Annotated in this window: 100 protein-coding genes (2 of these 100 cut by a window edge); 24 read left to right on the forward strand and 76 right to left on the reverse strand. The window is 65.8% G+C overall.

What is annotated here, in order from left to right; genetic code table 11:
• A protein-coding gene (locus A9Z00_RS02185) for a manganese-dependent inorganic pyrophosphatase (protein ID WP_296973858.1) crosses the window boundary here: on the reverse strand, positions 1–278 show its 5' portion. Its footprint begins 655 nt before the window's first position; only the first 278 of its 933 coding nucleotides appear in the window; it begins with the start codon at positions 276–278; its stop codon lies beyond the left edge, outside the window.
• Positions 279–413: 135 nt separating this feature from the next.
• On the opposite strand from A9Z00_RS02185, the gene A9Z00_RS02190 reads away from it, so the two are divergent.
• The 3 genes from A9Z00_RS02190 (at position 414) to A9Z00_RS02200 (ending at position 2838) form a co-directional block, all read left to right on the forward strand.
• Complete coding sequence (locus A9Z00_RS02190) at positions 414–677, forward strand: YkgJ family cysteine cluster protein (protein ID WP_296973860.1); 264 nt, start codon at positions 414–416, stop codon at positions 675–677.
• A gap of 100 nt (positions 678–777) precedes the next feature.
• The gene (locus A9Z00_RS02195) at positions 778–1785 is read left to right on the forward strand and encodes an LLM class flavin-dependent oxidoreductase (RefSeq protein WP_296973862.1); all 1008 of its coding nucleotides are present in this window, start codon (positions 778–780) and stop codon (positions 1783–1785) included.
• Positions 1786–1872: 87 nt separating this feature from the next.
• A complete protein-coding gene (locus A9Z00_RS02200; RefSeq protein ID WP_296973865.1) occupies positions 1873–2838 on the forward strand; it encodes a diacylglycerol/lipid kinase family protein in 966 nt (321 codons plus the stop codon).
• Positions 2839–2961: 123 nt separating this feature from the next.
• Here A9Z00_RS02200 and A9Z00_RS02205 read toward each other — a convergent pair whose 3' ends face one another.
• Together A9Z00_RS02205 and A9Z00_RS02210 are read right to left on the reverse strand one after the other, a co-directional pair.
• Positions 2962–3981 (reverse strand): Gfo/Idh/MocA family protein, encoded by a 1020-nt coding sequence (locus tag A9Z00_RS02205; protein ID WP_296973868.1) that lies wholly within the window; start codon positions 3979–3981, stop codon positions 2962–2964.
• Positions 3982–4278: 297 nt separating this feature from the next.
• A complete protein-coding gene (locus A9Z00_RS02210; protein WP_296973871.1) occupies positions 4279–5253 on the reverse strand; it encodes an aldo/keto reductase in 975 nt (324 codons plus the stop codon).
• A gap of 265 nt (positions 5254–5518) precedes the next feature.
• Between A9Z00_RS02210 and A9Z00_RS02215 the strand changes: the two genes are divergently transcribed.
• Positions 5519–6001: a C40 family peptidase gene (locus tag A9Z00_RS02215; RefSeq protein ID WP_296973873.1), complete on the forward strand. Its 483-nt coding sequence runs from the start codon at positions 5519–5521 to the stop codon at positions 5999–6001.
• Positions 6002–6010: 9 nt separating this feature from the next.
• Here the strand turns inward: A9Z00_RS02215 and A9Z00_RS02220 are convergent, their stop codons facing one another.
• From A9Z00_RS02220 to A9Z00_RS02230, 3 genes are all read right to left on the reverse strand, one after another.
• The gene (locus A9Z00_RS02220) at positions 6011–6805 is read right to left on the reverse strand and encodes an alpha/beta hydrolase (RefSeq protein ID WP_296973875.1); all 795 of its coding nucleotides are present in this window, start codon (positions 6803–6805) and stop codon (positions 6011–6013) included.
• Between the two features lie 340 nt (positions 6806–7145).
• On the reverse strand, positions 7146–7817 hold the full coding sequence (locus tag A9Z00_RS02225; protein ID WP_296973879.1) for an SOS response-associated peptidase family protein: 672 nt from the start codon (positions 7815–7817) through the stop codon (positions 7146–7148).
• 124 nt (positions 7818–7941) lie between these two features.
• Positions 7942–8472 (reverse strand): ADP-heptose synthase, encoded by a 531-nt coding sequence (locus tag A9Z00_RS02230; protein ID WP_296973882.1) that lies wholly within the window; start codon positions 8470–8472, stop codon positions 7942–7944.
• 162 nt (positions 8473–8634) lie between these two features.
• Here A9Z00_RS02230 and A9Z00_RS02235 point away from each other — a divergent pair, with 162 nt between their 5' ends.
• Positions 8635–9648 carry a YpdA family putative bacillithiol disulfide reductase gene (locus tag A9Z00_RS02235; protein WP_296973884.1) on the forward strand — a complete coding sequence of 338 codons (1014 nt, stop codon included), beginning with the start codon at positions 8635–8637 and terminating at the stop codon, positions 9646–9648.
• A 243-nt stretch (positions 9649–9891) separates the two neighbouring features.
• Here A9Z00_RS02235 and A9Z00_RS02240 read toward each other — a convergent pair whose 3' ends face one another.
• The 7 genes from A9Z00_RS02240 to A9Z00_RS02270 all read right to left on the reverse strand — a co-directional run bounded on the left by A9Z00_RS02240 (position 9892) and on the right by A9Z00_RS02270 (position 17187).
• Positions 9892–10422 carry a hypothetical protein gene (locus tag A9Z00_RS02240; RefSeq protein ID WP_296973886.1) on the reverse strand — a complete coding sequence of 177 codons (531 nt, stop codon included), beginning with the start codon at positions 10420–10422 and terminating at the stop codon, positions 9892–9894.
• Between the two features lie 110 nt (positions 10423–10532).
• Entirely contained in the window at positions 10533–12839 is a 2307-nt protein-coding gene (locus A9Z00_RS02245) for a thiamine pyrophosphate-dependent enzyme (protein WP_296973888.1), read from the reverse strand.
• A 37-nt stretch (positions 12840–12876) separates the two neighbouring features.
• Positions 12877–13881: a 2-oxoacid:acceptor oxidoreductase family protein gene (locus tag A9Z00_RS02250; protein ID WP_296973891.1), complete on the reverse strand. Its 1005-nt coding sequence runs from the start codon at positions 13879–13881 to the stop codon at positions 12877–12879.
• A 144-nt stretch (positions 13882–14025) separates the two neighbouring features.
• Entirely contained in the window at positions 14026–14784 is a 759-nt protein-coding gene (locus tag A9Z00_RS02255; protein WP_296973893.1) for an SDR family NAD(P)-dependent oxidoreductase, read from the reverse strand.
• On the reverse strand, positions 14777–15460 hold the full coding sequence (locus A9Z00_RS02260; RefSeq protein ID WP_296973895.1) for an MOSC domain-containing protein: 684 nt from the start codon (positions 15458–15460) through the stop codon (positions 14777–14779). The genes A9Z00_RS02255 and A9Z00_RS02260 overlap by 8 nt, the downstream gene beginning before the upstream one ends.
• Positions 15461–15758: 298 nt before the next feature.
• Positions 15759–16373 carry a DUF3298 and DUF4163 domain-containing protein gene (locus A9Z00_RS02265; protein WP_296973898.1) on the reverse strand — a complete coding sequence of 205 codons (615 nt, stop codon included), beginning with the start codon at positions 16371–16373 and terminating at the stop codon, positions 15759–15761.
• 91 nt (positions 16374–16464) lie between these two features.
• Positions 16465–17187, reverse strand: coding sequence for a phosphonate ABC transporter ATP-binding protein (locus A9Z00_RS02270; RefSeq protein WP_296973900.1), 723 nt, complete (start codon positions 17185–17187; stop codon positions 16465–16467).
• Between the two features lie 144 nt (positions 17188–17331).
• On the opposite strand from A9Z00_RS02270, the gene A9Z00_RS02275 reads away from it, so the two are divergent.
• Complete coding sequence (locus A9Z00_RS02275) at positions 17332–17553, forward strand: hypothetical protein (protein WP_296973902.1); 222 nt, start codon at positions 17332–17334, stop codon at positions 17551–17553.
• A 116-nt stretch (positions 17554–17669) separates the two neighbouring features.
• On the forward strand, positions 17670–18413 hold the full coding sequence (locus tag A9Z00_RS02280; RefSeq protein WP_296973903.1) for an HAD family hydrolase: 744 nt from the start codon (positions 17670–17672) through the stop codon (positions 18411–18413).
• Positions 18414–18466: 53 nt separating this feature from the next.
• On the opposite strand, the gene A9Z00_RS02285 is transcribed toward A9Z00_RS02280, so the two are convergent.
• From A9Z00_RS02285 to pdhA, 9 genes are all read right to left on the reverse strand, one after another.
• Positions 18467–20803 carry a type IA DNA topoisomerase gene (locus A9Z00_RS02285; protein ID WP_296973905.1) on the reverse strand — a complete coding sequence of 779 codons (2337 nt, stop codon included), beginning with the start codon at positions 20801–20803 and terminating at the stop codon, positions 18467–18469.
• Entirely contained in the window at positions 20800–22008 is a 1209-nt protein-coding gene (locus tag A9Z00_RS02290) for a hypothetical protein (protein WP_296973907.1), read from the reverse strand. Before A9Z00_RS02290 ends, A9Z00_RS02285 begins: the two co-directional genes overlap by 4 nt.
• A gap of 219 nt (positions 22009–22227) precedes the next feature.
• Positions 22228–23715, reverse strand: a complete 1488-nt coding sequence (locus tag A9Z00_RS02295; RefSeq protein ID WP_296974712.1) for a glutamate synthase subunit beta — start codon at positions 23713–23715, stop codon at positions 22228–22230.
• Positions 23716–23955: 240 nt separating this feature from the next.
• Positions 23956–24453, reverse strand: a complete 498-nt coding sequence (locus A9Z00_RS02300) for a dihydrofolate reductase (RefSeq protein WP_296973910.1) — start codon at positions 24451–24453, stop codon at positions 23956–23958.
• Positions 24454–24500: 47 nt separating this feature from the next.
• Positions 24501–25463, reverse strand: a complete 963-nt coding sequence (locus A9Z00_RS02305; protein WP_296973911.1) for a thymidylate synthase — start codon at positions 25461–25463, stop codon at positions 24501–24503.
• Between the two features lie 170 nt (positions 25464–25633).
• Entirely contained in the window at positions 25634–27049 is a 1416-nt protein-coding gene (gene lpdA / locus A9Z00_RS02310; protein WP_296973912.1) for a dihydrolipoyl dehydrogenase, read from the reverse strand.
• Between the two features lie 3 nt (positions 27050–27052).
• Positions 27053–28378 (reverse strand): dihydrolipoamide acetyltransferase family protein, encoded by a 1326-nt coding sequence (locus A9Z00_RS02315; RefSeq protein ID WP_296973914.1) that lies wholly within the window; start codon positions 28376–28378, stop codon positions 27053–27055.
• A 17-nt stretch (positions 28379–28395) separates the two neighbouring features.
• On the reverse strand, positions 28396–29373 hold the full coding sequence (locus tag A9Z00_RS02320; protein WP_296973915.1) for an alpha-ketoacid dehydrogenase subunit beta: 978 nt from the start codon (positions 29371–29373) through the stop codon (positions 28396–28398).
• Positions 29374–29393: 20 nt separating this feature from the next.
• A complete protein-coding gene (gene pdhA / locus A9Z00_RS02325) occupies positions 29394–30461 on the reverse strand; it encodes a pyruvate dehydrogenase (acetyl-transferring) E1 component subunit alpha (RefSeq protein WP_296973917.1) in 1068 nt (355 codons plus the stop codon).
• 282 nt (positions 30462–30743) lie between these two features.
• Between pdhA and A9Z00_RS02330 the strand changes: the two genes are divergently transcribed.
• Positions 30744–31478, forward strand: coding sequence for an alpha/beta hydrolase (locus A9Z00_RS02330; RefSeq protein ID WP_296973918.1), 735 nt, complete (start codon positions 30744–30746; stop codon positions 31476–31478).
• A gap of 577 nt (positions 31479–32055) precedes the next feature.
• Here the strand turns inward: A9Z00_RS02330 and A9Z00_RS02335 are convergent.
• Positions 32056–32535, reverse strand: coding sequence for a low molecular weight protein-tyrosine-phosphatase (locus tag A9Z00_RS02335; RefSeq protein WP_296973919.1), 480 nt, complete (start codon positions 32533–32535; stop codon positions 32056–32058).
• Positions 32532–33233 carry a trimeric intracellular cation channel family protein gene (locus tag A9Z00_RS02340; RefSeq protein WP_296973923.1) on the reverse strand — a complete coding sequence of 234 codons (702 nt, stop codon included), beginning with the start codon at positions 33231–33233 and terminating at the stop codon, positions 32532–32534. The genes A9Z00_RS02335 and A9Z00_RS02340 overlap by 4 nt, the downstream gene beginning before the upstream one ends.
• 227 nt (positions 33234–33460) lie before the next feature.
• Between A9Z00_RS02340 and A9Z00_RS02345 the strand changes: the two genes are divergently transcribed.
• Genes A9Z00_RS02345 through A9Z00_RS02355 form a run of 3 tightly spaced genes read left to right on the forward strand, consistent with a single transcriptional unit; the run spans position 33461 to position 36115 of the window.
• Complete coding sequence (locus A9Z00_RS02345) at positions 33461–34111, forward strand: thiamine diphosphokinase (RefSeq protein ID WP_296973926.1); 651 nt, start codon at positions 33461–33463, stop codon at positions 34109–34111.
• Between the two features lie 50 nt (positions 34112–34161).
• A complete protein-coding gene (locus tag A9Z00_RS02350; RefSeq protein WP_296973929.1) occupies positions 34162–34644 on the forward strand; it encodes a PH domain-containing protein in 483 nt (160 codons plus the stop codon).
• Positions 34634–36115 carry a PH domain-containing protein gene (locus A9Z00_RS02355; RefSeq protein ID WP_296973930.1) on the forward strand — a complete coding sequence of 494 codons (1482 nt, stop codon included), beginning with the start codon at positions 34634–34636 and terminating at the stop codon, positions 36113–36115. Before A9Z00_RS02350 ends, A9Z00_RS02355 begins: the two co-directional genes overlap by 11 nt.
• Before the next feature lie 148 nt (positions 36116–36263).
• On the opposite strand, the gene A9Z00_RS02360 is transcribed toward A9Z00_RS02355, so the two are convergent.
• Positions 36264–37049, reverse strand: coding sequence for an MBL fold metallo-hydrolase (locus A9Z00_RS02360; RefSeq protein WP_296973931.1), 786 nt, complete (start codon positions 37047–37049; stop codon positions 36264–36266).
• Between the two features lie 79 nt (positions 37050–37128).
• Entirely contained in the window at positions 37129–37788 is a 660-nt protein-coding gene (locus tag A9Z00_RS02365) for a GNAT family N-acetyltransferase (RefSeq protein ID WP_296973932.1), read from the reverse strand.
• A gap of 177 nt (positions 37789–37965) precedes the next feature.
• On the opposite strand from A9Z00_RS02365, the gene A9Z00_RS02370 reads away from it, so the two are divergent.
• Positions 37966–38460: a C40 family peptidase gene (locus A9Z00_RS02370; RefSeq protein WP_296973935.1), complete on the forward strand. Its 495-nt coding sequence runs from the start codon at positions 37966–37968 to the stop codon at positions 38458–38460.
• A 167-nt stretch (positions 38461–38627) separates the two neighbouring features.
• On the opposite strand, the gene A9Z00_RS02375 is transcribed toward A9Z00_RS02370, so the two are convergent.
• The 10 genes from A9Z00_RS02375 to A9Z00_RS02420 form a co-directional block, all read right to left on the reverse strand.
• Positions 38628–39983: a sensor histidine kinase gene (locus tag A9Z00_RS02375; RefSeq protein WP_296973937.1), complete on the reverse strand. Its 1356-nt coding sequence runs from the start codon at positions 39981–39983 to the stop codon at positions 38628–38630.
• Positions 39980–40678 (reverse strand): response regulator transcription factor, encoded by a 699-nt coding sequence (locus tag A9Z00_RS02380; RefSeq protein WP_296973939.1) that lies wholly within the window; start codon positions 40676–40678, stop codon positions 39980–39982. The genes A9Z00_RS02375 and A9Z00_RS02380 overlap by 4 nt, the downstream gene beginning before the upstream one ends.
• 135 nt (positions 40679–40813) lie before the next feature.
• The gene (locus tag A9Z00_RS02385) at positions 40814–42439 is read right to left on the reverse strand and encodes a serine/threonine-protein kinase (protein WP_296973942.1); all 1626 of its coding nucleotides are present in this window, start codon (positions 42437–42439) and stop codon (positions 40814–40816) included.
• An 88-nt stretch (positions 42440–42527) separates the two neighbouring features.
• A complete protein-coding gene (locus tag A9Z00_RS02390) occupies positions 42528–43550 on the reverse strand; it encodes a 23S rRNA (cytidine(2498)-2'-O)-methyltransferase RlmM (protein ID WP_296973944.1) in 1023 nt (340 codons plus the stop codon).
• Entirely contained in the window at positions 43547–44329 is a 783-nt protein-coding gene (locus A9Z00_RS02395; RefSeq protein ID WP_296973947.1) for an ABC transporter ATP-binding protein, read from the reverse strand. The genes A9Z00_RS02390 and A9Z00_RS02395 overlap by 4 nt, the downstream gene beginning before the upstream one ends.
• Positions 44330–44365: 36 nt before the next feature.
• Positions 44366–44704: a cyclic-phosphate processing receiver domain-containing protein gene (locus A9Z00_RS02400; RefSeq protein ID WP_296973949.1), complete on the reverse strand. Its 339-nt coding sequence runs from the start codon at positions 44702–44704 to the stop codon at positions 44366–44368.
• On the reverse strand, positions 44701–45540 hold the full coding sequence (locus A9Z00_RS02405) for a deoxyribonuclease IV (protein ID WP_296973950.1): 840 nt from the start codon (positions 45538–45540) through the stop codon (positions 44701–44703). Before A9Z00_RS02405 ends, A9Z00_RS02400 begins: the two co-directional genes overlap by 4 nt.
• 3 nt (positions 45541–45543) lie before the next feature.
• Positions 45544–46359, reverse strand: coding sequence for an Fpg/Nei family DNA glycosylase (locus tag A9Z00_RS02410; protein ID WP_296973952.1), 816 nt, complete (start codon positions 46357–46359; stop codon positions 45544–45546).
• A gap of 43 nt (positions 46360–46402) precedes the next feature.
• Complete coding sequence (locus A9Z00_RS02415) at positions 46403–47713, reverse strand: ribonuclease H-like domain-containing protein (protein ID WP_296973955.1); 1311 nt, start codon at positions 47711–47713, stop codon at positions 46403–46405.
• Positions 47710–49998 carry a DEAD/DEAH box helicase gene (locus A9Z00_RS02420; RefSeq protein ID WP_296973956.1) on the reverse strand — a complete coding sequence of 763 codons (2289 nt, stop codon included), beginning with the start codon at positions 49996–49998 and terminating at the stop codon, positions 47710–47712. Before A9Z00_RS02420 ends, A9Z00_RS02415 begins: the two co-directional genes overlap by 4 nt.
• 225 nt (positions 49999–50223) lie before the next feature.
• Here A9Z00_RS02420 and tlp point away from each other — a divergent pair, with 225 nt between their 5' ends.
• Positions 50224–50469 (forward strand): small acid-soluble spore protein Tlp, encoded by a 246-nt coding sequence (gene tlp, locus A9Z00_RS02425; RefSeq protein WP_483316252.1) that lies wholly within the window; start codon positions 50224–50226, stop codon positions 50467–50469.
• Between the two features lie 25 nt (positions 50470–50494).
• On the opposite strand, the gene rnz is transcribed toward tlp, so the two are convergent.
• Together rnz and metH are read right to left on the reverse strand one after the other, a co-directional pair.
• On the reverse strand, positions 50495–51433 hold the full coding sequence (gene rnz / locus A9Z00_RS02430; RefSeq protein WP_296973959.1) for a ribonuclease Z: 939 nt from the start codon (positions 51431–51433) through the stop codon (positions 50495–50497).
• 107 nt (positions 51434–51540) lie between these two features.
• On the reverse strand, positions 51541–54978 hold the full coding sequence (metH, locus tag A9Z00_RS02435; protein WP_296973960.1) for a methionine synthase: 3438 nt from the start codon (positions 54976–54978) through the stop codon (positions 51541–51543).
• Positions 54979–55205: 227 nt separating this feature from the next.
• Between metH and A9Z00_RS02440 the strand changes: the two genes are divergently transcribed.
• Positions 55206–55748 carry a 1,2-dihydroxy-3-keto-5-methylthiopentene dioxygenase gene (locus A9Z00_RS02440; protein WP_296973962.1) on the forward strand — a complete coding sequence of 181 codons (543 nt, stop codon included), beginning with the start codon at positions 55206–55208 and terminating at the stop codon, positions 55746–55748.
• Positions 55749–55820: 72 nt separating this feature from the next.
• On the opposite strand, the gene A9Z00_RS02445 is transcribed toward A9Z00_RS02440, so the two are convergent.
• From A9Z00_RS02445 to A9Z00_RS02455, 3 genes are all read right to left on the reverse strand, one after another.
• Positions 55821–56612 carry an HAD family hydrolase gene (locus A9Z00_RS02445; RefSeq protein WP_296973965.1) on the reverse strand — a complete coding sequence of 264 codons (792 nt, stop codon included), beginning with the start codon at positions 56610–56612 and terminating at the stop codon, positions 55821–55823.
• Positions 56613–56627: 15 nt separating this feature from the next.
• A complete protein-coding gene (locus A9Z00_RS02450; protein WP_296973967.1) occupies positions 56628–57167 on the reverse strand; it encodes a hypothetical protein in 540 nt (179 codons plus the stop codon).
• A gap of 220 nt (positions 57168–57387) precedes the next feature.
• Positions 57388–57780, reverse strand: coding sequence for a LysM peptidoglycan-binding domain-containing protein (locus A9Z00_RS02455; RefSeq protein ID WP_483316253.1), 393 nt, complete (start codon positions 57778–57780; stop codon positions 57388–57390).
• Positions 57781–57995: 215 nt separating this feature from the next.
• Here A9Z00_RS02455 and lexA point away from each other — a divergent pair, with 215 nt between their 5' ends.
• A complete protein-coding gene (gene lexA, locus A9Z00_RS02460) occupies positions 57996–58616 on the forward strand; it encodes a transcriptional repressor LexA (protein ID WP_296973968.1) in 621 nt (206 codons plus the stop codon).
• Positions 58617–58813: 197 nt separating this feature from the next.
• Here lexA and glnA read toward each other — a convergent pair whose 3' ends face one another.
• The 19 genes from glnA to A9Z00_RS02555 all read right to left on the reverse strand — a co-directional run bounded on the left by glnA (position 58814) and on the right by A9Z00_RS02555 (position 82887).
• The gene (glnA, locus tag A9Z00_RS02465; protein ID WP_296973970.1) at positions 58814–60142 is read right to left on the reverse strand and encodes a type I glutamate--ammonia ligase; all 1329 of its coding nucleotides are present in this window, start codon (positions 60140–60142) and stop codon (positions 58814–58816) included.
• Between the two features lie 21 nt (positions 60143–60163).
• Positions 60164–60577, reverse strand: coding sequence for a MerR family transcriptional regulator (locus A9Z00_RS02470; protein WP_296973973.1), 414 nt, complete (start codon positions 60575–60577; stop codon positions 60164–60166).
• A 58-nt stretch (positions 60578–60635) separates the two neighbouring features.
• Positions 60636–61913 carry a methionine gamma-lyase family protein gene (locus A9Z00_RS02475; protein ID WP_296973976.1) on the reverse strand — a complete coding sequence of 426 codons (1278 nt, stop codon included), beginning with the start codon at positions 61911–61913 and terminating at the stop codon, positions 60636–60638.
• 153 nt (positions 61914–62066) lie between these two features.
• Complete coding sequence (gene hflX, locus A9Z00_RS02480) at positions 62067–63374, reverse strand: GTPase HflX (protein WP_296973979.1); 1308 nt, start codon at positions 63372–63374, stop codon at positions 62067–62069.
• Between the two features lie 61 nt (positions 63375–63435).
• Complete coding sequence (locus A9Z00_RS02485; RefSeq protein WP_296973981.1) at positions 63436–64413, reverse strand: AAA family ATPase; 978 nt, start codon at positions 64411–64413, stop codon at positions 63436–63438.
• Between the two features lie 122 nt (positions 64414–64535).
• Positions 64536–65177 (reverse strand): YdcF family protein, encoded by a 642-nt coding sequence (locus A9Z00_RS02490; protein ID WP_296973983.1) that lies wholly within the window; start codon positions 65175–65177, stop codon positions 64536–64538.
• Positions 65178–65238: 61 nt separating this feature from the next.
• On the reverse strand, positions 65239–65796 hold the full coding sequence (locus A9Z00_RS02495; protein WP_296973984.1) for a ribonuclease FAU-1 family protein: 558 nt from the start codon (positions 65794–65796) through the stop codon (positions 65239–65241).
• Between the two features lie 182 nt (positions 65797–65978).
• Complete coding sequence (locus A9Z00_RS02500) at positions 65979–68645, reverse strand: transglycosylase domain-containing protein (protein WP_296973986.1); 2667 nt, start codon at positions 68643–68645, stop codon at positions 65979–65981.
• Positions 68646–68827: 182 nt separating this feature from the next.
• Positions 68828–69067, reverse strand: a complete 240-nt coding sequence (hfq, locus tag A9Z00_RS02505) for an RNA chaperone Hfq (protein ID WP_296973988.1) — start codon at positions 69065–69067, stop codon at positions 68828–68830.
• 37 nt (positions 69068–69104) lie between these two features.
• Positions 69105–70082, reverse strand: coding sequence for a tRNA (adenosine(37)-N6)-dimethylallyltransferase MiaA (miaA, locus tag A9Z00_RS02510; RefSeq protein WP_296973990.1), 978 nt, complete (start codon positions 70080–70082; stop codon positions 69105–69107).
• Positions 70069–70857: a class I SAM-dependent methyltransferase gene (locus A9Z00_RS02515; protein WP_296973991.1), complete on the reverse strand. Its 789-nt coding sequence runs from the start codon at positions 70855–70857 to the stop codon at positions 70069–70071. Before A9Z00_RS02515 ends, miaA begins: the two co-directional genes overlap by 14 nt.
• 4 nt (positions 70858–70861) lie before the next feature.
• A complete protein-coding gene (mutL, locus tag A9Z00_RS02520) occupies positions 70862–72964 on the reverse strand; it encodes a DNA mismatch repair endonuclease MutL (protein WP_296973994.1) in 2103 nt (700 codons plus the stop codon).
• Between the two features lie 45 nt (positions 72965–73009).
• Entirely contained in the window at positions 73010–75691 is a 2682-nt protein-coding gene (gene mutS / locus A9Z00_RS02525; protein WP_296973996.1) for a DNA mismatch repair protein MutS, read from the reverse strand.
• A gap of 142 nt (positions 75692–75833) precedes the next feature.
• On the reverse strand, positions 75834–77486 hold the full coding sequence (locus A9Z00_RS02530; protein ID WP_296973998.1) for a putative amidoligase domain-containing protein: 1653 nt from the start codon (positions 77484–77486) through the stop codon (positions 75834–75836).
• Between the two features lie 291 nt (positions 77487–77777).
• Positions 77778–78335: an outer spore coat protein CotE gene (locus A9Z00_RS02535; RefSeq protein WP_296974001.1), complete on the reverse strand. Its 558-nt coding sequence runs from the start codon at positions 78333–78335 to the stop codon at positions 77778–77780.
• Between the two features lie 236 nt (positions 78336–78571).
• On the reverse strand, positions 78572–79405 hold the full coding sequence (locus A9Z00_RS02540) for an ABC transporter permease (RefSeq protein ID WP_483316254.1): 834 nt from the start codon (positions 79403–79405) through the stop codon (positions 78572–78574).
• A complete protein-coding gene (locus A9Z00_RS02545; RefSeq protein ID WP_296974006.1) occupies positions 79386–80177 on the reverse strand; it encodes an ABC transporter ATP-binding protein in 792 nt (263 codons plus the stop codon). Before A9Z00_RS02545 ends, A9Z00_RS02540 begins: the two co-directional genes overlap by 20 nt.
• A 42-nt stretch (positions 80178–80219) precedes the next feature.
• Complete coding sequence (locus tag A9Z00_RS02550; RefSeq protein WP_296974008.1) at positions 80220–81221, reverse strand: ABC transporter substrate-binding protein; 1002 nt, start codon at positions 81219–81221, stop codon at positions 80220–80222.
• Positions 81222–81378: 157 nt separating this feature from the next.
• Positions 81379–82887 carry a carboxypeptidase M32 gene (locus A9Z00_RS02555; RefSeq protein WP_296974011.1) on the reverse strand — a complete coding sequence of 503 codons (1509 nt, stop codon included), beginning with the start codon at positions 82885–82887 and terminating at the stop codon, positions 81379–81381.
• A 110-nt stretch (positions 82888–82997) separates the two neighbouring features.
• Here A9Z00_RS02555 and A9Z00_RS02560 point away from each other — a divergent pair, with 110 nt between their 5' ends.
• Both A9Z00_RS02560 and A9Z00_RS02565 read left to right on the forward strand, forming a co-directional pair.
• Positions 82998–83336 carry an iron-sulfur cluster biosynthesis family protein gene (locus A9Z00_RS02560; RefSeq protein ID WP_296974013.1) on the forward strand — a complete coding sequence of 113 codons (339 nt, stop codon included), beginning with the start codon at positions 82998–83000 and terminating at the stop codon, positions 83334–83336.
• 4 nt (positions 83337–83340) lie between these two features.
• A complete protein-coding gene (locus A9Z00_RS02565; RefSeq protein WP_296974016.1) occupies positions 83341–83913 on the forward strand; it encodes a beta-class carbonic anhydrase in 573 nt (190 codons plus the stop codon).
• A 128-nt stretch (positions 83914–84041) separates the two neighbouring features.
• Here A9Z00_RS02565 and A9Z00_RS02570 read toward each other — a convergent pair whose 3' ends face one another.
• Positions 84042–84584, reverse strand: coding sequence for a DUF309 domain-containing protein (locus A9Z00_RS02570; RefSeq protein ID WP_296974018.1), 543 nt, complete (start codon positions 84582–84584; stop codon positions 84042–84044).
• A gap of 126 nt (positions 84585–84710) precedes the next feature.
• Between A9Z00_RS02570 and A9Z00_RS02575 the strand changes: the two genes are divergently transcribed.
• The 3 genes from A9Z00_RS02575 (at position 84711) to A9Z00_RS02585 (ending at position 87652) form a co-directional block, all read left to right on the forward strand.
• Entirely contained in the window at positions 84711–85184 is a 474-nt protein-coding gene (locus A9Z00_RS02575) for a hypothetical protein (protein ID WP_296974021.1), read from the forward strand.
• 3 nt (positions 85185–85187) lie between these two features.
• Positions 85188–85466 (forward strand): YxcD family protein, encoded by a 279-nt coding sequence (locus A9Z00_RS02580; RefSeq protein WP_296974024.1) that lies wholly within the window; start codon positions 85188–85190, stop codon positions 85464–85466.
• Positions 85467–85732: 266 nt separating this feature from the next.
• Positions 85733–87652 (forward strand): glycosyl hydrolase family 18 protein, encoded by a 1920-nt coding sequence (locus tag A9Z00_RS02585; protein ID WP_296974025.1) that lies wholly within the window; start codon positions 85733–85735, stop codon positions 87650–87652.
• A gap of 203 nt (positions 87653–87855) precedes the next feature.
• Here A9Z00_RS02585 and A9Z00_RS02590 read toward each other — a convergent pair whose 3' ends face one another.
• Positions 87856–89133 carry a methyl-accepting chemotaxis protein gene (locus tag A9Z00_RS02590; protein WP_296974028.1) on the reverse strand — a complete coding sequence of 426 codons (1278 nt, stop codon included), beginning with the start codon at positions 89131–89133 and terminating at the stop codon, positions 87856–87858.
• A gap of 361 nt (positions 89134–89494) precedes the next feature.
• On the opposite strand from A9Z00_RS02590, the gene A9Z00_RS02595 reads away from it, so the two are divergent.
• From A9Z00_RS02595 to A9Z00_RS02605, 3 genes are read left to right on the forward strand one after another with little or no spacing between them, the layout of a single operon-like run.
• The gene (locus A9Z00_RS02595) at positions 89495–90364 is read left to right on the forward strand and encodes a class I SAM-dependent methyltransferase (RefSeq protein WP_296974029.1); all 870 of its coding nucleotides are present in this window, start codon (positions 89495–89497) and stop codon (positions 90362–90364) included.
• Positions 90361–91116: an RluA family pseudouridine synthase gene (locus A9Z00_RS02600; RefSeq protein ID WP_296974031.1), complete on the forward strand. Its 756-nt coding sequence runs from the start codon at positions 90361–90363 to the stop codon at positions 91114–91116. Before A9Z00_RS02595 ends, A9Z00_RS02600 begins: the two co-directional genes overlap by 4 nt.
• Positions 91113–92423, forward strand: coding sequence for a CapA family protein (locus A9Z00_RS02605; RefSeq protein ID WP_296974033.1), 1311 nt, complete (start codon positions 91113–91115; stop codon positions 92421–92423). The genes A9Z00_RS02600 and A9Z00_RS02605 overlap by 4 nt, the downstream gene beginning before the upstream one ends.
• A gap of 14 nt (positions 92424–92437) precedes the next feature.
• Here A9Z00_RS02605 and A9Z00_RS02610 read toward each other — a convergent pair whose 3' ends face one another.
• The 13 genes from A9Z00_RS02610 to leuC all read right to left on the reverse strand — a co-directional run bounded on the left by A9Z00_RS02610 (position 92438) and on the right by leuC (position 114006).
• Positions 92438–92881 carry a MarR family winged helix-turn-helix transcriptional regulator gene (locus tag A9Z00_RS02610; protein WP_296974035.1) on the reverse strand — a complete coding sequence of 148 codons (444 nt, stop codon included), beginning with the start codon at positions 92879–92881 and terminating at the stop codon, positions 92438–92440.
• A 278-nt stretch (positions 92882–93159) separates the two neighbouring features.
• Positions 93160–95616, reverse strand: a complete 2457-nt coding sequence (gyrA, locus tag A9Z00_RS02615; RefSeq protein ID WP_296974037.1) for a DNA gyrase subunit A — start codon at positions 95614–95616, stop codon at positions 93160–93162.
• 14 nt (positions 95617–95630) lie between these two features.
• Positions 95631–97604: a DNA topoisomerase IV subunit B gene (gene parE / locus A9Z00_RS02620; RefSeq protein ID WP_296974038.1), complete on the reverse strand. Its 1974-nt coding sequence runs from the start codon at positions 97602–97604 to the stop codon at positions 95631–95633.
• Between the two features lie 342 nt (positions 97605–97946).
• Positions 97947–99716 (reverse strand): ABC transporter ATP-binding protein, encoded by a 1770-nt coding sequence (locus tag A9Z00_RS02625; RefSeq protein ID WP_296974718.1) that lies wholly within the window; start codon positions 99714–99716, stop codon positions 97947–97949.
• A gap of 116 nt (positions 99717–99832) precedes the next feature.
• Positions 99833–101605, reverse strand: coding sequence for an ABC transporter ATP-binding protein (locus A9Z00_RS02630; protein ID WP_296974040.1), 1773 nt, complete (start codon positions 101603–101605; stop codon positions 99833–99835).
• 252 nt (positions 101606–101857) lie between these two features.
• Positions 101858–105550, reverse strand: coding sequence for a dynamin family protein (locus A9Z00_RS02635; RefSeq protein ID WP_296974042.1), 3693 nt, complete (start codon positions 105548–105550; stop codon positions 101858–101860).
• A 33-nt stretch (positions 105551–105583) separates the two neighbouring features.
• Positions 105584–105835 carry an NAD/NADP transhydrogenase alpha subunit gene (locus tag A9Z00_RS02640; RefSeq protein ID WP_296974043.1) on the reverse strand — a complete coding sequence of 84 codons (252 nt, stop codon included), beginning with the start codon at positions 105833–105835 and terminating at the stop codon, positions 105584–105586.
• Between the two features lie 62 nt (positions 105836–105897).
• Positions 105898–106545 (reverse strand): endonuclease III, encoded by a 648-nt coding sequence (nth, locus tag A9Z00_RS02645; RefSeq protein WP_296974045.1) that lies wholly within the window; start codon positions 106543–106545, stop codon positions 105898–105900.
• A gap of 258 nt (positions 106546–106803) precedes the next feature.
• The gene (locus tag A9Z00_RS02650; protein WP_296974047.1) at positions 106804–109545 is read right to left on the reverse strand and encodes an S-layer homology domain-containing protein; all 2742 of its coding nucleotides are present in this window, start codon (positions 109543–109545) and stop codon (positions 106804–106806) included.
• Between the two features lie 65 nt (positions 109546–109610).
• On the reverse strand, positions 109611–110210 hold the full coding sequence (locus A9Z00_RS02655) for a GerMN domain-containing protein (protein WP_296974049.1): 600 nt from the start codon (positions 110208–110210) through the stop codon (positions 109611–109613).
• 4 nt (positions 110211–110214) lie between these two features.
• On the reverse strand, positions 110215–111699 hold the full coding sequence (locus A9Z00_RS02660) for an N-acetylmuramoyl-L-alanine amidase (RefSeq protein ID WP_296974052.1): 1485 nt from the start codon (positions 111697–111699) through the stop codon (positions 110215–110217).
• Positions 111700–111954: 255 nt separating this feature from the next.
• Positions 111955–112554 carry a 3-isopropylmalate dehydratase small subunit gene (leuD, locus tag A9Z00_RS02665; RefSeq protein WP_296974054.1) on the reverse strand — a complete coding sequence of 200 codons (600 nt, stop codon included), beginning with the start codon at positions 112552–112554 and terminating at the stop codon, positions 111955–111957.
• A gap of 33 nt (positions 112555–112587) precedes the next feature.
• Complete coding sequence (leuC, locus tag A9Z00_RS02670) at positions 112588–114006, reverse strand: 3-isopropylmalate dehydratase large subunit (protein WP_296974056.1); 1419 nt, start codon at positions 114004–114006, stop codon at positions 112588–112590.
• Positions 114007–114211: 205 nt separating this feature from the next.
• Between leuC and A9Z00_RS02675 the strand changes: the two genes are divergently transcribed.
• Positions 114212–115138, forward strand: coding sequence for a LysR family transcriptional regulator (locus A9Z00_RS02675; RefSeq protein ID WP_296974059.1), 927 nt, complete (start codon positions 114212–114214; stop codon positions 115136–115138).
• Positions 115139–115278: 140 nt separating this feature from the next.
• Here A9Z00_RS02675 and A9Z00_RS02680 read toward each other — a convergent pair whose 3' ends face one another.
• Positions 115279–115343 carry the 3' end of a hypothetical protein gene (locus tag A9Z00_RS02680; RefSeq protein WP_296974061.1) on the reverse strand. 151 nt of this gene lie beyond the right edge of the window, so the window shows 65 of its 216 coding nt (coding positions 152–216); its start codon lies beyond the right edge, outside the window; the stop codon is at positions 115279–115281.

The following is a 115343-nucleotide window of genomic DNA, read 5'->3' on the forward strand; positions in this document are numbered from 1 at the left end:
TCCGCCACGCGCACCCGGTCGATGTCCTCGGCGCTCTGCTGCCGCTCGTTGTGGTCGACGAGGATGACCGTATCCGTCTCCTCCGACACCTTTTCCACCAACCGCGGCGCTTCCGTCTTGAAGTAGTCGAGCGCATACCGCGTTTCCGCGTTCACGTCGCCGAGGCGGACCGCCTCGACCTCCTGTCCGAGCTTCTTCTTCAGTTCCGCGTAGGCGATGGCCGAGCAGATCGAGTCGGTATCCGGATTGCGATGTCCGAAAATGAGTACCTTACCCATGTGAACGGCTCCTTATTGTGGGATTTTGCCTCCGTAAGTATAACGCACCCCGCGGGACCGCCGCAAGCCGTTCGACAGCGCCGGGGTCGTTGTAGTATCGTATTGGGTAGCGAATTCCGACGGAGGGGTGAAAGCATGGAATGCCGCGTCGGCTGCGCCGCCTGCTGCATCGCCATCTCGATTTCGTCGCCGATTCCGGGCATGCCGGGCGGCAAGCCGGCCGGCGTTCCCTGCGTCCACCTGACCGCCGACCGCCGCTGCGCGCTCTTCGGGCTCCCCGAGCGGCCGCAGGTCTGCGTCTCCTTCACGCCGTCCGAGGAGCATTGCGGCGGGACCGACGAGGAAGCGTTCCGCCTGCTGGAAGCGCTGGAGCGGGCGACGCGGCCGGACGGCGGCTGACGGCTCCGCGTTCCGGCATCGGCGGATGACGATGGATTTTTGATAAAATGACCATGACATCACCCGAATAACGGGATGACGGCATACGGAGCGGATACCCATGATCAGACTCGGCATCCTCGACCAGTCGCAAATCGGCGAAGGCAAGACGGCCTCGGACGCGCTCCGGGAGACGACCCGGCTCGCCGTGGAGGCCGAGAAGATGGGCTATTCGAGATTCTGGATGTCGGAGCACCACGGCAGCCGGTCGCTGGCCCATTCGAGTCCGGAAATCATGATCGCCCACGTGGCGGCGGCCACGCGCACGATCCACGTCGGAGCTGGCGGCGTCATGCTGCCGCACTACAGCGCCTACAAGGTGGCGGAGAATTTCCGCCTGCTCGAGGCGCTTCATCCGGGCCGGATCGATCTCGGCCTCGGCCGGGCACCGGGCGGGGGCCCGCTGTCGACGCGCGCGCTGCACGAAGGCAGGACATATCATTACGATCAGTATCCGCAGCAGGTGCTCGATCTGATCGATTATTTCCAGGAGACGACGGAGCATCACCGTTTCCCCGGCCTGCTCGCCTCGCCTTCGATCGGGACGCACCCCGAGATTTGGCTGCTGGGCTCGAGCGACGAAAGCGCGCGCATCGCCGCGGAGCTCGGCACCGGTTACGGCTTCGCCCAGTTCTTCGGCACGCCGGGCGGCCCCGAGGCGATCCGCTGGTACAAGGAGCATTTCCGCGCGCAGCGGCTCGGGAAGGAGCCGCGCGCCCTCATCGCGGTGCTGGCGATCTGCGCCGGGACGGAGGAAGAAGCGGACGAACTGGCGCTCAGCACCGACCTTTATTTCCTCGGCATCGAGCGCGGGCTCGAGCTGCCCTGGCTCCCGTCCGTCGAAACGGCGAAGAACTGGCCGTATTCCGAACTCGACCGGGAGCTGATCCGGCGCGCCCGAAGCCGCCGCGTCGTCGGCACGCCCGGACAGGTCCGCGAAGGGCTCGAACGGCTCGCGACGGAATACGGGGCGGACGAGCTGCTGATCGTGAGCCCGATTCACGATTTCGGGAAGCGCGTGGCCTCCTACCGGCTCATCGCGGAAGCGTTCGGGCTGGCCGGATCATGAAACGATGCATGCGGCGTTGTTTTGTTTATGCCATATAAAATTAACCTGATGAAATATTAAAGTCATGAAACGAGGAATCGTGATCCCATGCTGCATTTCATCGTCAACCCCGCCGCCGGCAACGGCAAGTCGCTGCGCGCCTGGAAGCGGATCCGCCTCCGGCTGGAGCGCGAAGGCATTCCGCATGCCTGCTATCTGACATCGGAACCGGGCGAAGCCGCCGCCGTCAGCCGCCGGCTGGCCGCATCCAGTCTTGCGCGCATGCACGGCTCCCCGGCGGAGCGGGACGTCATCGTCGCCATCGGCGGGGACGGCACGCTGCGCGAAGTTGCGAACGGGCTGCTGGACGCGGGCGCCGGCGCCGATGCCGAAGCCGCCGCGCGCCTGCCGGCTTTCGCCGTGATACCGGCGGGTTCCGGCAACGATTTTGCGCGCGACCACGGCATTCCGAAGGATCCTTTGGAAGCGCTTACCCATCTGTTGGAAACCGTGCGCGGCAGGCGTTGCAGACGAATCGACGTCATCCGTTTCGACGGCGGCGAGGCGGCGGTCAATTCCGGCGGAGCCGGGCTCGACGCGGCGGTGGCCGCCGCCGTCAACCGGTCCCGGATCAAAAGGCTGCTCGGACGCTTGCGCCTGGCGCGTCTCGTTTACGTCTTTCTGATGATCCGGGTGCTGATCACCTGGCGTCCGGCCGACGTCGTGCTCGAAGTCGACGGCGTCCGGCACGCGTTCCGCCGCGTGTGGCTCACGGCGGTCACGAACATTCCCTCCATCGGCGGCGGCATGCGCATTAATCCGCAGGCTTCGTCCGGGGACGGTCTGCTCGACGTCTGCGTCGTGCACGGAATTTCCCGCCTTCGCCTGATCACCGCTTTCCCGCGGGTTTACGCCGGCGCGCACGCGTCGATCCGGGGCGTCTCCTTTTTGCGCGGAACGCGCATCCGGATCGAATCCGCTTCTCCCCTCCCCGTGCACGCCGACGGCGAGGACGCCGGAACCACGCCGTTCGGCGTTCGGGTCGAACACCGCGCGCTGGACGTCGTCGTCTGACGGGGCGGCGCGCCCGCCGCACGGCAAAAAGCGAAGCCAGGCCGCCGGCAGGGGCCGGAGCCTGGCTTCGCTTCGTGTTTGCCGATGCATGCCGGCATGGAACCGAACCGGATCGTGAGGAGCTTACAGCCGGATCGTGCGGCCGGTCGCCTGCGATTCGAACGCCGCGAGAATGACGTTCAGCGACTTCAGGCCTTCCTCACCGGAAATCCGCGGGGGCGTCTTCGTCACGAGGCAGTTGACGAATTCGTCGATGATGCCGCTCACCGTCTGCTTCTCGTTCGTCGCGATCTCGCCCACGCTGTAGCGCTGCGTCTCGCCGTTCTTGAGCTCGACGATCACCTGGTCCCTCGGGTCGGTGCCGATTTTCATGACGCCGTTCTCGCACCAGAGCACCGTGCTGTTGTCCTCGCCCCGGTAGTACGTCCAGCTCGCGACGAGCGTACCGATCGCTCCGCTTCTCATGCGCAGGATGCAGATCGCATTGTCGTCCACGTCGGTCGATTCCTTGTGCAGCGTCGAGATGAAAGCCGACACCTCGGCCACTTCATCGTCGAGCAGCCAGCGGATCAGGTCCGACTTGTGCACGCCGAGGTCGCCCATCGCGCCCATGATCGCCCGCTGCTTGTCGAAGAACCAGCTGTTCCGGCCGTCAACGCTCCACCCCTCGGGGCCCGGATGGCCGAAGGACGTGCGGAAGGACAGCACCCGGCCGAGAATGCCGGATGCAAGGATTTCCTTCGCCTTCACGTGCGGCGGCATCAGGCGCTGGTTGTGCGCAACCATCAGATAAACGCCGTGCTTGCGCGCGGCCTCGATCATCGCTTCGGCCTCTTCCCTGCTGCCTGCCATCGGTTTCTCGACGAGCACGTGGGCTCCGGCTTCCGCAGCCGCGATCGACGCGGGCGCGTGGAGATGGTTCGGCAGACAGATGCTGACCGCGTCCGGCTTCTCGGCGGCCAGGAGCTCCCTGTAATCCGCATAGGCGCGTCCGCCGTATTGCGCCGCGTAAGCCTTCGCGCGCTCGAGGACGATGTCGCAGAACGCGACGAGCTCGACGTTCGGATTCGCCGCAAATTCGGGAATATGGCGGTGTTTCGCGATCGAACCGCAGCCGAGGACGGCCACCTTGAATCTGGACATGTCCGACACTCCTTGTGTTGTGAAAAGGTTTGCAGCCGATACCATCTTATCGCGTTTCCACCGAACAGACTAGCTGCGATCTTGTCGTATATGATTGCGATTTTGCCATGACCGGATGCGCGGGCGCTTCGGCGGCCGCAAGAGCCGGCGCGGGTCGGGACGGGAAGCCGGAGCACTCCCGCCGCGACGACGGTCCTCCGCCGGCGACGGGAGCAAGACGCGGCGTCGAAAAGCGCAACGGCCGGGTCAGGATGTCCCCATCCTGCCCGACCGTCTTATCTTGCCGGATCGTTGCACTCACCATGCATAGGCTTCCGGGGCCGGACCGCCCGGACCCGGGAAGATGGCGTCGATCTCGCGCAGCACGTCCGGCGTCAGTTCCAGCTCGACGGCGCGCAGCGCGCTCTCGAGCTGTTCGACCGTCCGCGGACCGATGATCGGCGCGGTCATCGCGGGATGCGCAAGCGTCCAGGCCAGCGCCACGACCGCCTCGGATTCGCCGAGCTCGCGGCACAGCTTCGAGAACCGCTCGAGCTGCGGGCGCAGCCGTTCGATTTTTTCCGCAAGTTCCGCGGATCGCGAGCCCGGCTGCGGATGGAAATTGCCGGCGAGCACGCCGCCCTCGAGCGGGCTCCAGGCGATGACGCCGATGCCGTATTCCTGCGCCGCCGGCAGCACTTCAAGCTCCGGCAGCCGGCACAGCAGGCTGTATTTGTGCTGTTCCGACACGAGGCCGAGAAATCCCCGCTTCCGGGCTTCGTACTGCGCCTTCACGAGGTCGCGGGCCGCGAAGTTGCTCGCCCCGACGTAGCCGATCTTCCCCTGCGCGATCGCCGCCTCGAACGCGCCGTACAGCTCGTCCCAAGTCACGCTGCGGTCCACGTGGTGCATCTGGTACAGTTCGATGTGATCCGTCCGGAGCCGGCGCAGCGAATCCTCGAGATGCCGGCGAATTTTGTAGGCCGACAGGCCGTCCTCGTCGTTCGGATTGTCCTTCTCCCCCATGCTCTGGTAGACCTTCGTCGCCAGCACGACGCGTTCGCGCCGGCCGCCTCCCTGCGCGAACCACCTGCCGATGATCTCCTCGGTCCATCCCCGCCTGACCGGACCGCCGTACGAATTCGAGGTGTCGAAGAAGTTGATGCCGGCGTCGAGCGCCGCATCCATGATGCGGAACGCTTCCTTCTCCTCCGTCTTCGGTCCGAAGTTCATCGTTCCCAGGCAGAGTCGGCTCACTTTCAGACCGGATTTGCCAAGCTTCGTGTATTTCAATCCGATCATCCTCCCTGCACACGGTTCGTCGCATGGTTTCGTCATGATCCGGAGCCCGGCCGTCCTCCGGGAGATCCTGTCCCGGGGCGGCGGCTCCGGCTGCCTTCGCGCATGAAAAATTTCTAACGCGAATCTCATAAACCGTCCCAAATCCGCCCCGCCCGCGCTCCCGCTTCTTCATGGCCGCGAAAGGACCGCCGGACGCCGTGGTATAGTAAAAACGGCGGCCGGTCGGCCGATTCGACAAGGAGGGACAAGCGTACGCATGCGACTGGGTGTCATCAGGAAAGTTCTCGCCGTCCTTCTGCTTGCGGCCGTCGGCAGCGGCGCCGCGGGCATCGCTGTCGAACGTTCCGCCTTCGCGGCGACCGAGGAATCGCGGAAGCTGATCGAGATCGGCAAGGAGTACATCGGCACTCCTTACCGGCTGGGCGGATTGATCAAGAACGGAGAACCGGTCGCCTTCGACTGCTCGCTGTTCGTTCAGCACGTGTATGCCTTGCTCGGCGTGAAACTGCCGCGCACGTCGAAGGAGCAGGCGAAGGAGGGCGAACAGGTCGACCGGGGCAGCATCAGCCAGGGCGATCTGCTCTTCTTCCGCACGAGCGGCAAATCGATCGGCCACGTCGCGATCTATGTCGGGAACGGCAAAATGATCCACGCCTCGTCGAGCCGGGGCGTGACGATCTCGGACATGAACAGCTCCTACTGGAAGAAGCGCTTCGTTACGGCGCGGCGCGTGCTGTGACGAAGCGCTTCAGGCGCCGCCGAGCGGCAGCCATTCCAGTACCCGCTGGATGTGACGGTCCCAGTATCCCCACTCGTGATCGCCTTCGTCGTAGACGACGGTCAGCTCATAGTTCGTCTTCCGGCACGCTTCGGTGAAGTTCAGGTTGTCCTGATACAGAAAATCGCTGGTGCCGCAGCATTGATACAGCTTCGGCTTCGGGCCGTCGGAGCGGCCGGTCTGCTCCAGCAGCCAGAGCAGATCGTGCTCCGTGCCGGCGATGTCCAGATCCGGACCGAAGATTTGCTCGAACATCGCGCGGATGTCCGGATCCATGTCTTTCCTGTTCTTCAGATGGTACGCCATGTCCAGCGCACCGGACAGGCTCGCGGCCGCGGCGAACATCTCCGGGCGGCGGAGCGCCCACTTGAAGGCGCCGTATCCGCCCATCGAGAGGCCGGCGACGAAATTGTCCTCGCGCCGGTCGGACAGCGGGAAGAACGAACGCGCGAGCGACGGCAGTTCCTCGGTGAGGAACGTCCAGTATTTCCCGCCGTGGTGCATGTCGGTGTAGAAGCTGCGGTGCACCTGCGGCATGACGACGGCGATCCCGTACGGAGCGGCATAGCGCTCGATCGAGGTGCGGCGCAGCCAGATCGTGTCGTCATCGCTCAGGCCGTGCAGCAGCCAGAGCGTCTTGTGGCGGCCGTCCGACGCCTCTCCCTTCATCCCGATCTGCCGCGTCGTCTTCTGCGGCAGGATGACCGTCATCGACGTGTTCAGGCCGAGCACCTCGGAAAAGAAATAACACCGAATGAGGGCCAACGCGTCATTCGCCTCCTGTCTCCGTTTCATGTATCCGGTGCCGCGAATGCCGGATCAACGTCCGAAAGCCTGCCCTTCACCTTTACATAGACGCCGGCCGGCGGCGATCCTGTCCCGGCGGCGCGCCCGTTCTCCGCGGGATGTTCCGGATTGCGCGCGCCGACGCGCGCTCGCCGTTCGACCGATGCGGATGGCCCGGCGTGAAGCGCAGCCTGAACGCGGTCCGGCTTCCTCCCTCGTCGCCCTGCTCGTCCAGAGCATCATTTCCATTATAGCGGAAAACGCGGGTTTACAACAGGACGAAAATAACGCACGCCCCGGCCATCGGGGCGTGCGGCTCTCACACCCGCGCCCTGCGGGCAAGCCTGCGGATGAACGTCCGTGCGACCCAACGTTCTTCGTCAGGGAGATGGAAATGCACGGGCGGCATGTCGTCCGCCGCATTTCCCGCGGCATCGAGCCAGCGGTCCGCTTCCTCCCCGCCGAGCAGCAGCGGCATGCGGGTGCGGTGCGATCCGTGCGCGCCGCGGCGATCGACCGTCACGATCGTGAACGCGCGAAGATGCCGGCCGCCGGCGCCCACGAACTCTTCGTACAATCCGGCCATGCCGAACACGCTTCCGTCCCGCGGCATGAGTCGCACGACGCTTAGCAGGCGGCCGGAAGTCGCGAGCGTCACCAGCGCCGTGCCCGGCACGATGCAGCGGCGCCGCCGGATCAGGCCGCCGAAGGAGGGCATCGCCGGCAGCCGGTGCAGATCGGCGTACACGGCGTCCCTCGCCCAGAACGGGAAAAGGCCCCAGCGGGCATCCGCCAGTTTCCGCTCGCGCCGCGGACCGACGATGATCGGGACCGGATCGGTCGGCTCGACCACCTCCCGGGGCACATAGTCCGCTTCGACCTTCACGACCCCGAACCGGTCGCGGATATCGTCCAGACTTCCGTTCAGTTCGAACGACTCGCGCACCTCCGGTTCCTCGGTGCGCCGAAGCCGTAAGCGCAGTGCCGGCATGCGGGTTCGCTCTCCCTTCCCTGGCAATTCGAACCTAGCATGCCCGGGACCGCGTCCTTTTATTTCCGGACACAAAAAACCCGCCCCGAACCGGACGGTCCAGGGCGGGCGTCGGGCGGCCGGATTACAGATCCCGGCTCGTCTCCCAGTCGATTTCCGTTCCGACTTCCACCGCGTATTCGAAATCTTCGATATCGAACACCTGCACGGGCACTTCCGCCTCGATGATCCGGTCCTGCAGCTCGAGCTGGTCGGTCAGGAGCGGCACCTGGTACTTGATGGCCGTCAGGATCTGCTCCGTTTCGATCGGATCGAAAAGCTCGCCGTACTGCGCGTTGTCGATCGCGTGCACGACGATGAACGAGACGTCTTCCTTCAGAAGCAGCGGAGGGCTTTCCCTCCACGGCATCTGCAGGGCGCGCTCGATCTTCTTCCGGTTGAGCGGCTCGGCGAAGAATTCGATCAGTTCGCCGATCTTCTGCTTGACGTGACGGTCGTCTTCGGGATCGTCCATGACGGGCTCGGGACCATCCTTCATGTCGTACAGCTCCATGATGGTCGAATAGGGAATGATATATTCAACCGGCCGCGAAGGGACCAGCAGCTGACCGTATGTCGCCACCATTACGGCCTCGATGACAAAGCGCCGACGCATGGATGAATCCTCCTTAACGTTGTCGATCACTGCCGGGTCGTCAGCAGAAGTGAAGGCATGCATTTCGCCCCTATTATACACGATTCGCTCGTTTGTACATAGGTCGATTCGTTGATCCGCCAGCGCCCGAAGCATTACAATGGTGCAGGGAGGTCGTTCATCTTGCAGACACTGGAAACCCACAGGGAACGCGTCATCATCATCGGCGCCGGACCGTGCGGTCTGGCCGCAGCCGTCGAGCTTCAGAAGATCGGGCTCGATCCGCTCGTCATCGAGAAGCAGAACATCGTCCACTCGATCTCGCGCTACCCGGTCTACATGGAATTCTTCAGCACGCCGGAAAATCTCGAGATCGACGGCATTCCGTTCACGACGGCCGGCGCGAAGCCGACGCGGCTCGAGGCGCTGAACTATTACCGCACGGTGGCGCTCCGCAGGAACGTGCGCATCCATACGTTCACGATCGTCGACCGGCTGACGCCGAAGCCCGGGGGCGGTTTCATGCTCGAAGCGCGCCGCCGCTCGGTCCGTCCGGTCCGCTACGAAGCCGACATCGTGATCGTGGCGACGGGCTATTTCGACCATCCGAACATGCTCGGCGTGCCCGGTGAGGATCTGCCGAAGGTGTCGCACTTCTTCGTCGAAGCCCACCCTTACACGAACACGGACGTCGTGATCGTCGGCGGCGCCAACTCCGCGGTCGACGCCGCGCTCGAGATCGAGCGGGTCGGCGCCCGCGTCACCGTCGTCCACCGTGGCGAAACGCTTTCGAAAGGCGTGAAGCCCTGGGTGCTGCCGGTCTTCATGTCCAAGGTCGAAAAAGGCGCAATCCGGCTCATGCTCCGCTCGCGGGTGAAGGCCATCGCCGAAGAGACGATCGACATCGAGACGCCGGACGGACCGGTCACGATGCGCAACGATTTCGTGCTCGCGTTGACCGGCTTCCACCCCGACCGGCGCTTCCTGACCGAAGCCGGGGTCGTGATCGAGCCCGAAGGCTGGCCCCGCTACGACGACGAGACGATGGAGACGAACGTGCCGGGCCTCTATCTTGCCGGCGTCGTCGCCTCCCGCAACGAGGCGAACGAAATCTTCATCGAGTCCGGCCGCTTCCACGGCCGCAAGATCGCCGCGCATCTGCTCGCCACGGGCCGCGTCGCGGGGACACCGCGCTGATTCCGGCCCGTCGGCGGCCGGCGGCGCATCCCTCGGGCGGCGTTCCCGGTTCCGGGACGCCGCCTCTTTCTTGCGCTTCACCCGCCGGTACGCCGCCTCGCGCGCGCTTCGCGCCGGCTCGCTGCGCCCCTGCCGCGCCGCTTCCTGGCGGCTCGCCGTTCTTCGTGCGTTCCATCCCGCCTGCTTGCCGCGCCTCCATCGGGCCGCTTCTCCGCCGACTTCCGGTCCGTCGCCGGCGCGGCCTCAGCCGCCCCGCCTTTCCCCGCCGCGGGGTTCCGGCGATCGGCCGGAGTCGGTCAGGACGGTGTGGACGCGCTGCATCCGGATCACTTCGTTCGGCATCAGATCGGTCCGGAAATAGGCGTACAGATAGGCCGCCTCGAGAAATGACAGCCCCGGATAGACCGCGATCTGTCCGTTCGTGAACGGATTGTCGATCAGCACCTGCCATTCGCCGTCCCGATCGTCCGGAGGGATGCGGTTGAACACGTCCTTCTTGTAAGCGGCGATGTCCGTGAACTCGCTCCATATCCGCGACCAGGACGGGCTGATCCGCCCGGCGTCCGGCAGCGCGGCGCGGCCGCGGCCGATCAGCCGCTCGGCCTCCTCCTGAAGCGGCTCATCGTATTGCTTCAGGAACGCGCGGAAATCCTCCAGAAACACGCGCACCGCGGAGAATCCGCCGGCCCTCAGCTCTTCGCCGAACGCCGCCTCCTCTCCGGGTTCCAGCTCCCTGAACCGGGCGAACAGACCGTCCGCCTTCACGATCGGCATCCCTCACATCCTCCTTCGGCTTCGATCAAAACCCGCGCTTCAAACAAACGGCGCAGCCCCCCTTGCCGGAAGGCGCGCCGCATAGTCCCGGGTCCGCATTCGCCCGCGGGTTACAGGTACGGATTTTCATGCTTCGCCTTCAGACGCTGCCAGCGACGTTCGACTTCCTCCTCGAACGCCTTCAGCGCCTCGGCGTATTCCGGACGCGTCAGGTGGCGCGTCTTGCCCATCCGCTTCAGCCAGTCGGTGACCGGTATCCGCTTGCCCTTCTCCTCGGGGTTGTACGTGATCGTCGTGATCCCGTGCTCGACCTCGTAGATCGGGAAGAAGCAGCAGTTGACCGCGTCTTCGAGGATCTGCTGGCCGTATTTCTCCTCCGAGAGCCAGTTCAGCGGGCACGTGATCAGGATCTTGCCGTACACCAACCCCTCGTTTTGCGCGTAGTATTGCGCCTTCGCCGCCTTGCGGATGAGATCCTGCGGCAGGCATTCCGCGCCGGTGAACACGTACGGAATGTTCGTGGCCGCCATGATCTGCGGCGTGTCCTTGTGGTGGAACAGCTTGCCACCCTGGAACTTGCCGACGTTGGACGTCGACGTCCGGTGGCCGAGCGGCGTCGAATACGACAGCTGGGCGCCCGTGTTCATGTAGCCTTCGTTGTCGTACTCGATGATGATCATCTTGTGGTTGCGCAGCGCGGCGCCGATCGCCGGGCCCATGCCGATGTCCATGCCGCCGTCGCCCGTGACCATGACGAACGTGAAGTCGTCCTTCAGGCCGAGGTGGTCAAGTTCGCCGCGGCGCTTGCGCTCCCAGAACATTTCGACCACGCCGGACAGCGTCGCCGCGCCGTTCTGGAACAGGTTGTGGATGTACGTCGCCTTGTGGGACGAGTACGGATAACCCGTCGTGACGACCATCGCGCAGCCGGTCTGGAACAGCGCGACGATGTCGCCTTCGATGCCCTTGAAGAACAGCTCAAGCCCGGAGAAGATGCCGCAGCCCGGGCAGGCGCCGTGTCCCGGCGCGAGCCGTTTCGGCTTCTTCGTGAGGTTCCGGAGCGGCGGAACCTTCACCTTCAGTTTGCCCGTTTCCTCGTCCTTTTCCACCGTGATGAGGCCGGTCTTCACTTCCTCGTACTTGAGCGGTTCGATCACCCGCTTCGGCGCCTTGTCCGGATCGCCGGGCGTCAGGCCGTAATAGTCGAACGGCTTCTCGACGTATCCCTTCTCCGCCGCTTCGATCGCGAGCTGGAAGAAGTGATGGCCGTCTTCCGCGTAGAAATCCTTGCCGCCGAGGCCGTAAATGCGGCTGATCACCTTCGTCGTCGTGTTGCCGTGCGTGAACAGCGCCGCCTTGACCTCAAGCGTCATGTTGCCGCCGTAGGCGCCGTACGAATCGGCGCGGTCGCCGACCGTGACCGCCTTCACGTTTTTGAGCGCTTCGGCGATCTCGCGCTGCGGGAACGGGCGGATGACGTTCGGCGAGATCGCGCCCGCCTTGATCCCCTTCGCCCGGAGCTGGTCCACGACGTCCTTGATGATCTCCGCCGCCGAGTTCAGCAGGAACACCGCGACTTCCGCGTCCTCCATCCGGTACAGATCGAGCATCGGATAGTCGCGTCCGGTCAGCACGGCGTATTCCCTGCGGATCTCGTCGTACACCTTCGCCGCGCGGTACATCGCTTCGGATTGCTGATAGCGGTTGTTGATGAAATCCGGTTCGTTCATGTACGGGCCGACCGTGATCGGATTGTTCCGGTCGAGCACGTGCGGGAAGCCTTCCGGCGGCTTCTCGCCGATGAACTTCAGCACGTCTTCCCGGTGCGCGAACGTCTGCACGCGCCGCTTCTGGTGCGACGTGAAGTAGCCGTCCGACGCGACGATGACGGGCAGCCGGACATCGGGATGCTCGGCGAGCTTGATCGCCATGATGTTCATGTCATAGACGGCCTGCGGATCACGCGCAAGCAGGATCGGCCAGCCGGTGTTGAGCGCGAAATAGAGGTCGGAATGGTCGCCGTGGATGTTGAGCGGCCCCGACACCGAACGGCAGACGAGGTTCAACACCATCGGGAAGCGCGTGCCGGACTGCACCGGCAGCTGCTCCAGCATGTACAGGAAGCCGTTCGCGCTCGTGACGTTGAACACGCGGCCGCCGGCGACGGACGCGCCGTAGCAGATGCCGGCCGAGCCGTGCTCGCCGTCCGCCGGAATCAGCTTGATGTCATGCTGGCCGTTCGCCTTCATGAGGTCGAGAAACTGCGCGACCTCCGTGGACGGCGAAATCGGGAAATAGCCCATGATGTGATAGTTGATCTGGTGCGCGGCGTAGGCCGCCATCTCGTTGCCGGATTCATAGACCATGCGCTGCTCGACCGTGCCGGCCGGGCGCTCCTTGCTGATCTCGATCGCCATGCTCATTCACCTCGCCGTAAGAATGTCGCCGGGCGCCTCAATTCGCGAGCGCGAAACGGTGCGGCACGCGGTGCGCTTCGCCGTAGCCGTCCGTCTCCCGCTCGGCCGTGAGCGCCTCGGTCGGGCAGGCGACGACGCATTTCAGGCAGCCCTTGCAGTACTGGTAATCGATGCCCAGCAGGAACATCTGCGGGCGGCCCTTCTTGTCGGGCCTCTCCTCCCAGACGAAGCAGAAGTCCGGGCAGGCCGTGTCGCAGGCAGCGCAGTGGATGCATTTTTCCTCGTGGAAATGCGGCATCATGCCCTGGCGCGAAATGCTGAGATCCTTCAGGATGCTGTTGCCCGGATTCGTGATCGTGCCGCCGATCGGCTGCGTCTCGTACCCGAGGACCGGAATGTCCCAGCGGGTCGGCTTCGGCATTTCGGCACCCTCGGGAAGCTTGAACGTCTGGAATTTCACTTCGTTGTAGCCGCGCTCGAACGTGCGGATGGCCGGTTCGACGGCGTGCGGATATTTCTTTTCGAGCGATTTGCGGATGACGCCTTTCATGAATTCGGGATCGAGGAAATCGCACAGCCGGAACAGGCCGCCCAGCATCGCCATGTTGACGCGGTTGTTCTCCTCGAGCGCGATGCCCGTCGCGTCGACGACCGCAATCGTGCCCCCGAGCAGCTTCAGCTTCTCCTTGAGCTGTTCGGGCGTCTTGGCCGAGTTGACGAGCACGATGCTGTCCTCGTAGATGCCGCTGATGACGTTGACGGTCTTGTACAGATTTTCGTGGAAAATGCCGACGATGTGCGGCCGCTCGACCGGAGTCGTGTCACGGATGTGGACGTCCGGCGCGCAGAAACGGATGTGCGCCTTGACGGGCGACCCCTTTTTCTCCGAGCCGTAGGATGAGAAGCTGACGCCGTTGAATCCGCTTCCGACGACACCTGCCTCCGCCAGCATCTTGCCGGCGAGATTGGCGCCGAGCCCGCCGATGGACTCGAGTCGAATCTCAAAGAAACCAAACTCGTTCGTCTTCGGCAATACAGGCATGTCCCCACTTCCTTCTCGATTCGATTAGTCTTCCGTTCCCCTTCTCCAGTCGAAGCCGCCAATGTTGCAGCTTTTTGTTATTAGTATAACAGCATATGCGAAACTCTGAAAGAGGCACCGGAAAATTGGTTGAAATCCGAATCGTCAGGGCTCGTAGATCATCTTCCTCGTCATGCCGCCGTCGACGATCAGATTGACGCCGGTGACGAAATCGTTGGCCGGATCGGTCAGATAGAAGCAAGCCCTCACGATGTCATCGGGCCTTCCGACGCGGCCGGCCGGGTGCTGCCTGTGGTCGATTTCGCGCAGCGCGCCGTAATCGCCCGTCTCGATCCAGCCCGGGCTGATGCAGTTGACGCGGATGCCGTCCGGGGCGAAGGACGCCGCGAGCGCGTGCGTCAGCGAGACGATGCCTCCCTTGGAGGCGGCGTAGGCTTCCGTGTGCGGCTCGGACATGAAGGCGCGCGTCGACGCGATGTTGACGATCGAGCCGCCGCGACCGGCGAGCCGCATGCGCCGGGCGGCTTCCCTGGCGCACAGGAAGGCCGCGCGGAGATTGACGTTCAGCACGCTGTCCCATTCCTGCCAGGTGAGTTCGTACGGGCTTTTCGTGATGCCGAAGCCGGCGTTGTTGATCAGGATGTCGACGGTCATGGACTGTTTATCCAATGAGTGAAACAGCTCTTCGATCTGTTGTGGTACAGCCAGGTCGGCCGGGATGAACACGACCTCTTCCGTCCCCGCCTCCCGGCGGATCCGGTCGGCGATTTCCCCGCCCCGCCCGAGATCGATATCCGTCATGACGACGGGATGCCCCGCCTTCGCGTATGCCTCCGCGAGGCGGCTGCCGATGCCGCCGGCCGCGCCGGTGATCAGAACCCGTCCCTTTGCCGGTTCATTCATGTCCCGATTCCTCCTCCAGTCTGGCAAGCCTTTCGCTCAATGCCGCCTTCCAGTCGGCCGACAGTCCGTCCGCGTCGAGCAGCCTTCGCAAGGCGTCGCGGTCGCGCCTCCGGAACGCGTCGATCTCCGCCGCCTCCGCGACGGTCGGGTTGCGGTTCCGCTTTTCGATCCGCTCGATCCGGTCGCCGGTCCGGACCTCCCCTTCCTCCAGGACGCGGAAATACCAGCCGGTATATCCCGACTTCAGCACCTCGTCCGGCAGCTTCGGCCGGTTGTGCCGCATGCCGAGCTTGTAGCAGGGCATCCGCGGCTGCGTCACCTGGAAGACCGCCGTCCCGATGCGGAAGATGTCGCCGATGTGGACGTCGGTTTCGACGAATCCGGCGATCGAGAAATTTTCGCCGAACGCGCCGTACTCGCACGGTTTGCCCCACCGGCTTTCCCAGTACCCGCCGTGGTCGTGGCTGTAGACGCAGACGGCCTTGTCGGGGCCGCCGTGGTGCACCCTGTCGCCCTGGCCGTCGCCGGGAAGCCCGCCGCGCAGCGCCCGCACGGGCCCCTGCACCGGCAGCTTCAAGACTCCGCTCTTGACCGTCTTCGATCCGTACCGCCATTCGGTCGGCATGCCGACGTTGACCGACAGCAGCACGCCTTCGCCGCAAGATGCGTTGCTCACGCGCTCACCCTTTTCCGTCGCATGGTATGGCATGGGATTTGATGCCATTATAACGGCGCTCCCGGGCTCGGACAATGCGAAAAAATAAAAAAAAAGCGGCCGTTACGGGCCGAAGGACGCTCGCCGCCGCGCTCCAGCGGTACGGCGTACCGTTCACGACGGGTTTCGGAGGCGCGGCGGGGTTGAGCGGCCTGCCGTCGCAGATCAGACATGGAAAAAAATCGACAACGGCATGCAATGCACCGCTGTCGAATCGCGGGTATTCCTGCCTGCTTCTGCGCTTGCCCGGGAAATGCGCTCAATCGTTCACGTTCATGACCCCGAGCGGACCGTCTTCGCGCACGATGTCTCCGAGTTCGTAGACGGATATCGGAACATAAGGAAAACCGTACACGTAGGGCGTGATCGCGTACAGCTGCCAGTAGAGCACGAGCGTCCGGTCGGCAATGTAAAAGTCCGTGTCGGGTGTTACGGTCACCTCTGCGCCTTCGAACACGGGAATGTCCCGGCGGCGGATCTGCTCCCGCACGATGTTCGTCAGCCGCTCCTCGTACCGGCTGCCGGGCTTGAACAGATCGGCGAGCGTATAGACGCGTCCCGTCGCGGTGTCGAACGTGCGGGACGTCTGCAGCGTCAGACCGTGCGCGCCGCCGGTGTACGCGTAATTGTACAGCGAGATGCTGAAGACGCCCCGCTCGTTCGTCTTCGTTTCGAACCAGCCGAGCATTTCGGCGCGCGGGTCGTCCAGCGGTCCCTGCTGCGCCTCCAGTGAACGCTCCGCCTCCTGCAGCGACTGGCGGATGCGGGTCTGCGCCTCCGGATTCGCGAGGCCGCTGACAAAGGGCGACCAGATTTCGACCTTCGGCCGCGTGAGGCGGACGGCCTGCACGATGACGGGCAATCGGAACGCCATGGGTCGCGGACACCTGCCTTGTGTCGGATTGGTACATTCCTATGCGCGATCCCGCCGCGTCATATCCGATTGCCGCGTTTACCGGCCGCGATTACAGCATCGCCCGCTCGCGCCCGGTCAGGCGCCGTCCGGAGACGTCGAAGGCGACGCGTCCCTCCTTCAGGCCGACGATGCGGTCGGCGTATTTCTCCGCCCACTCGAGGTTGGACAGCACCGCGACGACCGCGATGCCGCGGCCGCACATCGCCTTCAGGTCCGCGAGAATCTTCTCCGCGGTGTGCGGATCGAGCCCGGTCACCGGCTCGTCCAGGAGCAGCGCGCGCGCGCCGTGCACGATCGCCATCGTGATCGCGACGCGCTGGCGCTCGCCGCCGCTGAGCGTGGACACCTTCGCATGCGCCTTGTCGAGCAGGCCGACCTGCTCGAGCACGTCCATGACGCCCATGTAGTCGTCGCTGCGGACCGAGCCGATCAGCCTGCGCCAGAGCGGCGTCTGGTACCGGGTGCCGATCAGCGCGTTTTTGAGCGCGGTGCGGTTCGGGTTGAGTTCCGGCTTCTCCGAGAGGTACGCGATCTCCCGCCGCACGCGCATTTTCATTCTCCAGCCGCCCTTGAACACGTCCTCGCCGTCAAGCAGCAGCTGTCCGCTCGTCCATTTTTCCCGCAGGGCCAGACATTTCAGCAGCATCGACTTGCCGCTTCCGCTCGCTCCGGCCACGACGGTGAACTTGCCGCCTTCCACAAGAAAATCGACGTCCGAGAGCACCGTCCTGCCGTCCACAAGCCGCTTGGTCAGTTTCTTCGCTTCGATCATGTCGCCCCTCCACGTCCCGTTATGTCCCAAAAAATTAGTCTACGGGAATCCGGATGGACTTTCCACGCGAACAAATGTTTGCTATACTGGATACAAGAACATTTGTTCCCGTATCCTGCGGGTTGCTTGCGGAGGTGCCCGGACATGAGAAGCTGCGAGCATTACCGGTTTATCGAACGCCATCGCCCCTGGCGCGATCTGACGTTCAAGTTCTATTCGGACGGCGCCCTGACCATCATCGACAACCAGACGGGCACCGTCCTCACCCCGAAGGATTTGAAGGGCGACAGCCTGGATTTCTACGTCAGGAAGCGCATCGCCTTCATCAAGAATGATCTGGCGCGCAAGCGGGAACGTTACGCCTGACGTCCGGCGGCCGCGGGCTCCGTCCGATTGACCGGAGGCTTCCGATCCGCTAGCATGGATGTGACGGCCGCATGACCGGAACGGAGTGCGGCAGGCCGGCTTGTACGGGAGGAAGCATGAAGCAGACGATCCTGTTCGATCTTGACGATACGCTCATCCACTGCAACCGCTATTTCTTCATGGTCATCGACCAGTTCGCCTCATGGATGGCGGACCGCTTCCGGCGGGAAGGGCTCGATCCCGACGAGGTGCGCCGCGTGCAGGCCGAGATCGACATCGCCGGCGTGCAGGTCGTCGGCTTCGACAGCGAGCATTTCCCCCGCTCGTTCGTCGAGACGTACCGGCATTTCGCCGCGCGGTTCGGGGTGGCTCCCTCGCGGGACGAGGAGGAGACGGTATGGCGGCTCGGCCGGAGCGTCTACGAGCTCGAGGCGGAGCCCTATCCGCACATGGAGGAGACGCTCGTGCGGCTCAAGGAGGAAGGCCACGAGCTTCACCTGTACACGGGCGGCGATCCGGAGATCCAGCGCCGGAAGATCGACCGGTTCGGGCTCCGGCGCTTCTTCGGCTCGCGGATCCACATCCGGCGGCACAAGAACGTGGAGGCGCTCGAGGAGATTGCCGCCTCGTGCGGCTTCGACCGCAGCCGCACCTGGATGATCGGCAATTCGCTCCGCACCGACGTCATTCCGGCGCTGAAGGCCGGTCTCCATGCGATCCACGTGCAGGCGGAGCGGGAATGGCAATACAACATCGCCCGGATCGACGTGGAGCCGAAGGGCGCCTTCATCCGGCTCAAGCGGCTGAAGGACGTGCCCGACGCCATCGCCGGCTACGTCCGCTCGCACATGCTCCGCTGAAGCATGAGGGCCCGACGCATCGTCAGACGATGCGCCGGGCCCGTGTCTTTCCGCTATTCGTATTCGACCGCCAGTTCCCCTGTGGCGGGATCGGCTAGCCGGAGACGGCCTTTCCGCTTCGAGCCGTCCGGCGCGGACAGGACGATCGGCCTCGTCCGGCCGGATTTCGCCAGAGACGCCGCCATCGCGGCGGTGATAGGCCGGCCGCAGGATTCCTTCCAGATGACGAACCGGCAGCCTTCGCGGTAGCGCGTGCAGCCGTAACCGCGCCTGCCCTCGATGATCATGCCGCCGCAGCCCGGACGCGGGCAGGGCGCGATCGCGGCCGGCTCCGGCGGCCGGCCTGCCCCGGCGCGGGCGGCGGCATCGGCACCGCTCCCCGCACCCGCGTTCGAAGGGCCGTCCGGTTCTTCGGACGCGGCTGCCGCATGGCCGGCGTTCCGGCCGGCCGCCGCGGCTCCGGTCACGGACGCCCGCCGCATCCTTCCCTTTCCCGACGCGCGCGCGCCGCGCCCCGCTTCGGCAAACGTCCCCGGCGGCAGCGGCGGCTGCATGCGCACAAGTTCGACGATCTTCGCCGCGAACTGGCGCACCTGTTCCATGAACGGCTCTTCGGACGCCTCGCCGCGCGAAATCTGGTTCAGCCTGCGCTCCCATTGCCCCGTCATTTCGGGCGACGTGAGCAGTTCGACGCCCGCGCCGCGGATCAGCTCAACCGCGGCGATGCCCTTCGGCGTGATCCGGATGGTCCTTCCCCTCGCCACGGCATATCCGACCTGTTTCAGCCGCTCGATCGTCGCGGCGCGGGTCGCGGGCGTGCCGAGCCCGCACTCCTTCATCGCTTCGCGCAGTTCCTCGTCCTCGATCAGCCGGCCGGCCGTCTCCATCGCCTTCAGCAGCGTGCCTTCGGTATACGGCCTGGGCGGCTTCGTCGTCTTCTCCGCGACATCGACGCCTTCGCAGCGCACCGGAGCTTCGGGATCGAGCGCGAACCCGCCTTCGGCCAGCATCTCCTCCACTTCCTCGCCTTCCGTGTCGTCCGCTCCGGATTTGCCGCGTCCCGTCTTCCCGCCTCCGGCGCCTTCGTCCGCCTCGAGCACCGCCTTCCATCCGGTCTCCAGCAGTTCCCTGACCGTCGTCCGGAATCGCTCGTCCGACACTTCCGTCACGATTTCGTGCACCCGGTAGACGGCCGGCGGATAATAGTGGGCGAGGAAGCGGCGGACGATCAGATCGTACAGCCGGCGCTCGTCGGGCGTAAGGCCGCCCGGCTTTTTCGGCGTCGGCAGGATCGCGTGATGGTCCTCCACCTTCGCGGGATTGCAGACCGCCCGGTTGCCGCGGTGGACGAGCCGCGCATCGGCCCCCGCCGCGAGGTCCGCGTACGGCTCGAGTTCCCGCAGCATGGCGAGCGCCCGGTGCATGTACGGGATGCTTTCCTCCGTCACGTAATTGGAGCTTGTGCGCGGGTAGGTGATGACCTGGTGCCGTTCGTAGAGCGACTGGGCGAGGTCGAGCGTTTTTTTGGCGGAAAATCCGTACCGCGCGTTCGCCTCCCGCTGCAGCAGCGTGAGATCGTAGAGTCGGTACGGATACTCCTTTTTCTCGTTCACGTCGTATTCGGCGATGCGTCCCGCGCGGCCGGCGCATGTTGCGGCGATCGCCTCCGCCTCGCCCCGGTCCTTCAGCCTCCCGCCGATCCGGATGCCGCGGTAGGCCGTCTCCCCCGCCAGGAACCTGCCGTGCACCGTGTAGTACGTTTCGGGCCGGAACGCCTCGATCTCCTTGTGCCGCTCGTACAGCAGCGCGAGCACGGGCGTCTGCACGCGTCCGGCGGAGAGCAGCGTGCCGTGGCGGATCGTGAACGCCCGCGAAGCGTTCATGCCGATCAGCCAGTCCGCCTGGCTGCGCGCCCGCGCCGCCCGCGTAAGCGCGTCGAATTCGCCGTCGCTTCTCAGCTCCGCGAATCCGCGCCGGATCGTCTCCGGCGTCAGGTCGGAGATCCAGAGGCGGTCGACGGGATGGTCAAGCCCCAGGTATTCCTTGATCAGGTGGAAGATCAGCTGCCCTTCCCGCCCCGCGTCGCAGGCGTTCACGATGCGGTCGCACCGTTTCGCGAGCTCCGCGATGATCCGGAGCTGCCCCTTCGTCTTCGGGTTGGGCTGCAATTTGAAGACGGCGGGCAGGATCGGCAGATCTTCGTCCCGCCACTTCCGGTATTTCTCGTCATAGTATTCGGGCTCGGCCAGGCCGACCAGGTGGCCGATCGCCCAGGTGATGATGTACTGCCGCCCTTCCAGGTAACCTTGCCGGCGTTCGGCGCCCGGTTCGATGACGCGGGCGATCGTCCGGCCCATGTCCGGTTTCTCCGCGATGACGAGCGTCTTCACCCGTTGGTTGCCGCTCCTTCCGCATCTTGCGACAGATATTGTTCCATGCTGTTGAACAGGGCGTTCACGCCGCGATGCCAGAGCGGATCCTCGGCGTATTCCCGGTTGATCCATTCGACGGGATCGACTTCCGGCGGCCGGTCCCGGCTGAGCCGGATGATCGTGCGGGACGCGATCTCCGCCGAATGGGCCGTCGTCGTGTTGAAATCCTGCCAGCTGTGGTACACGTTGAACGGATTGTTCGCGATGGTCTCGGCCTGCGGATGGTCTTCGGGCACGAATCCCTGCTCCTGGCCGGTGATCGCGAACAGGAGCAGCGGATGGATGTCATAGGCCCGGGCCGCATCCATGATGGCCGAGAAATACGGTTCATGCCGCAGCAAGGATTTGCGCGAGGCAAGGTACGCTTTGAGCTTCTCGACGTCGACCGGCCGCCAGCGGAGCCGGGCGGGCAGCTCGTTGCCCTCGGCCAGGCTGGTGTCGGGCGCCGGCGCATCGCCGCCCGACACCTGACCGGACACGGGCGGAGGTGCTTCCGGAACCGTCTCTCCGTCCTGGTTCACGGCGGCGAGTCCGTAAGCCGTCATGCCGACGGCCAGCAGTCCGGCCAGCGCCGCGTACAGGAACCGGAAGCGGCGGTGCTCCGGCCGGTCCGGCTGACCCGGCCCGTCCGACCGATCCGGCCGGACCGGGAAGGGGACGACGACGCCGGAAGCCTGCCCGCCGGCCGGCGCGGCCGGCGTCGGACCGATGCCGGCGGCAACGCCCGCAGCGCTGCCGGCGCGCGCGGAAGCGGCCTCCCGCAGGCCGTTCCAGGCTTGCGCGCCGTCGCCGGCCGCAGCGGCGAAGATCGACGCCAGGAGCTGCTCGTCGAGCTCCGCGCCGAGCCGCGCGGACGCCCAGTCCCGGATCGCGCGCAGCCTGCCGGGGTCCCGCCAGTCCAGGCGCAACATCTCCCCGATCACATCCGACGCCGCGACCGGCCGCCGTTCCTCCAGCACGACGCAGCGGATCAGCGCGTTCGTCAGCCCTCGTCTGAGCGAATCCTCGAACGCGGGCAGCTGCCGCTCGATGGCGCGCCGCACGGCGTCCGCGACGATCTCCGCGCGCCTCTCGCCGGGCAGCGAAGCGTATTTCTTCCGCACGTAGTTCCGGATTCTCCCGACATCCCCGGGCGTCAGGAGAAGCACGTCTCCGCCGGACACAGGCACCGCTCCCTTGCCGATCTACCGGAATCTGGATGCGCGTGTTTCCTCTGCTATCGATTCTACCATATTTCTGCCTGCGGCGGATCAGGAGAATGCGAGACGGCTGCGGGCAAAAAAAACGGCCGGCCGGGATTTCCGGATCCCGACCGGCGACTTGCACCCGATTGACTGCGCCCGCATTTGCCCGGAACCGGACCGTTCGATCGACGGCCGTCCTTACGGCAGCATCGTCGAGCCCATCAGATAGCGGTCCACCTCGCGCGCGCACTCGCGGCCCTCGTTGATCGCCCATACGACGAGGCTGGCGCCGCGGCGCATGTCGCCGGCGGCGAACACCTTCTCGACGTTCGTGCGGTATTTGCCGTATTCCGCCTTCACGTTCGAACGGCGGTCCGTCTCCAGCCCGAGCTCCTCGATCAGCGTCCGCTCCGGTCCTTCGAAGCCGACCGCGATCAGCACGAGATCGGCCTTCCACACCCGCTCGGTGCCGGGTATCTCCTTGTAGATTTTGCGCCCCGTCTCGTCGACGATCCGCTCGATGCCCACCGTGTGCAGTTCCTTTACACGGCCGTTCCCGTCGCCGACGAATTTCTTCGTCAGCACCGCGAACACCCGCGGATCCTTGCCGAACAGCGCCTTTGCTTCCTCGTGGGCGTAATCGAGCGTGTAGACGTTCGGGAACTGCGGCCAGGGATTCCGGACCGGATCGCGCGCGGGCGGAGCCATCGCCCGGGTGCCGAACTGCGTGACCGAGCGGCAGCCGTGGCGCAGCGCCGTCGCGACGCAGTCCGAACCGGTGTCGCCGCCGCCGATGACGATGACGTTCTTGTCCTTCGCGTCGATGTACTTGCCGTCCCGGAGGCCGCTGTCCAGATAGCTCTTGATCGTCGCGTTCAGGAAATCCATCGCCATGTGGATGCCCTTCAGGTGACGGCCCTCGATGTCAAGGTCGCGCGCCTTCGTCGCGCCGCAGCAGAGGACGACCGCGTCGTATTCCTCGACGAGCTTCCTCGCCGGGATGTCGCGCCCGATCTCCGTGTTCGTGACGAATTCGACGCCTTCCTCCCGGAGCAGGTTGACGCGCCGCTCGACGATCGACTTGTCGAGCTTCATCGTCGGGATGCCGTAGGTGAGCAGCCCGCCGATCCGGTCGGCCCGCTCGAACACCGTCACCCAATGGCCGGCCTTGTTCAGCTGCGCCGCCGCGGCGAGTCCGGCCGGACCCGAGCCGACGACCGCGACGCGCTTGCCCGTCCGCTTTTTCGGCGGCTGCGGCACGATCCAGCCTTCCTCGAATCCGCGGTCGGCGATCGCCTGTTCGATCGTCTTGATCGCGACCGGCTCGCCGATCAGCCCGACCGTGCAGGAGCCTTCGCACGGCGCCGGGCACACCCTGCCCGTAAATTCGGGAAAATTGTTCGTCTTGTGCAGCCGGTCGAGCGCCTCGCGCCACAACCCGCGGTAGACGAGGTGGTTCCACTCCGGGATGAGGTTGTGGAGCGGGCAGCCGGACACCCCGCCGCCGAGCTCGATGCCGGTGTGGCAGTACGGCGTGCCGCAGTCCATGCAGCGCGCCCCCTGGATCCGGAGCTGCTCCTCCTCCATCCGCAGATGAAATTCCTGCCAGTCGCGCACCCGTTCGAGCGGATCGCGATCCCGGGGAATTTGGCGTTTGTATTCCATGAATCCGGTCGGCGTGGACATCGGCATTCCCCTTTCCCCTCGGACCCGCCTTCGGCCGGATCCGGCCGAATGCGGCATGTCCGCGTTATGCGCCGTATGTCGATGATCCTAATCGTACCATCCCGCGGCGCCGATCATAATGGACGATCCGTACAACGATTTGCACTTCATGACGAAGTCCGGGGAGCAGCCGAATGCCGATCGTCCGGGTCCGGGGAACAGCCGGGTGCCGATCCGGCCGAACGCGCGAAAGGCGCGGCTTCAACCGCGGTTCCGACGGCGGACGTAGGTGTTGAACGCGAACGGCCAGGCGTGGCGTTCATCCGCCGGATGGCGCTCGCTCGCGACCAGCATCCATTCTTCGGGATCCCATTTCGGGAAATAGGCGTCGCCCTCGACTTCCGCCTCCACTTCCGTCAGCAGCATCCGGTCGGCATGCGGGAGAAAGAGCCGGTATACTTCCGCCCCGCCCGCCACCATGAGCTCGTCGCCGCCGTAGCGCTCCAGTGCCTCCTCGACTGAATGGACGACCTCGCAGCCGTCCGGCCGGTAATCGGTCCGGCGCGTCAGCACGACGTTCCGGCGGTTCTTCAGCGGACCGCCCGGCAGCGACTCGAACGTCCGGCGGCCCATCAGCACGGTGCGGCCGACCGTCGACCGCATGAAAAACTTCATGTCGTCCGGCAGCCTCCACGGCAGCCCGTTGTTCCGTCCGATGACGCGGTTGCGCGCCATCGCGGCGATCAGCGTGATCGTCATGTCCGCCTCCTGTGCCGAAATCCGTGCAATCACGCACCCTCCGCAACCTACACGGCGACCGGCGCCTTGATCGCGGGATGCGGATCATAGCCTTCCACGGCGATGTCGTCCATCTCGTAATCGAAGACCGATTTCACGTCCGGATTGAGCCGGAGCCTCGGCAGCGGCCGCATCTCGCGGGAAAGCTGCGTCTTCACCTGCTCGATGTGGTTCAGATAGATGTGCGCGTCGCCGATCGTATGGATGAACTCGCCCACCCCGAGCCCGCATTCCTTCGCGATCATGTGCGTCAGAAGCGCGTAGCTCGCGATGTTGAACGGCACGCCGAGGAACAGGTCGCCGCTGCGCTGGTAAAGCTGGCAAGACAGCCGGCCTTCCCCCACCCAGAACTGGAACAGCACGTGGCACGGCGGAAGCGCCGCGCGCTCCGGCACCGCGTCCTCCGGCGACCAGGCCGTCACGATGAGCCGGCGCGAATCGGGATTGCGCTTGATCTCCTCGATGACGTTCCGAAGCTGGTCGATCGTCTCGCCCCGCGACGTCTGCCACCGCCGCCACTGCTTCCCGTACACGTTCCCGAGATCGCCGTATTTCGCGGCGAACGCGTCATCCTCGAGGATGCGCCGCTTGAAGATCGCTTCCTGTTCCTCGTACAGCTTCGCGAATTCCGGGTCCCGCTGCGCGCGCAGCCCGAAATTCGTCATGTCCGGGCCGTCGTACTCCGGGCTCTCGACCCATCGCTTGAACGCCCACTCGTTCCAGATGTTGTTGTTGTGCTGCAGCAGATAGCGGATGTTCGTGTCGCCGCGGATGAACCAGAGCAGCTCGTTCACCACCAGCCGGAACGCCACCCGCTTCGTCGTCAGCAGCGGAAATCCCTCGTTCAGGTCGAAACGCATCTGGGCGCCGAACACGGACAGCGTGCCCGTCCCCGTCCGGTCGTCCTTGCGCACGCCGTTCTCCAGCACGTGCCGGAGCAGATCCAGATACGCCTGTTCGCTTTTGCTCATCGTTCGCCCTCCGACTTCATCGGTCGTCACTTCCATTGTATCATGTTTCGGACGGGGCGGGTGAACATGCCGCGAAGCGACCGCCTCTCTCCGCCTTCTCTTTCAAAAATGAAAAAAAAAGAGGGACGACCGTCGTTCGTCCCTCCTTGATGCCGCGGATGTCCCGTCCTTCAGCGCACGATCGCGTGGATCGGATGGCCGAGCGCCACCTCGGCCGCCTCCATCGCCATCTCGCCGAGCGTCGGATGCGCGTGGATCGTGAGCGCGACGTCCTCCAGCGTCGCGCCCATCTCGATCGCGAGGCCCATCTCGGCGATCAGGTTTGACGCTTCATGGCCCGCGATCTGCGCGCCGAGCAGGAGGCCCGTCTCCGCGTCGGCGACGAGCTTCACGAAGCCTTCCGTGTCGCCGAGCGAGACTGCCCGCCCGTTCGCGCCGTAGGAGAAGCGGCCGACTTTCGTCTTGTACCCCTGCGCCTGCGCTTCGGCCTCGGTCAGGCCGACGCTTGCGCATTCCGGATCGGAGAAGCAGACCGCCGGGATGCAGCGGTAGTCCACCTTGCTCTTGAGCCCCGCGATCGCCTCGGCCGCGACCTTCGCCTCGTAGGTCGCCTTGTGCGCAAGCGCGGGTCCCGGCACGATGTCGCCGATCGCGTAGATGTGCGGAATGCTGGTGCGGCACTGATCGTCGACTTCGACGAGGCCGCGTTCCGTCAGCTTCACGCCGATCAGGTCGAGGCCGAGCTCGCCGTCGGTGTTCGGCCGGCGTCCGACCGTGACGAGCAGGTAGTCGGCCGTCACCCGTCTCTCCTCGCCGCCCGCCGTGAAGGTCACCGTCACATCCCGGTCGGTCTGTTCGGCCGACTGCGCCAGCGCCCCGGTGTAGACGTCGACGTTCGCCGCCGCGAGCTTCTTCGCCACGAGGCGCGACAGCTCGGGATCGAAGCCGGGCAGGATCGTGTCCGCGCCTTCGATGACCGTCACCTTCGTGCCGAACTTCGCGTACATCTGGCCGAGCTCGATGCCGATGTAGCCGCCGCCGATGACGACCAGGCTCTTCGGAAGCTCCTCAAGGGACAGCGCCTCGGTCGACGACAGGATGCGGCCGCCGAACGGGAACGCCTTCAGCTCGATCGGACGGGAGCCGGTCGCGATGATGCAATGGTTGAACCGGTAACGAAGCATCTCCTGATCGTTGAACACGCGCGCCTCGTGTTCGTTGATGAACATCGCCTCGCCCTGGAAAAACTGCACCTTGTTGGCTTTGAGCAGCGCGCCGACGCCGCCGGACATCTTCGCCACGACGGCGTTCTTGTGCTCCTGCACCTTCGCCCAGTCGACCGTCGGCTCGGAGGCGATGATGCCGAACTTCGAGGCGTGCTTGACCGCTTCATACCGGTGCGCGGCCGCGATCAGCGCCTTCGACGGAATGCAGCCGACGTTCAGACAGACGCCGCCGACGTACTGCCGGTCGACGCACAGCACGGAGAAGCCGAGCTGCGAGGCGCGGATGGCGGCCGCGTAGCCGCCGGGCCCGGCGCCGATGACGAGCACGTCGATATCGATGGATGCGTCGCCCACGACCATCGGTCACACCTCCATGACGAGCAGTTCCGGATCGCCGAGAAGCTGCTTGATGTAGTTCAGGAATTGCTGCGCCGTCGCGCCGTCGATCATCCGGTGATCGAAGCTGAGCGAAAGCGCGAGCACCGGCGCGGCGACGATCTGTCCGTCCCGGACGACCGGTTTCTCCGTGATCCGGCCCGTGCCGAGGATCGCGACTTCCGGATAATTGATGACCGGCGTGAAGAACATGCCGCCCGCCGAACCGATGTTCGTGATCGTGAACGTGCTGCCGCGCAGCTCGTGCGGCGCGAGCTTGCCTTCGCGGCCGCGCTCCGCCAAATCGCGGATCTCGCGCGCGATCATCCAGACGCTCTTCCGGTCGGCGTCCCGGACGACCGGCACGATCAGGCCGTTCTCCGTGTCCGTCGCAATGCCGATGTGGTAGTACCGCTTGTAGACGATCTCCTGCGTCTCCTCGTCCAGCGAAGCATTCAGGATCGGATATTCGCGCAGCGCGGCGACGGCCGCCTTCACGATGAACGGCAGGTACGTGAGCTTCACGCCCTTCTGCTCGGCGAGCGGTTTCGCCTTCCCGCGCAGCGCGACGAGCTTCGTCACGTCGATCTCGTCCATCAGCGTCACGTGCGGCGCGGTGTAGACCGACTTCACCATCGCGTTCGCGATCGCCTTGCGGATGCCCTTGAGCGGCACGCGCTCCTCAAGGCCCGCTTCCCCCGGAGCGGCCGCGGGCGCCGCCGCTTCGGGCTGCACCCGGCCCGCCTCCGCAGCCGCCGGAGCGCCGGCCCCCGCCGCGGCGCGGTCGACGTCCTCGCGCGTGATGCGGCCGTTCTTGCCCGTGCCGGCGACCTTCGTCAGGTCGACGCCCTTCTCGCGCGCGTACTTGCGCACGGACGGCGTCGCGAGCACGAGGCCGGCCGGCTTGCCTGGCTCCGCCGGCGCCGCTTCCGCCGCGGGCGCCTCCGGAGCCGCCGGAGCGGCGGGCGCGGTCGGCGCGTTCGGCCCCGGTGTTGCCGCCGAAGCTTCCGGCGCCGGCGCGTGCGACGCGTCCGCTCCGCCTGCGGCCGCCGGCGACTGCTCCGGCACGTCGCCCTCGGCCTCGATGACGGCGACGAGCTGGCCGACATGGCAGACCTGCCCGTCCTTCACGAGCACCTCGAGTACGGTGCCGTTCACCGGGCACGGCACCTCGACGATCGCCTTGTCGTTCTGCACTTCCATGAGGATGTCATCATCGGTGACTTTGTCGCCGGGCTTGATGTGGAGCTTGAGGATCTCGCCCTCGTGCAGCCCTTCGCCCAGCTCCGGGAACCGGTATTCGAATCTAGCCACAGGTCTCGTCCCCCCGATCAGAACTCCAGCACCGCGCGGACCGCCTTGATGATCCGCGCCGGCGTCGGCAGCCAGATGTCTTCAATCTGCGCGAACGGATAGACGGTGTCCGGTCCCGCCACGCGGAGCACGGGCGCTTCCAGGTGCAGGATCGCGAGCTCGTTGATCCGCGCGATGATCTCGGCGGCCGCGCCGGCCGATCGCTGCGCTTCCTGGACGACGATCGCGCGGTTCGTCTTCCGGATCGACGCGACGATCGTGTCCGCATCGAGCGGCATGAGCGTGCGCAGGTCGATGATTTCGCACGACACGCCCTCCTTCGCGAGCTCGTCTGCCGCCTTGAGCGCGGTATGCACCATCAGGCCGTAGGCGATGATCGTCACGTCCTTGCCCTCGCGGACGACGTTCGCCTTGCCGAGCTCGATCGTATACTCGCCCTCCGGCACCTCCTGGCGGAACGCGTGATACAGATTGAGGTGCTCCATGAAGAACACCGGGTCGTTGTCGCGGATCGCCGAGATCAGCAGGCCTTTCGCGTCGTAGGGGTTGGAGGGGATGACGACCTTGATGCCCGGCGTCTGCAGCGCGAGGCCTTCGAGCGAGTCGGTGTGCAGTTCCGCCGCCCGGACGCCGCCGCCGAACGGCGTGCGGAAGACGATCGGCGCATGGTAGCGGCCGCCGGAACGGTAGCGCATCCGCGCCGCCTGCACGAACATCTGGTCCATCGCCTCGAAGATGAACCCGACAAACTGGATTTCCGCGATCGGCCGGAACCCCTGGATGCCGAGGCCGACCGCCAGCCCCGCGATCGCCGATTCGGCGAGCGGCGTATCGAACACGCGATCTTCGCCGAACTCGGCCTGCAGCCCTTCGGTCGCGCGGAACACGCCGCCGACCTTGCCGACGTCCTCGCCGAACACCAGCACGTTCGGATCGCGCCGCATCTCCGTGCGGATGGCGTCGCGGATCGCTTCCTTCATGTTCATCTGCGCCATGTCGCTGGTTCCTCCCCGTGTCACTCGAAATCGGCTTTTTGTTCTTCGAGCTGCTTCGGCGTCGTCTCGAACATCGAATCGATGAGGCCGGCGACCGTCATTTTCTCGACCGACTCCGCCTTCTTGATGTGCTCGTTCACTTGCTGCTTCGCCTCTTCCCGGACGCGCGCGGTCTCTTCCTCGGACCAGAGCCCCTTCCGTTCGAGATACCGGCCGAAACGGATGAGCGGGTCCTTCGCGGCCCATTCGTTCTCCTCGTCCTTCGTCCGGTACTTCGTCGCGTCGTCGGCCATCGAGTGCGGACGATAGCGGTAGGTCAGGAGCTCGAGCAGCGTCGCGCCTTCTCCGTTCCGGGCACGCTCCGCCGCCTCGCGCACGGCCCGGTAGACCGCGAGCACGTCCATGCCGTCGACCTGGACGCCGCGGATGCCGGCCGCGATCGCCTTGTGCGCGATCGACAGCGCCGCCGTCTGCTTCTCGTAGGGCGTCGTGATCGCGTACCGGTTGTTCTGCACGATGAACAGCACGGGCAGCTTAAATACGCCGGCGAAGTTCAGCGCCTCGTAGAAATCGCCTTCCGACGAGCCGCCGTCGCCCGTATAAGCGACGGCGACGCGCTTCTCGCCGCGTTTCCTGAACGCCATCGCGACGCCGACGGCGTGCAGCACCTGCGCGCCGATGATGATCTGCGGCATGAGCACGTGCACGTCCTCCGGAATCTGCCCGCCGTGCTGGTGGCCGCGGGAATACAGGAACGCCTGGTACAGCGGCAGGCCGTGCCAGACGATCTGCGGCATGTCGCGGTAACCCGGGCAGATGAAGTCGTCGCGGTTCAGTGCGTACTCGCTGCCGATCATCGACGCTTCCTGGCCGGACACCGGCGCGTAGAATCCGAGCCGTCCCTGGCGGCCGAGATTGACCGCGCGCTCGTCCCAGGTCCGCGTGAACACCATGCGGTACATGAGCTCGCGCAGTTGGTCGTCGGTCAAGTCCGGCACCAGTTCCGGCTGAAGGACCTCGCCCTCGGGCGACAGGATGGACAGCGGCGTAACCGGCTCCGAATACACTTCGTACGGCCTTCTGCTCATGATCTGGGCTCACCTCGTCAAATTGAATCCGCCGGGATTCTGTTATAGAATCATTATAATACTGTTACTTTATTCCGGTCAAAATAAATATGACGAAAAACCTCGATTATTCAACATTTATTTCGTTTTTCAAACGGTTTTGTTTATAAAACAGCAATCAGAAAATACTAATTCAGTTTGATACAATCCGGACCTGAAGCCGTGACGGACCGCGCTTTCCTTACGTTGCCCCATTGCCCGTCCGTACCATTCAGCCCGCCGGATTCAGGGAGGCGTTGCATCGTGGCCGAAGCGCATCCGAAGCGAATCGTCAAAAAAGAAACCGTCCCGAGCCGCCTGCTGCCGGACGGATCGCGGAACATCCGCGTCGTTTTGCCGCCCGGCTTCAGCGAGCTCCGGGAATACCCGGTCGTCTATTGCCAGGACGGCGAGGATTTCTTCAACTTCGGCCGGATCGCGACGATCGCGGCTCAACTGGCCGCAGAAGGCGAAATCGAACCGCTCGTCATCGTCGGCGTGGACGTCGACAAATCCGTCCGGACGCGGGAGTACGCGCCGGATGGCGATCGCAACGCACGTTACGTCGCCTTTTTCGCCGAAGAGCTCGTGCCGTACGTCGCCGCGCGCTATCCGGTCCGGACGGATCCCGAATCGATCCTGCTCGCGGGCTGTTCGCTCGGCGGCGCCGTCTCGCTGCAGCTGGCGCTCGCCCGTCCGCGGCAATTCGTCAACGTGATGTCGCTGTCCGGCGCGTTCGATCCGTCATCGCGGGCGGCCATCGCCGCGGCCGGCGATCTGTCGCATTTGAACGTCTACATGACGGTGGGTCTCGGGGAGACGGCGTTCCGGACGGACCGGGGCGTGTTCGACTTTGTCGCGATGAACCGGGAGGCGAGGCGGCTGCTGGAGGAACGGGGAGCCCTCGTCGAATATCTCGAACGGGAAGGCGAGCATTTGTGGGGATACTGGCAGCAGGACGTGCCCGGCGGTCTCCGCTGGTTCGCCGGGATGGAATAGCCGGATCGGAACGGAGAAACTCCGGGCGCCTCGGGGCGCTGCCGGAGTTTCTTGCGCCGTCATGCGGATCGGGATTGCAATCCCCGAACTCCATCGGTATGGAATGGGCATCCCCGTCACATTTGAAGCTTGCCGGCACGGAAACCACGGGATTTCCCCGCGTGGCCCGGAACCGTACGGGTTCATCGACCGGGATGTTCGCCTACAACTCCGTCGTCAATCCGATGCCGTCAACCGCAGGGACCGGATCGCTTCCCCTTGATCCAACCGCAACGGAAATGGGCGGTCACCCAAAATGGATCCGGATGTCCCGATTCCCTGTATATTTCAACGTTCCCGTGATGATGACGGAATCATTGTCCTCCGCGTTCGGCTCCGGGATTCCTTCCAACGGCCCCCGTGCGGCCGTGAAGGCCCTTCCATCGTCTGTTGATGTCCGCAGCCCGACAAGAACGCAATGCCGATGACAACCGTCAAAACGGTTATCGTTTTTATTGTGTCCGATCACCGCCTTTCATTCCCCGTCCGGTTCGCCGGATCGGAAAGAACGGTGGAACGAAAAAAAGCTCCGGTCGCCTCAGGGGGCTGCCGGAGCTTCCTGCAGTTCTTCGCGGATGCGGCGGAGCAGCTCCTCGCATCCCTTCTCCACGAGCTCGTAGACTTCCTCGAAGTTGCCCGAATAGTACGGGTCGGGAACGTCCGGCGAGCGCGCGTCCCGCACGAGTTCCATGAACGTCATGACGCGGGCGCGGCCGCGTCCGATCCGTTCCACGTCCCGACGATTGTCCGTGTCCATGCAGATGATGTAGTCGAAGGCGTCGAGGTCGTCCGCCGAAATGCGCCGCGCCCGGATGCCTTCCCAGGAGATTCCCCGGCGGGCGAGCGCCCGGCGCGTTCCGGCATGCGGCGGCTCGCCGATGTGCCAGCTCCCGGTGCCGGCCGAATCGACGGAGACGCGGTCCCCGAGCCCCTCCCGCTCGATCAGGTGGCGCATGACCGCTTCGGCCATCGGCGAGCGGCAGATGTTGCCCAGGCAAACGAACAATATGCGTATCATGACGGTGGGTCCCCTTCCCAATCGGTTTGCTTCCCTTTCCCGGTTCCGTCCGGATCGGGCCGCGCTGCATGGACGGATTCCGCGAAGGCGTAGCGCAGCGAACGGCGGGGCAGGCGCCATTTGAAATGCGCGGACAGCATGCGGCACGCGACGATCGTGGTGAACAGCATCAGATATTCGCCGGTGGAATCGGCCCAGCCGAGACCGATCACGAGCCCGGCGACCATCGCCCAGACGGCGTAGATTTCCTCGCGCAGCACGAGCGGTTTGCGGCCCGCAAGCAGGTCGCGGATCATGCCGCCGCCGATGCCGGTCAGCATCGCCGCGACGACGACGGCCGGCAACGGATGGTTCTGTCCGGTTGCGTACAGCGCTCCCTGCACGGCGAACGCCGACAGTCCGATCGCGTCGAAGAACGTCTCGCTGCGCCGCCAGTGGCGCAGCCACGCGACGGGCATCACGAAGACGACGAGGCACGCGAGGAAGGCCGCCATGAGCAGCGGCTTCTGGCTCCAGAGCGTCGTCACCGGCACGCCGATCAGCACGTTGCGGATGACGCCGCCGCCGAAGGCGGTCACGAGGCCGAGCACGAACACGCCGAGCACGTCGTACTCCTCCTCCATCGCGACGACCGCGCCGCTCACCGCGAATGCGACGGTGCCGATCATGCTGAGGACATCGAAGAGTTGCCATTCCATGGTTCCGGATTCCTCCGGCCGCGCCCGCCGGACGCCGGCGAACCGCGCGACTTGTCGATTCACATCCCCCCCTATTATAGTCGGCGCGCCGCCCTGCGCAACAGATGCCCGCATGACGCTACGGCATTTGCGGAGAAAAGCTTCCGCCGCCTCCGCCGGGTATGGCCTGCCGGGCCGCGCCCGTTTATACTGGATGGGGGACGCTCGAGTCACGGGGGGAGGCACTCATGACCGACACGCGACGGGTTGTCATTTTCTCGGGCGGCTATCTCGGGGACGATCCGGCCAGGCTCGTCCGACCGGGCGATGTGCTGATCGGCGCGGACAGCGGCGCGCTGCGCCTGATCGAACTGGGCCTTGAGCCCGATCTGGCGATCGGCGACTTCGATTCGGTATCGCCGGAGGAACTCGAACTCATTCGCCGCGCAAGCCGCCGGACGGAAATCGTCGATCCGGTGGACAAGGATTACACCGACACGGAGCTCGCGTTCCGCCGCGCGCTGGAGTTCGAACCGGACGAGATCGTGATCGCCGGCGCCCTCGGCACGCGCTTCGATCATTCGCTCGCGAACGTCCATCTGCTCGCGGCCGCCCGGCGGCGCGGCGTCCGGGCGGCGGTCCTGGACGGCCGCAACGAAATCCGCCTCGCCGCGGGAGGCGACCGCCTGACGTTCCGTCGCACGGACCGCCCGACCGTGTCGCTCTTGCCGCTGACGCCGGTCGTCACGGGCATCACGCTGGAAGGCTTTCGCTACCCGCTCACGAACGCGCGCCTCGAGATCGGGCAATCGCTCGGCATCAGCAACGTGCTGGAGGCTTCCGAAGGCGCCGTGACGGTCGGGGACGGCATGCTGCTCGTCATGTTCAGCCGGGATTGACCCGGCACCGAACCCCCGAAGCCGTTCATCCGGAAGGAGGCAAATCGGAATTGCAATATCCCGTGCCCGAAGAGAAGCTCGACGCCGCCGCCCTCCGCGTCTGGCGGACGGCCGGGTGGATCGGCGCGGCGGTCTGGGCGGTCGTCGTCGCCGTCGTGCTGGGGCTGACGATCCGCTTCGATTGGCCCGCGTGGATCGTCGTTCTGCTCGCCGTCATCGCCGTCGTTGCCTCATGGCTGGAGATCGACGTCGTGCCGAGGGTCCGGATGGCGCGTTTCCGCTACGCGATCCGCGACGACGAAATCGATCTGATGCACGGCATTCTCGTGCGCAAACGGACGCTCATCCCGATGGTCAAAATCCAGCACGTCGACACGAAGCAGGGTCCCCTCCTGCGCCGGTTCGGCCTTCTCACCGTCACGTTTTCCACCGCGGCCGGCAATCACGAAATTCCGGCGCTCGACGCGAAGCGGGCCGAAGAAGTCCAGGCCCGGATTGCGAGGTTGGCGAGGATTACCGATGATGAACTTTGATGAACCGAGACGGCAGCATCCGATATCGATCCTGTTCTTCATCGTGAAGATCGTCAAGGACATGATCTATCCGTTCATCGCCTTCGCGCTGTCGACCGCGCTCCGCGACGACGTCCATCCGCTGTTGTTCTGGGGCGGCGTGGCCGTCTTCACCGCGGCTGTCATCGTCCTGGGCACGCTCGCCTGGTTCCGCTACGTCTACCGGCTGGCCGCGAACGTGATGCACGTCGAACACGGGCTGATCATCCGCAAGCGGCTGACGATCCCGCGGGACCGCGTCCAGTCGGTGGACACGTCGGCCGGGATCGTGCAGCGGCTCTTCGGCGTCCAGAAGCTGGTCATCGAAACGGCCGGCAGCCGCAAGCCCGAGGTCGTGATGAGCGCGGTATCCGCCGCCGAAGCCGAACGGATCCGCGCCGCCCTGGTGAAGGACGTCCCGGCCGCAGCGGCGCCGGGCGGTTCGCCGGAGATCCGACCGGACGCGCCCGCATCGGCCGCTCCGCCCGGCGTCGGCGACGTCGTGTACCGGGTGCCGACCGGGCGGATTTTGCTGTACAGCGCGACTTCCGGGCGCATCTTCCTCTCCCTGGTCATCATCATGGCCCTGTATTCGCAGGTGGAGGATTGGCTCGGGAATCTCGGCCTGTTCGATTCGGTCGCGCCGGAAGCCCTGCTGCCGTCGAGCGCGGCGGATTGGGCGAAGCTCGCGGTGGCGGCCTTCGTCCTCATCTGGCTGCTCGGCACGGCGGTCATCACGGTGAAGGAATACGGCTTCACCATCGAACGGCACGGCGGGAAACTCCTGATCCGCCGCGGTCTGCTCGAACGAAAACAGTTCTCCGTCGCGATCGAGCGGATCCAGGCGATCCACGTGCACCAGAACCTGCTTCGCCGCCTGTTCGGCTGCGCCAGCGTCAGCCTGGTCACCTTCGCCTCGATCCGGAACGACGGGCAGATCCATTCGCTGCTCTGCCCGCTCATCCCGATGCGCGACCTTCCCGGGCTGCTCGAATCGTTCACGCCGGAAGCCGTCTGGCCGGACCGCTTCGAACGGCCGGGCCGGGAAGCGTTGACGGGCCATGTCGCGCTTCCTTTGGCCGTCTCCGTCGCCCTCGCCGTTCCGGGATGGATCTGGATTCCGGGCGGATACGGCTGGACCGCCCTGGCGCTCCCTGCGGCCGCCCTGCTGTACGGCGTGCTGCGCCATCGGCAGGCCGGCTGGCATCTGAGGGACGACCAGATCGTCGTCCGCTTCGGCGGGTTCAGCCTGCAACTGGCCGTCATCCCGCGCCGGCGCATCCAGTGGTTCCGGCTGAAGGTCTCGCCGCTCCAGGCGCGCCGGGGGCTCGCCACGCTGCAGCTCGTCACCGCTTCCAGCGCCTTCGCGGCCGCGTGGAAGATCCGGCACATCCCGCGGCGGACGGCGGAGGAAATGATGTTCCGGCTGCGCCGGCCGCATCCGCGGCCATAAGGCCGTGAATCCGCAAGCAGAGCCCGGATGCCGTGAGCCGCCTCCGGATCGTCGGTTCCGGAATGCCGGCGGATCCGGGCGAGCGTACGGAAAAGGACAATCCGGCTTCGCAAACAATCGAGGGGACCGCCTAACGGTCCCCTCGGTTTTATCCGCCCAGCGGGACCGCAAGTCCGGTCACCGCGAAGCGGACGTTGTCCGGCAAGTCATATCGGCGCGTGAGATCGATGTCGTGCGACAGGTGCGTGAAAATCATCCGTCCGGGCCTGAGCTCGCGGTTGAGCTCCAGCGCCTCGACCACGTCGTGGACCGAGCGGCGTTCGTACGGGATCGTCTCGTGGTAGAAGCTCGTGCCGAGCACGAGCAGATCGAGTCCCGCCAGCGGCGCCTTCTCCTCCGCGCTCAGCCCGATCGCATCCGGGCAGTACGCCCAGGACCAGCCGGTCGCCGCATGGTCGAACCGGTAGGCGTGGGCGTGGCCGTTGTATCCGTGGTTGACGCGCCAGACGCGCACGTTCCAACCGCCGAGGCGGAAGCCGTCGTCCGCCGGGAGAAACTCGGCCGAACGGACCAGCCAAGGGAAACGGTCCGCCACCTCGGCTATCGTCGCCCGCGGCGCCCAGACGATCCCCCTCCTGTTCTGCCAACGGCAGGCGTCCGCCCATTCGGGAAGCCCTCCGATATGGTCGTAATGCGCGTGCGTGAGCAGCATCCGCTCCGCGAAGCGCAGGCCGGCCGTCTCCATCATCCGGCCCCAATCCGGGCCGCAGTCGATCAGGACGAGGCCGGTTTCCGGTTCGTCGATCAGCACCGAGGAGCGGAACCGCCGGTTCACGCCGCTCGCGCGCGCTTCCGCGCAGACGGGGCAGTCGCAGTAAACGCGCGGCACGCCCATCGCGTCGCCCGTGCCGAGAAATCGAAGCGTCGCCGTCATGCCATTCCTTCCTTTCCTGTTCATCCCGGAGGATCCGGGCGACGGGCCGACCCCGGTCCGCGCGCCATTCCGCCGCGCCTTACCGGAACGGGTTGCGCCATTCCATCAGCGCCGCGTAGTTGCACGATTCTTCGTCCTCGAGGTAGTCCGCCGCCACGCCCACCGGCATCCGGCCGCAGCGCAGCAGGAAGCCGATCACCGGATCGTGCAGTTCGCCTGCGACGACGCGGGCGAGATATTCCTCGGCCGTCATCCGGTCCTTCACCCTGCGGTAGCCGGGCATCCGGCCGCCGCCGAGCAGCCGCCGCTTGCCGAGATGGACGACCGTCTCGTACATCGTCGACATGAGCCATTTGCCGATGCCGGCCTTCCGGTATTCGGGGATGACGCAGATGTCGACGACGTACAGCGTCTCGCCCGACGGATCGTGGTTGCGGATGTACCCTCCGTCCGTCGCCGCCTCCCAGGTGTGCGCCCCCTCCAGCTGCTCGTCGCGGACGATCAGCCCCGTCATCGAGCCGACGAGCCTGCCGTCCACTTCCGCGCACAGCGCGCCTTCCGGAAACCGCGTGACATGTTCCCGGAGCTGTTCCCGGTTCCACCACAGTTCCTCCGGAAACGGAGGCGGGAAGCTCAGCCGCTGGATGTCGATCAGGGCGTCGAAGTCTCGTTCACCGTAACGCCGGATCGTCACCTTCGCGGGTTTGCCGTTCAGGTAGACGTACACTTCCTTGCGCACGCGGTTTCCTCCTCACCCGCATGAGAATTTTTTAACCGTTTTTTCATAAAATCGCCCCGGCCCGCGCCGTCCGTGCGTTTCGGAGCACCGAGGAATCTTTTAGGAAACGCCGGGTCTGCTATTGTAGTAGTACACGCAATGGCCAAAACTACCGGATTGCGGGAGGAACTGCTGACGATGAGACTTCCTTTTGGCGCAATGAAACGGTTGTGGGGGATCGCGCTCGGCGCGGCGATCGGCTTCACGGCGCTCGGGTTCGGCGGCGCCGGACAGGCCTCCGCGTTGTCCGCTTCCACCGCGGACAAGCTGCTGGACTATGCCGACAACTACCTCGGCGCGCCGTACAAATTCGGCGCAAGCACGAGCACGACGAAGTACTTCGATTGCTCGTCCTTCACGAAGCACGTGTTCGCCAAATTCGGCTACAATCTGCCCCGCACGGCCGCCCAGCAGGCCAAGGTCGGAAAATACGTGCCCAAATCAAGCCTCAAGAAGGGGGACCTCGTCTTCTTCCGTGTTCCGAGCCGGGGCAGCGGAATCGGGCACGTCGCCATCTACGCCGGAAACGGCAAAATGATCCATACGTACGGTGAAGGCGGCGTGAAGTTCTCCAGCATCAACGCGACCTACTGGAAGCAGAACTACGTCACGGCGCGCCGTCTCGGCGCTTGACAGCGCTATCACGCCCCTTCGGACATGCGGACCGGCAAGCTGCCGGTCCGCTTTCCGTTTCGGCCGCCTTTCGTCATGCCCGAACGGCGCACGGACGGTCCGCAGGCCGGTACAACCGGAGGCTTGCCGGTCCTGCGCCGTTCGCAGGGCGGCTTGCGGTCCGAACGTCACTTCTTCGGAAATTGCAGCGCGACCGTCGTGCCGACGCCGACCTTGCTGAAGATGTCGATCGTCCCTTCGTGCAGGTCGACGATGCGCTTCGCGATCGCAAGCCCCAGCCCGAAGCCGCCCGTCTCGCGCTGCCGCGCGCCGTCGACGCGGTAAAACCGGTCGAACAGGTTCGGGATTTCGTCCTCGGGGATGCCGATGCCCTTGTCCGAGACGAGCACCCGGATCATGTGCCGCGACTGGCTGACGGTGATGTCGATCGCGTCCTTGCTGTATTTGATCGCGTTGTCGATGAGGATGACCATGAGCTGGCTGATCTTGTCCCGGTCGCCCTTCATCGGAATGCCGGATTCGTCGTACGCATGCACGCGGATAATCCGGTTGAACGTCTTCTGCAGCATGGAGGCGATCTCGTCGATCAGCTGGACGAGGTCGAACGTGTCCTCCTTCATCCACAGTTCCTGTTCGGCCTCGGTGAGCGTGAGCATCGACTTGATCAGGTTCTGCATCCGCTCCGACTCCTTGGCGATCGCCTCGATCGCCTCGTCGCGGATCGCCGAATCTTCCCTGCCCCACCGTTTCAGCATGTCCGCGTAGCTGCGGATGACGGTCAGCGGCGTCTTCAGCTCGTGCGAAGCGTCCGCGACGAACTGGCGCTGCCCTTCCATCCTCCTGTCCAGCCGTTCGATCATCTGGTTGAACGCGCGGATGAGCTGCTGCAGTTCGGCGGACTCCTCCCGGTCCTTCAGCTCGATCGGCTGGAGCTTGCCGCTCCGTTCGATCTCGCGCATCGTCTGCACCATCGTCTGGATCGGCGCCGTCAGCCGGAGCGTGAACCAGTACGTGCCGAAGATCGCGAACAGCACCGCGCCGATGCTCGTCACGGTCAGCGCGCCGACGAGCACCTGGAGGTAGCGGTCGAGCGCGGTCAGTTTGCGCAGCACCTCCAGCGTCCCGACGAGCTCGTATTCCCTGAACAGCGGCACCTTCATGTAGAGGACGCGCATGCCGCGGATCGAGGTCAGGCCGGATTGGTGCGTCGCGGAGAACGTCGATTCGCGCTCGAGCAGATCCTCGTCCGTGCCGACCTGGTTGACGATGTTGCCGTCCCGGTCGATGATCCGGATCAGTTCGTTGACGTTGTAGAAATCGACGAGCAGTTCCGGATCCTTCAGCGGACGCTCCGGGTCGGAACGGATATGCTCGACGATCAGGTTCACCTTGTTCGCGATGAGCTGCTCTTCGCTGTTCGTCGAGATGCGGATGACGAAGAAGTAGACGAAAATGTTGAACAGAATGAGGATGAAGATGAACCAGAAGATCGTGAACAGCGTAAATCGCTTGCGCAGTGTCATGCTTCCGGTTCCTTCAGCATGTAACCGACTCCGCGGATCGTGTGGATCAGCTTCGTCCGGAATCCGCGGTCGATCTTCTGCCGCAAATATCGGATGTAGACGTCGACGAGGTTCGTCTCGCCGACGAAGTCATAGCCCCACACGTCGGACAGGATTTGCTCCCGGGTCTTCTCCTCGTTCTTGTGCTCGGCCAGGTAGACGAGCAGATCGAACTCGCGCGGCGTCAGCTCCACCGCGATTTCCTTGCGGTACACCTTGCGCGTCTTGAGCTCGATCGTCAGGTCGGCCACCTTGAGCACGTCGCCCTTCTCGCCCTCCGCCTTCTTCTGCTGGAAAATGCGCAGCAGATTGCGGATGCGCGCGAGCAGCTCTTCCATCGCGAACGGTTTCGTGACGTAGTCGTTGGCTCCGGTCTCGAATCCGCTCACCTTGTCCGGCACGGTGTCGCGGGCGGTGAGCAGCACGACCGGAATCTGGCTGCCGCTGCTGCGGATGCGCCGCAGCACTTCGATGCCGTTCAGGCCGGGCAGCATGACGTCGAGGAGCACGAGGTCCCATTCGCCCGACAGCGCCATTTCGAGCCCCTTGCGCCCGTCTTCCGCGCGGCCGACGGTGTAGCCTTCATGCTCCAGCTCGAGCTGCAAGATGCGGGCGATCGAAGTCTCGTCTTCGATGACCAGCAAACGTTCGTTCACGTGAATCCTCCTTCCGGATTCCGCTTTCGCCATCCCATGCGGTGCGCCGCTTGCCGGCTCGGCATCCGCGTGAGCGGACAGGCCTCGGGTCGAAAAAACCCGCTTTCTATTGTAGCATACGGTTTCCGGGCCTGCCTATCCGTCCAGGATGCGCGCGGCGACCGGTTCGAGGCTGCGCAGCGCCGCGGCCACCGGGCCCGGGCGCCCGTCGGCGGGATTTCCCGACCATGCGGCGGCGGGCCATTCGCCCGGTCCGAGCTGCGGCACGAAGGCGGCGGGCGACTGCGGCATCAGCCGGATCCAGGCGGAGCGCTGCGGAAAGCGCGCGTCCTGGTTCGCGATCCAGAGCGTCGGGCGGCCGGCGGATTCCCTGCGCCGAGCCAGCTCGCGCCATGCGGCCCGGCGCTCCTGCGTCCAGCGCCAGACGGACGGATCGGCGACCATGAGCAGCATGTCGCAGGCTGCGGCCGCCGCGCGGCCTTCCCCCCGGATCCAGCCGGACGACAGGTCGGCGATGACGATCGGCGGCTCCGCGCCGTCGTCTTCCGGGAACGCAAACCGCTCCGGATCCAGCGGCGAGCCGGCGCCTGCCTCCGGCGAACCGGCAAAGCCGGTCCCGTCCGCCGGCGCCCCCTGGTCGGGATGAAGCGCGTGCACCTGCAGCCGGGAGCCCGACTGCCAGGCGATATGGCGCCGGCTGACCGGCGGAAGGGAAGGCCGGCCGGCGGGCGCGACGGCCGCGTCCCCGCCGGCCAGCAGCGCGAGCAGTTCCGGCTCGCCGCCCGTAAGTTCCACAAGCGCCGTCGGACGGCGGCGCGCGAGCACAGGGGCCAGCAGCGCGGACAGCATCGTCGCGCCGGCGCCGCGCGAGAACGACGCGACGGCGACGATCCGGGGCCGCGGCCTCATCCGGCCGACCGCCGCGATGTGCGCCGCATCCCCGCCGGCCGCCTGCGCGAGCAGGGCCGCGGCCTGCCAGGCGGGCGGCCGCAAGGCCGGGTCGCGGCTGAGCATCCGGGCCATGAGATCGAGCACCGAATCCGGCACATCGGCCTCCAGCCGCCGGAATGCTCGCTCGTCCGGCTTCGGCGCGTGTCCGCCGCTCAGCAGCCAGTAGAGCAGCGCGCCGGCCGCGTACACGTCGGCAGCAGGGCCGCACGGGGCGCCCGCGGCCTGCTCCGGCGCCGCGAAGCCGGGCGTGCCGAGGCGCGGTCCGGCTCCGCTTCCGGCGCCGAGCAGCCGGGCGATGCCGAAGTCGATCAGCCGGACGCCGGCCGCCGGATCGAGCATGACGTTCGACGGCTTCACGTCGAGGTGGACGACCGGCGGACGGAGACCGTGCAGATAGGCGAGCGCCTCGCATACGCCGGCGGCGACGGCCGCCGCCCGCCGCGGGTCCATCCGCCGTCCTTCGCGCGCGAACAGGGCCGTCAGCGGTTCGCCGGACACGAAGTCGGTCACGATCATGAGCGGCCCGCCGTCCGCCGGCGGAATGACGTCGATCACCTGCGGCAGCCGCGGATGGTCGATCCGCTGCAGCACCTCAAGTTCCGCGGCGCCGGCGTCGCGCGCGAATCGCGTTCCGGGTTTCAGCGCCTTCACCGCCCGGTGCTTGCCGCCGAGCTTCAGGTCGGCCGCCTCGTAGACGACGCTCATGCCGCCTCTGCCGGCTTCGCGGATGATCGCGTACCGGCCGGCAACGATCTCGCCGGGTGACGGCAAGCGGCCGCCCGGCCGTTCCCGGTACGAATCCGATATCATGGCGATTCCCCCCGAAAGCGAAAGCATCCCGTCCGGCCGCTTCCAGATACGGCTGAAACGGGATGCTTTCCCGACTCTCCGATGGCGGTTATTCTCCCTTGTGAATCAAGTATAGCGTAATTTCGTCCCGGTTGTGAAACAGCTGTTTCGCCCGGCGGGTATGGAACGCGCGTCCGAGCATCTCCGTGATGTTCCGGATCGTCTGCAGCGGCTTCCGGTGCAGCAGCTTCACCGTTACGATCGCCTCCGCTCCGGCCTGAAGCGAGGGCGCGTGGTGCAGCACCGTCTTCGCCATCGTCGCGGGCTCCCAGTTCATGTCGCAGACGAGCAGATCGAATGCGCCCGGGGGAAAGGAGACGTCGCCCGCGTTCCGCTTCAGCCAGGTGACGCGGGGATGCCCCGCCAGCGACGGATGGAGATCGGCCGGATCGACCGCGGTCACGCGGAGGCCGCGCTCGAGAAGGAGCGACGTCCAGCCTCCCGGCGCGGCGCCGATGTCGAGCGCCCGCTCGTGCTTGTCCAGCCGCAGGTTGAACGTGCGTTCGGCCTCGAGCAGCTTGAACTTCGCCCGCGAAATCTGGCCGTCCTCGCGGCGGAACCGGATCGCGCCGCCCGGCCAGTCGGACAGCATCTCCTCCGCGGTGCCGGCGCCGACCAGCAGCTCCGATCCGGATGCGTAGATCGACAGGATGACATCCGCCGACTGCATGGCGGGTTCGGCGCCGATCTCCCGCAGCGCGTCGTCGAGGGCCGCCTTCGCCTCCGAGACCGCGTACGGAAACGGCGTCCCTTCCCTTCGCCGGATGTGCACCGCGGTCCGCCTGCCCGCGAACCGGCCGGACCGTCCGCGGACGAAGCCGGCGAGCGCCCCGAGATCCTCCGGACCGCCCGCGATCGGCAGCGCGAGATCGACGGGCTGGATGTGGCGGAGGAAGATCGGCTCGTCCCGCCGGATGCGCGCCAGCACCTCGTCCCGTCCGCCGTCCGCCGTCAGCTCGAACACCGCGCCCGGTTCGATCATCCGGAACGAGGCGCCCGGGATCAGCCGGCGCAGCTCTTCGACCGCGTACGGCGCGAACCCGTGGTTCGACGTGCAGACGAAGCGCGTCATGTCCGGTCCCCGGCTCCCCGCGTCCGGATCCACGGTCTGTCGTACGCCCATTCAACCTCGACCGGAAGCTCGTAAGCGCGGCTCAGCGCCTCGCCGGTCAGCACCTCGCGCTTCGGCCCCGCGGCCGCGATCCGCCCGTCGTGCACGATCGCCGCGTGGGTGAACAGCGGGATGACCTCCTCGATGTGGTGCGTCACGTAGAGCACCGTCTTCGCCATGCCGCCGAGCCGGTTCAGGTCGGCCAGCAGCCTCTCCCGCTCGTACAGGTCGAGCCCCGCGCAGGGTTCGTCCATGATGAGCAGCTCGGGTTCGGCCATCAGCGCCCGGGCGAGCAGCACCTTCTTGCGCTCGCCCTGCGACAGCGTCCCGAACGGCTGATTTCCGAGATGCGCGATGCGGAGCCGTTCCAGCATGTCGTGCGCCTTGCGGACGACGGCCGGATCGATCGTCTGATAGAACCGCAGGAACGCGTATTCCCCCGTCGCGACGACTTCCCACACGGGGTCCGAGAGGCTCATTTTGTCGACGAGCGACTGGCTGATATAGCCGATCCGTTTCCGCACCTCCCGCACGTCGACCCGGCCGTAGCGGTGACCGAGCACTTCGACCGTTCCCGAAGTCGGGAACAGGTAGCCGTTGATCATTTCGAGAATGGTCGTCTTGCCGCTGCCGTTGCGGCCGAGGATGACCCAATGCTCGCCCGGACGGATGTCGAGATCCACGCCCTTCAGGATGTCGCGGTTCTCGCGCCGCCAGGTGACCTGCTGCATCTTGATCATGAAACCTGCTCCTTCCCGTTGCCTTGAGAACCGGCGCTACGCCCGCCCGCCGGCCGCTTCGGCCGCCACGTCGTCCGGCATCGGCGTGTGCGACAGATGGACGTCCGGCGGCAGCGCCGACCGCAACATCTCGTACATCCGCATGCGGCCCGACGGGCTTGAGGAATGCATGTAGATCCGGCGCGGATACCGTCCGCTCTCCGCGATGTACCGCGCCACTTCCAGTCCGGTCGGCCTGCCCCAGCCGAGATCGTAGTCGAGGGACAGGATGTCCACCTCTTCCGCTTCGAGGAGCAGGATGCACTCCTCCGCCGATCGCGCGGCCACGAACCCCGGCGGGCAGGTCCGGTGGTCGTCCAGATAGACGTGAATCATTCATCTTCACCCAACCATTCGCGGAGCAGCCGCATCTGCCGCGCGTGCGGCAGATCGCCGGTCTCCGGCGTCTCGATGATGGCCGGCAGGCGCCGGAATTCGGGCGCGCCCAGCAGCCGGCGGAAGCCGTCCGCCCCGATTCTGCCCGTTCCGAGCGGCGCGTGGCGGTCCCTGCGGAGCCCGCTTGCGTACGCGGAATCGTTCGCGTGGACGGCGGCCAGATGGTCGAAAAAACCGAGCTCCCTTGCGCGCCGGATCCAATCCGCCGCGTTCCGGCCGTCCCATTCGCCGCTCGCGAACAGATGGCAGGTGTCGAGGCAGAAGCCGACGCGTTCCGGACGGGAGCACAAGGCCCGGATCCGGACGAGCTCTTCGGGCGTCGTCCCCATCGGCGCCCGGTCGCCGGCCTGGTTCTCGATGAGCAGCTTCGCGCTGCCGTCCCAGCAAGCCAGCACCGCGTCCAGCGCCCCGATGACGAGCCGGTAGCCGGCGAGCGGATCCGCGCCGTTGTAGGTGCCGAAATGGACGACGACGCCGATCGAGCCGCAGGCCTCGGCGATCTCGAGGTCGTTCAGGAGCGACGCGATCACACGCCCGCGCGCCTCCGGACGTTCCGCCGCCAGGTTGGCCGGATATGGCGCGTGCGCGACCGAGACGATGCCGTGCTCGCGGCAATATGCGGCGCAGCGGCGGGCGTCCGCGCGATCGAACGCCTTCACGTCCAGGGAACGGGGATTCTTCGGGAAATACTGGAACGCGGCGCATCCGAGCCCGGCCGCCCGGACGGCGGCGGCCAGATATCCGCCGCGGATGCTGACGTGGCAGCCGACGCGCATCGCTCAGGCCCCGGTCTGGCACGCCGGGCAGAAGAACGTCTTCCGTCCGGACAGCTCGGTCTTCACGATGACGCCGCCGCATTTCGGGCACGGCTCGCCTTCGCGGTCGTACACCTGAAGGAGCGCCGCGGCCCGTCCCGTCTGCGTGTCGCCCCGGTAGAGCGGCGTACCCATGCATCCGCCGTTCGCCGCGGCTTCCTCCAGCACCGACCGCATCGCGCCGTGCAGCCGGCGCCAGCCTTCCGCGTCGACCAGCGGAACCGGCACGTCCGGCCGGATGCCCGCCTTGTGGAGCATCTCGTCGGCGTAGCAGTTGCCGATCCCCGCAACGGCGGTCTGGTCGGTGAGCGCGGGCTTCAGCATGCCGCGCTTGCCCGCGAACCGCGCCGCGAACGCCTTGGCGTCCAGACGGCGATCCATCGGGTCGGGGCCGAGCTCCTGAAGCCGCTCGTTCGCCTCCCGAACCGACAGGAGATGCAGATAGCCGAACCGGAGCCCGAGAAAATACAGATTTCCTTCGGAAAAGCGGATCGTGATTTGCGCCGGCCGTTCCGGCTTCTCGTCATCGGCGCCGACGAACAGCGAGCCGCCCGCAGCGAGATGGAGCAGCAGCCGCTTGCCGTTGTCGAGATGGAAGAGGAGATGCTTGCCCCGGCGCTCGACGTACCAGACGACCGCACCGACCGTTCCGCGCTCGAACGCGTCCGGATCGGCGTTGACCGCCTGCGGGCGCGCGATCTCGACGCCGATGATCCGGCGCCCGCCGATCCGCTCCATGAGCAGTCTGCGAACATGTTCCATTTCCGGCCATTCCGGCATGTCCATTCCTCTTTCGTGTGCGATGGTTCTTCGGGATGAATCGTCAGAACAGGGTCTGTTCCCGTGCCAGGGTCCGCTCCGCCTTCTTCGCCAGGCGCTCGATCCTCCGCCGGATCGCCTCCTGCTCCGCGCGCCGCTTCGCGTCGAAGCGGCCGAGGGTAGCCCGCCTCGTCGCCAGCTCGAGCGCGGCGGATGCGTAGCGGAGCGCGAGTTCGTAGTCCTTCGCCCGGTGTTCGTAGTACATCGACAGCTCGATGTGGGCCTCGCCGGACGCCCATCCCTGGCGTTCGGCGGCCTGCGCCGCCCTCTGCCACAATAGCACAGCGCGCCGCCAATTTCCACATTTCTTGTCCCTCGCGGCCAGCAGCAGGCACCAGTCGCCCGCCGTCTCCCGGCCCGCGAGCGTCTCGTACAGCGCCTCCGCCTCGTCGGTCCGCCCCATCCGCTCGAGCCACAGCCCGGTGCGCAGGAGCTCCTCCTCCTCTTCCGGCAGCGGCACGTGGCGGCCGAGACCGCCGGAGAGCAGCCGGCCGAAGCGGATCGAAAGGCAGGCGAGCGAAAGCATGTCCAGCTCGTTGTGGCGGAAGACGTCCGCGAGCGGCGCCGGATCGCCGTCCCTCAAATAACGGAAATAGATCGCCGGCGCCATCGAGCCCGGCACGTCGTCCCCGCGGGCGATGCCGAGCCGCTCCTCCTCGACGTGGCTCAGCCGGAGCGACGCGAGCGTGTTCCGCCAGATGCTGCGCGACGGATGGAGAAAATCGAGATGCCACGGCTCGACCGGGGCGTCCCGCCCGAACCCGTTCAGGATGAACCGGCTCCTGAGGAGCGGCCAGTCGAACGTCCGGCCGTTGTAGGTCGCAAGATACGGCCGGTTCCGCAGCCTCCCCCGGAGATGCTCGAGCATCGCCCGCTCTTCGGCCGGATGGCGGATCAGCGCCTGCTCGATGACGTAGCCGTCCCCTTCGAAGTACGCGATGCCGGCCATGAACGGCACGTTGCCGGCGCCGACGCCGAGGCCGGTCGTCTCGAGGTCGAGGAACAGGATCCGCTCCGCCTCCGGCGCGGGCGCGTCGCCTTCGCCGCCGCTGCACAGCGCGGCCAGCGCGCCGGCGCATTCGCCGAGCTCGCCGAGCCGGTGATGGCCGTGCCGGTAATCGAGGGGGTAGACGACCCGGCGGACGAGGCATTCGCCGGCGTCGTTCGCAAGCCGCGTCACGCCGAGCGCGGTCCAGGCCGGCCCGGGCGGTTCGGCGGCCTCGTTCCGTTCCGGTCCGCCGCGGCCCGGCTCGTCCAGTCCTTCCGGCGCGCGCGTCCCGCGCAGCCGGTTCATCCGCTCGCGCAGGCTGCTCACGGCGCCGTCACCGCCGCTTCCTCGAGCAGCTGCAGCGCCTGGCTCTTGCCGAGGAGGCCGACTTCCTCGATCGGCCCGACGCAGGCCGGGCAGCCGCTCAGGCAGGTGCAGCCGCGGATGAGCCGCTTCGCCTCCTCGATGAGCTCATCATGCAGCTCGAATAGCCGCTCGGCGAGCCCGATGCCGCCGGGGTAGCGGTCGTAGAAATAAATCGTCGGCCGCTTCATGTGCACGGACTTCACCTGCGGATAGACGCGGATGTCCAGCGGATCGCACATCAGGTAGAGCGGCGCGATGTGGATCAGCACGTTCGCGATGCCGAGCAGCGCGCTCTGCATCGCGTTCGCCCCGAGCCTTGCCGCCGTCTCCTCGCTGAACGAGAACCAGTAGCCGCTCGTATGCAGTTCCTCCTCGGGCAGGTGGATCGGTCCCGAGCCGATGTTCTCGTGCGTGCGGAGACGGATTTTTTTGAAAATGGTCGGCCGCGCGTTCACCGCGACTTCCCCGAACTGCCGCACGATGCCGCCCGATTCGGCCTCGCGGTCGACATGGAGCACCTTCAGTTCCACGGCCAGGTTCGCGTCGGTGAAGTAGTCGACGTTCACTTCCCGGACGTAGGCCTTTTTCTCGTGGTAGTCGAGCTTCTCCACCTGGTACTGGACGCCCTCGTGGATGTAGATCGCTTCCTCGTGGATGAGCGTCGGCGCGCTGAACCGGTCGACCTCGCCGATGACGCGGCTGCCGTTCGTGATGTCGATGATGACGAAGTTCTCCTGCGCCGCCGAGCGGAGCGAGATGTTGTTCGCCGGAAAAGACTGCGCCATCCAGTACCAGCGGTCCTTCACGCGGTGCAGCACCTGCTCCTCGACGAGAAATTCGAGCATGTCCTCGAGCCGTTCGCCGCCGAATGTCTCGCCCTTCTCGAACGGCAGCTCGTAGGCCGCGCATTTCACGTGGTCGATCAGGATGAGCAGGTTGTCGGGATGGATGAGGGCGCGCTCCGGCGGCCGGTTGAAGAAGAAGTCCGGATTCCGGATCACGTACTGGTCGAGCGGATTGCTGCTCGCGACAAGGATCGTCACGGACGTGCCGTGCCGCCGGCCGGCCCGGCCCGACTGCTGCCAGGTGCTCGCGATCGTGCCCGGATAGCCGTTGATGACGCACGCCCGGAGCTGGCCGATGTCGATGCCGAGCTCGAGCGCGTTCGTGCTGACGACGCCGAGGATCTCGCCGTTGCGCAATCCCCGCTCGATCTCGCGGCGCTGCTTCGGCAGGTAGCCGCCGCGGTAGCCCCGGATCTGCTTGCCTCCGGGCAGCTGCCTGATCGCATCCTGCAGATACGTCAGCAGAATCTCGACCCGGACGCGGCTGCGGGCGAAGACGATCGTCTGCACGCTCTGGCGGAGCAGCATCGCGGCGATCCGCTGCGTCTCGAGCACGCTGCTCTTCCGGATGCCGAGCTGCGGATTGACGACGGGCGGATTGTAGAAAATGAAATGCTTCTCGCCCGACGGCGCGCCGTTGTTGTCGATCACCTGCACCTTGTCCCCGATCAGCCGTTCCGCGTGTTCGCCGGGATTGGCGATCGTCGCGGACGCGCAGAGAAAGAGCGGGTTCGAGCCGTAGAAACGGCAGATCCGCCTGAGCCGACGGATGACGTTCGCGACGTGGCTGCCGAAGACGCCGCGGTAGGCGTGGAGCTCGTCCAGCACGACGAACCGCAGGTTCTCGAACAGCCTCACCCACTTCGTATGGTGCGGCAGAATCGCGGCGTGCAGCATGTCCGGATTCGTCACGACGATGTGCCCCGCGTTCCGGATCGCCTGGCGCACCGTCGGCGGCGTGTCGCCGTCGTAGGTGTGCGTCTTGATGTCGGCTTCCATCAGCTCCACGAGCTGCTGCAGCTCGGCGACCTGGTCCTGGGCGAGCGCCTTCGTCGGGAACATGTACAGCGCCCGGCCGCTCGGATCTTCCAGCAGCGACTGCAGCACGGGCAGATTGTAACAAAGCGTCTTGCCGGAGGCGGTCGGCGTGACCGCCACGATGTTCCGGCCGGCCCGCACCGCCTCGAAGGCCGACGCCTGATGGGAATAGAGCCGGTCGATGCCCTTCGCGCGGAGCGCCGCTTCCAATTTCGGATGAAGGCCTCGCGGCAGCGGCGCGTACACCGCCTCGCGCGCCGGAATCGTCTCCCAGTGGGTGACATGGCGCATGAATTCGGGACGGCTGCGGAGTTCGTTCAGCCATTCTTCCAGCGAGTCCGCCTTGCCGGTTAGGCGATTCATGGCATCCGCTCCCTGCCTGACTGCATTTATTCCATTGTACAGAATATATGTTCGCCCTGCAACGGATCCCCGCGCCGGCACGCCCGTCCGCCGGACTTCCTTCCGCGATCCGGTGCGGCCCGCGCGTCATAATCGGCCGGATGCCGGACCATCCTATCCGCGTGGGGCCGCCGGTCCGTACGGCTTTCCGTACGGTCGGCGGAAGACGGAAAAGGAGAAAAGGAGGTGACGACCGCCGTGGCCAAGCCCGACAACCGCGAGGACAACGTGCCCAAATTGCAGCGGATGATCACGAACACGATCCGCAACCTGCGGGAAGCGGAGGAATATCTCGACGAGCACGCGGACGAGATCGGCGCCGAAGAGCGGAGCCGGATCGAGGCGAAGAACGAGCGCCGGCGCCAAAGCCTCGAGAATCTGCGCGCCGAAATCCGGGACGAGGCGCTGGACCAACGCCGTCGCGGCGAATGACGCAGGCCCCGTTCCCTGCGTGATCTCATGACCGCCGCTTGTGCGGCAAATGAACCGTCAGGAAGTCGCGCGCGGCGCAGGTAGCCGGGAACACTTCGCGGGCTTCCGCCTCGAGGCGCGGCAGGTCCTCGTCCTCGTAACGGCCGCTGAAGTGCGTGATCAAGAGCCGCGCGGCACCCGCGTCGCGCGCCGTGCGCGCCGCCTCTTCGGTCGTGCTGTGGCCGTATTCGGCGGCCTTGTCGGCCATCGACGCCTCGAACGTCGCTTCGTGCACGACGAGATCGGCGCCTTCCGACAGCCGGACCGCGGCGTCGCACGGCGTCGTATCGCCGAGGATGGCGACCACCCGCCCGGGGATGGGCGGACCGGTGACCTCGGCGGCGCGGATGATGCGACCGTCCTCGAGCTCCACGTCCTCGCCCGCCTTGAGCCGGGCGTACACCGGTCCCGGCGGCACGCCGAGCTCCTGGAGCTTCGCGGCGTTGAGCGTGCCCGGCCGCGCCCGCTCCGCGACCCGGTAGCCGTAGCAGGCGATCCGGTGGTTCAGGGGGGCGGCCGTAACCGTAAAGTCGCCGTCCTCGTGGACGACCCCGCCTTCGCCCTCGATCTCGCGGATCTCGAGCTCGTAGTGGATGTGGGAGCCCGTGACGCTGAACGTCGTCTCGAGCCATTGGCGTATGCCGCGCGGTCCGACCACCTTGAGCGGCGCTTCGCAGCCCATCGAAGAGCGGCTGCCGAGCAGGCCCGGAAGCCCGAACAGATGGTCTCCGTGCAGATGGGTGACGAACACGGCCTCCAGCTTCCCGAGCTTGAGACCGGTGCGAAGCAGTTGGTGCTGCGTGCCTTCGCCGCAGTCGAACAGCCAGAACGTGCCCCGCTGGGGCGGCAGCACGAGCGCCGCCGCCGACACGTTCCGCCCCGCCGCCGGCCTTCCGGCGGCCGTTCCGAGCATGACGAGTTCCAACCGACCCGCCTCCTTTCCACATCAGGCCGTTTGCCGCCCCGCCCGGCGCCGGCGGAGCCCCGCAATCGCGGCCATCCCCCGCACGGCCGCGTGCGGGGGATGGCCCGTCATTTGTCCACGTTGAAATATTGCGCTTCCGGATGCGCGAACACCATCGCGCTGACCGAGGCCTCCGGTTCCATCATGTACCCTTCCGTCAGCTCTACGCCTATTGTCTCCGGATTCATGAGCCGGAACAACTTCGCCTGATCCTCCAGGTTCGGGCAGGCCGGATAGCCGAACGACACCCGGATGCCCTGGTAACGGGCGGCGAACCGCTGCTTCATCGTCATCTCCGGCGGATCCGGGAAGCCCCAGACGTCGCGCATGATCTGGTGGACGCGCTCCGCCAGCCCCTCCGCCGTCTCGAGCGCGAGCGCCTGCAGGGCATGCGAGCGGAAATAATCGCCCCGCGCCTTCGCCTCCTCCGCCAGCTCCCGGATTCCCCGCCCGGCTGTTACGACGAGGAAGCCGACGACATCCATCACGCCGCTCTCCAACGGTTTCAGGAAATCGGCGAGGCACAGGTACGGCTCGGTCCGCTGGCGCGGGAACGTGAACCGCTCGATGATTTCCCCGCTGCCCGAGGGATCGTAGATCAGGATGTCGTTGCCGTCCGCCTGCGCCGGGAAGAACCGGTACATCGCGTCCAGCCTGAGCATCTTCCGCTCCGCCGCCTCGCGGATCAGCGCGTCGACCGCTTCCTTCAGCCGCACCGCCTTCTCGTCCCCCGCGGCGAGCAGCTCCTCGACGTTGCCGCGCAGGCCGAGATGATGACCGAGGAGCATCTGCATGTTGATGTACGGCACGATCTGGGCGATCGGGATGTCGCGCAGCACGTGCCGCTCGAAGTCCGGCGGCGTGAACACCGGCGCATCCTGCGACACGTTCGAGCGGATCCGCACCGGAGCCTCCCCTTCCGGTGCGCGTTCCACCGCCCCGGCCTGCGAAGCCTTCCGTTCGCGGTGCTCCTCCTCCAGCTGGCGCCGGCCGTCGGGATCCATCAGTTTGTTCGCCAGCTCGAGGCCGTGCATCGCGTCCTTTGCGTACAACACGATCCCGTCGTATTCCGGAGCGATGCGCGTTCGCGTGAACTTGCGCGTGAGCGCCGCGCCGCCGACGAGCACCGGCGTGTCGATGCCGGCCGCCTTGAGATCCTGCACCGTCGTCACCATCTGCTGCGCCGATTTGACGAGCAGGCCGGACAGGCCGATGATGTCGGCGTTCTCGCGCCGCTGCGCCTCGATGATCGCTTCCGGAGGCACCTTGATGCCGAGGTTGACGACCTCGTATCCGTTGTTGGACAGGATGATCTCGACGAGGTTTTTGCCGATGTCGTGCACGTCGCCCTTGACGGTCGCGAGGATGATTTTGCCCTTCACGCTCGTCTCGGTCTTTTCCATGTGCGGCTCGAGATACGCGACCGACGCCTTCATGACTTCGGCGCTCTGCAGCACCTCGGCGACGATCAGCTCGTTGTTGTTGAAGAGCCTTCCGACTTCCTCCATGCCGCGCATGAGCGGTCCGTTGATGATGTCGAGCGGCGCGTACTTCTTCAGCGCCTCGTCCAGATCGGCGAACAGGCCGTCCTTGGAGCCTTCGACGACGTAGTTCGCGAGCCGCTCCTCGAGCGTGAGGTGTTCGGCCTTCTTCTCCTTCTTCTCCACGGTTCTGTCGCGGAACGCGGCGACGAATGCGGCGAGCGTCTCGTCGTTCGTGTCGTAGATGAGCGCTTCGGCAAGCCTGCGCTCGTGCTCCGGAATCGAAGCGTACCGCTCCAGGCGCTCCGTGTTCACGATCGCGAAATCGAGCCCCGCCTTCGTGCACTCGTACAGGAAAACGGAATTCAGCACTTCCCGGCCCGCGGGCGGCAGCCCGAACGAGACGTTGCTGATGCCGAGGATCGTTTGGCAGCGCGGCAGTTCCCGCTTGATGAGCCGGAGCGCTTCGATCGTCTCCCTCGCGGAGCCGATGTACTGCTCGTCGCCGGTGCCGACCGGGAAGACGAGCGGGTCGAAGATGATGTCCTCGGGCGGAAGGCCGTATTTGTTCACGAGCAGGTCATATGACCGCCGTGCCACCTCCAGCTTCGCCTCGCGCGTGATCGCCTGCCCCCGCTCGTCGATCGTGCCGACGACGACCGCGGCGCCGAACGTTCTCGCGAGCGGCGCGACCCGGCGGAATTTCTCCTCGCCGTCCTCGAGGTTGATCGAGTTGATGATCGCCTTCCCCTGCGAGAACTTGAGCGCCGCCTCGATGACCGCGGGGTCCGTCGAATCGATGACGAGCGGCACCTTCACCTTTTTCACGAGTTGCTCGAGGAAACGGGTCATGTCGGCCAGCTCGTCGCGGTCCGGGTCCTGCAGGCAGACGTCGATGACGTGCGCGCCGCTTTTCACCTGGGCGCGGGCGATCTCCGCCGCCTCTTCGTATCGGCCTTCCGCGATCAGCCGCTTGAACTTGCGCGAGCCGAGCACGTTCGTCCGTTCGCCGACGAGGTACGGCCGGTTTTCCGGCTCGATGTACACGGTCTCGATGCCGGATACGGCCGGCGGATGGCTGCCCGTCTCCGTTCGCGGCTTGAAGGGCGCGAGCGCTTCGGCGAGCGCGCGGATGTGCGCCGGCGTCGTGCCGCAGCAGCCGCCCGCGATGTTGAGCCACCCTTCCCGCGCGAATTCCGTCATCTTTTTCGCGAGTGATTCGGGCGTCTCATGGTAATGGCCGTTCTCGTCGGGCAGACCGGCGTTCGGATAGCAGCTGATCGCGGTCTTCGCGATCGACGCGAGGCTGCGGATGTGGTCGCGCATGAATTCCGGTCCGGTCGCGCAGTTGAGCCCGACCGAGATCGGTTCGAGATGTTCGAGGGAAATATAGAACGATTCGATCGTTTGTCCCGCCAGCGTCGTGCCCATCGGCTCGATCGTGCCGGAGATCATGACCGGCAGCTTCCTTCCGAGCTCTTCGAACGCGCGGCGAACGCCGACGCCCGCCGCCTTCACGTTGAGCGCGTCCTGGCAGGTCTCGATCAGCAGCGCGTCCACGCCGCCTTCGATGAGCGCCTTCGCCTGGACGTAATAGCTGTCGGCCAGCTCGTCGAACGTGACGCCGCCGGTGACGGACAGCGTCTTCGTCGTCGGACCCATCGAGCCGGCGACATAGCGCGGCTTGTCCGGCGTCGAATGCTTCGCGGCCGCTTCCACCGCCAGCCGGGCAGCCGCGAGGTTGATCTCGCGCGCCCTGTCGGCAATGCCGTATTCGGCGAGCACGACGCTCGTCGCGCCGAACGTGTTCGTCTCGATGATGTCCGCGCCGGCCTCCAGGTACGCCTCGTGGATGCCGCGGATCACGTCCGGGCGGGTCAGGACGAGCATCTCGTTGCAGCCCTCGAGCGCTTCCCCGCCGAAATCGGCCGCCGTCAGGTTCGACTGCTGGATCATCGTACCCATCGCGCCGTCCAGTATGAGAATGCGATGCTTCATCGCTTCCTGAAGGGTCGGTTTCGACATGGGCACACCTTCCGCCAAAAAAAGTTAACCTTTATTCTAACAGAATGAAAACCGCATGAAAAGCCCGGGTCCGACCGGCGCCGGGCGTTTTCGCTCCCGCCGGCTTCGTGCCGCCGTCACGGCATCAAAGATGGTGGATCATTGCGTTGGTCCCATCGACAATCGGGCGGAGATGGTGTATAATCGAATCAATCGTTGATAAATCCTATTGGAAATGAGGGATTAAGATGGCCGAGATTCGCATCCGCAACACTGGCGAGAGGATCACCGGCGAGGAGAACGTGCGCGAATTCCTGAACGGGCAGGGCGTGCTCTACGAGCATTGGGACACGTCCAAGCTGCCCGGGCATCTGCGGGACAAATACGTGCTGAGCGACGAGGAGAAGAACGAGATTCTCCGGGCGTACGACGCGGAGATTCGCGATCTTGCCGGCCGCCGCGGCTATCAGACGTGGGACGTCGTCGCCCTGTCCGACGCGACGCCGAACCTGGAAGAATTGCTGAAGAAGTTCGAGCAGGTGCATACGCACACGGAGGACGAAGTCCGCGCGATCGTGGCGGGAGAAGGCATCTTCGTCATCAAGGGAAAACCCGAAACCGGTTATTTTGACGTCAAACTGAACGCGGGCGATGTCATCTCCGTTCCCGAAGGCAATCCGCATTTCTTCACGCTGACGGACCTCCGCCGTGTCGTCGCGGTCCGGCTGTTCATCGAACCTTCGGGCTGGGTCGCCCATCCGTACGAAGATCCGGAATTCCAGAAGGCCTGAATTCGCCGCAAAACCGTGAAGCCTTCCGCTTCGGGCCGTCTCCGGCGCGATGCGGAAGGCTTCCATCGTTGTCTAGAGCCGCTCGAGCAGCGACGGGAGCTCCCGGAGCGAGCGGATCTCGTAGGACGGCACGATCTCGCCCGAACGTTCAAGGCCGTGCCGGTTGATCCAGATCGAGTCGATGCCGGTCCGGTTCGCGCCGAGGATGTCGGTCGTCAGCTTGTCGCCGACCATGACGGCGTCTTCCGGCCCGACGCCGAGCAGCGACAGCGCGTGGCGGAAGATCGACACCGCCGGCTTGCCTTCGCCGAACTCGCCCGAAATGACGATGTGGTCGAAATACGGCGCGAGCTTCGGCACGCCCGCAAGCTTCTCGCGTTGCAGGTCGGGCGAGCCGTTCGTCAGGAGCAGCAGCCGGTAGCGGCCGCGCAGCCGGTCCAGCACCTCGAACGTCTCGTCATACACGAGCGGCCGCGCCCGGCGCTCCGCCGGGAACCGCTCGGCCAATTCCGCGCCGAGCGCCTCGTCGTCGACGCCGATCGCCCGGAGGCCGCGGATCCAGGATTCACGGCGGTATGCCGGCGCAAGCGCTCGGAGTTTGCGGAACTCCTCCTGCTCCCCCTCGCGGAACTCCGCCCACAGCCCTTCGAACGGGTTGATGCCGATCCGCTGCGTGAACGGATACGTTTCGTACGATTCATAAAGCGCGCGCGCCTCGCGGCGCACCGCCGCTTCCAGCGCTTCCGGATCGGCGCCGGTCCGCTCCCCCGCGTACCGGCACACCGCCCCGAACGCCTCCTTCACGCTGCGCTCGTCCCAGAGCAGCGTGTCGTCAAGATCGAACAGCACCGCTTGTTTGGCCATCCGGTTTCGCTCCCGTCATTTCTTTTTTGTCTCTTCATAAAAGGGGATCCGGTTGTCCTGCGCAAACTTTCGCAGCCGGTCCGCCATTTCGTCGATCGGATACCGGTTCAGCATGCGCGAGAACACCCAGTTGCCGCCCTTCTTCGGCTCGATGACGATGTATCCCGGACGCAGGACGGTGATCGATTTGATCGCGTCGGCCGTCAGCGTCTTCGGTCCCGTGAACTTGCGCGTGCCGACATAATCCTTTCCGACCAGCAGATAGGGCCGCCTGAACCAGAACAGCGCCGCGAGCGCCAGGTAACCGGCGACCGTCAGCCAGAAGATCGGCGTCTCGAACGGGGCCGGACCGTCGGGGTCGACCGGGGTCCACGTCATCGTATAGACATAGAAGCCGATGAACAGAAGCAGAAACAGCGGCAGGATGATGCTGCGCCCCCGGTAGCGGTCCGTCGCCGCACCCGGGGAGGCGATGGCCTGAAGCCCGGCCTTCTTCCTCCGCTTGTTCAACTGTTCCATGTTCTTGCGGACTTTCCGTTCCCAGGATCGGGACATGCCGGCTCCTCCTTCCGTGCCGCCTGGTCGCCATGCCGGCTTCATCCGCCCGGCATGCCAACCCTTACTTTGACATCCCGGCCCGACCGTTGTCAAGCGGAAGGTGCCGCCGCCGCGCGAAAAGGCCATCCGGAATGACCGGATGGCCGGAAATGCGCCATGTATGCGATGGCCCGACTGGCCGGATTGCCGGACGACCCCGGCATGCCGAAGCGGCGGTTCAACGGTCCGACCAATCGGGAATAATGAGCCGTTGTCCCGCCCGGAGCGCGCTTCCTTCGAGACCGTTGCGCTTCCGGATCTCGTACACCGCGCGGCGCGTGTCCATGCCCTCCGCCTTGTGCGCCGCGGCAATCTCCCAGAGCGTCTCGCCGGCCGACACGATGACGACGGATTCCGACGGAGACGGTGCGGCGGGTTCCCGTCCCGTCGCGCCGGTGCCCACGGTCATGAACCCGGCGCCGACCAGCACAAGGATCAGCACGGCCGCGGCATACCGCATGATCGCGAAGACGTCCCCGTACCGCGCGGGCTTCCGCTTGCCGGCTACCGGACGGCGTTCAAGGATGGATCGGTATCCCCGGCATTCGCTCACGTACATCATGGCCGACACCCCAAACATCCGTTCTCGTTTCGCGCTTCCATCTTAACACGAACACCTGTTTGCCGTCAACGATTTTTCGAGCGTTTGTTCCGCGAACTTCCGTTCCCGTCTTCCGCCGCGGTTCCTACACATGCGAACCTGTGTTTTCGGGAACGAATGTTTGTGCTGCCGTCGTTTCTGTGTTATAATTTGGAGCAACGATACCGATCGATGGAGTGAATGCCGTGTCCAGAATTTCCAACCGTCAGCAAGCCATACTGGAATTCATCAAGAAGGAAGTACGGGAGAAGGGCTATCCGCCCTCCGTCCGGGAGATCGGCGAAGCCGTAGGGCTTGCTTCCAGTTCGACCGTCCACGGCCATCTGGATCGGCTGGAGAAGAAGGGGCTCATTCGCCGCGATCCGACCAAGCCGCGCGCGATCGAAGTCCTCGATCACGACCACGAAGATTCGCCATATCCGCTCGCGGTCACCCGCGTCCCGGTCGTCGGCAAGGTGACGGCCGGCGTGCCGATCACGGCGACGGAGAACATCGAGGAATACTTTCCGCTTCCCGCCCATTTCACCGGCGACCATGAAGTGTTCATGCTCACGGTCAAGGGGGACAGCATGATCGAGGCCGGCATCCATGACGGCGACTATGTCATCGTGCGCCAGCAGCAGACGGCGCAGAACGGCGACATCGTCGTCGCGATGACGGAGGACAACGAAGCGACCGTGAAGCGGTTCTTCAAGGAACGCGATCATATCCGGCTGCAACCCGAGAACCCGACGATGGAGCCGCTCCGGCTGAAGCACGTCACGATTCTCGGGAAGGTCATCGGCCTGTTCCGCGCCATCCGTTAAACCGGATCATCTGATCACCACCGACAAGCCCCCCGCCATCGGCCTGACGCCGAAGGCGGAGGGCTGTTTTTTTGGACATCGGGAGGGCTGCCGGCAATATGACTTCGTTCAAAAAAAATGAGGCCCGGTGAGAACCGTCATGTCACCGGAAACCCCGAAGCGAAAAATCATGCGTATAAAAATCTTGCGTATAAGGATCAATACATCGTCAGATATTGATCGCGCTCCCACTGGTGAACCTGCATCCGGTACATGTCCCATTCGATTTCCTTCAGCTCGTAGAAATGGGACAGTGCGTGATCGCCCAGCGCCTCGCAGATGACCTCGTCGCGGAGCAGCTCGTCCAACGCCTCGCGCAGGCTCGTGGGCAGCATCTGGATGCCTTCCTCGATCCGCTCTTCCTCCGTCATCACGTAGATGTTCCGGTTTACCGGCGCCGGCAGCTTCATCCGTTTCTTGATGCCGTCAAGACCGGCTTTGAGGATGACCGCGAGCGCAAGGTACGGGTTGGCCGCCGGGTCCGGGCTGCGAATCTCGATCCGCGTGCTGAGGCCCCGCGACGCCGGAATGCGCACCATCGGGCTGCGATTGCTCGCCGACCAGGCGACGTAGTTCGGCGCTTCGTAGCCGGGAACGAGCCGCTTGTAGGAGTTGACCGTCGGGTTCGTGATTGCCGCGAACCCCCTGGCGTGATGCAGCACACCGGCCATGAACCAGCGCGCGACCTCGCTCAGGCCGAGCGGGTCGTCCGGGTCATAGAACGCGTTCTCGTTGCCGCGGAACAGCGAGACGTGGCAGTGCATGCCCGATCCGTTCACGCCGTACAGCGGTTTCGGCATGAACGTCGCGTGCAGGCCGTGCTGCCGGGCGACCGTCTTGACAACGAGCTTGAACGTCTGGATCCGGTCGGCGGCCGTCACCGCGTCGGAATATTTGAAGTCGATCTCGTGCTGGCCGGGCGCGACCTCGTGGTGCGACGCCTCGATCTCGAAGCCCATCTCCTCGAGCGTGAGCACGATCTCCCGGCGGCAGTTCTCGCCGAGATCGGTCGGCGCCAGGTCGAAATAGCCGCCCTGGTCGTTCACCTCGTTCGTCGGATTGCCGCGCTCGTCGGTCTTGAACAGGAAAAATTCCGGCTCCGGACCGACGTTCATCGTCGAGAAGCCGAGCTCCTCCGCTTCCTTCAGCACCCGCTTCAGGATGCCGCGCGGGTCACCCGCGAACGGCGTGCCGTCCGGCATGTAGACGTCGCAGATCAGCCGCGCGACCCTGTCTTCCGTCACCCACGGGAAGATGACCCACGAATTGAGATCGGGATACAGATACATGTCGGATTCCTCGATCCGGACGTAGCCTTCGATCGAGGAACCGTCGAACATCATCTTGTTGTCGAGCGCCTTCTCGAGCTGGCTCAACGGAATCTCCACATTCTTGATCGTCCCGAGCAGATCCGTGAATTGCAGCCGGATGAACCGGACGTTCTGCTCCCGCGCGATGCGCAGGATGTCCTCCTTGGTATAACCCATCCTATCCTCTCCTTGCAAAAATCAGGGTCTGTTGTTGTAGAACCTGGACAGCTGCCCCTGGATGAGCGAAGTCTTGCCGGGACGGCGCTCGAGCAGTTGCTGCTTCAGCAACCGGTGGAGCTGCATGTCCGTCAGCTCGCGGCGCTTGCTTTCGGTCTGCGGCGTGATGACCGTCGCTTCCTCCGAATCCTTTGAAACCGGATTCAAGACCTGCTTGATACCGGCAATGTTGACGCCCTTTTCGATCAGGGCCTTGATCTCGAGCAGCCGCTCGACATCGTTGAACGAGAACAGCCGCTGGTTTCCCTGGGTGCGGGCCGGGCAGATCAGACCGTGCTGCTCGTAGTAACGGATCTGGCGCGCGGTCAAATCCGTCAGTTTCATGACGATGCCGATCGGAAAGAGCGCCATGTTTCGGCGGATCTCGTCACCCATGACGCATCAACCTTCCCGTTTCGAATATGGTTTGGTCTTGCGGACACAACAAAACGTGTCAAGACATGTTAGGTTTAATTACAATGTTAGACCGTTCGGCAAGCCGTGTCAAGGCTGCCAATATCCCAAGTTTGGCATGCGCGTACGTGAGGCCGCCCTGCACATACGCGATGTACGGCTCCCGGATCGGCGCGTCGGCCGACAGTTCCAGGCTGCCGCCCTGCACGAACGCGCCGGCCGCCATGATGACCGGATGATCGTAACCCGGCATGTCGCCGGGCTCCGGCAAAGCGTGCGCGTCGACGGCCGCCGCCTGCTGGATGCCCTGGACGAAGGCGATGAGCGCCTCGGCCGAATCGAACCGGATGGCCTGGATCAGATCGGTTCTCGGCTCGTTCCAGCGCGGCTTCGTCTCGAAGCCCAGTTCCTCGAGCATCGCGGCGGCGAAGATGCTCCCCTTCACCGCCTGGCCCACCATGTGCGGCGCGAGGAAAAAGCCCTGGAACATCCAGCGCTGCATCCCGAAGGTCGCGCCGACTTCTCCGCCGATCCCGGGCGCGGTGAGCCTGCCGGCCGCCTTCTCCACGAGATCCGCGCGGCCGCAGACGTATCCGCCGGACAGCGCCAATCCGCCGCCGGGATTTTTGATCAGCGATCCGGCCATCAGATCGGCGCCGGCTTCGGTCGGCTCCGTCTCCTCGGTGAATTCGCCGTAGCAGTTGTCGACGAACACGACGCAATCGGGCTTGACCGCCTTCACCCGGCGCACCATTTCGCCGATCTCGGAGACGGTGAACGACGCGCGCCAGTCGTAGCCGCGCGATCGCTGGATCGCGACGACGCGCGTCCGCTCGCCGATCGCGGCCCGAACGGCCTCCCAATCGACGCCGCCGTCCGGAAGCAGCGGCACTTCCCGGTATCCGATGCCGAAATCGCGCAGCGACCCCTTGCCGTCTCCGGGCTCGCCGATCACGTTGTGCAGGGTATCGTACGGCCTGCCGGTGATGTAGAGCAGCTCGTCACCGGGCCTGAGCACGCCGAACAGCGCGCAGCAGATCGCATGCGTGCCGGAAGCGAAATGCGGCCGCACGAGCGCCGCCTCCGCGCCGAACACGTCGGCGTAGATCCGCTCGAGGATTTCGCGGCCGCTGTCATGGTAACCGTAACCGGTCGAACCGTTCAGATGGAAATCGCTCACCCGGTGGCGCTGGAAGGCGCGGATCACCTTCCACTGGTTCCGTTCCGCGATCCGGTCCGCCTCGCGCAGCCGCGAAGCGATCCGCTCCTCCACCTTTTCCGCCAATGCGAGCCATTCCTTGCTGATGCCGTGAATCATTCCGGATTCCTTCCCGTCATCTTCTGGTTTGCCGAATGCCGGCGGCGGTTGCCCGCCGTGTCCCATTAAAACACATTCCGGTTCGGCGAATCAAACACGAAAAACGTGCGGGGCGCGGTGCGGGAAAACCGGACAAACGAAGGGCCGGACCCGTCACGCGGATCCGGCTCCGTCGTGCAGCGCATAGGGCTTCAGCTTGTAGCCGTTCGTTTCGTATTCGCGCCGGTTCAGCCGTACCGCGATCCGCATCGTCTCGCCGCCATCCGCGGGCGACCGGTCGACGACCTCGCCCATCCGGTGGGCCAGCGCGATCAGATCCCCCCGGGCGCAGGGAATCGCGAACACGCGGATCTCCCCGGACAGCTTGTCCTGCACGGCGCGGCCGATCGCCGCCCGGTCCTCCGGCGAAAACGCGCAGACGAGCAGCGCGTCGTCGTCCCGCCTGAGCAATGGCCGCTCTTCTTCCGGGCACAGATCGATTTTGTTGTACAGCACGATCCTGGGCTTGTCCCCCGCGCCGAGCTCGGTCAGGATCCGGTCGACGACCGCCATCTGTTCTTCCCGGTACGGCGACGAGCTGTCCACCACATGGAGGATGAGATCCGCCTCCGCCGCCTCCTCGAGCGTCGAACGGAAAGCGGCAACGAGCTCGTGCGGCAGGTTCTGGATGAAACCGACCGTATCTGTCAGGACGACCTGCGTGCCGTCCGGCAGGGTCCAGGCGCGGGACGTCGGATCCAGCGTCGCGAACAGCTGATTCTCGACGTATACGTCCGCGTTCGTCAGCTCGCGGAGCAGCGTCGACTTGCCGGCGTTCGTGTATCCGACGAGCGCGACCTGCGTGACTCCCGTCTTGCGCCGCCGCTCCCGCTGCACGCCGCGATGGCGCATCACTTCGGCGAGCTGCCGCTTCAGATCCGCGATCCGCTCGCGGATGTGGCGCCGGTCCGTCTCCAGCTTCGTCTCGCCCGGACCGCGCGTGCCGATGCCGCCGCCGAGCCGTGACAGGTTCCTGCCGTGCCCCGACAGGCGCGGCAGCAGATAGCTGAGCTGGGCGAGCTCGACCTGGATGATGCCTTCCCGCGTTCTGGCCCGCTGCGCGAAAATGTCCAGAATGAGCTGCGTCCGGTCGATGATCTTGAGATCCAGCCCTTCCTCCAGGTTGCGCACCTGCGCGCCGGACAGCTCCTGGTCGAAGATCGCCATCGTCGCGCCGAGCTCCTGCCCGACCGCGCGCAGCTCCTCCACCTTCCCCTTGCCGATGAAATACTTCGGATCCGGCGCTTCCCGGTGCTGCGTCACCGCCGTGAGCACCTCGACGCCGGCCGTCTCGGCCAGCGCGACGAGCTCGCGCAGCGAATAATCCGGGTCGACGCCGGCGCGCTTCATCGCGTCCGTGACCAGGCTGACCAGAATCGCCCGCTCGCGGACGGACGCCGTCGTCTCGTGCAGTGTCGTCATGCCGCCCACGCTCCTCCGATGCTCCCCATAGGATGCTCTCCGTACCGGCCGCGCGCGGGTATCATGCGTCCTCCGCGTCCCAGCGCAGATCCTCCGCCCGGATCGTCATCAGCTCCTGCCGGCCGGGCTGGCCGGTGCCGTACAGGTTGAGCAGCCGCACCGCCTGGTGGCGGATCGCCTTCTCGATCGTGTTCCGCACGTACCGCGCGTTGCTGAACGGAAGCAGCGAATTCCGCTTCCGCTCGGCAAGATGCTGGCGCAGCTTCTCGATCGCCTGCGGCTGCAGCTCGTAATCCCGCTCCTTCGCCATCAGCTCGGCGATCCGGACGAGCTGATCCACCGTGTAATCCGGAAAATCGATCCGGATCGGGAAGCGCGAAGGCAGTCCGGGATTGGAGAGCAGGAACATGTCGATCTCGTTCGGGTAACCGGCGAGGATGAGCACGAACTGGTTCTTGTAGTCCTCCATCGCCTTGACCAGCGTGTCGATCGCTTCCTTGCCGAAATCCTTCTCGCCTCCGCGCGCGAGGCTGTACGCCTCGTCCACGAACAGGACGCCGCCGAGCGCCTTGCGCACCATCTCCCGGGTCTTCTGCGCCGTATGCCCGATGTATTCGCCGACGAGATCGGCGCGCTCCACCTCGATCAGGTGCCCCTTCGGCAGCACGCCCATCTTCTGGAACAGCTTCGCGACGATGCGCGCGACCGTCGTCTTGCCCGTGCCCGGGTTGCCGCTGAAAATCATGTGGTACACCTGCGGGCCGACCGCCAGCCCCGCCGCCGACCGAAGGCCGGAAATGTGGAGCAGCGCGTAGATCTCGTAAATGAGCGCCTTCACCTTCTCCAGGCCGACCATCGCGTCCAGCTCGCGCTGGATTTCGGCGAAGGGCGAACCCGGATCCGCCGGTCCCCTCACAGGTTCGCGGGCCGGCGGTTCGGCCGGCGGCGCGGCCTGGTCGGCGGGCCGGAGGACGATGCTGATTTGCCGCGAAGGCCTCGGAGCGCCCGTACCGCCCGCCGCTATAGCGCGTCCGCTCATCTGCCCCATCCCATCCTTCTTCCGTGTGTGATCCGGACGACGTCTACGGTCCGCCTGATGCATGATCCATCTTATTCGCCAGCACGGCGGGATATTAGCAGATTCGGACGGTCCGGACGCGCCTACAGACCGGGGCGGTCGGGGATCTGCAGCCCGAAGCGCAGGAGCAGGCTGTCCAGTTTCCATTTCGTCCAGGCCAGCACTTCGCGGGCGTGCTTCTGCGACGCGGGCAGCACCTTCGATTCCGCCGTGGCGAATCCCGGCCGGTCGTAGCCGAGCCGGAGCGCCACGTCCCGCGCCCGCGCCGCGTGAAAGTCGTGCGTCACGATGAGCGCCGTGCGCAGGCCCTCCCGTTCCATGATTCCGCGGCTGAACAGCAGATTCTCGTAGGTGCTCCGCGCCTCGTTCTCGAGCAGCATCCGGTCCTCCGGCACGCCGCGCGCGGCCAGGTAATGCCGCATCCCTTCGGCTTCCGAGAGCCTTGATCCGGGATGGTCGTAGCCGCCGGTCAGGATCAACACGCGGAAGCGGCCTTCCCTGTACAGCTCAAGCGCCTTGTCCAGCCGTTCCCTGAGCCCCGGGCTCGGCTCGCCGTCCCAAAGGGCGGCCCCGAGCACGATGCCGGCGTCGTAAACGGCAAGCTCCGGCTCCGGCCGGAACGATTCGATCTTCCAGAGCACCCACGCGACCCAGGCCGCGCAGGCCAACGCGGCAGCCAAAGCGGCGACCAGCGCGGCTCTGGCGAGCCTGACCGCCGGCCGCATGCGGCGCTTCCGCACAGCATGCGGCGCTTCCGCACGCGCGCGGCCGGGACGCCCGCCGGCCTCACTTCGGATCTTTCCCGACGGCCCGTTCCGCGAGCTGCTTGCGGTGCCTCAGGCTGAGCGTGAAATAGCGGAACCGGCCGTTCCGGATCATCGAGAGCAGCCGTTCGGCGGTCCGGCGCGCCATTTCCGCGTCGCGCTTCGAGATTTCGCCCTTCTTCACCGCTTCTTCCAGTTCGTCTTCGTCGAGCAGATACACTTCGCCCGTCGGCAGCACGACGATGTCCAGGTACAGATCGTCAAACCAGGGCACCTTCTGGTCGGTCATGCCCTGGTTCTTGCAGATGTCGATGTACCATTGCACGACCCTGCCCTTGTCGTCGAACATCGTCGTGACGACGAAGTGCTCGCCCTTCGGAAAATGCTGCATCCACAGATAGCCCTTGTTCGCGAGGCAGAGCCTCCGTCCGTTGTATTCCTTCCAGAGCGGTTCGCGCAGCTCGTGAATCCGGTAGAACGTGACCAGGCCGCGGTAATCGTCCCCGTCCAACGCCAGACAGCTGTAGCTTCTTCGCAGGATGCGTCTCCAGTTGGCCCGATCCGAAAATTTCCGTTTCATGGCACGATACCTTTCCGCATGGTAATGAAACTCCGTATGAAAAAAGATTACCACAACTGTCCGCTCATCACCAGTTCACCGCGAAACAATCCACCATCGTCATGGATCCGGTCCGGCGGCGCCGCGCTGCCGATGCGGCCGGAACGTGCCGCCCGCACACGTGCGGCCCGCCGGGCGGAGCGTCAGCCGGCCGGCGCGACGCCCGCGGGCACCGGTTCCGCCGTTCCGTCGCCCTCGAACCTGCCGGTTCCGGGCCAGGGCGGCTGCTCCCCGGTACCGCCGCCGGGAGCAGCGCCGTCGCCGCCGGCGCCCGGAACGGCGCCGTCAGGCTGTCCGCCGCCCTCGCCGCCTTCCGTTGTTCCGTTCCAGCCTCCGTTCACGCCGTCATCCGTTCCGCCGTCCGTGCCGCCGTTCGCACCGCCGTTCGTCCCGCCGTTCGCACCGCCGTTCGTCCCGCCGTCCGTTCCGCCGTCGTCCTGCCCGCCGTCCTCCGCCTCTTCACCGGGATCGAACAGGTCGCCGGGCAGCGGCCATTCGAAGCCGTTTTCGCCGTCGGGTCCGTCGTCCGTCGGGCCGTCCGGCGGTTCGGGCTCGATGCCGGCCGTCTCCGGCACCCGGACGCCGCGCACCGTCGACGGATCGCCCTCGATCGCGTGCTTCTTGTCATAGGCGGTCACGTAATATTCGTACGCGACGCCCGGTTCCACCGCGAAGTCGAGCGCCGTCACGGACTCCGTAACCGTGATCAGCTCGAACGCGTCCTCGCCTTCCGCCTTCCGGTAGACGCGGTATAGGAGATCCCCCTGCTGCCGCGACCAGGACAGCCGGACGCCGAGCTCCGCCTCGCTCCAGACGACGGAGAACCCGCCCACGGTCGGCGGCTTGGTGACCGTCTTTACGCCCTCCGGCTTCACGAAGGACGTGACCGGCACATCCTTCAACGCTTCTCCCATCACCTTCGCGAACAGCGCCGCCGCCATCGAGCTGCCGCGCTTCAGCACGTGCCGCTCGTCCGTCCGGTCGTAGCCCATCCAGACGGCGGCCGTCCATTCCGGCGTGTAACCGACGAACCAGACGTCGCGGTTGCCGCTGGATTTGAATCCCGGAATGCCGTGCTCGGTCGTGCCGGTCTTGCCCGCGACCGGACGGTTGATCCGCGCCTTCGTGCCCGTGCCGCCGCTTTCGAGCACCGCCTGAAGCATTTCCGTCATGTACCAGGCCGTCTCCGCCTTGATGAGCCGCTTCTCCTCCGGCGCCTTGTACCGGTAGATGACCTTGCCGTCCCGGTCCTCGATGCGCACGATCGCGTGCGGATCGACCGAGAGGCCGCCGCTGGCGAACACGCTGTACGCGGTCGCCATTTCGAGCGGCGTCACCCCGCGCGTGAGGCCCCCGAGGGCGATCGCCAGGTTGCGGTCCTGCGCATCCAGCTCGATGCCGAGCCGCTTCGCGAATTCGATGCCTCGGTCCAAGCCGATTTCGTTCAGCAGCCAGACCGTCGAGGCGTTGCGCGATTCCTTGAGCGCCTGGCGCATCGTGATCGAGCCCGCGTATTTGCCGCCCGGATTGGTCGGGCAATAATCGCCGTAGCAGCGCTTTTCGTCCTTCAGGACGGACCAGGGGAACCAGTCACCCGTCTCGAGCGCCGGCCCGTACACCGCGATCGGCTTGAACGCCGAGCCGGGCTGGCGCGGCTGCACCGCGCGGTTCAACCCCTTGTTCTGGTACTCGCGCCCGCCGGCCATCGCCTCGATCTCGCCGGTCCGGTGGTCGATGATCACCATCGCGCCCTGGACGATCCGGTCGTCCGGACTTTCCTCGAAATTGGCCGGATCGGCGAACGCCCGCTCGACGATCCGCTGCGCGTTCGTGTTGAGCGTCGTGTAGATCCGGTATCCGCCGACGCGCAGCTCCTCCTCCGTCAGGCCGGTCACCCGTTCCGCCTCGCCGGTGACGTAGTCCACGAACGCCGGATAGCGCGCCGCCGCCGCTCCCGCGTACGCGCCCTCCGGCGGCTCGTATTCGGCCGCCTTCCGCTTCGCCTCCTCCGCCTGCTCCGCCGTGATGAGCCCCTGCTCCCGCATCAGCGAGAGCACGACCGCCATCCGCTCGAGCGCCCGGTCGAGGTTGCTGACCGGATTGTAGACGTTCGGCGCCTTCGGAATGCCGGCCAGCATCGCGATCTCCCAGATCTCGAGATCGTTCAGGTCGTTTTTGCCGAAATAGAGCTTCGAAGCCGCGAGAATGCCGTGCGCGCCCCTGCCGAAATAGATCCGGTTCAGGTACAGCTCCAGAATCTGGTCCTTGGACAGGTTGTTCTCGAGCGCCAGCGCGATGGAAGCTTCCGTGGCCTTGCGGAAAAAGGTTTTCTCGTGGCTGAGGAACATGTTCTTCGCGAGCTGCTGCGTGATCGTGCTCCCGCCTTCCACCATCCTCCGCGCCAGGATGTCCTTCACGAGCGCGCGGCCGATCGCCCAGAAGTCGACGCCTTCATGCTCGTAGAACCGCTTGTCCTCCACCGCGATGAACGCGCGGTAGACCATCTCCGGTATATCCTTGAATGCCACGTACTCCCGGTTTTCGACCGTCGCCAGCGCGGCCGCCTCACGGCCGTCCTTGTCGTAGATGATCGTCGTCTCGGCGAAGACGAACGCGTTCCGGTTCGCCGCGAGGATCCGCTCGCCGTTCAGCATGATCAGGAGATAGCCGACCACCGCGCAGACAACCATGAGGGTCCCGCCGGCCAGCATCCAGCCGAGCCAGCCCCCGCGACTTCTTTTGCGCGCTCGGCGCGCCTTGCCTTGCGCGCCGAACGCGGACGGACGCTTCGGTTTACGATCCGCCGCCACAGCAGACTCCCCTCCTCCTCCGTATCGCCTGTCTCTCTATTTTCTCCGGAAACAAAAGAACAACCCACGGCCGGCCGCCCGGGCGCCTGCTGCGCTCCGCCGCGGCTCGAAGGGGCGGGTTGCTCCTTGTCGATCCGTTATTTCAATTGACGATGCGCAAGGTTGAAAAGTTTCGCCTGCGTTCAGGATTCCGGATTCGGATCCGGAACGAGGGACACGCTGCGCTGCGGGGTAAAGGTCGAGATCGCATGCTTGTAGATCATTTGCTGACGGCCGTCGCTCTCGATCACGATCGTGAAGTTGTCGAATGCCCGGACGACGCCCCGGATCTGGAAGCCGTTCGTGAGGTAGACCGTCACGGGAACGCTGTCCTTGCGAAGATGGTTGAGGAACGTGTCCTGAATGTTGATGGATTTGCTCATGGGCCGTTACCCCCGTCGAAAAGATTGGATACTCATCTTATTCCGCCTCATCCTTGAATTTCCCTGCTATTATAGCATGAATGGCTTCCAGATGGGCGATAAAATTTCCTTCGTCCGTCACATCCACCCATTTGATCCCGTTCATCCGCCTGAACCAGGACAATTGTCGCTTCGCGTATCGCCGCGTATTCCGCTTCAGCCGTTCGATGCACTCCACGAGCGGCAGTCCTTCGGTGAGGTGCGGCACGATCTCCTTGTAACCGATCGCCTGCATCGCGGTCGCCTCCGGCGGCACGCCGCGGGCGAGCAGCCTCCGCACCTCGTCGACAAGGCCCGCCTCGATCATCGCGTCGACGCGCCTGTCGATGCGATCATACAGAATGTTCCGGTCCATCGTCAACCCGATCAGGCAGAAGTCGTACGGCGATTCGCGGGGCTCGCGGAACCCGGAGATTTTCGCCGACATCGCCTCTCCGGTTCCGATCGCGATCTCGAGGGCGCGGACGACGCGCTTCACGTCGTTCGGATGGAGGCGCGCCGCGGATGCGGGGTCGACCTCGCGGAGCCGCTCGTGGAGCGCCTCGGCGCCGTGCTGCTCCGCAAACCGCTGCAGCTCGGCCCGAATCCGGTTGTCCGCGGGAGCCTCGGGAAAATCGAACCCGTACAGCAGCGACTCGATGTACAGCCCCGTGCCGCCGACGATGAACGGGAGCCGGCCGCGCGCGGCGATTTCGCCGATGAGCCCCCGGGCCAGCTGCTGGAACTCGCCGGCGGCGAACGGCTCCTCCGGATCGCGGATGTCGATCAGATGGTGCGGAATGCCGCTCGTTTCTTCGGGGCGGATCTTGGCGGTGCCGATGTCCATGCCGCAGTACACCTGCATCGAGTCACCCGAGATGATCTCCGCGTTCCACCGGCGCGCGATCTCGATGCTGTAACGCGTCTTGCCGACCGCCGTCGGGCCGACGAGGACGAGCAGCCGCACCTTTCCCGTGCGGGGGTCACGGACGTTCAACGTGAATCACTCCGTAGGCGACGGCGGACGGATTTTTCGCGGTGACGCGGGTAAAGCCGAGGCGCTCGAATTCGCCGCTCTCCCGGTTCTCCTTCATCATGACGGTGCGGCGCGCGACGCGCATCGCCTCGCGCACGGCCTCCGGCGAGAGCGGCGCCGGATTGGCGATGCCCCTGAGCGGCAGCATGGAAGACGATTCGAGCACCGGAATGCGGAACATCGGATCGAAATAGACGATGTCGAAGCTGTCGTCCGGAAGGGAACGCAGATAGTCGAGGTGATCGGTCCGGATCAGCTCGATCCGGCGCAGGGCGGCGTTGAGATCGGCCAGTCCCGTGTCGTAGGTGCGGAGGCCTTCGCGGACGATCACGTACAACACCGCCTCGCTCTCGAGCGCGACGACGCGGCCGGACGGCCCGACGGTCCAGGCGAACACGAACGCGTCCCCCGCCAGTCCGGCGGTGCAGTCCAGGACGCTGTCTCCCGGCCGCGCGCCGCTGATTTCGACGAGCGGATCGGTGCCGCCGTCGCGCAGCCGCCTGGCGCGGACGAGCCCCATGCCCGGATGGTAGCGCAGCGGCAGCCCGCCGTCGTCCGCATGCAGCCGGAGTCCGTCCGGACCGGTGACGAGCACCCGGTCGTCCTGGTGCCGTCTGCGGATCGCGGAGAGCGTCTGGCGGTTCCGCGGCACGAACCGGCCGCCCAGCTCGGCGGCCAGCGCCTTCGCGAGCGCCGTCTCCTCCTCCGTCGGCTTCATGCCGGTCGTCACGATCATGGCGTCACATCACCCGCTTGAACATTTTCTCGAGCTGGTAGGTCGGGATGTGGACGACGATCGGCCTTCCGTGCGGGCAGGTGTACGGCTGTTCACAGGCGGCCAGACGGGCGATGAGGGCCTCGCCCTCCTCGCGGGTCATCCGGTCGTTCGCCCGGATCGACGCCTTGCAGGCGGTCATCATCGCCGCCTTCTCCCGCAGCTTGCCGATGTCGATCGCCTTCTTCTCGGCGAGGATCCACTCGGCCATCTCCTCGATGATCTCCCGCTCGCGGCCCGGCGGCAGCCATTCGGGACAGGCGCGGACGAGGAACGCGTTCGGGCCGAACGGCTCGAGCTCCACCCCGGCCGCGGCGAACGCGTCGAGCCGGGTGCGGACGATCTCCGCCTCGCCGGGCGTGAACTCGAGCGTGATCGGCACGAGCAGCGCCTGGCTCAGCTTCGGCGGTTCGGCGAACTTGCGCAGATAGTATTCGTAGTTGATCCGCTCGTGGGCCGCATGCTGGTCGATCAGGTACAACCCGTCCTCTCCCTGGGCGAGGATGTAGGTGCCGTGCAGCTGGCCGATCCAGGACAGCTCGGGAAACGGACGGCGCGCGGCGCCGCCGTCAGCCGGCCCGTCCGCGCCGGACATGCCGGGGGCCTCCGTCATCCGCTCCGAATCCGGGGCGAATCCGGCCGCCGCCTCGCGGACGGCCGCCCCGTCCAGCCTGTCGGACGGCCGGTACAGCCGCTCCGCCGCGTCCCGCGGCAAACGGGGCGCGGGTCGCCCGTCCTTGAGGCCGGGGGCCGTGTTTCCGGCGCCGGACCGCCCCGGCGCGACCCGCGGCGCGCGGGGATCGCCGGCGGTGATTCCCGCGCCGCTCCGTTCCGGCGTCCCCAGCCGGACCCGGACCTCGCCGGCGAACTCCCCCGCTCCTTCCCGTCCCGGCGCATCCTGCCGGGCGCGGAGAGCGTCCGCCGGGCCCGCGGTATCGGACCGTTGCGCGGAAGACGGGGCATGGCGCCGCTCTCCGGTGTCCGCCGCCGGTCTTCCGGCATCCGGAGCCGGCGGGAACGACAGCCGCTCCTGGATGACGGCCTGCTTCATCCCGGCGGCGGGCGCCGACGGAATGTGCGGCGTCCGCCCGAGCGCCCCGCGCAGCGCCGATGTGACCAGCTCCTTCAGCTCCGCCTCCTTGCTGAACCGCACGTCCAGCTTGGACGGATGGACGTTGACGTCGACGAGGCCGGGATGCATGCCGACCTCCAGCACGACGAGCGGATAGCGCCCGACCGGCAGCCACGTGTGGTACGCGTCCAGGATCGCCTGCTGGAGCGCGAAGCTGCGGACATGGCGTCCGTTCACGATCGTCGTGATGCCGCTCCGGTTCGCGCGGGTCAGCTCCGGCTTCGACAGCCACGCGTCCAGCCGGTAGTCCGGATCCTCGGTGGTCGCGCGGAGCATCTTACGGGCGGCGGACGTGCCGTAAATCGCGGCGATCACCTGCAGCCGGTCGCCGCCGCCGGTCGTGCGGAGCAGCGTGTTCCCGTTGTGCGTCAGCGAGAACGCGATGCCGGGATGGGCCAGCGCCAGCCGGTTCACGCAGTCGGAGATGTGGCCGAGCTCGGTCTGGATCGTCTTCATGTATTTCAGTCTTGCCGGCGTGTTGTAAAACAGATCCCGGACGGTGATGTCCGTGCCCCTGGGGGACGCGGTCTGCTCGATCGACAGCACGCGGCCGCCTTCGAGCACGATTTTGCGCCCGAGCCCGGAATCGTCCGCCGCGCTCGTACAGACGACGCGCGAGACGGCCGCGATGCTCGGCAGCGCCTCGCCGCGGAAACCGAGCGTCGCGATCCGGAACAGATCCCGGTCCGAGCGGATTTTGCTCGTCGCGTGCCGCTGGAACGCGAGCTCCAGATCATCGGGCGTGATCCCGGTCCCGTTGTCCCGCACGCGGATGGAGGCGAGCCCGCCTTCCTCGACCGCGATGTCGATCTCGGTCGCTCCCGCGTCGATCGCGTTCTCCGCCAGCTCCTTCACGACCGAAGCCGGACGTTCCACGACTTCGCCCGCTGCGATCCGGTTCGCGAGCTGTTCGTCCATCACCCGGATGATTCCCATTGCGCACCTCCGCTTTCCGCCGCCCCGTCCCGCAGATTTGCGCGGCTACTCGTTGAGCTTCATTTTCATCTCGTGGATCCACTGCATCGCCATGAGCGGCGTCATGTTCATCAGGTCGACCTTGCGCAGCTGCTCCAGCACGTGCGTCTCGGCGGCGCTGCGCTTCGGCCTGGACGGCGCCGCCGGTTCCTCGAACAGCGCGAGCTGGATCGGCTCCTCCTTCGCGGGCGCCGCCTCGCGCGCGGAGGAACCTTCCGCCGCTCCGCGAACGGAGGAAATTCCGGTCCCGGAAGCATCGGGACGGGCGGGTCCGGCGGGCTGCGCGTTCCCCCGGGATTCGTCCCGTTCCGCCTGATGCAGCAGCTCGTAGGCGCGCGCGATGATCGATGCCGGAAGTCCCGCGAGCTGCGCGCAGTAGATGCCGTAGCTGGTCCCCGCGGCGCCCGGCACGAGCTTGCGCAGGAACGTCACGGTGCCCTCCTCTTCCGCCACCGCCATGCAGCCGTTCCGGAGGCCGGGGAGCGTCTCCTCGAGCCGGGCGAGCTCATGGAAGTGCGTCGATACGAGCGCCTTGCATCCGATCCGGTCGTGAACGTATTCGATGACCGCCTGGGCGATCGCCATCCCTTCCGACGTCGACGTGCCGCGTCCCAGCTCGTCGATGATGACGAGGCTGCGCCGCGTCGCCCGCTCGGTCATGACCTGGATCTCCTTCATTTCGACCATGAACGTGCTCCGTCCGCCCGCGAGGTCGTCCGCCGCGCCGATCCGCGTGAAGATCCGGTCGGTCAGCGGAATCTCGGCCCGCTTCGCCGGCACGAAGCAGCCGATCTGCGCCATGATGCAAATGAGCGCGGCCTGGCGCATGTACGTGCTCTTGCCGGCCATGTTCGGACCGGTGATGAGCAGCATCGGCGCCTCCGCGGTCAGGTGCGTGCCGTTCGCGATGAACGGCTCGCCGTCCGTCATCGTCTCGACGACCGGATGCCGGCCGTCCTCGATGACGAGGTCGAACCCTTCCGTGATCACCGGTCTGACATAGCGGCGCTCCGCGCTGACGTGCGCGAACGACTGCAGCGCGTCGATCGCGGCGATCGCGCCGGCCAGCTTCTGCAGCCGGTCGATCTCGCCGGCGATCCGGTCCCGGAGCTCGCAAAACTTCCGGTACTCGAGCTCGACCATCTTCTCCTCGGCTTCGAGGATGAGCTGCTCCTTCTCCTTCAGCTCCGGTGTGACGAACCGCTCCGCGTTGGCCAGCGTCTGCTTCCGCTCGTAACGGCCCTCCGGCACCAGCGGGAGGTTCGGTTTGGACACCTCGATGTAATAACCGAACACCTTGTTGTAGCCGACCTTGAGCGACTTGATGCCGGTCGCCTCGCGCTCGGCGCGCTCGAGCTCGGCGATCCACCGCTTGCCGTTCACGCTAGCCTCGCGCAGCCTGTCCAGATATTCGTCGCATCCGCTCTTGATGAGTCCGCCCTCCCGCACCGACACCGGCGGATCGTCGACGATGATCGCTTCGATCCAATCCGCGATGTCGGAGCAGGTATCGAGGTTGTCCACGAGCCGGGCGAGCGCCGGAGACTGCGACGAGGCGCACAATTCGGCGATGCGCGGCGCCTGGCGGAGCGAGGTCTTCAGCGCGATCAGGTCGCGCGCGTTCGCGCTGCCGTACGCGATCCGGCCGACCAGGCGCTCGAGGTCGTAGATGTCGTTCAGCGCGGCGCGCAGTTCCTCGCGCAGCATGAGGTCGGCGACCAGCCTGTCCACCGCATCCAGCCGCTCCTCGATCGCGGCGCGGCTGAGCAGCGGCTTGTCGATCCACCGGCGAAGCGTCCGCGCGCCCATCGCCGTGCACGTCCGGTCGAGCAGCCAGAGCAGCGAGCCGCGGCGGCTGCGCTCGTGCACCGTCTCGGTCAGCTCCAGGTTGCGCCGCGTATGCTGGTCGAGCACCATGAACTGGTTCGGTTCGTATTCGCGGAAGCGGTTGAGGTGAACGAGCGCGCGGCGCTGCGTCTCCTCGAGATAGCCGGTCAGCACGCCGATCGCCCGGCGCCTCGCGGGAGCGAGCCCCGCGAGCGCGTCCGCGCCGAACCGTTCGGCGAGCCGCGCCTCGTCGAACGTCTCCCGCGGCGTGTACACGACGTTCCTGCCGGCCATCGCCGGCGTTTCCTTCAGCTTCGCGAGGAGCTCGCCGGCGCCGACGATCTCGCGCGGCTGGTACACGCCCGTCTCGTCGGCGACCGCCTCGATCGCCGCGGGAAACGACGTCACATACAGTTCGCCCGTCGACAGATCGCAGACCGCGAGCCCGCAGACGCCGTCCTCCTCCGCGAGGCCCGCGATGAAATTGTTGCCGCGCTCCTCGAGCGAGCGGGTCTCCATGATCGTCCCGGGCGTCACGATGCGGACGATCTCGCGGCGGACGACGCCCTTCGCGGACTTCGGGTCTTCCACCTGCTCGCAGATCGCGACCTTGTAGCCCTTGTCGATCAGCTTCGCTATGTAGCTCTCGGCGGAATGATACGGAACGCCGCACATCGGAATGCGTTCTTCGGCGCCGCCGTCCCGTCCGGTGAGCGTGATTTCCAGTTCGCGGGCGGCCAGGATCGCGTCGTCGAAGAAGAGTTCGTAGAAATCGCCGAGGCGGAAGAAGAGGAACGCGTCCTTCACCTGTTCCTTGATCGCCAGATATTGCTGAATCATCGGCGTGTATTGTGCCGTCATGCCGCCCCTCCCAAGGTCAGCGGCCGCCTGTCCCGGCGGCCGGACATCATTGGTCATTATACCAGAAAGCCGACCGCTCGTGGAGCAAAGGAAGGCGGAGGAGACCGCAACCCCCGCCTGCCCGTACGATGCGCCGGACCGCCTACTCCGCCGGCGATCCCGCATCGTCCCGCACGCTCTTGTCCGCTTCCCCGGCCGGAGATGCCGCGGCCTTACCGCCGGGCCGCCCGCTTCCCGCCGGAATCCCCCATTTCGGCCGGATGTCGTCGTCTTCGCGCCACACCGCGCCCCGCTCGAGCGCGGCGAAGAACGGCGCGATCCACCGCCTGTACATCGCATAGCCGGGCACGCGGCGCATCGCGTCGTGCACCCTAAGGGCCAGCCTGCGCAGCGTCTCCCGGTCGCCCGCGTAATAGGCCCGCCGGCCTTCCGGCGTCTCGCTCGGGAGCCCCGTCAGCACGGCCAGCAAATCGGTATGCCGCGCGGCGAGCAGCGCGGAGGCGAACGCCGCCCGGGCGGCGACCGGCGACACGAGCCAGCTCGGCGGCGTCCGGTATTCGAAGCCGTACGGCTTCGCGCGGAAATCGCCGAGCGCGCCGTACCGCGGGCGCCGCGCGAGCCCGCGCGCATCCTCCGCCGCGGCCAGCGGAAGCGCGACGCAGCTGTCGAGCACCCGCAGCAGCCGGGCGCTCGGCGGCACGTTCAGATGCAGATGGCCGCCGAGCGCGAAGCCGGGCACCGGCATCCCGCCCGCGAGCCAGCGGAGCGGACCTGCCGCTCTCGTCATCGCCTCCGCCCGCCGCATCAGCGTGCGGAGGCCGCGCGCGAGGGCGTCCGGATCTCCCGCCGGATCGGGCCTGAGTTCCGCCACCGGACAGCGGAGCCGCCCGCGCACGCGCATCGCATCGCTCCCGGCCGCCCCGTCGCGCGGAAAGAAGCGCGAGGCGGGGATGACGCGGCCGTCCGGTCCGACGAGCAGAAATTCGGGATCGGCTCCGATCAGAAGCTCCCGTCGGCCGTCCGGTTCCGCCTCCGCCGCCAGCTCCGCGCGGAACGCGTCGATGGCTTCGAGCCAGAGCGGCAAATCCCGCTCCGCGGGCGCGCCGAACGGCCCGGCCAGCCGCACCGCGCCGTTGTCGGACGCGGCAAGCCTCACCGTGCCGAAATCCCGCCCCGCCGCGTACAGCGCCTTGACGGCCGCCGCCTCCAGCCGGAGCCGCAGGGGATGCGGCCCGTCCCAGTCGGACGGCAGATGGGCCGCTCCCGGCCCGACGCGCCGGACCGAGAGCGCCTTCAAATGAAAAACCGGCACCTCGAACAGGCGCCCGCTCCCGGACGGCGCCGCGCAGCCGGACGTTCCCGCCGCCCGGAACGAACCGGACATCCACACCCGCTGCGGGCGGCCGTCCGTCTTCCCGCCCCGCGCCGATCCCGCGCGGCGAGCCGCCATCCGCGCGCCGGCGGGTTCCGTGCGGCCGAACGCACCGCCCGCATCGTCCAGGGCCTCATCCCCGTCATCCGCGCACAAGACCGGATCCAGCTTCACGCCCGCCAGGCGCAGCTGTTCGATGTCCTCCCGATCGAGGCCCGGCCTCCCGTCCAACAGCCAGACCCCGGCCCCGTACCCGTCCTCCGCCGGCGCGTTCGCCCGGCGTTCGCGCCGAAATCCGATCACCGTATCCCCCGGCTCCGGCCGCCCGTCCCGGCCGGCGCGCGGCAGCGCGAGCCTCGCGGCGATCCGCGCCATGACGCCGCCATCGGACGCCTTCCCGTCCATCCACAGCCTGCCTGCCATCCGACCCGCCCCCGTCCGACCGTGTAACCCGTTTCCGGCGACGCAGCCCGCGCACCGACGGACGATGAACGCCCCGCGGTCCGCCGGTTTCACGCCGCCGCATCTTACGGCCGCCGCAGCATGATCCGGCGCATGCGGCGCTGCAGACCGGACATGCACATTTCCCGCCCAATCAACAAAAAAAGGGCATCCGCCCTCGAACGCCTGCACCCGTCCGCATATCCTGCATATGTGAACCGGCCATTGCAGATCCGGAAAACGGCGCGACCCACCCGCCAGCCGCCCGCCGGCTTACAGTTCGTCGTCCAACAGTTCCGGATCCAGATCCTCGTAACCGCCGTCGTCGAAGCCGTCGTACGCCTTGTCTTCGCCGCCGCATCCGCCCGGGCATACGGCAACGCACACCTTCGTCTCCGCGATCATCTCGACGGCGAATTCGCGTTCGACGCGCACGACGACGTCCGCGCCGTTCGCGGCGATGTTCGCCTCCACGCAGCTCGGCTCCTGCGTCGCCACGGCGGACACTTCCTCGGTCGAAGCCCGGTGCTTGGGGTCGACGTAGGACAGCGGCACGAGTTCGGAATACGTAATCGTCTCTTTGGCCACGTCGGTCTCGGAATTGCGGTTGTAGGAATACCAGATGTTGATGTCGTAGGAGCCGATCACCTCGATCCCGTCGCCCGACCGGACCGCTTCGTACTGATGATTGATGATCCAGGCCCCCAATATGCTGGACGGCCGGTGGGGCGGCGTGACGGTGTGGGTGACGGTGGAGAACTTTCGACCTTTTCCGCAGACAGCCTTCGTGATTATCTCTCTGCACTTCAGCTGTTTATCTGCAATTGCCATTCGGTTAAACCTCCTCCATGCGATCATTCAGTTAAAGTCTATGCAGGACATGGGCGAATGTTGATCGGGCCGCGGCATCTTCAGCTTTATGTTTATGCGCCGAAAGTCTTGCATTAGAATCGACATCCGCGAAAAATCTCCCGCCGTCCGCATCCGCCCGTCCCGCATGCGCAGCCGGACAAGCCCGCGACTTCGGCCGCGGTTCCGGCCGCGCCCGTGAACCGGCCGCCTTCCCCTCACCGCACCCGATAGCCCGGCGACATCCGCGCCTCGACGAGCGAGACCAGCCCGTACATGAGGGCGGCGACCACGCCGATCACGATGAGCGAAGACAGCACCAGCGTGAAGTTGAACACCTGAAAACCGTAGATGATGAGATACCCGAGCCCGCGCTTCGCCGTCAGAAATTCGCCGACGATGACGCCCACCCACGACAGGCCGACGTTCACTTTGAGCGCCGACACGATCGTCGGCAGCGATGCGGGCAGAACCGCGAGGCGGAACACCTGCCAGCGCGTGCCGCCGAACAGCCGCACGACCTTCAGATAGTTCGCGTCGATCTCGCGGAAGCGGCCGTAGATGGTCAGCGTCGTGATGATGATCGTCACCGCCACCGCCGTCATGATGATCGCGAGATACCCCGGCCCGAAGCCGACGATGAAGATCGGGCCGAGCGCGACCTTCGGCAGACTGTTCAGCACGACCAGGTACGGGTCCAGCACGCGCGCGGCGACCGGAAACCACCAGAGCAGCGCGGCCAGCAGCGTCCCGCCCAGCGTGCCGAGCACGAAGCCCGCGGTCGTCTCGATGACCGTCGTCATCACGTGCGGCAGCAGCGTCCCGGAGGCGGCGAGATCCGCGAGCGTCCGCGCGATTTTGGTCGGATGGCTGAACAGGAGCTCGTCGAGCCAGCCGTACCGGACGGCCGCCTCCCACAGGACGAGAAAAGCGGCGAGCAGCACGGCCTGCAGGATTCCGACCAGCAGCGAGACGCGCGCGGCCTTCGCGCGGTACCTGCGCTCGAGTTCGCGCATCCAGCCCGTATCCCGCCTATCCGGCATGGCCTGCATTCCCTCCTTCCGGTTCCCGGATCAGGCTCCGCAGCCGTTGGAACAGCGGGCCGAAATCCGGATCCCATCGCGCTTCCGAAGGCAGCCTCGTGCGGATCGACGCCGGCACGTCCAGCACGGACCGGATGCGGCCGGGCGAAGCTTCCAGAATGACGACGCGGTCGCTCATCGCGGCGGCCTCCTCCAGATCGTGCGTCACGAGCACGGCCGTCACGCCGCGCCTGCGCACCGTCTCCCACACGAGATCCTCGAGCTGCAGCCGGATGAGCAGATCGAGCGACGAGAACGGCTCGTCAAGCAGCAGCACCTCCGGCTCCCGGGCGAGCGTGCGCACGAGCGCGGCGCGCTGCCGCATGCCGCCGGACAGCTCGTGCGGATAGCGGCGCGCGGTGCCGGCGAGGCCGAATTCGGCGAGCAGCCGGTCGATCCGCCGTTCCGCTTCCGGACTGCGCTCGCCCGCGATTTCGAACCCGATCAGGGCGTTGTCCCGGATGTTCCGCCACGGGAACAGATAGTCCTGCTGGAGCATGTAGCCGATGCGCGGATCCGGGCCCGTGACCGCCTCTCCGGCGATCTCCACCCGGCCCCGCGAAGGACGGATCAGGCCGGCCATCAGATTCAGGATCGTCGTCTTGCCGCAGCCGCTCGGGCCGACCAGGCTCACGAATTCGCCCGTGGCGACATCAAGATTGAGGCCGTCCACCGCCAGCAACGCTCCCGCGGGTCCGACATAGGCGTGCGAAACGCCGGACAGCCGAAGCATGACGTCCATCCGCGTCCCACCTCCGCTCTCCGCCTTGCGTCCGCGCGCCGGTCATCGGCCGAGCGCCTTCCCCGCGAACGAATTGTCGACGATCGCTTCCAGCGGCGTCCGCTCCGTGATCTCGCCGGCCTGCTCCATGATGTCCAGCAGGTTGTTCCATTCCTCCTCGTCGATCATGCCGCCGACGGCGTACGATTGCTGCGCCTTGTACCGCTCGATGACGCTGACCGCGATGTCCCGTTCCGTTCCTTCGAAATACCCGAGCACCGCGTCCGCGATCTCTTCGGCCGGCCGTTCCTCGACCCATCGCTGCGCCTTCGTGATCGCGTTCGTGAACTTCTGGATGGTCTCCCGGTTGCGCTCGATGTAGCTCTTCTTCGCCATGAACACCGTGTACGGCAGCCGGCCGCTCTCCACGCCGAACGACGCGATGACGTAGCCCTTTCCTTCCTTCTCGAAGATCGATGCCTGCGGTTCAAACAGCTGGACGTATTCGCCCGTGCCCGATGCGAAGGCCGCCGGAATGTTCGCGAATTCGACGTTCTGGATCAGCGTGAGATCCCGATGGGGATCGATGCCGTGCTTGCGCAGCGTGTACTCGCCGGCCATCTGCGGCATGCCGCCCTTGCGCTGGCCGAGGAACACGGCCCCCTTCAGGTCGTCCCATTCGAAGTCGTCCCTTCTTTCGCGGGCCACGAGGAACGTACCGTCGGTCTGCGTCAGTTGCGCGAAGTTGATGACCGGATCGTCCGCTCCCTGCTGATAGACGTAGATCGACGTCTCCGAGCCGACCAGCGCGATGTCGATGGCGCCGGACAAGAGCGCCGTCATCGTCTTGTCGCCGCCGGCCGTCGTCTGCAGGTCCACCTCCAGCCCCTCTTCCGCGAAAAATCCCTGGTTCAGCGCAACATACAGCGGAGCGTAGAAAAGCGAGCGCGTCACCTCGCCCACTCGCACCTTCTCCGTCCCCTTCGAACCATCGCTGCATCCCGCCGGCAGCGCGGCGATCAGCGCGGCCGCAAGAAGCCATCCGAATCGCGATCGCTTGAACATGCATGTTCACCGCCTTTGCCTACCGGATTGAAACGGGTGTGCTACAGCCTATTCTCCAGGCGGAAGGTTGGTGTATCGCGGAAAGGCTTTCGCAGCGAAAAAAACCGGCCGCTCCGCCGGCGTGAAGCCGGCGCCGCGGCCGGGTCATGCGCCCGGATTACAGCCGGTAGATGTCGCGGTATTTCCGTTCGAGATAATCGGTCAGATGCTGCGGATCGAGCGGGCCGCCCGTGACGCGCCGCACGATCTCGCCGGGCGTCTCGAGCTTGCCGTACCGGTAGATGCGCTCCGCGAGCCAGTCCAAGATCGGATGCAGCCGGCCGGTTCCGACGAGCTCCCACATCTCCGGCATGTCGCGCTCCATCGCGGCGGCGAACTGCGCGGCGTACATGTTGCCGAGCGCATACGACGGGAAATAGCCGAACGCGCCGCCCGACCAGTGGACGTCCTGCAGCACGCCTTCGGCGTCGTTCTTCGGTTCGACGCCGAGATATTCCCGGTACTTCGCGTTCCAGATTTCCGGAAGATCCGCCGCCCTGAGGCCCCCGTCGAACAGCATCTTCTCGATCTCGTACCGGATCACGATGTGCAGATTGTACGTCAGCTCGTCGGCCTCGATGCGGATGAGCGACGGCTCGACGATGTTGATCGCCCGGTAGAACGTCTCCGCGTCGGTATCCAGCCGTCCGGGGAAATGCGCCTTGAGGTCGCCGAAATAGCGCCTCCAGAACGGCCGGCTCCGGCCGATGATGTTCTCCCAGAAGCGCGACTGCGACTCGTGGATGCCCATCGACGTGCCGGTGTAAAGCGTCGTACCCGCGAGTTCGGGATCGATGTTTTGCTCATAGAGCGCATGGCCGCCCTCGTGTATCGTGCCGAACAGCGCGCTCGCCACATCATCCTCGAGGTAGCGCGTCGTGATGCGGACGTCGCCGGGCCCGAGCCCCGTCGCGAACGGATGGACGCTCTCGTCCAGCCGGCCGGCCTCGAAATCGAAGCCCATCTCCTTCAGGATGAAGAGGCTGAACCGGCGCTGCGCCTCCGGCTCGAACGTGCCCCCGAGGACCGACCGGTCCGGCTTCGCGGGCGATTCGGCGATCGCCGCCGCGAGCGGGACGAGCTTGTCCCGCAAGGATCCGAACAGCCGGTCGAGCTCGTCGGTCGTCATGCCCGGTTCGTACTGGTCGAGCAGCGTGTCGTAGCGCGTCCCCTTCACGCCCCAGAGGTCGATGAACCGGTTCGTGTAGTCGATGATCTTCTCGAGGTACGGCCGGAAACCGGGAAAATCGCTCCGCGCCTTCGCTTCCTCCCAGAACGCTTCCGCCTGCGAGGTCAACACGACGTATTCGCGGTACAGCTCCGGCGGAATCCGCCGGTTCCGCTCGTATTCCTTCGCCGTCTCGTCGACCAGGCGGCGGTCGATGCGGGACAGGTTCCCGTACGTTTCCGGCTCGCGGAGGCGCGCCAGCAGCTCTCCCATCTCGTCGGAGACGGCCAGCCTGAACGATTCCTCCGAGAGCACGCCGACCGCCTCCGAACGGGCTTCGATGCCCTTGCGGGGCGCGCCGGTCCGCATGTCCCAATAGGCGAGCCCGATCACTTCCTCGTAGCTCTTGATTTTCCGTATCAGCCCGCGGAATCTGGCAAGCGCTTCCTCGCCGGTCATACGATCAACCGCCTTTCCGGATTTCGGTTCTCCACTTGATGATACGTCCGCGCCCGACGTATAATCAACCTTGATTTTTGCCGGCTCCCGGCCGGGAAAGGAGCTTGCCGATGCGCGTCGACGTGACGCCGGAAGCCGCCGCGCTGCTGTCCGCGATGCCGGGCGTCGGACGGCGGCTGAGGCTGGTATATGATACGGAAGGCTGCGGCTGCGCGGTAAACGGCGTTCCCGCCCTGCTGGCGGTGGACGGGCCGGAGCCCGGGGACATGGAGGCGGAGACGGACGGGCCGTTCGCGATCGGATACGATCCGCGGCACGAAGTGTTTTTCGAAGACCGGCTCGTCATCGACCGCGCCCCGGACGGCGAAGGCCTCGTGCTGCGCGGCGAAGGCCAGATTTACACCCCGCATCTCAGGATCGGTGTTCCGGTCCGCCAAATGGAAGGGTGAGCCCATGAACCGACTGGAATCCATTCTCGAGCACAACCGCCGGTTCGTGGAGAACCGAGAATACGAAGCGTACCGGACGGACCGCTGGCCGGACAAGAAGATGGTCGTCGTCACCTGCATGGACACGCGGCTGACGGAACTGCTGCCGCGCGCGATGAATCTGCGCAACGGCGACGCGAAGATCATCAAGAACGCCGGCGGCATCGTCACGCAGCCGTTCGGCAACATCATGCGCAGCATTCTGATCGCGCTCTACGAATTGCGGGCGAGCGAAGTGTTCATCGTCGGACATCACGATTGCGGCATGACCGGCCTCGATCCGCAGACGGTGCTTCGTCACATGCGCGAGCGGGGCATTCCCGACTCGACGATCGGGATGCTGGAAAACGCGGGCATCCGGCTCGACCGCTGGCTGACGGGCTTCGACAACGTGCGCGAAAGCGTCGAGCAAAGCGTCCGCATCGTCAGCCGCCATCCCCTGCTGCCGCCGGGAACGGCCGTGCACGGCCTGATCGTGCACCCCGATACCGGCAAGCTCGACCTCGTCGTGGACGGCTATGCCGGGCGGACGACGTAGGATACGGGCTTTTCGGAAGCCGGATCGCGCCGCGTGTCCGGGCGGAACGGGCGGATCGACGGGACCGTTCCGAATGCCCGGCCGCGGTTCGATTCCGCCGTTCTTTCCTCCGCCGTCCTTCCGCGGCTTCAGCGCCGCCCGCCGCGCGCGGCTGCCCGCTCTTCGGCCGCCCTCGCCCGCGCTTCGATGACGTCCGACCGGTCGCGCAGCGCGTGCCTCCGGACGATCGCGTCCTCGAGCGGATCGTCCGCCCCCCAGGCGAGCCCCCGGCGCAAGGCCCGTTCCTTCAGTTCCTTGAGCAGCGCCTCGTCCCGGATCGGCAGATTGACCGCCCGGTAGGCGGCGCCGGCGCCTTCCGCCTCCAGCCGCCGCGCCGATCCGGCGGCGATCTCCCGAACCGCTTCGCCGTCCAGCCCGAGCCGGTCGAGCGCCTCCGGACGAAGCTTCGCCGCCGCGCCGCGGTACATCTTGAGCGCGCCGGACGCGTTGCCGCGCCGGTGATGGTACAGCGCGACCGCAAGCTGGATCAGCCCGACCCACACCTCCCGGTCCGGATCGCCGGCGGGAAGGGATTTCCAGTAGGCTTCCAGCACCTCGTGGCACTCGAAATAATCGCGCGTTGCATGAAATTCGAACAGATAATCCCGGTATGCTTCCGGATAGGTTGCCATGGCCGATCACCTGCCGGGTTCCGGCTTCGCGCCGGAACCGGAATTGGATGAAACCCGGGACCCGTCCCGGACGTATACGAACATGATACCAGAAGCAAGCGAATGACGGGGAGGCACCACACACCGATGAAGGCTTCATTCTGGACAAAAGCGTTGCTCACGCTGACCGTATTCGCCGTGTTCTTCGCCGCGGCGGCCGACGACGCGGACGCGCGCCGCGGCCGGTTCGTCGCGCCGAAGAAGACGTACACCGAACAGCCGAAGAAGGCGCAGGAGCCCGCCGGCACGGTAAACCGCGCCGATTCCGGGACGAACCCCGGCGCGAAGGCGGGCGCGCATCCGACCGGCGCCGCCGGCACCGCCGGAACGAAGCGCGGTTCCTTCGGCGACGGCGGCTTCCTGAAGGGGCTCATGATCGGCGGCCTCGCCGGCTTCCTGTTCGGCAGCCTGTTCGCACACATGGGATTCCTGGGCGAACTGCTCGGGCTGATGATCAACCTGCTCGCGATTTACTTCCTGTTCGTGCTGGTCCGCGCCGCGTACCGCCATTTCCGCGACCGCAGGCCCCCGCGGCCGCACGAGACGGGGAGACGGTACTGAGTCATGCGGCTGTCGATGGACGAGATCGTCAACGCGGTCTGCCTTCATTTCGCCGAGCGCAAGGGCGTGAAGCCGACCGACGTCGAAGTGCAGCTCCAGTGGGACGAGGATTACGGCTATACGGCCGAGGTGTGGGTGCTCGGCCGCAGCCAGTACATCGTCGAGGCGAATCTGCTCGAGGCGATCGAGCGCTACCTGTTCACGGAATACGGCATGCGGGTGTATCGCGACCAGATCCGGCTCGGGCTGGACGAAGAGATCTACGCCGACATCACGGAGTGACGCCGGCCGCGATCCCGCCGCCCGGCGACGGCCGTCCGGTTCATCGGAAGAGGACCGGGCGGTCCTTTTTTTTCTTTTTTATCGTGCTCGAAGCACAAAAGAAACCGCGGGGACCTGTCTTCGCCAGCGCAATCTTGCGCCCCGTGTTCCCTCCTTCGGCTCCCGCAGCTCGCAAGAAAGAACATTTTCCACAGCAACATTCCTTCTCCAACCGCGTTTAACTTGTCAGATTCCCAAACGGCCGGAAAAAGGATGGTGAACCGGGATTGGCACTTCGCGTCCTGAAGGCGGTCCTCGCGCTGCTCGTGATGCCGTCGCTCGGCCTGCAGGCTGCGCATGCGGCCCATGCGGCGGCGAGCGCGGCCAACATCACGAAATATCGCGTCTACCAGAACGACAAGCCGCTCATGGAATTCGCCTCCGAATCGCAGGCGATCGCCTATGCGAAGCAGTACGCGTACAGCCGCATCGAGAAGATCGCCGACCGCACCTGGATATGGCACAACTACCCGCGATTCGCGGTCTATGTCGACGGCGTGCTCGAGCCGGGCATGCTGTTCCGCACGTACGACGAGGCGAAGCGGGCGGCCGCCGGCAGGCTCGACGTCGCGATCCGCGATCTCGAGAAGCCCGGCTGGGTCGAGTCGAATTTCGCGCGTTACCGCGTCTACCAGGGGCACAAGACGTTCCCCGGCTGGACCTTCGCGACGCTTGCGGAAGCGAAGAAGCTGGCCAACCGCTACAAGAACGCGCACATCATCGACCTGGACACGAACGACTGGATATGGGACAACCTGACGGAGGAGGAAGAAGCGGCCGAACGGAAGAAGGTGCCCGCCTACGCGGTGATCCTGAACGGCGAAACCGTCGGCGAACCGTACGGCTTTCTGCGCGACGCGATCCGGGCGGCGAACGGCATCGCGGGCAGCGAGGTCGTCCACCTCGGCACGGGGGCGGTCGTCCATTCGACCGTGCCGCCGTACGCCGTCTTCCAGAACGGCAAGGAGCGGAAACGGTTCTTCTCCATCCGTGAAGCCGTCGTCTACGCGAAGACGCTGGCCGGAGCCGAGGTGATCCGGGACGGCAAGGTGTACTGGACGAACGTCCCGTACTACCGCGTCTGGCAGGGCGAGCGCGAAGTCTGGCGGTTCCACGGGCTGGACGAAGCCGTCCGGAACGCCCGGAAGCTCGCGAACGCGTCGATCCGAACGGAGGAAGGCAAGGTGCTCTGGAGCAACGCGAGCCGGCTGCTCTATCTCGGATGGAACGGTTCGTCGAATAAGGACACGATCCTGGCCCAGGTCGCCAACACGCAGGGGCTCGACATCGATTCGCCGACCTGGTTCCAGCTCGCCTCGGCGGACGGCGCCCTGGAGGACCGGTCGGACGCCGCCCTCGCGAAGGAGCTGAAGTCCCGCGGCATCCAGGTCATGCCGCTCGTGCACAACGGGTTCGACCGGAAGATGACGAGCGCGTTCCTCGCCAACGAAGCGGCGCAGCGGACATTCATCGACGCGCTGGTCAAACGGCTGGCCGAACTCGGCGCCTACGGCGTCAACGTCGATTTCGAGGAAGTGGCCGCGGCGGACCGCGACCGGTTCACCGCCTTCGTGCGGAAGCTGGCGGATGCCGTCCACGCCCGGGGCATGAAAATCTCCATCGATCTGATCCGCGGCGACAGGGCGTGGAACCACCTGACCGCCTATGACCAGGAGAAGATCGGGAAAGCCGTCGACTACATCGTGATCATGGCCTACGACCAGTACTGGCGCGGCAGCGCAAAGCCCGGTTCCGTGTCCGGGCTGGCCTGGACCGAACAGGGCATCCTCGACTACCTGTCGTACGGGATTCCCCGCTCGAAGCTGTTCCTCGGCGTGCCGCTCTATGTGCGGGAATGGAAGGTCGACGCCTCGGGCAACGTGCTCGATTCGCGGGCGATTTTCATGAAGGACATCCCCGCCCTGCTGGCGGAGGTCGACGCGCGGGTGGTCTACGATCCCGCGTTCGGACAGATGAAGGTGACGTACGTCAGGAACGGACAGACCTACGTGTTCTGGATGGAGACGGAAGAGACGATCAAAGCGCGGGTCGATCTCGCGAAGAAATACGATCTGGCCGGCGTCGCGTTCTGGCGCCTCGGCTACGAACCGCGGGAGCTTTGGACGAAGCTGCTCCGGCAGAAATGACGGACAAGTACATGCCCGCACCCTTTCCGTGCGCGTCGGCGCCGCCGCCGTTCGCCGGTCCCGGCCGCGCCGCGCCATGATGGCATCGGGCGGAACCGGCCGTGGTGCGCGCCGCCCGTCCCGTCGGCACCATACGGAGGGCCGTCATATCCGTCAAAAAATGGGCCCGCGGTCATCCGCGGGCCCGCGCCGTATCGGGCGGCTTACGATTTGAAAAATTCGATCCGTTTCTTCAGGTCGGTCGAATGCTTCTGCAGCTGCTCGGACGCCGATGTGATCTCCTCCATGAGCGCGTACTGCTCCTGCGTCGACGCGAACACTTCCTGCGCCCCGTCCCGGATCTTCTCCGCGATTTCGACGACCGACCGCGCCTCGGCGAGCGTGCTGTTCATCTGCTCCGCCTGCATCACGGCCCGCTTCGACGCCTCGATGACGATCTGCCGCACCCTTTCCGCTTCTTCGGCGATCAGGCGCAGCGCCTCCGCGGACTTCTCGCCGTGCTCGGATTCCTGCTCCGCCACTTCGTACTGTTCGGAGATCTGTTCGACGACCCGCCGGATATCCTGCTGGATTTGCTCGATCAGTCCGCGGATGTCCTGCACCGACTCGGCGCTTTGCTGCGCCAGCTTGCGCACGGCCTCGGCGACGACCGCAAACCCCCGCCCTTCTTCGCCGGCCCGCGCCGCCTCGATCGACGCGTTCAGCGAGAGCATGTGCGTCTGGTCGGCGATCCCGGCGACGACCTCGGAGATGTTGCCGATCCGATTCGCCTGCTCGTCCAGCCGGCGGACGGTCTCGATCGACTCGCGGTTGAGCCGGGCCATCTTCCGCATCCCTTCCACGAGCGATTCGATCGCCTCGCCGTTCTCGCGGATCGTCCGGTCCATCTCCTGCACCGAACGCTGCGCCTCTTCGGCCATCCCGCTGATCTCGTTCGCGGCCTGCGACGCCAGTTCCACCGACCGGAACATGACGGACGTCGAACGGGACTGGTGTTCCGCGCCTTCGGACATCTGCTCCACGCGTTCCGTGATGTTCTGGATGTGACGGGTCGCCTGCTCGATCGCGTTCCCGAGCTCGCGGACATGCAGGTGGGTTGACCTGTAGTTTTCCGAAATTCCCTCGACGATCGTGCGGAGCTGCGTGACCATCTTGTCGAAGGCGAGGGCAAGCGCGCGAAGCTCGTCGTCGGAACGCGGCGGCACCACCTCGACATTCAGCCAGCCCTCCGCCACCCGGTTGGCCGACTCCATGAGCGCCCGGAGCGGCTTGATCAGGTACCTCGCGGCCATCCAACCCAGAAACCCGGTCCAGAAAATACCGAGGAGCAGCGTGATGACGACGAACCAGAATTCGGATATGTATTCATCGAAATAGTCCATCAGCACCAGGATGAAGAACGCGCTGGTTCCGTACGTTACCGCCGATACTGCCGTGATGCCGAGCACGACTTTTTTCATGATCCCGAATCTGAATTTCATGCAGACTCCTCCCGATGACGCTTTTCACTAACGGTACCACTATCTGTTTTATTCGTCGAAAACGGTCGAAACCCTCTTGATGCCGTCACGAAAAAACGGATCTTTTGTCCGACGCGGATTGCGGCTTTCGGCATATTGCGCCATCCTGAGGCCGTTTGGGCTGCCGGGAAGCGCGCTTTCCGGCCGCCGGCTGCATCCGGTTCCCGGGGGAGCGGATTTGCCGGGAATGCGCCGCGATTGTCCCCGCCCGCGCCGATCCGCTATAATAATGCCATTGCGAAGCGCGCGGGAGGCCGGGCGGCGGATGCCGCCCGGCCTGCCAGCGGCGAATAACTTACGGAACCCGGGGATGATCAACCCGATGTACATCGCGGATCAATGGAAGGATTACGAAGTGATTGACGCCGGAGGCGGCGAGAAGCTCGAACGGTGGGGAACGGTCATCCTGCGCCGGCCGGACCCGCAAATCATTTGGCCGATCGAACGGGAAACGGACGAGTGGCTGCATCCGCACGCCCGCTACCACCGCAGCTCATCCGGCGGCGGGCATTGGGAATTCCGGCGCGCACTGCCGGAGCACTGGAACATCCGGTACGGCAGGCTGACGTTTCTGATCCGGCCGACCGGCTTCAAGCATACCGGCCTCTTTCCCGAGCAGGCGGTGAACTGGAACTGGATCATGGACAAGATCCGAAGCGCCGGCCGCCCGATCCGGCTGCTCAACCTGTTTGCCTACACGGGCGGCGCCACCCTGGCTGCCGCCGCGGCGGGCGCCGCCGAGGTCGTCCACGTGGACGCGGCGAAGGGGATGGTGCAGTGGGCGAAGGAGAACGCCGTCCTCTCCGGGCTTGCGGATCGTCCGATCCGCTACATCACGGACGACGTGTTCAAATTCGTCCGCCGGGAAGAACGGCGCGGGCGCAGGTATGACGCGATCGTGATGGATCCGCCGTCCTACGGGCGCGGCCCCGGGGGCGAGATGTGGAAGCTCGAGACGAGCCTCCACCCGCTCCTGGAATCGTGCCTCCGGATTCTGTCGGACGAGCCGCTGTTCGTCCTCGTCAACGCCTACACGGCCGGCCTGTCTCCCGCCGTGCTCGACAATCTGCTGCGCATGACCATCGGCCGCAAATTCGGCGGCAGCATCAGCACCGGCGAGATCGGACTGCCGATCACCCGCTCCGGCCTCGTGCTGCCGTGCGGCATCCTCGGCCGCTGGGAGGCGTCATGACGGCCGCGGGAGGCGGCGCGCCCGCGATCGAGGTGCTGTACGAGGACAAACACCTGATCGCGGTCGTCAAGCCGCCCGGCATGCTGTCGCAGGCGGACGGGAGCGGCGCCCCGGACATCCTGACGGCCGTCAAGGCCGACCTGAAGGCGCGCTACGGCAAGCCGGGCAACGTCTTCCTCGGGCTCGTGCACCGGCTCGACCGGCCGGCCGGCGGCGCGATGCTGCTCGCGAAGACGTCGAAGGCCGCTTCGCGGCTGTCCGAAGCGGTGCGGAACCGCACGTTCGTGAAAGGCTACATCGCCTGTACGGAAGGCGTGCCTTCCCCGCGCGAGGCGACGCTCGTCCATTATCTGCGCAAAGACCCGAGGACCAACACCGTAACCGCGCATTCCCGGCCGCTTCCGGACGCGAAGGAAGCGTCGCTGTCCTATTCGGTCGTCGCCGCTTCGGGCGGCCGCGCGCTCGTCGCCGTCCATCTGCACACCGGGCGTCCCCACCAGATCCGGGTGCAGATGGCCGCGATCGGCTGCCCGCTCGCCGGCGACCGGAAATACGGAGCTCCCGGAAGCGCCTGGGCCCACGACACCGCGGCGCTCTGGTCGGCCTACATCGGCGTCGTCCATCCGGTGGCGAAGGAATGGCTCGAGATCCGGTCCCTTCCCCCGCGCGAAGGCGTCTGGGCCTCCTGGCCCGATTCGGCGTGGGCCGCCGCGGCCGGCGCGTTCCCGCCCGAAGGGGCGGGCATGCGATGAGCAGGCGCGGTCTGGCGTTTCTCTGGCTGACGATGTCGCTCGCCGGTTTGGCGCTCATCCTCGCGCTGGCCGTATGGCTCGGTCCCGCCGACCGGCCGGAAGCCGACGGCACGGCGAACCGCCCGCCCGGTGAAGAAACGAACGGCGCGGTCGGCGATTCGACCGGGACCGGGCAGGCGGATGCACCGCAGGAGCCGGACACGGTTCCCCCGCCCGGCCTGCCGGGTTCGGAAACGCCGGCGGAAGGCCTGCTCGCCGCGGTCGGCGACATCATGATGCACATGCCGCAGCTTCCGGCGTATTACGATCCGGACACCAACCGGTACGACTTCTCCCCCTTTTTCACCGAAGTGAAGGCGCTGATCGCGGAAGCCGACTGGGCGATGGCCAACCTCGAGACGACGCTGTCGGCCGATGGCGACTATTCGGGCTATCCCCGTTTCAGCTCGCCGCACGAGCTGGCGGCTGCGCTGAAAGATGCCGGCTTCGACATCGTCACGACCGCGAACAACCACGCGCTGGACCGCGGCGTGCCCGGCGTGATGCGGACGCTGGAGTTTCTGCGCGCTCAGGGCCTCGTCACGCGCGGCACGTACCGCTCGCCGGAGGAAGCGGCCGAACCGACGATCATCGAACGCAACGCGATCCGCCTCGGCCTCCTCGCCTACACCTACGGCACGAACGGCATTCCGGTGCCGAAGGATATGCCCTGGCTCATCGATCTGATCGACGAGGAGCGCATTGCGCGGGACATCGCGGCGCTCCGGGAAGCGGGCGCCGACTATATCGCGATCGCGCTGCATTTCGGCACGGAATATCAGACGGAACCGTCCAAAGAGCAGAAACGACTGGCGCGCAGACTGATCGCGGCCGGAGCCGACCTGATCGCCGGCTCGCATCCGCACGTCATCCAGCCTTACGAGATCGTGGAAGCGACGGACGCGGACGGTTCCGTGCGGCAAGGCGTCATTCTCTATTCCATGGGGAATTTCATCTCGAACCAGCGCGGGGATACGAAGGAATACGGCGTGCTGTACCGAATCAGGCTTCGCAAGGAAGAAGGCGTGACGCGGGCGACGGACGTGGAACCGGTCATCACGTGGGTGCATCGTTACAAAGCGGAAGGCCGCAATCATTACCGGATCCTGCCCGTCGAGCGCGTGCTTGAGGAGCGGAACGATCCGCTGCTGACCGGGGCCGACTATGAACGGTTGGCGAACGATCTCGGGGCGATCCGGAAACGGTTGCCCGTCCCGGACGGAACGCAGGGAAACGGAACATTCAGGGGGACGGAACACGAAGGGTGACGGAACGGCGCTTCCTACCTGCCCTCGCCCGCGGCGGCCGGCCGCATCACCGGCTCGTCGGCGATCTTGCCGAGCAGGTAGATGAGCAGCTGCTGGTTGTGGGCGGAGATCCGGTCCAGCGCCTGCTGGATGTAGCGCTCGCGGATTTCCACGCCGCGCCGCGCCTCCCGCTCGCCCCGTTCGGTCGCGGTCACCCACACGATGCGCCGATCGTGCTCGTCCCGCTTCCGCGCGATGAGGCCGCCCCGTTCCATCCGATCGAGCAGCGTCGTGATGGCGGCGGGCGTCGTGGACAGGTATTGCAGCATGTCCGACGGTTTCATCGGCTGATGCTCGAGGAGCAGTTCCAGCACGTTGAGCTGGCTTTCGGTCAGGGCGGGCGCGAGCGCCTCGTCGAGATATGCCTTCCAGTCTTTCGTGATTTTCATCCACAGACGGGCAAATTCCGCGGCGAACATCCCCATCCCTCCCAATATCCGCCTCGATTCCATTATAACAGCCGCCCATGTCGAATTAAAGGTTAACGGGCTTAATAATTTACGCCGTAAATCGTCTCACCTCCCCTTCCGACGACATCCGGCGACAGGTTGTTCGTCCGCCGGACGTCGAACGGCGCCGGCGAATTGGCGAATACCGGGACCTGGACGATGCAGGCGGGCGCAAGCGCAAAAAAACCCGCGATCCGGATGCGGAAGGCTCCGGATGCGCGGGTGATCGCCGGCGGACCCGGACCGGTTCAAGCTTCCCGGCCGATCCGTTCAGGCCGGCGGAAGCAGACGACCGCGGGATCCTTCGCGTCGATCGCGGCGATGCGCTTGCCGTTCGAACGCAGGAGCTCGATCGGCGCATCCTCCGAACGGAACGTGAAGGTTGCGCCCGATGACGAGGCCAGCGTATAGCGCGCCTCCTCCTTGCAATGGAACGCCGCGATCAGCCGGCTGCCGTTCGATTGGACGCGCTTGCCCTCGCGGAATACGAACGTCGCGAGCCCGCGGCCTCCCCTGCCCTGCACCGGGTAGTCCAGGAGCAGCGACCGCTTCGCCCAGCCGAGGTCGGTGACGACGACAATTTCGCCCTCGTCCCCTTCCACGAGCAGCGCCGCCGCGACCTCGTCGCCTTCCTTGAGCGCGATGCCGCGCACGCCGGCGGCGACGCGCCCCATCGCGCTCACCTCCGCTTCCTCGAAGCGGATGCTCATGCCGAGCTTCGTGACGAGCAGGAGCTGCCGTTTTCCGTCGCTCGGCAGCACCTGGACGACTTCGTCGCCGTCCGCGAGCCTGATTGCCGCGATCGGTCCCGTGCGGGTCGTCTGGTATTCTTTCAGCGGGGTCCGCTTCACCTGTCCGCGCTTCGTCACGAACAGGAGCGACACATCCTCCCGTCCGAAGTCCCGCACCGTCACAATCCCCGCGATGCCGTCGTCCTTCGGGATCGGCACGACGTTGACGAGCGCCGTCCCCGTGTCCTTCCATTTGAACTCCGGAATCTGGTGAACCGGCAGCAGGAAATACGAGCCCCTGCGCGTGAACAGCAGCAGCTGGTCGAGCGTGTTCACTTCGAGCACGTGGCGGACGACATCGCCCTCCTTGACGCCGGAACTGTCGATGTCGCCGCCGGACCGGGTGAAGGAGAGCAGGTTCGTCCGCTTGATGTAGCCTTCCTGCGACAGCGTCACGAGCACGTCCTCGGAGGCGACCATCACCTCGAGACCGACCTTGAGCTCCTCGACTTCGCGGCGGATTTCGGAGCGCCGGTCGACACCGTACTTCTCGCGGATTTCCAGCAGCTCTTCCTTGATGACGCCGAGCAGCTTCTTCTCGCTCGCGAGGATCGATTTCAGATACGCGATGCGCTTCTCGGTCTCGCGCAGCTCCTTCGTGAGCTGCGTGATCTCGAGATTGGTGAGTCGGTACAGTTGGAGCGTCAGGATCGCGTCCGCCTGCCGCTCGGTGAACCCGAACTTCGCGATCAGGTTCTGCTGCGCGTCCTGACGGTTCTTCGACGCCTTGATCGTCGCGATCACGTCGTCGACGATGTTCAGCGCCTTCACGAGCCCCTCGAGCACTTCCCGGCGGTCTTCCGCCTTCTCGAGCTCGAACCGGCTGCGGTTCGTGACGACTTCCTTCTGGTGGTCGATGTACGCCGTCAGCATCTCCCGGAGGCCGAGCTGGCGCGGCGCCTTCCGGACGATCGCCACCATGTTGAAGTTGTACGTGATCTGGAGATCCGTCTTCTTGAGCAGATAGGCGAGGATGCCTTCGGCGTCCGCGTCCTTCTTGAGCTCGACGACGATGCGCAAGCCGTCCCGTCCGCTCTCGTCGCGCACCTCCGCGATGCCGTCCACCTTCTTCTCGAGGCGGATCGACTCCATCGCCGTGACGAGCCGGGATTTGACGACCTGGTACGGAATCTCGGTGATCACGATCTGCTTGCGCCCGCCGCGCAGCTCCTCGATCGCCGTCCGCGCCCTGATGTAGATGCGACCCCGGCCCGTCTCGTAGGCTTCGCGGATGCCGTCTTCGCCCATGATGATGCCGCCCGTCGGGAAATCCGGCCCCTTCACGATTTCGATCAGCCGGTCCAGCGAAAGGTCCGGATTTTCCATGAGCGCGATGCAGGCGTCGATCACTTCGCGCAGATTGTGCGGCGGAATCTCGGTCGCGAAGCCCGACGAGATGCCGCTCACGCCGTTCACCAGCAGATTCGGGAAGCGCGACGGCAGCACGACCGGCTCCTTCGCCGTGTTGTCGAAGTTGTCCCTGAACGGCACCGTCCGCTTGTCGATGTCGCGCAGCATCTCCATCGCAATCGGCGAGAGCCGCGCCTCCGTGTATCGCATCGCGGCGGGCGGGTCGTCGTCGAGCGAGCCCCAGTTGCCGTGGCCGTCGATCAGCACGTGTCCCATCTTCCACGACTGCGCCATCCGCACCATGCCTTCGTATATCGAGGCGTCGCCGTGCGGATGGTAGTTGCCCATCACGTCGCCGACCGTCTTCGCCGACTTGCGGTACGGTTTGTCGGGCGTGTTGCCCGCTTCGTACATCGCATAGAGGATGCGGCGCTGCACCGGCTTCAGCCCGTCGCGGACGTCGGGGATCGCCCGGTCCTGGATGATGTATTTCGAATACCGGCCGAAGCGGTCGCTCACGACCTCTTCGAGGAAGGCCGGGAGAAATTGTTCAGGCATGCCCATGCCGTCTCTCTCCCTCATTCATCGAACTCGGTGAAATCGACGTTCTCGATGATCCACTTCTTGCGCGGATCGACCTTGTCGCCCATCAGCGTCGAGACGCGCCGCTCCGCCTTCGCGGCGTCCTCGATCCGGACCTGGATCAGCGTCCGCGTCTCGGGGTTCATCGTCGTCTCCCAGAGCTGCTCCGGATTCATCTCGCCCAGGCCCTTGTACCGCTGGAGTTCGCAGTTTTTGCCGAATTCCTTGAGATAATTCTGCAGCTGCTCTTCCGTCCACGCGTACCGCACCGTCTCGAGTTTGCCGGTCCGGCGGGTGATTTTGTACAGCGGCGGCTGCGCGATGTACACCCGGCCCAGATCGATGAGCGGCTTCATGTACCGGTAGAAGAAGGTGAGCAGCAGGCACTGGATGTGCGCGCCGTCCGAGTCGGCGTCGGTCATGATGATGATCTTGCTGTAGTTCGCCTCGTCGGGATCGAAATCCGGCCCGACGCCGGCGCCGATCGCGTTGATGATCGTCCGGTACTCCTCGTTCTTCAGGATATCGGACAGCTTCGCCTTCTCCGGGTTCATCGGCTTGCCGCGGAGCGGCAGAATCGCCTGATAGCGCGAGTCGCGCCCCTGCTTTGCCGAACCGCCCGCGGAATCGCCCTCGACGATGAACAGCTCGTTGCGCAGATAATCCTTCGACTGGGCCGGCGTCAGCTTGCCGCTCAGGTTGGACGCCTCGCTCCGCTTCTTGCCCGAGCGGACTTCCTCGCGCGCCTTCCGCGCCGCCTCGCGCGCCTTCGCCGCCAGGATCGCCTTCCGGATCAGCTGCTGCGCGACCTGCGGATTCTCCTCGAGGAAGACGGACATTTTGTCGGAGACGACCGCGTCGACCGCGCTGCGCGCCGAAGCGCTGCCGAGCTGGTCCTTCGTCTGCCCGACGAATTCGACGTCGGACATCTTCACGTTGATGACGGCGATCATCCCTTCGCGCAGGTCGGCGCCGTCGAGATTTTTGTCCTTCTCCTTCAGGAGGCCGCATTTGCGCGCGTATTCGTTCATGACCCGCGTGTAGGCCGTCTTGAATCCGGTCTCGTGGGTGCCGCCGCCGCGGGTCGGGATCGAGTTCACGAACGATGCGATCGTCTCGGTGTAGCCGTCGTTGTACTGCAGCGCCACCTCGACCTCGATGTCGTCGCGCTCCGCATAGAAATGGATGACGTCCGTGAGCACGTTCTTTCCTTCGTTGAGGAACGCGACGAACTGGCTCGCGCCGCCTTCGTACAGGAAGACGTCCTCGCGGCCGGTCCGCTCGTCCTTCAGCGTCACCTTCAGGCCGGCGTTCAGGAACGCGATCTCCTGCAGCCGCTCGGCCAGCGTCTCGTAGTTCAGCGAGATGTTGCCGTGGAACACGCGCGCATCCGGCTTGAACGTCACCTTCGTGCCGGTCTTCTTCGTCGTGCCGATCACTTCAAGGCCGGTGACCGGTTCGCCGACGTGCTCCTTCCCGTCGGCGTCAACCCAGTATTCGAAACGCTGGCGGTGAATCTTGCCGTCGCGGTATATCTCGACCTCGAGCCATTCGGACAGCGCGTTCGTCACGGAGGCGCCGACGCCGTGCAGGCCGCCGGTCTTCTTGTAACCGTTTCCGCCAAACTTGCCGCCTGCGTGCAGCACCGTGAACACGACCTGGGGGGTCGGCACGCCCAACTTGTGCATGCCGGTCGGGATGCCGCGGCCGTTGTCGATGACCGTCACCGAATTGTCGGGATGAATGATGACGTTGATCTCGGTCGCGGACTTCGCCAAATGCTCGTCGACGGCGTTGTCCACGATCTCCCAGACGAGATGATGCAGGCCGGAGCTGGACGTGCTGCCGATGTACATGCCCGGACGTTTCCGGACCGCCGCCAGGCCCTCCAGCACCTGGATGTCGTCCGCATCGTAACGGCGTTCCCGTCCGGAGCCCGCATCCGCGAACAGTTCCAGTTGTTCCGCCATGCGCGCCCTCCTTCGCCAATCTGCGGCCCGGCGGATGTCGCTGCGCCTGCGGCCGCTTGCGCGCCGCGAACCCGTGCGCGGCAAACAAGCTTTATTGTAATTCATTATATCCGGTTTCGTAAAGCCGGACAGCCCGTGGCGCACTTCCCGGCAGAGGCGGACACCGTTTGCCGCGGGCGTCCGAAGGGCATCCGAATGACGAGCCATTGTCAGAAAATTAGTTTACATAATATGCATTATGTCATCCATAAGATGGGTTCCACGCATAAAAAAAGCCGCCCCGCGGACGCGCGGACGTCCGCAAGACGGCCCGATCCCGTTCCCGACGGGCGGAACGGCGCCTCATGCCGACAGAAAACGGTACTGCGCCTCGATCAATCCGAAGTAGACTCCCCGCTTCCGCATCAGCTCGTCGTGGGTTCCCTGCTCGACGATGCGCCCGTGATCGAGCACGATGATGTTGTCCGCGTGGCGGATCGTCGACAGCCGGTGCGCGATGATGAACGACGTGCGGCCCGTCAGCAGCGTTTTCAGCGCCTCCTGGATTTTCCGCTCCGTCTCCGTGTCGATGCTCGCCGTCGCCTCGTCGAGGATGAGGATGCGCGGATCGGCCAGCAGCGCGCGGGCGAACGAGATCAGTTGGCGCTGTCCCATCGAGAGGGCGCTGCCGCGCTCCTGCACCTCGGTGTCGTACCCCTGCGGCAGCTTCATGATGAAATCGTGGGCGTGCACCGCCCGCGCCGCCATTTCGACCTCCTCGTCCGTCGCGTCCGGACGGCCGTAGCGGATGTTGTCGCGGATCGTGCCGGAGAAAATGAACGTGTCCTGCAGCACGATGCCGATCTGCGAACGCAGGCTATCAAGCGTCACGTCCCGGATGTCGACACCGTCGATGAGCACGCGGCCCCGCACCGGATCATAGAAGCGGCAGAGCAGGTTGATGATCGTGCTCTTGCCCGAACCGGTGTGGCCGACGAGCGCGATCGTCTGCCCCGCCTTCGCCCCGAGGCTTACGCCGCGCAACGCCGGACGGCCGGTTTCGTATTCGAAGAAGACGTCCTCGAACGTCACGTCGCCGCGGATCTCCGGCATCCGCCGCGCGTTCGGCCGTTCCGCGACCGCCGGCTTCTCGTCGAGCAGCTCGAAGATCCGCTCGGAGGATGCCATCGCGATCAGGAGCTGCGAATACATGAGGCCGAGCCGGTTGATCGGCTCCCAGAAATTGCCGATGTAGTTCGCAAAGCCCACGAGCAGCCCGACCGTGATCGCGCCGGTCTGCACGAGCCAGGAGCCGTACAGGACCAGGATCAGCGTGCCGACGGCGGCCGTCACCTCGATGACCGGACCGAAGGTCTGGTTCAGCGCGGACGCCTTGTTCCAGGCCAGCCGGTTCTTCGTGTTCATCTGTTCGAAATAGTCGATGTTCGCCTTCTCCTGCACATAGGCCTGCGTGACGCGGATGCCCTGGATGCACTCGTTCAGGTGCGCGTTCAGCCGCGACTGCTTGATCCGGACGTCCTGCCAGGCGAAGCGGATCCGCCTGCGCAGCGAGGACGACACGATGAACATGAGCGGCACCGTGATCATGACGGCGAGGCCGAGTTTGAAATGCAGTACGAGCAGCATGACGGCGATGCCGGCGAGCTGGACGCAGTCCATGACCAGATTGACGACGCCGTTCGTGAACAGCTCCTGCAGCGCGTTGATATCGTTCGTCACCCGGACGAGCACGGAGCCGACCGGCCGCTGATCGAAGAAGCGGAACGACAGCTTCTGGATGTGGGTGAACAGATCGCGCCGCAGGTCGAAAATGACGCGCTGCCCGATCATGTTCGTGTATCGGATCCGGTATACGTTCGTCGCCCACTGGATCAGGTACAGGGCGAGCGCCGCGGCGCCGAACAGATACAGCTTCCCGAGGCTCGGCTCGCCGCTTGCGGGCGCGATCGCCTCGTCGATCGCGAAGGCGATGAGCGACGGAATGGTCAGCCTCGTCAGCGTGCCGAGCAGCATCGTGACGAGCATGACCGGAAGCAGCTGTTTCCGGTACGGCTTCATGTATCCGAGAAGCCGCACGAGCTGCGGCCAGTTGAACGGCTTCTCGATCAGCACGTCGTCCTGGTAGACGAACCGTTCGTGCCGGGCCCCGGCCGCATCCGTCCGGTCGCCCGGCCGTCCGCGGTCCGCGCCGGGCGCCGCCGCGCGGCCGCTTCCGCTTCGACTGTCGTTCACTTCGCGACCCTTCTTTCCGCCCCGACCGGATCGATGTCCGGCCGGTCGGCGTATTGGATGTCGTACATATCGCGATAGGGGCCGGGAACGGCGATCAGCTCGTCGTGGGTCCCCCGCTGGACGATCCGGCCCTGGTCGAGCACGAGGATCTCGTCCGCATGGCGGAGCGACGCGATGCGGTGCGCGATGATGAACGTCGTCCTCCCCGCCATCGCTTCCCTCAGATTCTCTTGGATCTTACGCTCGGTCTCCATGTCGACGGCGCTCGTCGCGTCGTCCAGGATGAGAATGCGCGGATTCCGGACGAGCGCCCGCGCGATCGCGATCCGCTGTTTTTGTCCGCCGGACAGGCCGAGCCCGCGCTCGCCGACGACGGTGTCGTACCCTTGCGGCAGCTCCATGATGAAATCGTGCGCCTTCGCCAGCTTCGCGGCCCGGACGATGTCGTCCATCGTGCATTCCGGCGCGCCGTATGCGATGTTGTCCCGGATCGACGCGGAGAAGAGGAAGGTTTCCTGGAAGACCGCCGCGATCAGGGAACGGAGGCTTTCGAGCCGGATGTTGCGGATGTCGACGCCGTCGAGCAGAATCTCGCCCTGTTTCACGTCGTACGCCCGCATCAGGAGCTGGACGACCGTCGACTTGCCCGAACCGGTTCCGCCGAGCAGGCCGATCACCGATCCGGGCTTCGCGTCGAGGTTGAAATCAAGAATCGCCGGCGCCTTGTCCGGATAGCGGAACGTGACGTTCCGGAACTGCACGCGTCCCTGCACCGCCGCGGGATCCAGCTCGATCGCGTCCTCGGCGTCCTTCACTTGGACGGGCTGGTTCAAAATCTCGAGCACCCGTTCGCCGGACGCCTTCGACTGGGTATAGTTGTTGATGTGGAAGCCGAGTCCCCACAGCGGGCCGATGATGTACCAGACCATGCTGAAAAATTGAACCAGCTTGCCGAGCGTCATGTCTTCCCGGATGACCAGCGATCCGCCGTAGACGAGCAGGATGACGACGCAGACGTTCGCCAGCACTTCCATCACCGGGAAGTACCGGCCCCACAGGGACGCAACCCTCAGCTGCTTATCCCGCCAAGAGCCGTTGAGCTCCGTGAATTTCCCGATTTCATACGGTTCGCGGGCGAACGACTTGACCGTCCGCACGCCGGCGATGTTCTCCTGGACCGCCGTCGTCATCCGGCTCATCGCGAGCCGGATGTCGCGGAATCCGGGATGGACGGCCCGCTCGAACCGGAGCGCGACGATGGCAAGCAGCGGCATCGAGACGAGCGTGACGAGCGTGAGCTGCCAGTGGATCGACAGCAGCATCGCGCCGCCGAAGCCGACCATCAGGAACATGTTGAGGAGCTGCGCGAAGCCGAAGCCGACGAAATGGCGGATCGCGTCGAGATCACCGGTCAGCCGCGACATCAGGTCTCCGGTCCTGGCCGTATCGTAGTACTGGAAGGGCAAATATTGCAGCTTCCTGTACAGCGCGTTCCGCAGGTTGTAGGCCACGCGGTTCCCGAGCCTTCCGCCCGCAAAGCCGTGCAGAAACTGCATGGACGCCTTCACGATGACAACGCCGACGATCGCCAGCGCCAGGGTCGGCGCCAGTTCGAATTCGCCGGCCATGATGATGTCGTCGATCAGCACCCGCATCAGATACGGCTGGACGAGGCCGAGCGCCGTGACGCACACCAGCGCGCCGATCGACACGAACAGCAGCGCGCGGTGCGGCCAGTAATATGCTTTCAATTGCCTGAAGACGTCCAACTGGTCAGGTTCCCCGCCTTCGTTCAAGTTGCAAGTATGAAAGCATCTTACCAGCCGGTTCCGCGGGGTGGCAAACATGGTGTCGAGCGAAATTCCGGGTTTACCCCCTGAATCCCGGTATATGGGTGAACCGTTGCGCCCCAATCTTCCGAAACGCGCCGGAAAAGTGCGCCGTTCTCCCGTTAGCTCCCGCAACAGGAAAAACCGGCGCCCGTTCGCACGGGTGCCGGTTTTAAACATGTAAGAATAGGTTCAAATTTTGATAAATGCCGCCTCTTCGTTCCGCAGCACTTCGAGCCGTTCCAGCATCGCGCGCAGTTCTTCCGGCCGCGCCTCGCCGGCCAGGGCCGCTTCCGATCCGGCGGCGAAGGCGCCGAGCTCTTGCGCGAGATGCTCCGCGGCCGCCGCGACCGCCGCGCGCCAGGCCGCCTCGTAGGCTCCGGCCCAGGCGTCGGCCCGCTCCTCCATCCAGCGCCGGATTTCCGGCTCCAGCCGGCGCTCAAGCTCGGCCCTCAGCTCTTCCCTGCCGCCCTGCTCGAAAAATTTCCGCGGGCTCCGGAACAGGCTCCAGAGCCGCTTCGGATCGACCGCATCCGTCGTCCAGCCGCCGTCGTCCGGCACGGGGGTCTCACGGTTCCATTCGAACGGTCCCGGGTTGAAGCCGTCCAGCTCCCGCTTGAGCCGGTCCGCCTCCGCTTCGTGGAACCGCGCCGACAACGCGCGCAGCGCGTTGTCCATGCGCAGCGACGTCGCCTGCAGCTCCTGCCTGAGCTCGATGCCGATCGCGTGGCGCAGCTCCTCCCAGCACGAGGCGAACGCGCGCTTCAGGTCGCGGCCGTCGTCCCGGAGCGCGGACGGATGGAACGCAAGTCCGAACATCTCGCCGAACCGGAACATGACGCGGCGCTCCACATGATGGAGCAGCTCGCCGAGTTCCTGGCGCAGCGGCTCGAACGGCGCGCGCGCCGCCGCGCCGCGGACGGCTTCGGCCGCTTCGGCGACGCGCACCTGCAGCGCCTCGAGCCGGCTGCGCCGCACCGCTTCGCTCTGCCGCGCCTCGTCCAGCCAACGCCGGAGCGTGCCCGCCGCCCGCTCCAGCTCCGATTCGGCCGCGCGCAGCGCCATCCCGCCGAGCTCTTCCGCGGCGAAGGCATGCAGCGCCCGCTCGAACGCGGGCATGCCGGACGATTCGTCCGATTCTCCGCGAAGCTTCGCGTCCAGCGCCGCGAGGCTCGACACCGGGAACAGCCGGGGATTCCGGATGCCGTGCTTCAGCAGGTTCTCCCCGACGTGCGCGAGGACGCCCCGGAGCTCCGCCTCGTCGGCGGCCAGATCGGCCGCGTTGACGATGAAGAACATTTTGTCGAGCTCGAACTGGTCCTTCATCCGTCCGAGCTGCGTCAGGAACCGCCGGTCCGCCTGGGAGAAGGCGTGGTTGTAATAGGTCACGAACAGGATCGCGTCCGCGTTCCGGATGTAGTGGAAGGCGACGTCGGTGTGCCGCGCGTTCACCGAATCGGCGCCCGGCGTATCGACCAGCACGATGCCCTGCGCCGTAAGCGGGCTGTCGACATGCAGGTCGATCTCCTGCACGAAGCAGGACAGCGTCTCGTCCGCCGCGTATTCGCGGTACGTCCCGGCGTCGACGCGCAGCCGCTGTCCGAGCAGCGGCCCGCACCGTTTGATTCCCGTACGGGCCGCTTTCAGGAACGCGAAATGCGGCCTTCCGCCGGGATGAAGCCGGTCCGGATCGAGACGCTTCGCCAGTTCGAGCAGTTCGTCGAGCTCGCGGGCGTCTCCGGCCTCGTCGCCGAGGCCGAGCATCGCCAGCGAATGGCGCACGTCCTCCGTCATCCGCTCGCGCGTCTTCATCGTGACGAGCGCGGTGCCGTCCGGATCGCCCGGTCCGGGCGCAACGATCCGGTTGATCGCCGCCGTCGTCGGGTTCGGCGAGACCGGCAGCACCGGACGGCCGATCAGCGCGTTCGCAAGCGACGATTTGCCGGCGCTGAACGCGCCGAACAGCGCGATCGTGAACCTGCCTCCGGCGAGCCGCTCCGCCTTGGCCGACAGCGCCTGCGCCGCGCCCTCGAGCGGCTTGAACGATCCGAGGATCGCCGCCGCTTCGCGCAGCCGGGCGGCCGCGCGGCGCTGCGGCCCGAGCGCGCCGTCGTCAGCGCCCGGCATGCCGGCCGGCCGCGGCCGATGATCCGCCGGTCCGGGCGCGGTTTCGCCCCCGGCGCCCGCGGCGGACAAATCCACTCCCGGGCGCAGCGGCGCCCGCTCCGCCGCCGGAGCCGGCACCGCGTGCGGCGGTTCCACCTTCGGCAGCTCCGGACGCGCGGGCGTCTCCGGCAGCAGCGCTTCCAGCCGGGCGATCGCCCCGAGCCGCTCCGCCTCGAGCGCTTCGAGTTCCCGAACCGCGCGCGCCTGAACCTCGAGTTCCTTGAGCCGTCCGGCTGCGGCGGCCGCCGCCTGTTCCGCGCGCACGGCGGCGGCTTCCGCGAGCCGGTCGACGGCCGCCCAGGTCCGCTCGCGGTACGCGGCCCTCACCGCGTCCGCCACATCCCGGCTGTACGTCATCGTGTACTCGTCGCCGAACACCGCGCCCGGCTTGATCAGCGCTTCCGCCTGTGCCTCCGTCAGTTCGTATCCGACCGGATCGATCAGTTCGCGCTCGACCGCTTCGCCCCGCCAGCCGAGCCGTTCGGCCGCCTGGCGCAGCATCGCCTTGAGGTGCCATTCCGCCGCCTTCGCGTGGGCGTTCACCTCTTCGACGAACCGCCGCATCCGATTCGCCTTCTCCGCCGCGGTCTTCGCGCCCGTGAACAGAAAACCGGCGCGGAACCCCGGCTTCCTGCTTTCCAGCATCGCCGCGGCAAGTTCCCGCACCGCCGCGGGCATTAGGTGCGCATGGTCCAGCAACGACTGCGCTTCCCGGCGGAGCCTGAGCCTGAGCGCCTCCGGTTCCTGCCGAAGCGCCTCCAGCTCCCGCTGAAGCGCCTCCAGTCCGGCCCGCGCCCGTTGCATCGCTTCTTCGCCGCCCGCCGCTTCGATGAGCCGCCTCCGCTCCCCTTCGGATCGCTCCTCCAGCCAGCGGCCGTGTTCGGCGATCAGGTGCCGGGCCGAGCTCAGGACGCCGTAGATGCGAAGCGCATCCTTCATGCCGGCGATGCCGGCCAGCAATGTCTTGAGCGCTTCGAACTGGTCCAGGGGATGATCCGGACGGCGGTTGGAAATGTACAGGATCGCGTCCGGTTTCAGGTTCCAGTCGTTGAACGCCGCCTCGACGCTTTCGCGGTAGGTCGCGAACGGCAGTTCCGCCTCGCGGTGCTTGTCCACCTGGCTGACGATCATCACGAGCGGCTTGCCGCGCTCGGCCAGCCGCTTCGCGAATTCGAAGTTGATCTCCGACAGCACATGGTTGTAGTCCATCACATAGAAGACGACGTCGGCGAGATGCAGCGCCGACTCCGTCGCCCGCTTGTGCGCCTCGTCCGTCGAGTCGATGCCCGGCGTGTCAAGCAGCGCGAGGCCGCCTTCCAGCGTCGCGGCCGGATACGTGATGTCGACCGATTCGACGCCTTCGCCGTCCCGGCAATACGCCTCCAATTCTTCAATCGGCACGATCCGCTCTTCGCGCCTGCCGTCCCGCACCGCACGGACGACCGCCTTCGGCTCCCCGTGCCGGATCGTGACGACGTTCGCGCTTGTCGGAATCGGGTTGGACGGCAGCAGCCGGGCGCCGCACAGCCGGTTGACCAGCGTCGATTTGCCGGCCGAGAAATGGCCGCAGAACGCCGCCAGCGCAAGCGGTTCCGACAGCCTGCCGATCAGGTCGCCGATCCGCTCCGCGTGCACGGCGTCTCCGGCCTCGAGCATCCGTTCCCGAATGTCCGCAATCGCGCCTTCGATCCGCGACAAAAACTCCGTCTGTTTCCCCACGTTTGTCTCCTCTCCGATCGCTTGCAGCCCCGTTCAGGGCAGACAAATCTCGAACAGGCCGCCATGCTGCAGAATCGTCGCGCCGCGCTCCCGTTCCCGCATGACGACCACGTCGGGACGGCCCCGTAGCCGCTCGATGTAGCCTTCGGGGACATCGCCCGCACCGCTCACCGTAATGCCCTCCAACTCGATTTCCTCGTCCTCGGCCGGCGGCGATGCGACGATCCGCTCATAAAGGTCCGAGAACGATCCGAAATCCCGCGTATAGACGGATATGCAGCGCATGGTGCCCTCCCTCCAGTACCGGTCGTTGACATCGGATGCGCGCATCTCCGTCTAGTATGCCGTCAGCCGGACGCCTTCATGCGCTGCCGGCCTTCCTTGCACAGATCGATCAGCGGACATTCCGGGCAGTTCGGCCGCTGCGCCTTGCAGTGGTACCGCCCGAAGAAAATGAGCCGGTGGTGCGTGATCGTCCACTCGTCGCGCGGCACGAGGCGCATCAGCTTCTTCTCGACCTCCAGCACCGAGTCGTCGGGCTTTGCGATGCCGAGCCGCTTCGACACCCGTTCCACATGCGTGTCGACCGCGATCGCCGGCACGCCGAAGGCGTTGGAGATGACGACGTTCGCCGTCTTGCGCCCGACGCCGGGCAGCCCGACGAGCGACTCGTAATCCCGCGGCACCTCGCCGCCGTGCTTCTCAATCAGGATGCGGCACAGCTTCCGGATGTTGGCCGCCTTGTTCCGGTAGAGGCCGATCCGGCGGATATCCTGCTCCAGCTCCTCGACCGGTACGGCCAGATAATCCTCCGGCCGTTTGTATTTTTTGAACAGATCCGCCGTCACCTTGTTCACCGTCTGGTCGGTGCACTGCGCGGAGAGCAGCACCGCGATCGTCAGCTCGAACGGATTGCTGTGGTTCAGTTCGCACCGGGCGTCGGGAAACATCCCGGCGATCGTGTCCAAAATTCTGCGCATCGCTTCCCGTTTCATCGCTCTCCCACCCCGCCGTATCCGTATCCGCGGGCCGCCTGGGTCCGCCGTCAGCGTTCGTCCCGAGTGTACCGAAAAAAGTCCGCCGCCGCAACCGCCGGATCCGCATTCCGTTCGGTCCTTCGCCACCCGAGGCCGCCCGCCTGCACGCGGCATGCCGCCGCCTCCGTCGCCCGTCCCGCATGACCCGGGCGTCTCCCGCAACGAAAACCGCCCCGGCACCCTTCCGGATGCGCGGGGCGGAGTCCGCCGATTGCCTCATTGCAACTTCTCGACTTCGATCAACTTGCCGTCCACGATATACAGGACGATCCGGTCGTTCTCCTTCAGCGAGCTGACCGCGATCGGCTGACCGCCGGACGTGACGAGCGTGTCGGCCGAGAGACTGAACCGGTTCTGCTCGTTGAGGGTGGAGATTTTCACGACGATTTCGTTCGCCGCCGAGTCGTAACGCCAGAACGACTTCTGCAGGCCGGCGATCACCTTCACGACATATTCGCCCGACTCGTTCGTGCGGATTTCGACGCGGTCGTTCTCGGCCAGCACCGAAGTGGAGGTCGCCGTCTGACCGTTCTTCACGATGCTGAACCGCTCGCCGAGCGCGATGTCCTGGACCGAACCGCCGTATTCCGCGAACGTGACGGTGGCGGGCGCGACCGAGACGACCCTGCCGTATTTCACGACGACGAGCTGCAGGCCGACGAGGTCGGTGCCGGCGAATTCGGCGTTCACCGTGCGTCCGGCCGCGAGCTGCGACAGCGTGATGGCCTGCCCCTTCTCGTCCCGGAGGCGGACGGAGGACGAAATCGTGTGCTCGCTCGTGGTTCCCGTCTCGGATGCGAGCCGCACCCGGGAAGTGGACGTGAAGACGCTGGCGATCTTCATTTGGACGATGCGATGCACCTTGATGGCGCTCGCGTTTTCCAGGTTCTGGTCGAGTGCCACCGTGATCCGGTCGCCGGCCTTCAGATCCGACAGCGAAGCGTTGGACTTGCCGTAAATCTGCACGGTCGGCGACTGATACGGGATGGTGAACGTGCTGCCGTCATCCAGCTTCAGCACGATCCGCCGGCTTGCCGCATCCAGCGTCTCGAGCGTGCCGGTATGCTGGTATGCGAACCGGATGACGATCGCCAGTTCGTCCGAATAGCTGATCATGATCTTGCGTCCCTTGACGAACAGCGGCTTCGCCAGTTCCAGCGTCATGGCCGACTCGTTCATTTCGATTCGCGTGCTGTCGGTGAGCTTGACCACCGCGGGTCTGTCATGGGGATCCAGGAACGTCAACAGGTTTCGGTCCGTGTCCAGGTTGACGATCGTCGCGCCGTTGACGGTCGTGATGTTCCGGTTGACGACCTTGACCGCGATCACCTTGTCGCTGCCGTCAAGCGTCAGCTCGATCTGGTCGTCCTTGTACAGATCGTTCCAGGTTGCGCCCGGCAATCCCGGAATTTCCAGCTTGGCGCCCGTCGCAAGGTCGCTGATTTCCTTCCGGTTGTTCACGACATAGATGATCGAGCTGCGGTCGGCGCTGAACCCGTCGAACCGCCCGGTGATCGTCCGGGAAGCGGCCGCTTCGACTTCGATTTGCGTGATCATGCCGTTTTCCACCGCATAGGAGACGACGTCACCGACGCGAAGTTCGGCCAGCGAGACCTGCGCGCCCTGCCGCGAGACGGTCGCGGCGGCCGCCACGCGCCACTTCTCCGGCTGTTCCGCGCCTTCGTCGAGGATTTCGACCGCCCGGGACTCGATGCCCACGATCTTGCCGCGTCCCTGCTTGTTGACCGTCGCGGATTTCAGTTCGATTCGGACCGCCTGTTTCTCCTCGCTGAACGTCTCGCGGTAGATGTCGACCTCGCTGTCCCTGGCGAGCGCGGACAGGCCGACTTCGGCGCCGCTCCGGTCCAGCACGCTGACGCCGTCCGGATACCGGACGGGCAGCACGCGCGATCCCACCTGGACATACAGCACGCGCTCCTCGCTGTCGACGCTCACGACGACGCCGCTCGTCCGCTCGAGCCGCTCGTCATCGTCCATCTGCTCGACATAGCGGGCCCGTCCGTCCTCGACGAGCACGATCACCCGCGTATACGGCTTCAGGCCCGTCGGCAGCGATTCGCTTTCCGAATCGTAGCGATAGAACAGCGTATGCCGGTCGATCGTAAACGTCTTCGTCGCGCCGTCCTCGCCCGCGATCGTCAGCCGCGAATCGGTCAGCCCCGTCAGAATGCCTTCCTGCTGCCCTTCGTAGGCGACGGCATACAGTTGCTGCGCGCGGCTCAGCATCGTCGCGAATTCGGCCCGCGTGACGGTGTTTTTCGGCGCGAACCGGTTGCCCGAGAAGCCGCGCACGATTCCGAGTTCGACCGCGGCATTCACGTAGCCGACATACATGTCGGCGATCATCGATGCGTCGGAAAATCCGGGCATGCGGCCGGCCTGTTCCTCCGCCCGCGCCGTCTCGCCGATCGCCCGGATGATGAGCTTCGTCACCCATTCGCGCGTGGCCGGCTTCGTGCCCCAGGCCCGATCCGGTTCGGATTCGGCCAGCCGGAACTCGACGTTCTCTTCAATCAGCCCTTCGGAGATCGCCTGCATGACGTACGGCTTCGCGTAGTCCGACACGATGAACGTGTCCGGGAACAGCACCTGGGTGTTCGGATCGACCTTGTTCGCCGCGCCGATGAAGCGGAGCGCCATCAGCACCGCGTCCTGCTGCGAGACGTTGCCGGAAGGGTTGAACCTTCCCTGGCCCGTTCCCTGGATGATGCCCTGCAGGCGGAGCTTCGTGATGTGCTTCTTGGCCCAGTGATTGTCCGCCACGTCGACGAAACCGGATCCGGCTCCCCCGGACTGACCGGCGCCGTCCGGCTCCGTCTCCGCCGCGACCGGTTCGGACGCGCCGGAACCGTTCTCCGCATGGACCGCGTTTCCACCCGCCAGCATTGCGCAGACGAGCGCCGCGGACAACCATTTTTTCCACTTATGTACCGACATGGATGTATGTTCCCCTCCCATTGCATTAACCGGCGGACCGGCCCGGGCGCCGGTCCGCGGCACGATTACGACTGTTCCCGCGCGGTCCGCTCCGGCCCGGAATCCGGAACGAACGGATCGGCGTTTCGCGGAATCGGATGGGCGAGCTCCACATGCCCCATCAGGCTGTCGACCCGCTCGCCGTCAACCAGAATGTCGAGCGCTTCCACCTCATCGAACTGGAAAGCGGTCCGGGTGATCGCTTCCAACGCGAGCGCTTCTCCCATCGAACCGAGCCGCGCTTCGTCGGGCAGCGCAAGATCCACGGTCAGCACGCCGTCCTTCATCTCCACCCGGCGAAATTCCGCGTGCTTCCACAGCGAATATTCCCCCGCCGCTTCATCCTCGAGCCTGAGCGCCTCGATCGCCAGCCGGTAGACCTCTCCGGGACCGGCGGGCAGGACGGTCGTCTGCTTCTCGATCAGATCGCGCATTTCTTCATTCGTGACGTAATATTTCACCGGCACCGGCTGCGGCGCCGGATCGGATCCGTCCGCTCCGTTTCCCGTTTCGGTCGCCGCGTCCGTGCCGCCGGAGGCGGGCGCCGCCGGCTCCGTCCCCCTTCCGCAGGACGCGACCAGCAGCAGCACGGCCAAAAGCGGCGCCAACCGCATCAAGGTCCGCACGCGATCACTTCCCCCCGTAGGCTGTCAGATATTCCTTGATGCCGGCGACAATCTCCGCGGCGATCCGGTCCTGCACCGACTCCGTGAACAGCAGCTTCGCGTCGTTCGCGTTGGACAGATAACCGCATTCGAGCAGAACCGCCGGCATGGTCGTTTCCCGGATCACGACGAAATTGGCCGTGCGCACGCTGCGGTCCGCAAGCCCGGTCGCCTTCAGCAGGCGCCTGTGCATCACGTCCGCAAGCGTCTTGCTTTCCGGACGATTGTAATAGGTCTCGACTCCGGTGACCGAGGATTTCGTGATCCGGTTGGCATGGATCGAGATGAAGAGATCCGCGCCGATCCGGTTCGCATAGCGGGCACGCTCGTAGAGGTCCACGAACACGTCTTCGCTCCGGGTCAGGTACGGCGTGACCAGCTCGTCCTGCTCGAGCAGCTTGTACACCTTGAGCGCGACGGCGAGATTGAATTCCTTCTCGTAACGCCCGTTCACGCTCGGCGCACCGGGATCCTTGCCGCCGTGTCCGGCATCGATGACGACCTTGAATTTTTGCGGCCGCTCCGTCTCCGGCGGCGGATCGAGGCTCGCGAACACGACGTGCAGCGCGCCTTCCTCGCGCAGGATCTCGTAATCCAGCCTGGCCTTCAGGTCGAACACGACCCGCACGGTGGACGGATTGTTGCTGTAGTACGAATAGCGGATGCGTTCGAATGCCTTGAAATCGACGGCGATTTCCGCCTGTGACGCCTTCTGCGCGGCGAGCTTCGCCATGATGTCCGGCGAAAGCGACGCGTAGGGAATGTCGATGACGAGCTTCGTACCCGACCAGAACGGCTCGTTCGGCTCGGCGTCGCCCTCGTACAGCACCGAGACGCCCGTCCACCCGTCATACCGGATCTCCTTCACGACGGCCCGGGCGTCGGCCGGGACCTCGGGCGGCAGCGGAGGATGCCCGTCATCCGGAGACGCCCCTTCTCCGTCACCCGTTCCGTTACCTTCGCCATCCCCCGCTCCGATTCCTTCCCCTGCGGGCGGATTTTCCGCAGCGGGCGGTTCGGGTGATGCCGGACGCTCGAGAAATACCGATTTCGTGCCCTGGTCCCATCGGACCGTAAGCCCGAGCTGTTCGCCGACGAACCGGAGCGGCACGAAGGTCACGCCCTTGTCGATGAGCGGCGGCCGGGCAAGAGGCTGCTCCTCTCCGTTCACGACGGCGGCGTCCCGATCCACGGTCAGTTCGATGAGCGCAAAGCCGTTGCTGATGCGGACCTGTTTCGTCTCGTGCACCCACAGGACGTCGTAGCCGATCTCTTCGGCGATCAGGCGGACGGGAACCATCGTGAAACCCGACACGATGCGGGGTTCCGCGCCTTCCCCGATCCGCGCGCCGTCCAGATAGATGCTCGGCGAAACGGCCGCCCGCGATTCGGCCGGATGGAAGACGCACAGGGCAAACAGCACGAACAGCAGCGCACCAACTTTCTTCATGGGTCCACCTCTGGCTGCGGATTGCTGCAAACGCTTGAGCCTGAAAACAGCCGAACGCTTGTCCGAACATTTAGACGCCCGAAGCCGGAAAAAGTTGCGAACTGTCGAAAAGAAGCCCGCGATTCTTCCTGCCGGCCCCGATCATGCGAAATCTTGCGGTTTCGTGCGTTTTCTCGCGTTTTCTCAACCGGGCTCCCGAAAAAAAACGAAAGCCGTCCCGGAAAAGCCCGGAACGGCTTGCCTTCGGGAAACGACTCAGAACGGCTGCGCAGCACGCATCGCTTCGTACGCCGCGATCTTGTCCTCGTGCTGCAGCGTCAGCGCGATGTCATCGAGCCCGAGCAGCAGGAACTGGCGGCGGTGCTCGTCGAGGTCGAAGTCATATTCCAGTCCGAGATCATCGGTGATTTTCTTCGCTTCCAGGTCGACCGTAAGCTTGTAGCCCTCGTTCGCATAGGTGCGCCGGAACAGCTCGTCGACCTGTTCTTCGCTGAGCCTGACCGGCAGGATGCCGTTCTTGAAGCAGTTGTTGTAGAAGATGTCGGCGAACGACGGCGCGATCACGACCCTGAAGCCGTAGTCGAGGATCGCCCACGGTGCGTGCTCGCGGGACGAACCGCAGCCGAAGTTCGCGCGCGCGATCAGGATCGACGCTCCCTGGTAGCGCGGCTTGTTCAGATCGAAATCCGGATTCGGGTTGCCGTTCTCGTCGAACCGCCATTCGTAGAACAGGAACTGGCCGAAGCCGCTCCGCTCGATCCGCTTCAGGAACTGCTTCGGGACGATCGCGTCCGTGTCGACGTTCACGCGGTCAACCGGCGCGACGATGCCCGTATGTCGGATGAAAGGTTCCATCGCTTTCGCTCCTCCCCGTTCTTTCCCTGGCGGTCAGACCGCCACTTCGGACTTGATCTTCCACTCGCGCACATCGACGAAGCGGCCCATGATCGCCGCCGCGGCCGCCATCGCCGGCGAGACGAGGTGCGTCCGGCCTCCGCGGCCCTGGCGGCCTTCGAAGTTCCGGTTGGACGTCGAGGCGCAGCGTTGGCCCGGCTGCAGCACGTCGGGATTCATCGCGAGGCACATCGAGCAGCCGGCGTCGCGCCACTCGAAGCCCGCTTCCTTGAAAATCTTGTCGAGGCCTTCCTTCTCCGCCTGCATCTTCACGCGGCCCGAGCCCGGCACGACGATCGCCGTCACGCGCGGATGGACCTTGTAGCCGCGCACGATCTCGGCGGCGGCGCGCAGGTCCTCGATCCGGCCGTTCGTGCAGGAACCGATGAACACGTAATCGATCTCGATATCCGTCATCGGCGTGCCCGGCTTGAGGCCCATGTATTCGAGCGCCCGGCGGGCCGCCTTCCGCTCGTCCTCCGTCGGGAAACTGTCCGGATCCGGCACGCATCCCGTGATGTCCGCGCCCATGCCCGGGCTCGTGCCCCAGGTGACCTGCGGAACGAGCGATTCGACGTCGAACTCGACGACCTTGTCGAAGACGGCGCCTTCATCGGTGCGCAGCGTCTTCCAGTACTCGACCGCCCGGTCGAAATCTTCGCCCTTCGGCGCGTATTCGCGGCCGCGCAGATACTCGAACGTCTTCTCGTCCGGCGCGATCATGCCGGCGCGGGCGCCCGCTTCGATCGACATGTTGCAGATCGTCATCCGCCCTTCCATCGACAGGTCGCGGATCGCTTCGCCCGTATATTCGATGACGTAACCGGTCGCGAAGTCGGTGCCGTACTTCGCGATCAGGCCGAGGATCATGTCCTTCGCCGTGATGCCCGGCTTGAGCTTGCCGACGAAGCGCACTTCCATCGTCTTCGATTTCGCCTGCTGCAGGCACTGCGTCGCGAGCACGTGCTCGACCTCGCTCGTGCCGATGCCGAACGCGAGCGCGCCGAAGGCGCCGTGCGTCGACGTGTGGCTGTCGCCGCACACGATCGTCTTGCCCGGCTGCGTCAGCCCGAGCTCCGGCCCGATGATGTGCACGATGCCCTGGTCGACGTCCTGCAGGTCGAACAGCCGGATGCCGAAATCCTGGCAGTTCTTCCGCAGCGTCTCGATCTGCTGCCGCGAGATCGGGTCGGCGATGTTGAACCGGTCCTTCGTCGGCACGTTGTGGTCCATCGTCGCGAACGTCAGGTCCGGACGGCGCACCTTGCGACCGGCCATGCGCAGGCCTTCGAACGCCTGCGGGCTCGTCACCTCGTGCACGAGATGAAGGTCGATGTACAGAATGTCCGGCTTGCCCGGCTCGGAATGGATGACATGCTTCTCCCAGATTTTCTCGTACATGGTCTTCGGCATGCGATCACCCCATCGTCGGTTGCGCGGGAAGCCCTTCCCGCCCGTGCTGTAGTGCTTCTATCTTATCATGTTCTTGATAATCGAACAAAGATATAATATCTATAACTTTAATAGGTTGCACCTATAAATCGTTGCGCCGACGTGCCGCGGTCGGAAGAACGCACCGCGGTTCCGCGGCGCCCCCGAAGAGGAGCGTGCGCACCCCATGGATTTGCGGCAGATGCAATACGTCGTGCAGCTCGCGAAGGAGCGGAATTTCTCCCGCGCCGCGGAGAAGCTGCATATCGCCCAGCCGTCGCTCAGCCAGCAGCTCTCGAAGCTCGAGAGCGAGCTCGGCGTCCTGCTGTTCAGCCGCACGACCAACAGCGTCGAGCCGACCCACGCCGGCACCATTTTCATCGAGAAGGCGGCGGCGATACTCGACGCCGTCGAGCAGCTTCGCCAGGAGATGGACGATATCGCCCAGATGCGGAAAGGCAGGCTCGTCGTCGGCAGCCTGCCGATCACCGGCTCGCATGTGCTGCCGCATGTGCTGCCCGTCTTCCGCGCGCGTTATCCCGAGATCGACGTGACGCTCGTCGAAGACACGACGTCCCGGCTCGAGCAATTGACGGCGGTCGGCCAGACCGACCTGTCGCTGCTGTCGCTGCCGCTCGGGGATCCTTCGCTGACCTGGGAACCGCTGATCGAGGAGGAGATTCTCCTCGCGGTGCCGCCGAAGCACCGGCTGGCGGAACGGACGGGGGGCCCGGGCGTCGAGGTGCGGGAGCTGGCCGGCGAACCGTTCATCGTGCTGAAGAAGGGCCAGGGATTCCGGACCATCGCGTTCGACCTGTGCCGCAACGCCGGCTTCGAGCCGCGCGTCGTGTTCGAGAGCGGCAACATCGAGACGGTGCAGTCGCTCGTCGCGGCCGGCATGGGGCTGGCCTTCGTGCCGCAGATGGTCGCCCGCCCCGCCGGAACGCCGCTCTCCCCCGTTTATCTGCGGCTCGCCTCCGCCCCGACGCGCACGCTCGTGATCGCGACCCGCACCGACCGCTACCGCTCCAAGGCGGCGCGGGCGTTCATCGAGACGCTGCGCGAGACGGCGCCGGCGGCGATCGCCTCCCCCGACGGCCGCGGCGGCCGTTGAACGGTACGTGGCATACCGGGCGATCCCGCGGACTTACGGCAAATCCCGGCTGTATCTCCGGCTCATGCCATCGAGCCGCGGCGTCCTTCCCCGCCGGATTTTCCCGCGCCGGTCCCGGAGCTCACCGGCGAGCTCACCGCTCACCGGCCGGAGACGGCCTGCTTGCGTCCGCGTCCATGCGCCTTCGCCGCCTTCACGAGGCCCC

The organism is Thermobacillus sp. ZCTH02-B1, assembly GCF_002159085.1.
Classification (GTDB): domain Bacteria; phylum Bacillota; class Bacilli; order Paenibacillales; family Paenibacillaceae; genus Thermobacillus.

Bases quoted from the DNA above. Each gene is read 5' to 3' on its own strand.
- A9Z00_RS02390 (WP_296973944.1), bottom strand. From the start codon at position 43,550: ATGACGCGCTTCGTCTGCACGTCGAACCACGGGTTCGCGCCGTACGCG.
- A9Z00_RS02395 (WP_296973947.1), bottom strand. From the start codon at position 44,329: ATGATCAAGATGCAGCAGGTCACCTGGCGGCGCGAGAACCGCGACATC.
- A9Z00_RS02255 (WP_296973893.1), bottom strand. From the start codon at position 14,784: ATGAATGAACCGGCAAAGGGACGGGTTCTGATCACCGGCGCGGCCGGC.
- A9Z00_RS02280 (WP_296973903.1), top strand. From the start codon at position 17,670: ATGAAGCAGACGATCCTGTTCGATCTTGACGATACGCTCATCCACTGC.
- A9Z00_RS02230 (WP_296973882.1), bottom strand. From the start codon at position 8,472: ATGCGTCGGCGCTTTGTCATCGAGGCCGTAATGGTGGCGACATACGGT.
- A9Z00_RS02565 (WP_296974016.1), top strand. From the start codon at position 83,341: ATGAACCGACTGGAATCCATTCTCGAGCACAACCGCCGGTTCGTGGAG.
- A9Z00_RS02265 (WP_296973898.1), bottom strand. From the start codon at position 16,373: ATGGCGTTCCGATTGCCCGTCATCGTGCAGGCCGTCCGCCTCACGCGG.
- leuC (WP_296974056.1), bottom strand. From the start codon at position 114,006: ATGCCGAAGACCATGTACGAGAAAATCTGGGAGAAGCATGTCATCCAT.
- A9Z00_RS02675 (WP_296974059.1), top strand. From the start codon at position 114,212: ATGGATTTGCGGCAGATGCAATACGTCGTGCAGCTCGCGAAGGAGCGG.
- A9Z00_RS02535 (WP_296974001.1), bottom strand. From the start codon at position 78,335: ATGGCAATTGCAGATAAACAGCTGAAGTGCAGAGAGATAATCACGAAG.
- A9Z00_RS02225 (WP_296973879.1), bottom strand. From the start codon at position 7,817: ATGCCGGCACTGCGCTTACGGCTTCGGCGCACCGAGGAACCGGAGGTG.
- A9Z00_RS02575 (WP_296974021.1), top strand. From the start codon at position 84,711: ATGAAGGCTTCATTCTGGACAAAAGCGTTGCTCACGCTGACCGTATTC.
- A9Z00_RS02555 (WP_296974011.1), bottom strand. From the start codon at position 82,887: ATGACCGGCGAGGAAGCGCTTGCCAGATTCCGCGGGCTGATACGGAAA.
- A9Z00_RS02340 (WP_296973923.1), bottom strand. From the start codon at position 33,233: ATGGAATGGCAACTCTTCGATGTCCTCAGCATGATCGGCACCGTCGCA.
- nth (WP_296974045.1), bottom strand. From the start codon at position 106,545: ATGAAACGGGAAGCGATGCGCAGAATTTTGGACACGATCGCCGGGATG.
- A9Z00_RS02275 (WP_296973902.1), top strand. From the start codon at position 17,332: ATGAGAAGCTGCGAGCATTACCGGTTTATCGAACGCCATCGCCCCTGG.
- A9Z00_RS02360 (WP_296973931.1), bottom strand. From the start codon at position 37,049: ATGACGGCGACGCTTCGATTTCTCGGCACGGGCGACGCGATGGGCGTG.
- A9Z00_RS02300 (WP_296973910.1), bottom strand. From the start codon at position 24,453: ATGACGATCACGCTGATCGCCGCGATGGCGCGCAACCGCGTCATCGGA.
- pdhA (WP_296973917.1), bottom strand. From the start codon at position 30,461: ATGAGCAGAAGGCCGTACGAAGTGTATTCGGAGCCGGTTACGCCGCTG.
- A9Z00_RS02190 (WP_296973860.1), top strand. From the start codon at position 414: ATGGAATGCCGCGTCGGCTGCGCCGCCTGCTGCATCGCCATCTCGATT.
- A9Z00_RS02650 (WP_296974047.1), bottom strand. From the start codon at position 109,545: ATGTCGGTACATAAGTGGAAAAAATGGTTGTCCGCGGCGCTCGTCTGC.
- A9Z00_RS02370 (WP_296973935.1), top strand. From the start codon at position 37,966: ATGAGACTTCCTTTTGGCGCAATGAAACGGTTGTGGGGGATCGCGCTC.
- leuD (WP_296974054.1), bottom strand. From the start codon at position 112,554: ATGGAACCTTTCATCCGACATACGGGCATCGTCGCGCCGGTTGACCGC.
- A9Z00_RS02355 (WP_296973930.1), top strand. From the start codon at position 34,634: ATGAACTTTGATGAACCGAGACGGCAGCATCCGATATCGATCCTGTTC.
- A9Z00_RS02590 (WP_296974028.1), bottom strand. From the start codon at position 89,133: ATGAAATTCAGATTCGGGATCATGAAAAAAGTCGTGCTCGGCATCACG.
- metH (WP_296973960.1), bottom strand. From the start codon at position 54,978: ATGTCGAAACCGACCCTTCAGGAAGCGATGAAGCATCGCATTCTCATA.
- A9Z00_RS02205 (WP_296973868.1), bottom strand. From the start codon at position 3,981: ATGTCCAGATTCAAGGTGGCCGTCCTCGGCTGCGGTTCGATCGCGAAA.
- A9Z00_RS02550 (WP_296974008.1), bottom strand. From the start codon at position 81,221: ATGTTCAAGCGATCGCGATTCGGATGGCTTCTTGCGGCCGCGCTGATC.
- A9Z00_RS02610 (WP_296974035.1), bottom strand. From the start codon at position 92,881: ATGTTCGCCGCGGAATTTGCCCGTCTGTGGATGAAAATCACGAAAGAC.
- A9Z00_RS02270 (WP_296973900.1), bottom strand. From the start codon at position 17,187: ATGATCGAAGCGAAGAAACTGACCAAGCGGCTTGTGGACGGCAGGACG.
- A9Z00_RS02640 (WP_296974043.1), bottom strand. From the start codon at position 105,835: ATGCGCTGCATATCCGTCTATACGCGGGATTTCGGATCGTTCTCGGAC.
- A9Z00_RS02440 (WP_296973962.1), top strand. From the start codon at position 55,206: ATGGCCGAGATTCGCATCCGCAACACTGGCGAGAGGATCACCGGCGAG.
- A9Z00_RS02475 (WP_296973976.1), bottom strand. From the start codon at position 61,913: ATGATTCACGGCATCAGCAAGGAATGGCTCGCATTGGCGGAAAAGGTG.
- A9Z00_RS02600 (WP_296974031.1), top strand. From the start codon at position 90,361: ATGACGGCCGCGGGAGGCGGCGCGCCCGCGATCGAGGTGCTGTACGAG.
- A9Z00_RS02295 (WP_296974712.1), bottom strand. From the start codon at position 23,715: ATGTCCACGCCGACCGGATTCATGGAATACAAACGCCAAATTCCCCGG.
- gyrA (WP_296974037.1), bottom strand. From the start codon at position 95,616: ATGGGCATGCCTGAACAATTTCTCCCGGCCTTCCTCGAAGAGGTCGTG.
- A9Z00_RS02345 (WP_296973926.1), top strand. From the start codon at position 33,461: ATGACCGACACGCGACGGGTTGTCATTTTCTCGGGCGGCTATCTCGGG.
- A9Z00_RS02515 (WP_296973991.1), bottom strand. From the start codon at position 70,857: ATGATCGTGACGACCGGCATGAAGCCGACGGAGGAGGAGACGGCGCTC.
- A9Z00_RS02410 (WP_296973952.1), bottom strand. From the start codon at position 46,359: ATGCCGGAATGGCCGGAAATGGAACATGTTCGCAGACTGCTCATGGAG.
- A9Z00_RS02335 (WP_296973919.1), bottom strand. From the start codon at position 32,535: ATGATACGCATATTGTTCGTTTGCCTGGGCAACATCTGCCGCTCGCCG.
- mutS (WP_296973996.1), bottom strand. From the start codon at position 75,691: ATGACGGCACAATACACGCCGATGATTCAGCAATATCTGGCGATCAAG.
- A9Z00_RS02540 (WP_483316254.1), bottom strand. From the start codon at position 79,405: ATGCAGGCCATGCCGGATAGGCGGGATACGGGCTGGATGCGCGAACTC.
- A9Z00_RS02470 (WP_296973973.1), bottom strand. From the start codon at position 60,577: ATGGGTGACGAGATCCGCCGAAACATGGCGCTCTTTCCGATCGGCATC.
- A9Z00_RS02450 (WP_296973967.1), bottom strand. From the start codon at position 57,167: ATGTCCCGATCCTGGGAACGGAAAGTCCGCAAGAACATGGAACAGTTG.
- A9Z00_RS02445 (WP_296973965.1), bottom strand. From the start codon at position 56,612: ATGGCCAAACAAGCGGTGCTGTTCGATCTTGACGACACGCTGCTCTGG.
- A9Z00_RS02530 (WP_296973998.1), bottom strand. From the start codon at position 77,486: ATGGCAGGCAGGCTGTGGATGGACGGGAAGGCGTCCGATGGCGGCGTC.
- parE (WP_296974038.1), bottom strand. From the start codon at position 97,604: ATGGCGGAACAACTGGAACTGTTCGCGGATGCGGGCTCCGGACGGGAA.
- A9Z00_RS02580 (WP_296974024.1), top strand. From the start codon at position 85,188: ATGCGGCTGTCGATGGACGAGATCGTCAACGCGGTCTGCCTTCATTTC.
- A9Z00_RS02660 (WP_296974052.1), bottom strand. From the start codon at position 111,699: ATGAAGAAAGTTGGTGCGCTGCTGTTCGTGCTGTTTGCCCTGTGCGTC.
- A9Z00_RS02405 (WP_296973950.1), bottom strand. From the start codon at position 45,540: ATGCGCGTCGGCTGCCACGTCAGCATCCGCGGCGGATATCTGGCCGCC.
- A9Z00_RS02560 (WP_296974013.1), top strand. From the start codon at position 82,998: ATGCGCGTCGACGTGACGCCGGAAGCCGCCGCGCTGCTGTCCGCGATG.
- A9Z00_RS02490 (WP_296973983.1), bottom strand. From the start codon at position 65,177: ATGCGGCCGGCGGTCAGGCTCGCCAGAGCCGCGCTGGTCGCCGCTTTG.
- hfq (WP_296973988.1), bottom strand. From the start codon at position 69,067: ATGAGCAAATCCATCAACATTCAGGACACGTTCCTCAACCATCTTCGC.
- A9Z00_RS02245 (WP_296973888.1), bottom strand. From the start codon at position 12,839: ATGGCGATCGAGATCAGCAAGGAGCGCCCGGCCGGCACGGTCGAGCAG.
- A9Z00_RS02320 (WP_296973915.1), bottom strand. From the start codon at position 29,373: ATGGCGCAGATGAACATGAAGGAAGCGATCCGCGACGCCATCCGCACG.
- A9Z00_RS02375 (WP_296973937.1), bottom strand. From the start codon at position 39,983: ATGACACTGCGCAAGCGATTTACGCTGTTCACGATCTTCTGGTTCATC.
- A9Z00_RS02385 (WP_296973942.1), bottom strand. From the start codon at position 42,439: ATGATATCGGATTCGTACCGGGAACGGCCGGGCGGCCGCTTGCCGTCA.
- A9Z00_RS02570 (WP_296974018.1), bottom strand. From the start codon at position 84,584: ATGGCAACCTATCCGGAAGCATACCGGGATTATCTGTTCGAATTTCAT.
- A9Z00_RS02545 (WP_296974006.1), bottom strand. From the start codon at position 80,177: ATGGACGTCATGCTTCGGCTGTCCGGCGTTTCGCACGCCTATGTCGGA.
- A9Z00_RS02250 (WP_296973891.1), bottom strand. From the start codon at position 13,881: ATGCCTGTATTGCCGAAGACGAACGAGTTTGGTTTCTTTGAGATTCGA.
- A9Z00_RS02595 (WP_296974029.1), top strand. From the start codon at position 89,495: ATGTACATCGCGGATCAATGGAAGGATTACGAAGTGATTGACGCCGGA.
- A9Z00_RS02200 (WP_296973865.1), top strand. From the start codon at position 1,873: ATGCTGCATTTCATCGTCAACCCCGCCGCCGGCAACGGCAAGTCGCTG.
- mutL (WP_296973994.1), bottom strand. From the start codon at position 72,964: ATGGGAATCATCCGGGTGATGGACGAACAGCTCGCGAACCGGATCGCA.
- A9Z00_RS02485 (WP_296973981.1), bottom strand. From the start codon at position 64,413: ATGAGCGGACGCGCTATAGCGGCGGGCGGTACGGGCGCTCCGAGGCCT.
- A9Z00_RS02400 (WP_296973949.1), bottom strand. From the start codon at position 44,704: ATGATTCACGTCTATCTGGACGACCACCGGACCTGCCCGCCGGGGTTC.
- A9Z00_RS02420 (WP_296973956.1), bottom strand. From the start codon at position 49,998: ATGAATCGCCTAACCGGCAAGGCGGACTCGCTGGAAGAATGGCTGAAC.
- A9Z00_RS02240 (WP_296973886.1), bottom strand. From the start codon at position 10,422: ATGCCGATCGTGAAGGCGGACGGTCTGTTCGCCCGGTTCAGGGAGCTG.
- lpdA (WP_296973912.1), bottom strand. From the start codon at position 27,049: ATGGTCGTGGGCGACGCATCCATCGATATCGACGTGCTCGTCATCGGC.
- glnA (WP_296973970.1), bottom strand. From the start codon at position 60,142: ATGGGTTATACCAAGGAGGACATCCTGCGCATCGCGCGGGAGCAGAAC.
- A9Z00_RS02305 (WP_296973911.1), bottom strand. From the start codon at position 25,463: ATGAGCAAAAGCGAACAGGCGTATCTGGATCTGCTCCGGCACGTGCTG.
- A9Z00_RS02495 (WP_296973984.1), bottom strand. From the start codon at position 65,796: ATGAAACGGAAATTTTCGGATCGGGCCAACTGGAGACGCATCCTGCGA.
- A9Z00_RS02605 (WP_296974033.1), top strand. From the start codon at position 91,113: ATGAGCAGGCGCGGTCTGGCGTTTCTCTGGCTGACGATGTCGCTCGCC.
- A9Z00_RS02195 (WP_296973862.1), top strand. From the start codon at position 778: ATGATCAGACTCGGCATCCTCGACCAGTCGCAAATCGGCGAAGGCAAG.
- hflX (WP_296973979.1), bottom strand. From the start codon at position 63,374: ATGACGACACTGCACGAGACGACGGCGTCCGTCCGCGAGCGGGCGATT.
- A9Z00_RS02215 (WP_296973873.1), top strand. From the start codon at position 5,519: ATGCGACTGGGTGTCATCAGGAAAGTTCTCGCCGTCCTTCTGCTTGCG.